The organism is Flavihumibacter sp. UBA7668 (genome assembly GCF_002483205.1).
Lineage (GTDB): Bacteria > Bacteroidota > Bacteroidia > Chitinophagales > Chitinophagaceae > Flavihumibacter.
The window spans coordinates 115,343-230,685 of record NZ_DLHM01000003.1 but is presented as its reverse complement, the minus strand read 5'-3'; the positions used below and the strand labels follow the sequence as shown (position 1 = coordinate 230,685).

111 protein-coding genes and 1 other RNA gene (1 of these 112 cut by a window edge) are annotated in these 115,343 nt (G+C 42.0%); 69 read left to right on the top strand and 43 right to left on the bottom strand.

Annotated elements, in window-relative coordinates:
• A protein-coding gene (locus tag B2746_RS06795; protein WP_290792104.1) for an alpha-L-rhamnosidase crosses the window boundary here: on the top strand, positions 1-133 show its final stretch. It extends 2,555 nt beyond the left edge of the window; 133 of the gene's 2,688 nt are visible here — the last part of the coding sequence; the start codon falls outside the window, past its left edge; its stop codon occupies positions 131-133.
• On the opposite strand, the gene B2746_RS06790 is transcribed toward B2746_RS06795, so the two are convergent.
• The 4 genes from B2746_RS06790 to B2746_RS06775 all read right to left on the bottom strand — a co-directional run bounded on the left by B2746_RS06790 (position 128) and on the right by B2746_RS06775 (position 3,316).
• Complete coding sequence (locus B2746_RS06790; RefSeq protein WP_290792103.1) at positions 128-1,117, bottom strand: glycoside hydrolase family 43 protein; 990 nt, start codon at positions 1,115-1,117, stop codon at positions 128-130. The two genes, B2746_RS06795 and B2746_RS06790, sit on opposite strands and share 6 nt — an antisense overlap.
• 22 nt (positions 1,118-1,139) lie before the next feature.
• Positions 1,140-1,433, bottom strand: a complete 294-nt coding sequence (locus B2746_RS06785; protein ID WP_290792102.1) for a Gfo/Idh/MocA family oxidoreductase — start codon at positions 1,431-1,433, stop codon at positions 1,140-1,142.
• A gap of 120 nt (positions 1,434-1,553) precedes the next feature.
• Entirely contained in the window at positions 1,554-3,158 is a 1,605-nt protein-coding gene (locus tag B2746_RS06780) for a hypothetical protein (protein WP_290792101.1), read from the bottom strand.
• A 35-nt stretch (positions 3,159-3,193) separates the two neighbouring features.
• On the bottom strand, positions 3,194-3,316 hold the full coding sequence (locus B2746_RS06775; RefSeq protein ID WP_290792100.1) for a hypothetical protein: 123 nt from the start codon (positions 3,314-3,316) through the stop codon (positions 3,194-3,196).
• 214 nt (positions 3,317-3,530) lie between these two features.
• On the opposite strand from B2746_RS06775, the gene B2746_RS06770 reads away from it, so the two are divergent.
• From B2746_RS06770 to B2746_RS06760, 3 genes are read left to right on the top strand one after another with little or no spacing between them, the layout of a single operon-like run.
• The gene (locus B2746_RS06770; RefSeq protein WP_290792099.1) at positions 3,531-5,846 is read left to right on the top strand and encodes a PSD1 and planctomycete cytochrome C domain-containing protein; all 2,316 of its coding nucleotides are present in this window, start codon (positions 3,531-3,533) and stop codon (positions 5,844-5,846) included.
• Between the two features lie 2 nt (positions 5,847-5,848).
• Positions 5,849-7,297: a DUF1501 domain-containing protein gene (locus B2746_RS06765; RefSeq protein WP_290792098.1), complete on the top strand. Its 1,449-nt coding sequence runs from the start codon at positions 5,849-5,851 to the stop codon at positions 7,295-7,297.
• Positions 7,297-9,423: an FN3 associated domain-containing protein gene (locus B2746_RS06760; protein WP_290792097.1), complete on the top strand. Its 2,127-nt coding sequence runs from the start codon at positions 7,297-7,299 to the stop codon at positions 9,421-9,423. Before B2746_RS06765 ends, B2746_RS06760 begins: the two co-directional genes overlap by 1 nt.
• Before the next feature lie 171 nt (positions 9,424-9,594).
• On the opposite strand, the gene B2746_RS06755 is transcribed toward B2746_RS06760, so the two are convergent.
• A complete protein-coding gene (locus tag B2746_RS06755; protein WP_290792096.1) occupies positions 9,595-10,608 on the bottom strand; it encodes an acyl transferase in 1,014 nt (337 codons plus the stop codon).
• Positions 10,609-10,660: 52 nt separating this feature from the next.
• Between B2746_RS06755 and B2746_RS06750 the strand changes: the two genes are divergently transcribed.
• Genes B2746_RS06750 through B2746_RS06740 form a run of 3 tightly spaced genes read left to right on the top strand, consistent with a single transcriptional unit; the run spans position 10,661 to position 13,123 of the window.
• Positions 10,661-11,131: a hypothetical protein gene (locus B2746_RS06750; RefSeq protein ID WP_290792095.1), complete on the top strand. Its 471-nt coding sequence runs from the start codon at positions 10,661-10,663 to the stop codon at positions 11,129-11,131.
• A gap of 9 nt (positions 11,132-11,140) precedes the next feature.
• Positions 11,141-11,974, top strand: a complete 834-nt coding sequence (locus B2746_RS06745; protein ID WP_290792094.1) for a UbiA family prenyltransferase — start codon at positions 11,141-11,143, stop codon at positions 11,972-11,974.
• A 33-nt stretch (positions 11,975-12,007) separates the two neighbouring features.
• The gene (locus tag B2746_RS06740; protein ID WP_290792093.1) at positions 12,008-13,123 is read left to right on the top strand and encodes a M42 family metallopeptidase; all 1,116 of its coding nucleotides are present in this window, start codon (positions 12,008-12,010) and stop codon (positions 13,121-13,123) included.
• Here B2746_RS06740 and porQ read toward each other — a convergent pair.
• Both porQ and lon read right to left on the bottom strand, forming a co-directional pair.
• Positions 13,118-14,119: a type IX secretion system protein PorQ gene (gene porQ / locus B2746_RS06735; protein ID WP_290792092.1), complete on the bottom strand. Its 1,002-nt coding sequence runs from the start codon at positions 14,117-14,119 to the stop codon at positions 13,118-13,120. The two genes, B2746_RS06740 and porQ, sit on opposite strands and share 6 nt — an antisense overlap.
• Before the next feature lie 133 nt (positions 14,120-14,252).
• The gene (gene lon / locus B2746_RS06730; RefSeq protein WP_290792091.1) at positions 14,253-16,655 is read right to left on the bottom strand and encodes an endopeptidase La; all 2,403 of its coding nucleotides are present in this window, start codon (positions 16,653-16,655) and stop codon (positions 14,253-14,255) included.
• A gap of 228 nt (positions 16,656-16,883) precedes the next feature.
• On the opposite strand from lon, the gene B2746_RS06725 reads away from it, so the two are divergent.
• From B2746_RS06725 to B2746_RS06680, 10 genes are all read left to right on the top strand, one after another.
• Positions 16,884-17,705 (top strand): purine-nucleoside phosphorylase, encoded by an 822-nt coding sequence (locus tag B2746_RS06725; RefSeq protein WP_290792090.1) that lies wholly within the window; start codon positions 16,884-16,886, stop codon positions 17,703-17,705.
• The gene (locus B2746_RS06720; RefSeq protein ID WP_290792089.1) at positions 17,705-19,717 is read left to right on the top strand and encodes a putative porin; all 2,013 of its coding nucleotides are present in this window, start codon (positions 17,705-17,707) and stop codon (positions 19,715-19,717) included. Before B2746_RS06725 ends, B2746_RS06720 begins: the two co-directional genes overlap by 1 nt.
• A 67-nt stretch (positions 19,718-19,784) precedes the next feature.
• Positions 19,785-20,192 carry an HYC_CC_PP family protein gene (locus B2746_RS06715; RefSeq protein ID WP_290792088.1) on the top strand — a complete coding sequence of 136 codons (408 nt, stop codon included), beginning with the start codon at positions 19,785-19,787 and terminating at the stop codon, positions 20,190-20,192.
• A 77-nt stretch (positions 20,193-20,269) separates the two neighbouring features.
• Positions 20,270-20,731 (top strand): cation transporter, encoded by a 462-nt coding sequence (locus B2746_RS06710; RefSeq protein ID WP_290792087.1) that lies wholly within the window; start codon positions 20,270-20,272, stop codon positions 20,729-20,731.
• Between the two features lie 24 nt (positions 20,732-20,755).
• Positions 20,756-21,301 carry a heavy-metal-associated domain-containing protein gene (locus B2746_RS06705; protein ID WP_290792086.1) on the top strand — a complete coding sequence of 182 codons (546 nt, stop codon included), beginning with the start codon at positions 20,756-20,758 and terminating at the stop codon, positions 21,299-21,301.
• Positions 21,302-21,347: 46 nt separating this feature from the next.
• Positions 21,348-21,827, top strand: a complete 480-nt coding sequence (locus B2746_RS06700; RefSeq protein ID WP_290792085.1) for a TlpA family protein disulfide reductase — start codon at positions 21,348-21,350, stop codon at positions 21,825-21,827.
• 5 nt (positions 21,828-21,832) lie between these two features.
• Positions 21,833-22,657, top strand: a complete 825-nt coding sequence (locus B2746_RS06695; RefSeq protein WP_290792084.1) for a hypothetical protein — start codon at positions 21,833-21,835, stop codon at positions 22,655-22,657.
• Between the two features lie 49 nt (positions 22,658-22,706).
• A complete protein-coding gene (locus B2746_RS06690) occupies positions 22,707-23,789 on the top strand; it encodes a hypothetical protein (protein WP_290792083.1) in 1,083 nt (360 codons plus the stop codon).
• 8 nt (positions 23,790-23,797) lie between these two features.
• Complete coding sequence (locus B2746_RS06685; RefSeq protein WP_290792082.1) at positions 23,798-25,246, top strand: gluconokinase; 1,449 nt, start codon at positions 23,798-23,800, stop codon at positions 25,244-25,246.
• Positions 25,231-26,535, top strand: a complete 1,305-nt coding sequence (locus B2746_RS06680) for a GntP family permease (protein WP_290792081.1) — start codon at positions 25,231-25,233, stop codon at positions 26,533-26,535. The genes B2746_RS06685 and B2746_RS06680 overlap by 16 nt, the downstream gene beginning before the upstream one ends.
• A gap of 9 nt (positions 26,536-26,544) precedes the next feature.
• On the opposite strand, the gene B2746_RS06675 is transcribed toward B2746_RS06680, so the two are convergent.
• From B2746_RS06675 to B2746_RS06645, 7 genes are all read right to left on the bottom strand, one after another.
• Positions 26,545-27,534, bottom strand: a complete 990-nt coding sequence (locus tag B2746_RS06675; protein ID WP_290792080.1) for a YpdA family putative bacillithiol disulfide reductase — start codon at positions 27,532-27,534, stop codon at positions 26,545-26,547.
• A gap of 156 nt (positions 27,535-27,690) precedes the next feature.
• The gene (locus tag B2746_RS06670) at positions 27,691-28,410 is read right to left on the bottom strand and encodes a head GIN domain-containing protein (RefSeq protein ID WP_290792079.1); all 720 of its coding nucleotides are present in this window, start codon (positions 28,408-28,410) and stop codon (positions 27,691-27,693) included.
• A gap of 25 nt (positions 28,411-28,435) precedes the next feature.
• On the bottom strand, positions 28,436-30,781 hold the full coding sequence (locus tag B2746_RS06665; RefSeq protein WP_290792078.1) for a TonB-dependent receptor: 2,346 nt from the start codon (positions 30,779-30,781) through the stop codon (positions 28,436-28,438).
• A gap of 60 nt (positions 30,782-30,841) precedes the next feature.
• Positions 30,842-32,608, bottom strand: coding sequence for a carboxypeptidase-like regulatory domain-containing protein (locus B2746_RS06660; RefSeq protein ID WP_290792077.1), 1,767 nt, complete (start codon positions 32,606-32,608; stop codon positions 30,842-30,844).
• A 28-nt stretch (positions 32,609-32,636) separates the two neighbouring features.
• A complete protein-coding gene (locus B2746_RS06655; protein WP_290792076.1) occupies positions 32,637-33,656 on the bottom strand; it encodes a FecR domain-containing protein in 1,020 nt (339 codons plus the stop codon).
• A gap of 1 nt (position 33,657) precedes the next feature.
• Positions 33,658-34,230 (bottom strand): RNA polymerase sigma-70 factor, encoded by a 573-nt coding sequence (locus B2746_RS06650; protein ID WP_290792075.1) that lies wholly within the window; start codon positions 34,228-34,230, stop codon positions 33,658-33,660.
• A 204-nt stretch (positions 34,231-34,434) separates the two neighbouring features.
• Positions 34,435-34,980, bottom strand: a complete 546-nt coding sequence (locus B2746_RS06645) for a DUF1415 domain-containing protein (protein ID WP_290792074.1) — start codon at positions 34,978-34,980, stop codon at positions 34,435-34,437.
• Between the two features lie 44 nt (positions 34,981-35,024).
• Here B2746_RS06645 and B2746_RS06640 point away from each other — a divergent pair, with 44 nt between their 5' ends.
• Positions 35,025-35,252: a CDGSH iron-sulfur domain-containing protein gene (locus tag B2746_RS06640; protein ID WP_290792073.1), complete on the top strand. Its 228-nt coding sequence runs from the start codon at positions 35,025-35,027 to the stop codon at positions 35,250-35,252.
• Here B2746_RS06640 and B2746_RS06635 read toward each other — a convergent pair.
• Together B2746_RS06635 and sucC are read right to left on the bottom strand one after the other, a co-directional pair.
• Entirely contained in the window at positions 35,249-36,031 is a 783-nt protein-coding gene (locus B2746_RS06635; protein ID WP_290792072.1) for a glycoside hydrolase family 16 protein, read from the bottom strand. The genes B2746_RS06640 and B2746_RS06635 overlap by 4 nt on opposite strands.
• 68 nt (positions 36,032-36,099) lie before the next feature.
• Positions 36,100-37,317, bottom strand: coding sequence for an ADP-forming succinate--CoA ligase subunit beta (sucC, locus tag B2746_RS06630; protein WP_290792071.1), 1,218 nt, complete (start codon positions 37,315-37,317; stop codon positions 36,100-36,102).
• A gap of 51 nt (positions 37,318-37,368) precedes the next feature.
• Here sucC and B2746_RS06625 point away from each other — a divergent pair, with 51 nt between their 5' ends.
• From B2746_RS06625 to B2746_RS06590, 8 genes are all read left to right on the top strand, one after another.
• Positions 37,369-37,794 (top strand): hypothetical protein, encoded by a 426-nt coding sequence (locus tag B2746_RS06625; protein WP_290792070.1) that lies wholly within the window; start codon positions 37,369-37,371, stop codon positions 37,792-37,794.
• 83 nt (positions 37,795-37,877) lie between these two features.
• Positions 37,878-38,945: a glycosyltransferase gene (locus B2746_RS06620; RefSeq protein ID WP_290792069.1), complete on the top strand. Its 1,068-nt coding sequence runs from the start codon at positions 37,878-37,880 to the stop codon at positions 38,943-38,945.
• On the top strand, positions 38,945-40,093 hold the full coding sequence (locus B2746_RS06615) for a glycosyltransferase family 4 protein (protein WP_290792068.1): 1,149 nt from the start codon (positions 38,945-38,947) through the stop codon (positions 40,091-40,093). The genes B2746_RS06620 and B2746_RS06615 overlap by 1 nt, the downstream gene beginning before the upstream one ends.
• Positions 40,065-41,117 (top strand): glycosyltransferase, encoded by a 1,053-nt coding sequence (locus tag B2746_RS06610; protein ID WP_290792067.1) that lies wholly within the window; start codon positions 40,065-40,067, stop codon positions 41,115-41,117. Before B2746_RS06615 ends, B2746_RS06610 begins: the two co-directional genes overlap by 29 nt.
• Before the next feature lie 24 nt (positions 41,118-41,141).
• A complete protein-coding gene (locus B2746_RS06605) occupies positions 41,142-42,560 on the top strand; it encodes a CCA tRNA nucleotidyltransferase (RefSeq protein ID WP_290792066.1) in 1,419 nt (472 codons plus the stop codon).
• Positions 42,561-42,622: 62 nt separating this feature from the next.
• Positions 42,623-43,189, top strand: coding sequence for an IS1096 element passenger TnpR family protein (locus tag B2746_RS06600; RefSeq protein WP_290792065.1), 567 nt, complete (start codon positions 42,623-42,625; stop codon positions 43,187-43,189).
• Positions 43,173-44,102 carry a tRNA (adenosine(37)-N6)-dimethylallyltransferase MiaA gene (gene miaA, locus B2746_RS06595; protein WP_290792064.1) on the top strand — a complete coding sequence of 310 codons (930 nt, stop codon included), beginning with the start codon at positions 43,173-43,175 and terminating at the stop codon, positions 44,100-44,102. Before B2746_RS06600 ends, miaA begins: the two co-directional genes overlap by 17 nt.
• Before the next feature lie 43 nt (positions 44,103-44,145).
• Positions 44,146-45,492: a GH1 family beta-glucosidase gene (locus tag B2746_RS06590; RefSeq protein ID WP_290792063.1), complete on the top strand. Its 1,347-nt coding sequence runs from the start codon at positions 44,146-44,148 to the stop codon at positions 45,490-45,492.
• On the opposite strand, the gene B2746_RS06585 is transcribed toward B2746_RS06590, so the two are convergent.
• Positions 45,482-47,041, bottom strand: a complete 1,560-nt coding sequence (locus B2746_RS06585) for an OmpP1/FadL family transporter (protein ID WP_290792062.1) — start codon at positions 47,039-47,041, stop codon at positions 45,482-45,484. The genes B2746_RS06590 and B2746_RS06585 overlap by 11 nt on opposite strands.
• 89 nt (positions 47,042-47,130) lie before the next feature.
• The gene (locus tag B2746_RS06580; RefSeq protein ID WP_290792061.1) at positions 47,131-47,988 is read right to left on the bottom strand and encodes a hypothetical protein; all 858 of its coding nucleotides are present in this window, start codon (positions 47,986-47,988) and stop codon (positions 47,131-47,133) included.
• A 117-nt stretch (positions 47,989-48,105) separates the two neighbouring features.
• Here B2746_RS06580 and proS point away from each other — a divergent pair, with 117 nt between their 5' ends.
• The 3 genes from proS to B2746_RS06565 all read left to right on the top strand — a co-directional run bounded on the left by proS (position 48,106) and on the right by B2746_RS06565 (position 50,599).
• On the top strand, positions 48,106-49,581 hold the full coding sequence (proS, locus tag B2746_RS06575) for a proline--tRNA ligase (RefSeq protein WP_290792060.1): 1,476 nt from the start codon (positions 48,106-48,108) through the stop codon (positions 49,579-49,581).
• Positions 49,582-49,664: 83 nt separating this feature from the next.
• The gene (locus B2746_RS06570) at positions 49,665-50,114 is read left to right on the top strand and encodes a hypothetical protein (protein WP_290792059.1); all 450 of its coding nucleotides are present in this window, start codon (positions 49,665-49,667) and stop codon (positions 50,112-50,114) included.
• A gap of 29 nt (positions 50,115-50,143) precedes the next feature.
• A complete protein-coding gene (locus tag B2746_RS06565) occupies positions 50,144-50,599 on the top strand; it encodes a DUF5362 family protein (RefSeq protein ID WP_290792058.1) in 456 nt (151 codons plus the stop codon).
• 3 nt (positions 50,600-50,602) lie between these two features.
• On the opposite strand, the gene B2746_RS06560 is transcribed toward B2746_RS06565, so the two are convergent.
• Positions 50,603-51,370: an RDD family protein gene (locus B2746_RS06560; protein WP_290792057.1), complete on the bottom strand. Its 768-nt coding sequence runs from the start codon at positions 51,368-51,370 to the stop codon at positions 50,603-50,605.
• 72 nt (positions 51,371-51,442) lie between these two features.
• Here B2746_RS06560 and B2746_RS06555 point away from each other — a divergent pair, with 72 nt between their 5' ends.
• Genes B2746_RS06555 through truB form a run of 7 tightly spaced genes read left to right on the top strand, consistent with a single transcriptional unit; the run spans position 51,443 to position 58,518 of the window.
• Positions 51,443-52,411 (top strand): stage II sporulation protein M, encoded by a 969-nt coding sequence (locus tag B2746_RS06555; RefSeq protein WP_290792056.1) that lies wholly within the window; start codon positions 51,443-51,445, stop codon positions 52,409-52,411.
• A gap of 16 nt (positions 52,412-52,427) precedes the next feature.
• Positions 52,428-53,060 (top strand): DUF4129 domain-containing protein, encoded by a 633-nt coding sequence (locus tag B2746_RS06550; RefSeq protein ID WP_290792055.1) that lies wholly within the window; start codon positions 52,428-52,430, stop codon positions 53,058-53,060.
• Entirely contained in the window at positions 53,057-54,349 is a 1,293-nt protein-coding gene (locus B2746_RS06545; RefSeq protein WP_290792054.1) for a DUF4350 domain-containing protein, read from the top strand. Before B2746_RS06550 ends, B2746_RS06545 begins: the two co-directional genes overlap by 4 nt.
• Complete coding sequence (locus B2746_RS06540; RefSeq protein WP_290792053.1) at positions 54,349-55,326, top strand: AAA family ATPase; 978 nt, start codon at positions 54,349-54,351, stop codon at positions 55,324-55,326. The genes B2746_RS06545 and B2746_RS06540 overlap by 1 nt, the downstream gene beginning before the upstream one ends.
• Entirely contained in the window at positions 55,326-56,672 is a 1,347-nt protein-coding gene (locus B2746_RS06535) for a DUF58 domain-containing protein (protein ID WP_290792052.1), read from the top strand. Before B2746_RS06540 ends, B2746_RS06535 begins: the two co-directional genes overlap by 1 nt.
• A 9-nt stretch (positions 56,673-56,681) precedes the next feature.
• Complete coding sequence (locus B2746_RS06530) at positions 56,682-57,767, top strand: M48 family metallopeptidase (protein WP_290792051.1); 1,086 nt, start codon at positions 56,682-56,684, stop codon at positions 57,765-57,767.
• Positions 57,757-58,518, top strand: a complete 762-nt coding sequence (gene truB / locus B2746_RS06525) for a tRNA pseudouridine(55) synthase TruB (RefSeq protein WP_290792050.1) — start codon at positions 57,757-57,759, stop codon at positions 58,516-58,518. Before B2746_RS06530 ends, truB begins: the two co-directional genes overlap by 11 nt.
• Here truB and B2746_RS06520 read toward each other — a convergent pair.
• Positions 58,495-60,825: a BamA/TamA family outer membrane protein gene (locus B2746_RS06520; RefSeq protein WP_290792049.1), complete on the bottom strand. Its 2,331-nt coding sequence runs from the start codon at positions 60,823-60,825 to the stop codon at positions 58,495-58,497. The genes truB and B2746_RS06520 overlap by 24 nt on opposite strands.
• Before the next feature lie 22 nt (positions 60,826-60,847).
• On the opposite strand from B2746_RS06520, the gene B2746_RS06515 reads away from it, so the two are divergent.
• A complete protein-coding gene (locus tag B2746_RS06515) occupies positions 60,848-61,576 on the top strand; it encodes an RNA methyltransferase (protein ID WP_290792048.1) in 729 nt (242 codons plus the stop codon).
• Positions 61,573-61,737, top strand: coding sequence for a hypothetical protein (locus B2746_RS06510; RefSeq protein WP_290792047.1), 165 nt, complete (start codon positions 61,573-61,575; stop codon positions 61,735-61,737). The genes B2746_RS06515 and B2746_RS06510 overlap by 4 nt, the downstream gene beginning before the upstream one ends.
• Positions 61,738-61,817: 80 nt before the next feature.
• Here the strand turns inward: B2746_RS06510 and B2746_RS06505 are convergent, their stop codons facing one another.
• On the bottom strand, positions 61,818-63,050 hold the full coding sequence (locus B2746_RS06505) for an ABC transporter permease (protein ID WP_290792046.1): 1,233 nt from the start codon (positions 63,048-63,050) through the stop codon (positions 61,818-61,820).
• 104 nt (positions 63,051-63,154) lie between these two features.
• Between B2746_RS06505 and B2746_RS06500 the strand changes: the two genes are divergently transcribed.
• From B2746_RS06500 to fsa, 3 genes are all read left to right on the top strand, one after another.
• Positions 63,155-64,438, top strand: a complete 1,284-nt coding sequence (locus B2746_RS06500; RefSeq protein ID WP_290792045.1) for a DUF5103 domain-containing protein — start codon at positions 63,155-63,157, stop codon at positions 64,436-64,438.
• A 337-nt stretch (positions 64,439-64,775) separates the two neighbouring features.
• Positions 64,776-64,875, top strand: an RNA gene (gene ffs, locus B2746_RS06495) — signal recognition particle sRNA small type.
• 675 nt (positions 64,876-65,550) lie between these two features.
• Positions 65,551-66,201, top strand: coding sequence for a fructose-6-phosphate aldolase (fsa, locus tag B2746_RS06490; RefSeq protein ID WP_290792044.1), 651 nt, complete (start codon positions 65,551-65,553; stop codon positions 66,199-66,201).
• Positions 66,202-66,213: 12 nt separating this feature from the next.
• Here the strand turns inward: fsa and B2746_RS06485 are convergent, their stop codons facing one another.
• The 3 genes from B2746_RS06485 to B2746_RS06475 all read right to left on the bottom strand — a co-directional run bounded on the left by B2746_RS06485 (position 66,214) and on the right by B2746_RS06475 (position 70,197).
• Positions 66,214-66,651, bottom strand: a complete 438-nt coding sequence (locus B2746_RS06485) for a hypothetical protein (RefSeq protein WP_290792043.1) — start codon at positions 66,649-66,651, stop codon at positions 66,214-66,216.
• 30 nt (positions 66,652-66,681) lie between these two features.
• The gene (locus B2746_RS06480; protein WP_290792042.1) at positions 66,682-67,683 is read right to left on the bottom strand and encodes an L-threonylcarbamoyladenylate synthase; all 1,002 of its coding nucleotides are present in this window, start codon (positions 67,681-67,683) and stop codon (positions 66,682-66,684) included.
• Positions 67,684-67,758: 75 nt separating this feature from the next.
• Positions 67,759-70,197 carry an alpha/beta hydrolase family protein gene (locus tag B2746_RS06475; RefSeq protein WP_290792041.1) on the bottom strand — a complete coding sequence of 813 codons (2,439 nt, stop codon included), beginning with the start codon at positions 70,195-70,197 and terminating at the stop codon, positions 67,759-67,761.
• A gap of 216 nt (positions 70,198-70,413) precedes the next feature.
• On the opposite strand from B2746_RS06475, the gene hisG reads away from it, so the two are divergent.
• From hisG to hisB, 4 genes are read left to right on the top strand one after another with little or no spacing between them, the layout of a single operon-like run.
• Positions 70,414-71,274: an ATP phosphoribosyltransferase gene (hisG, locus tag B2746_RS06470; protein WP_290792040.1), complete on the top strand. Its 861-nt coding sequence runs from the start codon at positions 70,414-70,416 to the stop codon at positions 71,272-71,274.
• A 4-nt stretch (positions 71,275-71,278) separates the two neighbouring features.
• On the top strand, positions 71,279-72,562 hold the full coding sequence (gene hisD / locus B2746_RS06465; RefSeq protein WP_290792039.1) for a histidinol dehydrogenase: 1,284 nt from the start codon (positions 71,279-71,281) through the stop codon (positions 72,560-72,562).
• Positions 72,555-73,601 (top strand): histidinol-phosphate transaminase, encoded by a 1,047-nt coding sequence (gene hisC, locus B2746_RS06460; RefSeq protein ID WP_290792038.1) that lies wholly within the window; start codon positions 72,555-72,557, stop codon positions 73,599-73,601. The genes hisD and hisC overlap by 8 nt, the downstream gene beginning before the upstream one ends.
• A 22-nt stretch (positions 73,602-73,623) precedes the next feature.
• On the top strand, positions 73,624-74,769 hold the full coding sequence (gene hisB, locus B2746_RS06455) for a bifunctional histidinol-phosphatase/imidazoleglycerol-phosphate dehydratase HisB (RefSeq protein ID WP_290792037.1): 1,146 nt from the start codon (positions 73,624-73,626) through the stop codon (positions 74,767-74,769).
• Positions 74,770-74,873: 104 nt separating this feature from the next.
• On the opposite strand, the gene B2746_RS06450 is transcribed toward hisB, so the two are convergent.
• Together B2746_RS06450 and B2746_RS06445 are read right to left on the bottom strand one after the other, a co-directional pair.
• Positions 74,874-75,503 carry an NAD(P)-dependent oxidoreductase gene (locus B2746_RS06450; protein ID WP_290792036.1) on the bottom strand — a complete coding sequence of 210 codons (630 nt, stop codon included), beginning with the start codon at positions 75,501-75,503 and terminating at the stop codon, positions 74,874-74,876.
• 16 nt (positions 75,504-75,519) lie between these two features.
• Positions 75,520-75,804, bottom strand: coding sequence for a GNAT family N-acetyltransferase (locus B2746_RS06445; RefSeq protein WP_290792035.1), 285 nt, complete (start codon positions 75,802-75,804; stop codon positions 75,520-75,522).
• A gap of 222 nt (positions 75,805-76,026) precedes the next feature.
• Here B2746_RS06445 and B2746_RS06440 point away from each other — a divergent pair, with 222 nt between their 5' ends.
• The 16 genes from B2746_RS06440 (at position 76,027) to B2746_RS06365 (ending at position 89,445) form a co-directional block, all read left to right on the top strand.
• A complete protein-coding gene (locus B2746_RS06440; protein WP_290792034.1) occupies positions 76,027-77,457 on the top strand; it encodes an anthranilate synthase component I family protein in 1,431 nt (476 codons plus the stop codon).
• 31 nt (positions 77,458-77,488) lie between these two features.
• On the top strand, positions 77,489-78,067 hold the full coding sequence (locus B2746_RS06435) for an anthranilate synthase component II (protein WP_290792033.1): 579 nt from the start codon (positions 77,489-77,491) through the stop codon (positions 78,065-78,067).
• A gap of 75 nt (positions 78,068-78,142) precedes the next feature.
• Positions 78,143-79,135 carry an anthranilate phosphoribosyltransferase gene (trpD, locus tag B2746_RS06430; RefSeq protein WP_290792032.1) on the top strand — a complete coding sequence of 331 codons (993 nt, stop codon included), beginning with the start codon at positions 78,143-78,145 and terminating at the stop codon, positions 79,133-79,135.
• The gene (gene trpC, locus B2746_RS06425; protein WP_290792031.1) at positions 79,136-79,924 is read left to right on the top strand and encodes an indole-3-glycerol phosphate synthase TrpC; all 789 of its coding nucleotides are present in this window, start codon (positions 79,136-79,138) and stop codon (positions 79,922-79,924) included.
• A 61-nt stretch (positions 79,925-79,985) separates the two neighbouring features.
• Positions 79,986-80,618, top strand: coding sequence for a phosphoribosylanthranilate isomerase (locus tag B2746_RS06420; protein WP_290792030.1), 633 nt, complete (start codon positions 79,986-79,988; stop codon positions 80,616-80,618).
• Between the two features lie 13 nt (positions 80,619-80,631).
• Positions 80,632-81,828 carry a tryptophan synthase subunit beta gene (gene trpB, locus B2746_RS06415; protein WP_290792029.1) on the top strand — a complete coding sequence of 399 codons (1,197 nt, stop codon included), beginning with the start codon at positions 80,632-80,634 and terminating at the stop codon, positions 81,826-81,828.
• A complete protein-coding gene (locus B2746_RS06410; protein ID WP_290792028.1) occupies positions 81,828-82,298 on the top strand; it encodes a GNAT family N-acetyltransferase in 471 nt (156 codons plus the stop codon). Before trpB ends, B2746_RS06410 begins: the two co-directional genes overlap by 1 nt.
• An 11-nt stretch (positions 82,299-82,309) precedes the next feature.
• On the top strand, positions 82,310-83,077 hold the full coding sequence (gene trpA, locus B2746_RS06405) for a tryptophan synthase subunit alpha (protein ID WP_290792027.1): 768 nt from the start codon (positions 82,310-82,312) through the stop codon (positions 83,075-83,077).
• 10 nt (positions 83,078-83,087) lie between these two features.
• Positions 83,088-83,711, top strand: coding sequence for an imidazole glycerol phosphate synthase subunit HisH (gene hisH, locus B2746_RS06400; RefSeq protein ID WP_290792026.1), 624 nt, complete (start codon positions 83,088-83,090; stop codon positions 83,709-83,711).
• Positions 83,708-85,117 carry a pyridoxal phosphate-dependent decarboxylase family protein gene (locus B2746_RS06395; protein ID WP_290792025.1) on the top strand — a complete coding sequence of 470 codons (1,410 nt, stop codon included), beginning with the start codon at positions 83,708-83,710 and terminating at the stop codon, positions 85,115-85,117. The genes hisH and B2746_RS06395 overlap by 4 nt, the downstream gene beginning before the upstream one ends.
• Positions 85,114-85,542: a GNAT family N-acetyltransferase gene (locus tag B2746_RS06390; protein WP_290792024.1), complete on the top strand. Its 429-nt coding sequence runs from the start codon at positions 85,114-85,116 to the stop codon at positions 85,540-85,542. Before B2746_RS06395 ends, B2746_RS06390 begins: the two co-directional genes overlap by 4 nt.
• A complete protein-coding gene (gene hisA, locus B2746_RS06385) occupies positions 85,542-86,273 on the top strand; it encodes a 1-(5-phosphoribosyl)-5-[(5-phosphoribosylamino)methylideneamino]imidazole-4-carboxamide isomerase (protein ID WP_290792023.1) in 732 nt (243 codons plus the stop codon). The genes B2746_RS06390 and hisA overlap by 1 nt, the downstream gene beginning before the upstream one ends.
• A 5-nt stretch (positions 86,274-86,278) precedes the next feature.
• On the top strand, positions 86,279-87,040 hold the full coding sequence (gene hisF, locus B2746_RS06380; protein ID WP_290792022.1) for an imidazole glycerol phosphate synthase subunit HisF: 762 nt from the start codon (positions 86,279-86,281) through the stop codon (positions 87,038-87,040).
• A gap of 25 nt (positions 87,041-87,065) precedes the next feature.
• Complete coding sequence (hisIE, locus tag B2746_RS06375) at positions 87,066-87,662, top strand: bifunctional phosphoribosyl-AMP cyclohydrolase/phosphoribosyl-ATP diphosphatase HisIE (RefSeq protein ID WP_290792021.1); 597 nt, start codon at positions 87,066-87,068, stop codon at positions 87,660-87,662.
• Between the two features lie 9 nt (positions 87,663-87,671).
• Positions 87,672-88,766, top strand: a complete 1,095-nt coding sequence (locus tag B2746_RS06370; protein ID WP_290792020.1) for a TlpA disulfide reductase family protein — start codon at positions 87,672-87,674, stop codon at positions 88,764-88,766.
• 55 nt (positions 88,767-88,821) lie between these two features.
• Complete coding sequence (locus tag B2746_RS06365; RefSeq protein WP_290792019.1) at positions 88,822-89,445, top strand: hypothetical protein; 624 nt, start codon at positions 88,822-88,824, stop codon at positions 89,443-89,445.
• A gap of 11 nt (positions 89,446-89,456) precedes the next feature.
• Here the strand turns inward: B2746_RS06365 and B2746_RS06360 are convergent, their stop codons facing one another.
• Complete coding sequence (locus B2746_RS06360) at positions 89,457-91,910, bottom strand: TonB-dependent receptor (protein ID WP_290792018.1); 2,454 nt, start codon at positions 91,908-91,910, stop codon at positions 89,457-89,459.
• 96 nt (positions 91,911-92,006) lie between these two features.
• On the opposite strand from B2746_RS06360, the gene B2746_RS06355 reads away from it, so the two are divergent.
• A complete protein-coding gene (locus tag B2746_RS06355) occupies positions 92,007-92,609 on the top strand; it encodes a MarR family winged helix-turn-helix transcriptional regulator (protein WP_290792017.1) in 603 nt (200 codons plus the stop codon).
• Between the two features lie 73 nt (positions 92,610-92,682).
• Entirely contained in the window at positions 92,683-94,866 is a 2,184-nt protein-coding gene (locus B2746_RS06350; RefSeq protein ID WP_290792016.1) for a carbohydrate binding family 9 domain-containing protein, read from the top strand.
• Here the strand turns inward: B2746_RS06350 and moaCB are convergent, their stop codons facing one another.
• From moaCB to B2746_RS06295, 11 genes are all read right to left on the bottom strand, one after another.
• Positions 94,867-95,781, bottom strand: coding sequence for a bifunctional molybdenum cofactor biosynthesis protein MoaC/MoaB (moaCB, locus tag B2746_RS06345; RefSeq protein ID WP_290792015.1), 915 nt, complete (start codon positions 95,779-95,781; stop codon positions 94,867-94,869).
• A gap of 2 nt (positions 95,782-95,783) precedes the next feature.
• A complete protein-coding gene (locus B2746_RS06340) occupies positions 95,784-96,227 on the bottom strand; it encodes a molybdenum cofactor biosynthesis protein MoaE (RefSeq protein ID WP_290792014.1) in 444 nt (147 codons plus the stop codon).
• Positions 96,217-97,347, bottom strand: a complete 1,131-nt coding sequence (locus B2746_RS06335) for a HesA/MoeB/ThiF family protein (protein ID WP_290792013.1) — start codon at positions 97,345-97,347, stop codon at positions 96,217-96,219. The genes B2746_RS06340 and B2746_RS06335 overlap by 11 nt, the downstream gene beginning before the upstream one ends.
• Positions 97,344-97,586 carry a MoaD/ThiS family protein gene (locus tag B2746_RS06330; RefSeq protein ID WP_290792012.1) on the bottom strand — a complete coding sequence of 81 codons (243 nt, stop codon included), beginning with the start codon at positions 97,584-97,586 and terminating at the stop codon, positions 97,344-97,346. Before B2746_RS06330 ends, B2746_RS06335 begins: the two co-directional genes overlap by 4 nt.
• Positions 97,583-98,320, bottom strand: a complete 738-nt coding sequence (locus B2746_RS06325) for a sulfite exporter TauE/SafE family protein (protein ID WP_290792011.1) — start codon at positions 98,318-98,320, stop codon at positions 97,583-97,585. Before B2746_RS06325 ends, B2746_RS06330 begins: the two co-directional genes overlap by 4 nt.
• Before the next feature lie 9 nt (positions 98,321-98,329).
• Entirely contained in the window at positions 98,330-99,511 is a 1,182-nt protein-coding gene (locus B2746_RS06320) for a molybdopterin molybdotransferase MoeA (RefSeq protein WP_290792010.1), read from the bottom strand.
• A gap of 1 nt (position 99,512) precedes the next feature.
• Complete coding sequence (gene moaA / locus B2746_RS06315; protein ID WP_290792009.1) at positions 99,513-100,502, bottom strand: GTP 3',8-cyclase MoaA; 990 nt, start codon at positions 100,500-100,502, stop codon at positions 99,513-99,515.
• Positions 100,499-101,092 carry a nucleotidyltransferase family protein gene (locus B2746_RS06310; protein WP_290792008.1) on the bottom strand — a complete coding sequence of 198 codons (594 nt, stop codon included), beginning with the start codon at positions 101,090-101,092 and terminating at the stop codon, positions 100,499-100,501. The genes moaA and B2746_RS06310 overlap by 4 nt, the downstream gene beginning before the upstream one ends.
• Positions 101,093-101,100: 8 nt before the next feature.
• Entirely contained in the window at positions 101,101-102,225 is a 1,125-nt protein-coding gene (locus B2746_RS06305; protein WP_290792007.1) for an XdhC family protein, read from the bottom strand.
• Between the two features lie 94 nt (positions 102,226-102,319).
• Positions 102,320-103,843, bottom strand: a complete 1,524-nt coding sequence (locus tag B2746_RS06300; RefSeq protein ID WP_290792006.1) for a DUF4394 domain-containing protein — start codon at positions 103,841-103,843, stop codon at positions 102,320-102,322.
• Positions 103,844-103,916: 73 nt separating this feature from the next.
• Positions 103,917-104,639, bottom strand: coding sequence for a pyridoxine 5'-phosphate synthase (locus tag B2746_RS06295; protein ID WP_290792005.1), 723 nt, complete (start codon positions 104,637-104,639; stop codon positions 103,917-103,919).
• Here B2746_RS06295 and B2746_RS06290 point away from each other — a divergent pair.
• Positions 104,638-104,763 carry a hypothetical protein gene (locus tag B2746_RS06290; RefSeq protein WP_290792004.1) on the top strand — a complete coding sequence of 42 codons (126 nt, stop codon included), beginning with the start codon at positions 104,638-104,640 and terminating at the stop codon, positions 104,761-104,763. The two genes, B2746_RS06295 and B2746_RS06290, sit on opposite strands and share 2 nt — an antisense overlap.
• A gap of 181 nt (positions 104,764-104,944) precedes the next feature.
• Complete coding sequence (locus B2746_RS06285) at positions 104,945-105,319, top strand: four helix bundle protein (RefSeq protein WP_290792003.1); 375 nt, start codon at positions 104,945-104,947, stop codon at positions 105,317-105,319.
• Positions 105,320-105,518: 199 nt separating this feature from the next.
• Here the strand turns inward: B2746_RS06285 and B2746_RS06280 are convergent, their stop codons facing one another.
• Genes B2746_RS06280 through B2746_RS06270 form a run of 3 tightly spaced genes read right to left on the bottom strand, consistent with a single transcriptional unit; the run spans position 105,519 to position 109,689 of the window.
• Positions 105,519-108,005 (bottom strand): TonB-dependent receptor, encoded by a 2,487-nt coding sequence (locus B2746_RS06280; protein ID WP_290792002.1) that lies wholly within the window; start codon positions 108,003-108,005, stop codon positions 105,519-105,521.
• Positions 108,005-108,655, bottom strand: coding sequence for a ribulose-phosphate 3-epimerase (gene rpe, locus B2746_RS06275; RefSeq protein ID WP_290792001.1), 651 nt, complete (start codon positions 108,653-108,655; stop codon positions 108,005-108,007). Before rpe ends, B2746_RS06280 begins: the two co-directional genes overlap by 1 nt.
• Before the next feature lie 20 nt (positions 108,656-108,675).
• Positions 108,676-109,689 (bottom strand): tetratricopeptide repeat protein, encoded by a 1,014-nt coding sequence (locus B2746_RS06270; protein ID WP_290792000.1) that lies wholly within the window; start codon positions 109,687-109,689, stop codon positions 108,676-108,678.
• Positions 109,690-109,759: 70 nt separating this feature from the next.
• On the opposite strand from B2746_RS06270, the gene B2746_RS06265 reads away from it, so the two are divergent.
• A complete protein-coding gene (locus B2746_RS06265) occupies positions 109,760-110,866 on the top strand; it encodes a TolB family protein (protein WP_290791999.1) in 1,107 nt (368 codons plus the stop codon).
• Between the two features lie 22 nt (positions 110,867-110,888).
• Positions 110,889-111,356, top strand: coding sequence for a hypothetical protein (locus B2746_RS06260; RefSeq protein WP_290791998.1), 468 nt, complete (start codon positions 110,889-110,891; stop codon positions 111,354-111,356).
• Positions 111,357-111,462: 106 nt separating this feature from the next.
• Here B2746_RS06260 and B2746_RS06255 read toward each other — a convergent pair whose 3' ends face one another.
• Together B2746_RS06255 and B2746_RS06250 are read right to left on the bottom strand one after the other, a co-directional pair.
• Complete coding sequence (locus B2746_RS06255; protein WP_290791997.1) at positions 111,463-112,614, bottom strand: pyridoxal phosphate-dependent aminotransferase; 1,152 nt, start codon at positions 112,612-112,614, stop codon at positions 111,463-111,465.
• 59 nt (positions 112,615-112,673) lie between these two features.
• On the bottom strand, positions 112,674-113,177 hold the full coding sequence (locus B2746_RS06250; RefSeq protein WP_290791996.1) for a metallophosphoesterase family protein: 504 nt from the start codon (positions 113,175-113,177) through the stop codon (positions 112,674-112,676).
• A 176-nt stretch (positions 113,178-113,353) separates the two neighbouring features.
• Between B2746_RS06250 and B2746_RS06245 the strand changes: the two genes are divergently transcribed.
• Together B2746_RS06245 and B2746_RS06240 are read left to right on the top strand one after the other, a co-directional pair.
• Complete coding sequence (locus B2746_RS06245) at positions 113,354-114,511, top strand: homogentisate 1,2-dioxygenase (protein ID WP_290791995.1); 1,158 nt, start codon at positions 113,354-113,356, stop codon at positions 114,509-114,511.
• 232 nt (positions 114,512-114,743) lie between these two features.
• A complete protein-coding gene (locus B2746_RS06240) occupies positions 114,744-115,139 on the top strand; it encodes a hypothetical protein (RefSeq protein WP_290791994.1) in 396 nt (131 codons plus the stop codon).
• The last annotated feature ends 204 nt before the right edge of the window (positions 115,140-115,343 follow it).

Sequence of the window (115,343 nt, the reverse complement as noted above, 5' to 3'; positions counted from 1 at the left end):
CAATATTCAATATGTTGTTACCATTCCACCCGGCTCCATCGCCCGATTGCGGGTTCCGGCAATGGGAAATACGGCCATCCGGTATATTGAACTGGGATCCGGTACCCATCGCTTTAACTGGAAAAATTTATAAACGTGATTTTTTTACGCCTTCCACTGTTATTTTAACCGGCAAAATCAAACCCTGGGAATCAAATTTCATTTCATCGATACAGGTTTCTCTTGAATTACCGTCGGTTTCGGTTAAGGGCCGGCGGTGATAAACTATATAATACTTATCTGTTCCCGGATGGTGAATGACGGAATGATGACCGGCACCGGTGGCGATAGCCGGATCCTGCTGAAGAATTTTACCGATTCGTTTAAAAGGCCCGAGCGGTGAATCTGCAATGGCATAGGCGACACTATAATTCGGACCTGTCCAGCCGCCTTCGGACCACATAAAATAATATTTCCCGTTGCGCTTGAATACAAAGGGACCTTCAACATAATTTTCCGGGGTAATTTCTTTAAAAGTACTGCCATCTTCAAAGGGAAGAAAGCCGCTGAAATCATTGTTTAACCTGGTGATATTACAATGGCGCCAGCCACCATAATACATATAATGCTGTCCATCCTCATCGCGAAAAACAAATTGATCAATGGGCTGGGCTCCATTATGAAAACGGTCTACCAGGGGTTTGCCCAAATGATCGTTAAAAGGCCCGGCAGGATGATCTGCTACAGCTACACCAATTCCGCCCAGCTCTTTATCAGACTGTATATCATTGGCTGCAAAGAATAAATAATACTTCTTGTCTTTTTCAATAATGGATGGAGCCCAAACGGCGCGTTTGGCCCATTTTATCCGGCTTGTATCGATAATTCGAGGATGCTTAACCCATGTGCGAAGGTCTTTGGATGAGAAGGCATCCATAAAAACCTGCTTATTATACGGAGCTGAATAGGTTGGGTATATCCAGTATTCTTTACCAAAAATGATGGCTTCAGGATCAGCATACCAACCTGGAAAAACAGGATTTCCACTGAAATTTGCTGGCTTTTTTACCTTCTGGGCGATTGCTGTTTGCCCACTTAAAACGGTCAGAACGAATGCGATACGTACAATAGTTTGCATATGGCAAACTACAAAATGCAGATCAAATTACCCGTACAAATTTGCCCGCTTCAGTAGCCTGGCGAATAATATCCAAATGGTTATCAGATTTTCCAGCTACCACCACCAGTTCAATATTTTCATCTTCCAGAATTTCTGACAGATTGCCTACTACCTCAACTCCAGGATACCAGGATTCTGCCAATCCTGTAGTAAGGTCCTGCTGGGCCAACACTTTTTTTAGTTTGTAGCCATGGTCAATGCTACCGGTGCTTAATAATATGGGCATTTCCAGTTGCTGGGTGGCGATCAGTCCGATGTATTTAAATGTTGACATAATTCGTATTAAACGTGTAAAATTTACACTTGCAAAGATAGCTATTCTCAAAAGAATGGCTAAACATTGAGGTTGATTTTATCCTGTTAAATAGCTTTATGCTCCATGTCTGTAGCCAATTCAGGCAGGTTTTTTGTCTTTATCACCCAATCCGGCACTCATTTTCAACCCCTCAAACAGGGTTTTCCATACTAAATTGAAGAAGGATTTGGTAGGAACCCGCTCATTTATTACCTCAAATTCGTGTGGATGCCGGTCATCAAACCGGTTATGGTTCCTCACAAGAAGTTGGTTCGCAAGCAGGGTAAGCAGGGGGCGTTTGGCTGTTTCGCCGGAATTTTTCTCTTTTAGCAAATCAATTTTTAAGTCCTCATAAATAAATAATACCCGCCCAGTTGCCTTCAGATCGGTTCCCTTCAGGTTAAATTCAAGTTTTTTAGCCTTTCCTGTGCGTATTTCCACATTTGTAAGAGGCTGTATGATTGGGTTTATAGCGGTAAGGTCAAATGGCTGTAGGTTACCATTGACAGAAAATTGACCATTTTTACCGGGAGGAAAATAAAATCGGGCATGCAACGGAATTTTATCCATCAGTCGTGCTGTTAAATCAAGCCGTAGGCTACCTATAGTTTCAACACCTTTCTGAATAGGACCGGCGTTTCCGTTAATGTAACCAAAAACCAGCTTTCCCACATCTGTACCGTCCTTGTTTTTCTCCCTATATTCTATTCTCCCGTTTTCAATCTGCATAAGGGGAATATCCAGTCCGGGTGGTAACTGTTGTATCAACTGGTGTGGATTTTTTCCAATTTTTGATTGGGTTGCAGGAGGCCGGCTCCGGTCATTGAATATTTTGAGAGTGGGTTCCTTAAGTACGATCAAAGGAGTCCTGATTATACTGTCTTCAAGAAAAGAACGTACATCGACCGAGTCAATAACTATTTCGGGTATACTACAATGATAGATATCCTGTTGTACAGGCGTTTTTCCTGCCAAAGCTTCCAGATTGTTGCCTGCGCTGGGACTAACCCTGATTTTACTGATAATGGCCTGAATATGGTCAGCACCTTTCAAAATCAACTGATCTGCGTTTAATTTATATTGTTTATTTGCCAGGTCGAGTTCAATATTTTCAATGGAGAGCCGGAATCCTCCAGCTGGAAGCGGATTTCTGGCATTGGTTTGCAAACTGTCTGTATGAAAATCATAAAGATCCAGGTGAACAGATTGGACTTTTGTTTGTCCTTTTTTTCGATTGGTATAGATGATGTCAAGTTGTGAAAGCTGTATAGAATCCACTTTTAGTCCGCTGAGTGCCCGTTTTTTCCGGTTTGATTTTTTAACCGGAACAACCGTATTCAGGTTTTTTCTGGTATCAGTACCTTGTTGAATTTCCAATTTTCCTCCTGATATGGCGATGGTGGAAAGTTCGAGCAAGCTGGATTCCAATAAGGAACTGACTGAAACATTTTTTATGATCAGATTTTCAAAATGAAAACGATAATGGGTTGCATTATTGGTGTCTGCACGGATTGGATCAAAAACAAGCTCACTGATCGTCAGGGTTTCTTTATCGGGATCAATTTTCAGGGTTTCCATCGACAAGCGATACCTGCCATCCGTTTCCTCGGTAACCCAATTGGTTAATCTGGATTTTAATTCTTCAGAAAGATCAGTTGATTTCAACCAATAACGAAAAAGTCCGACTCCCAGCAGAATCAGCAAAACTGCGATAGAGAGAAAAATTATCGGACGACGTCCTAACATCCTACTACCCCCAGGAGCCAATAAAGAATCACGAAAACGACAATGGTACCAAGGCAACCACCACCCCATTTGTAAGCGCCGTAACCAGCCAACAGTGTTCTAAGCCAATCTTTCATATGCGGTATTTAAAGTTAATGGAAGTTGTTATTAAAAAACAGTGCCAGCACGAAGGAAGGGATTACCCTTTAGACTAAGTTACAGATAATAGAATTTTAACACATGGTAAAATTGTATTCGAGATTGGGAATTTAGCATAGGTATTTACCCAGGTTAAACTAAAATTCCTGCCGGCATTGTAGTAAATTTGATAAACGACCATAAGCCATAGAAATGAGGAGAAATATATTGGTCGCTGTCTGTATTCTGATTGTAGCAGCGATTGCTTTTACTGCCTGCCTGGACAGTGCCGCAGAGGGGGGAATTCCTTCTGGAAAAATTAGCTATAACTATCATGTCCGGCCCATTCTTTCCGATAAATGTTTTAAATGCCATGGACCGGATTTAAATAAAATGGAAGCCGGGCTTCGCCTGGATCTTCCTGAATTTGCATTTGCCCCTTTGAAAGAAACAAAAGGCGCATTTGCACTGGTTCCCGGAAAACCGGAGGAGTCAGAACTCTATAAAAGAGTGATATCTACCGACTCCGCCATTATGATGCCAACTCCTGATTCACATCTTGGATCTTTATCGGAAGTGGAGACCGGGATTATCAAGAAATGGATTGAAGAGGGAGCGGTTTATGAGCCCCACTGGGCATTTGTACCTCCGGTAAAAGAGGAAGTTCCAAAGCCGGATCCTGAAAAGAACACCAATGAAATTGATTATTTTATACAGGCAAAGCTGAAAGAGAAAGGCCTTTCCATGAATGAAGAGGCTGATAAGGAGCGATTGCTGAAAAGAGTATCCCTGGATATTACTGGCTTACCGCCTACAGAAGCATTGATGAAGCAGTTTCAAAATGACGCGTCGGAAAATGCATACGAAAAACTCGTGGAAACCTTGTTGGCATCTCCCCAATATGGGGAAAAAATGGCCGTTCACTGGCTGGATGTTGCCCGATATGCCGATAGCTACGGTTACCAGGACGATAATGTTCGTACACAATGGCCCTGGCGCGATTGGGTGATCAAGGCATTCAATGAAAATATGCCCTATGACCAGTTTGTTACCTGGCAGTTGGCTGGGGATTTATTGCCGAATCCAACCAAAGAACAAATTCTGGCTACAGCTTTTTTCCGCAATCACAAATACACAGAGGAGGGCGGAGTTATTCCGGAAGAATATCGCATTGAATATGTATTGGATAAAACAAAAACCTATACAAAAGGATTATTGGGATTGACTGCTGAATGTGCCCAATGCCATGATCATAAATACGATCCCATTTCGCAAAAGGATTATTTCAGTCTCTTTGCCTTTTTCAACAGCACCTATGAAATAGGTTACGAAGGGGATATTTCTGTTTCGAAACCTGCAAAGAATCCGATTCTCAAACTGACAGAAGAAGAGTTGAAAACAACGCTCTCCTTTATTCATCGTGAAGATACTGGTTCCTTAATGGTCTCTGTTATGGGTGAAATGGATACTATCCGTCCTACCTATGTACTTAACCGTGGGGTATATGATCAGCCAACAGAACGGGTGCAGCCTATGGCCCTTCCTGTAGTAATGAAATATGATACCGCTCAGTTGCCCCGCAACCGATTGGGCCTCGCAAAATGGACTACCGATAAGAAAAACCCACTGACCGCCCGGGTATTTGTGAATCAGGTATGGCAGGAATTCTTCGGAAGAGGATTGGTGAAAACCAGTGGCGATTTTGGTATGCAGGGTGAACTACCATCAAATCCAGCCTTACTGGACTGGCTGGCAGTTGATTTTATGGAACATAACTGGGATATCAAATACCTGGTTAAAAAAATTGTGAGTTCAGCAACCTACCGGCAATCTGCAGAAATCAGCAAAGAAGCATTGCAAAAGGACCCGGAAAATATATATCTGTCACATGCTCCACGTAACAGGCTAAAAGCGGAATATATCAGGGATCTCGTACTCTCTACAAGTGGTTTGCTGGTTCCTACCATTGGCGGACCAAGTGTTAAACCCTATCAACCGCAAGGGCTTTGGGAAAATGCAACATCCGGAAGGGGGGAGTTGGCAACCTATAAACAGGACAAAGGCGAAAAATTGTATAGAAGAGGAATGTATACGTTTATCAAGCTTACCGTGCCGCCACCATCCATGGTGCTCTTTGATGCAAGCAACCGTGATCAATGCGAAGTGACAAGACTGCAAACCAATACCCCGCTGCAGGCATTGGCCATGATGAATGATCCAACTGTACTCGAAGCATCCCGGGTTTTTGCTCAAAAATTAGTGGAAGCTAACATCAATGCAGAACCGAATATTGAAATTGCATTCAGGCGGATTATTTGCAGAACACCGGGTACTGCAGAATTAAAAATTCTTAAACGCTACCATGCAGAACAACTGGAATTATTTCGTACCAAACAATTGGATGCGATCACCACTCTTAAAGTAGGAGAGTATCCGCAAAATCCAAAACTTGATCCGGTGGCTCAGGCAGCACTGATGAAGACCATCAATCTGATTTATAATATGGAAGAGGCAATCGTAAAATCATAAGTATGGAGAAAGAACAATATCAACATCACCTTAATATGAACCGGCGACGTTTTTTGAGTCGCATGAGTCTGGGTATCGGTTCGGTTGCACTCGGCTCTCTGCTGATACCCGATCTTTTCTCAGGAAAAGATACGGAAGAAGCCATTATGCAGCGATTACCTCATTTTGCTCCAAAAGCAAAAAGGGTAATCTATCTCTTTCAGAATGGAGCTCCATCCCAGCTGGATTTATTCGATTATAAGCCTATGCTCAATGAGCGCTTTGGAGAAGATCTGCCTGCATCTATCCGGATGGGACAGCGATTAACCGGAATGACCGCAGAGCAATCCAAATTTCCGTTGGCAGGGTCTACTTTCAAATTTTCTCAATATGGACAGGCAGGTGCCTGGATCAGTGAATTGCTCCCTCATACTGCCAGCGTGGCGGATGATATCTGTTTTGTGAAAAGCATGTTCACCGAAGCTATTAACCATGATCCGGCCTTAACATTCTTTCAAACAGGAGCGCAGGTTGGGAATCGTCCAAGTATGGGGGCCTGGTTAAGTTATGGCCTGGGTAGTGAGAATATGAACCTGCCTGCTTATTGTGTATTACTGTCTAAGGGAAAAGGAAATGGGCAGGGCGTTTATTCGAAACTCTGGACAAACGGATTTCTCGATTCAGTACATCAGGGAGTTCAGTTCAGCAGCGGTGAAAATCCGGTACTTTATCTCAACAACCAGGAGGCTATAACAAAAATGGATCGCCGTAGCATGCTGGATCAGCTGACCGCGCTTAATGAAGAAAATTTCAAAGCCTTTGGAGATCCTGAAATAAATGCGAAAGTGCAACAATATGAAATGGCTTATCGCATGCAAACAGCAGTTCCTGAAGTAACCGATTTATCCAAAGAGCCGGAATCAATTATTAAGTTATATGGACCGGATTGCCTGGTGCCGGGTACCTATGCTGCCAATTGCCTGCTGGCAAGAAAACTTTCGGAGAACGGGGTTCGGTTTGTTCAGTTATACCACCAGGGATGGGATGGACACGGTAACCTGCCGGGTGAAATACGCGGACAGGCATTGGATACTGATCAGGCATCGGCTGCTCTGATTACAGATTTGAAACAACGTGGATTGTTGGATGAAACCCTGGTTATCTGGGGTGGAGAATTTGGCCGAACCAATTATTGCCAGGGACCTTTGCAAAGAGATAATTACGGTCGCGACCATCATCCCCGCTGCTTTACTATCTGGATGGCAGGAGGAGGGATTAAGCCTGGTGTTTATGGTGAAACGGATGAATTTGGTTATAATATTGTACAAAACCCTGTGCATGTAAATGATTTTCACGCTACCGTTATGCATCTGATGGGGCTGGATCACGAACGATTAACATTTAAACACCTTGGTCGCCGGTATCGTCTTACAGATGTTGCCGGTACTATAGTTAAAGATATCATTGCTTAATGCGGACCTGGAAAACTCTCCTTTACAACCTGGCTTTTGCAGCCAATACTTTACTGCTGTTTTTTGTGCTTGCCGAACAATGGGTGGTGGTTCCGGCATGGTTGCAGGTAGCCGGAAGAATGCATCCTTTGCTGTTGCACTTCCCCATCGTATTATTATTACTATGTCTGGTACTGGAATGGCTACCCTCTTTTAAAAACAGTGAATCTCTATTGGACGGACTTTGGTTAATTACCCTGAATCTGACGGTTTTTTCAGCTCTTTTTGGCTGGATTCTGTCTAGGGAAGAAGGGTATACCTCCGAAACAGTCAGCTGGCATAAATGGGGAGGCGTGTTTTTATCAATTTTTGCGTTGGGCTGGTATCATCTTCGACGAATAATTCAAAGTAAAAAAATTGTGCTCTCCCTCTCCAGTTCAACTATGCTTTTGGCGCTTATTATCACTGGTCACCAGGGAGCTGTGCTTACGCATGGAGATGACTTTATTCTTGCACCAATGAAAGATCCGAATTCAGGTCCTCCTGTTGCATTTGAAGATGCCATTGTATTTGACCATGTGGTTATGCCAATTCTGGATGCTAAATGTGTTGGTTGCCATAACAGTGGTAAAGCCAAAGGAGATTTGATAATGGAAACAGCTGCTACGCTTTTACGTGGTGGGAAAAACGGATTATTATGGGATACGACTGCAAAAGAATATGGCCTTTTATTACAGCGGGTTCACCTTCCGATGGATCATAAAGAACATATGCCTCCCAAAGGAAAACCGCAATTGACTGAAGATGAAATTGCCATCCTGTATCACTGGATTAAAGCAGGTGGTGATATGAAGATTAAACTTTCAGCAATTCCTGAAACAGACAGCATTCGTTTACTCACGGCCTCTCTTTTCAAATCGCAGGATGAAAGTTCCTATGCATTTGCGGCAGCTTCGGAGTCAACGATTGAAGAATTGAATTCCCATTACCGCATGGTACAGCCGATTGCTGCCGAATCACCGGCATTGGAAGTGAATTATTTTGGCGCCAGTCAGTTTAAACCGGAACAGTTGAAAGATCTGTTGAAAATCAAAGATCAATTGGTTTCACTTAACCTCAACAGAATGCCGGTTTCTGATGCCGACCTTGAGCTGCTAAAACAGTTTCCTGAACTCCGTAACCTGAACCTTTCTTTTACTTCCATCACTGATAAGTCGTTGCCGATTCTCCAACAGATAAGTTCTTTACAGGAATTGAGTGTTTCAGGTACAGAGGTGACTAAAGCTGGCCTGGCTAAATTTCCCATGCCGTTGAAAAGTTTGTATTGCTGGAATACCGGAGTAAGTGCTGCTGATCTGCCTGCACTTAAAACGATTTGGGGAGAAACCAGGTTGGAGACGGGCTTTACCGGAGATACTATTATGATTCAACTGAATGCGCCTATTGTTCAGAATGAAGAGCAGATTTTCAGTCAGCCTTTTGAGCTAAAGCTGAAACATTTTGTACAGGGGGTCGATCTTCGCTATACGCTCGATGGAACCGAACCGGATAGTCTGACATCGCCAGTATATAAATCGCCGGTTACAATATCCTCAACCACTCAGGTAAAAGCAAGAGCCTTTAAAAAGGGATGGATAAGCAGCACTACAGTAAACAGGCAATTTTTTGGCTCCGGAGGAAAACCTGATTCAATTCGTCTGGCAACGGCTCCGGATCCATCCTATAAGGGAAATGGAGGAGCTACACTGATTGATGAAATAAAGGGAGATGGGAATTTCAGAAGCGGGAAATGGTTGGGTTATATGCACAATAATATGGAAGTATGGGTTGAATTCAATGAACCCAAATCGATCAAAAACCTTTCAGTCAGCACGCTTATAAGTATCGGAAGTTATATCATGCCACCAGCCGAAATCCAGGTGTGGGGAGCAGAAGCAGCAGGGACATTAAGTATGGTGGCGCGTGAACGGCCTGTACAACCTTCCAAAGACACGGCTCAATTTGAAAAAATATATTCCCTTCCTCTTGGAGAAAAAATGTATAAACGATTAAAACTGGTAATCAAACCCGTTGCCTCTTTACCTAAATGGCATCCGGGAAAAGGGGCTCCCGGATGGGTATTCGTGGATGAGTTGTTTTTTGAGTAGTGAATGGTGAATGGTGAATAAAAAAAGAACCGGGAATAAGTGATCCCCGGTTCAGTGGCTGGTAAGCGAATAGCAGTAAGATTTGGTCAATTAGTAGATAACGTTTTAATATCCACCTGTTATATAAGACTGCAAGACATTTTGAAATGCTGCGTGAATTTTCATTTTTTTTTAAATAGTTAACAAACTGCATCCTCGAATATCGCTATTATCAACCCGGCCCAGTACTTCAAACCCACCGTCGCTATATAGCTTACCCATATCGTCGGTTGCTATAAAACAACAGGAATCCAGATTGGCAAGGTCTATTACATTAATTACTCCATTGATAATCAGTTGTTTGGATCTATTTGAGGAATCCGGCGCTGACAGAATTTGAAGCGGATCATCTTCCTCCCGTAATAGAATTTTCATCCAGTCCGGACAATAAAACTTTCCATCATCACCACAATAGGCCTGGGATAATAATTCTGTCATGCCGTATTCAGAATGAATGCTGGCACCCGGAAAATTGGCTGCCAGTTGATCATGCAAAGCTGCGCGGGTAATTTCCTGCCTTCTTCCCTTCATTCCACCAGTTTCCATAATTACAGTGTTATTCAATGGCATTGGATGAGATTCAGCAAAATCAAGCAAGGCGAAAGTGACACCAAAAAGAAGGATTTTCTGTCCTTTTTTTTGCAATCTTTCGAGTGTTTCAGCCAAACGATCGTGGTCGTACAAATAAAATCCGCTATCCGGATGGCCACTCATACGGATCAGTTCATCCACCATTACTACCAGACTGGAATGTTGCCGTTCCAAATAAGAAGGCAGTAGGCCGATTATACACCAGTTTCCAGGCGGACCATAAAACTGCTGGAAGCAACGGGTAAAACTTTCCCGGTAAACAGCCATCTCCCGGACAAAATGTCGACTGTTTATTTGTCCGGTTGTACCACTGCTTTCAAACCATTCTTCCGGTTCATACAGGCCGGTTTTGATTTCCATGGATTTAAAAAAACGAATAGGTAAAAAGGGGATATCTTCAGGGTGCTTTACCCGATCGGGGCTGCGTCCTATACTATCGGAGAACCTTTTGTAAACAGGGTTGTTCTGGTATTGGTAACTATAGATATCCAGAACCAGATTTGTTTGCTGGTTAACTTGATTTGAAAAAATTTTATGAATCAATTCACTGCGCATGTTAGGTAAATCAGCCGGTAGTTGATAAATTCGTTCACAATATAGAAGCTTTATGTTTAGGAAACTGGTACCCCTTATATTGATTATTGTTGTGGTTGCGGCCTGCGGCAAAGATAATTTCAATACCAAACCAAGCCTCAAATTAAAGAATCAGAGTAGGATTGTGCCTGCGGATAATGAAGCTGTTTTCTTCGTAAATGCGGAATATACCGATAAGGAAGGGGATCTTTCCGGTATACGGGATTCCTCCATCTATTTTCAGGCAGTTCTGTTAAATGTACGGTCGGTTATTGGGGGTCCCACTTACCCGGCGGCCTATGCCTCTTTACCTGAATTTCCGGATAAACGCAGCGGAGAAATTGAATTAAGACTTGATCGTTTTGCCTATTATAAACAAATTCAGGCGAATCAGGGGGGTACAGATGCAAATGATACCATTGTAGTTCGCATAGCCATCAAAGACAAGGCTGGAAATATCAGCGATACATTAACTTCTGATCCTATTATTCTGCTGGGACAGTAGATTTGCAGCATGCGGAAGCTCGCAGATTTTTTTTTATTTAGCGCAATTTTTATTGGCCTTTGTGCTGTTGCACTATGTTGGGAAACCAATCTGTTATTGGGCTTGAAATCCAGTCATTGGTCATTGTACTGTTTTGTATTTGGCGCAACCTTGTTGCAGTACAACCTGCATTATTTTTTTAAGAAAGCGCATGCGTTTAAAAGTGAACGGCAGGACTGGTCGATTCAAAACCGGCTAACACAAAAAATATTAATAGCTGCCGGACTTCTTTTGGTAATCCTTAGTTTATTCTGGCTGGAGCCAAGGCATTTTGTGGTGCTTGCTGTATTGGCGATACTTGCCAGTTTATATTCCTTCCCCTTACTGCCATTTGTAAATAAACCGCTCAAGGAATTTGGACTATTAAAAATCGGTCTGCTTTCTCTTGAATGGACCCTGGTTACCGTCTGGTTTCCGGCTGATCAGCAGGGAATTGATATGACCAGTTATTGGCTTGTTTTTTTGCGTCGCTTCCTGTTCATGTTTGTGCTTTGTCTCCTGTTTGATATGCGGGATCGTGAACTGGATGCCACCAATGGTATCAGGACAATTCCGGTGCGCATGGGTGTTAGTAAGAGTTATCGGCTTGCGGATATTATATTGCTGATTTTTGTTTTGATTTCGTTAATTCAGTTGATTCGAACAAGCGATTTTCCGTTTTTCCATGCAATGTTGCTATCCGCTCTGTTAACCCGCTTTGTTATCCAATTGACAAAAAAGTTTGATAACGATTATATTTATCTGGCCGGTATTGATGGTATGATGCTGGTTCAAACCGCATTGGTGGCAATTGGAACGATCTAGGCTTTATCTTTGAAATAATAAATTGTGGCTTCTATGGCAAAAGCAAAAAAAGAAAAGAAGAGCGAGTCAATCCTTACAGAAAAATCGCATGCATTCATGCGCAATTACCTGAATACTCCAAGTCCGGTTGGCTTTGAATCCGGTGGTCAGCGGGTTTGGCTGGATTACCTGAAACCCTATGTAGATACTCATTTTGTAGATCCTTATGGAACAGTAGTTGGTGTAATTAATCCGGATGCTCCGTTTAAAGTTGTTATTGAGGCCCATGCAGATGAAATAAGCTGGTTTGTCAATTATATCAATGCAGAGGGACTAATTTATCTTAAACGGAATGGGGGAGTGGATCATCAGATTGCACCTTCTCAACGGGTATTTATCCATGGTAAAAAAGGCCCGGTAAAAGCAGTTTTTGGCTGGCCGGCAATCCATACCAGATTATCCAATCCTGATCAAAAGGAACCTGCTGCAAAAGTGGATAATCTTTTCCTTGATAGTGGTGCAAGATCCAAAAAAGAAGTGGAAGATTTAGGCATTCATGTAGGCGCGGTTGTTACCTACCAGGATGGATTTGACGAGCTGGCTAATGATTATTATGTGGCTCGTGCATTTGATAACCGGATCGGTGGAGTAATGATTGCTGAAGTAGCCCGATTATTAAAAGAGAATAAGAAAAAGCTCCCCTATGCACTGTATGTGGTGAATGCAGTTCAGGAGGAAATCGGATTACGTGGAGCGGAGATGATCGCCCGCAGAATCAAACCTGATATTGCTATTATAACAGACGTTACCCATGATACTTCTACTCCCATGATCAGCAAAATTATTGAAGGTGATGTGGTTTGCGGTAAAGGACCTTCCCCAACCTATGGTCCGGCGGTTCACAATAAATTACTTGCTATTGTACAGGAAGTGGCAGAAAAATCCGGCATCCCTTTGCAGATGAGAACAGTTAGCAGAAGTACCGGAACAGATACGGATTCCTTTGCATATGCCAATGATGGGTGTCCGTCTGTTCTTATCTCCATTCCCTTGCGCTATATGCATACGACGGTGGAGATGTTGCATAAAAATGATATTGAGCAAACCATCCGTTTGATGTATGAGACCCTGTTGACACTGACGCCAAAAACAAATTTGAAATACCTATAGGAGGTGAAAGGTCATCCCCATTTGATGGTATCCCTTAGCATTCGAATAAAATGATCGTGCATAACGCAATTGGAATCGGTTAAGTAATACGCCGAGTCCCATGGAAAAGCCGGTTAATCCATTGGTAGTATTGGGAATAATCAATTCTCTTCTGCGCAGGTGATTGTATCCAATGCCTAGTTCAATTTTGTCTGCAATGAATGCCTGAGCCCCTAAAACAACATGCTGAAAAATCTGATCAGCGGTGCTGATACTGCTGTCGGGTTTAAATAATACCAGCCTATGTAAATCCCTGAGCGTTACAGAAAATTGCAAGGGTGCGTTATTTAATCGCTTGGTTATTCCAAGCTGCAGGTCAAAAGGTAAATTTTCTATGCCTTCATTGGTAAAGGAGCTGAGCTGTGTGCCCATATTTTTCATAACAAGTCCGGCTTGAAACTGACTTGCACTATCAAAATAGGTTAGGCCAATGTTAATTGCTAAGGCACTTGACCGATAGGCCCCATAATTTGATTGAATAAACTGCAGGGAAGTTCCATACTGCCATTTTTCAAGATATTGCCTGGATGCAGCAACCTGAATCTGGTAATCACGTGGTTGAATAGTGCCAAACTGGTTCCCTGATGGGTCTGTTTGTTGTATGCTTCCATATCCGATATATTGCACATGTGCTGCAAAACTGGTAGTTATTTTTTCTTTGTAAAATGCAGCTCCCAGATAATATTGTTTTACGCCCGCTGGCATGGGAGTGAAACTGAGTGATAGCTGGCTATGATGATAGGGTCTTAGCAAAGCCGGATTTGCATGAGCTAAACTTAAATCCCTGCTTATCAGGCTGACATTTTCACCACCTATTGAGGTTTGTTGTGCTGAAATAGGTAACCTTAGAAATGAATAAATTGCCTGTCCGCCTGCATTCTGTGCAAAAAGAGTAGATCCTGCTCCCAAACAGATCAATAAGAAAACCATAAGAGAGAGGAAATTCTGCAGTTTCATGTACTTGGCTCACTTGAATGGGTAAAATAAAGAAAATCCCCCATTGATATGGGGGATCATTAACCCTAAAACAACCAACATGAAAAATTTCAATCGTATTTATTACAATGAAATAGTTGGATTGTTTAAAAAATTATACTAAAGCGAGGTCGATTACCTGCTGCATCTGTTTAACGTAATGAAAGTTTAAACCTTTGATAAAATTAGGATCGATTTCCTCCACGTCTTTTTCGTTTTGAGAACATAAAATGATCTCTTTAAGTCCGGCTCTTTTCGCAGCCAGTACTTTCTCCTTTATACCTCCTACCGGTAATACCTGCCCGCGAAGTGTTATTTCACCAGTCATAGCCAGATAAGGTTTAACTTTTTTACCGGTAAATGCAGACATGAGTGCTGTCATCATGGTAATGCCGGCGCTTGGTCCATCTTTGGGTACAGCTCCCTCAGGTACATGAATATGAATATTCTTCTTTTGAAAGAGAGTAGGATCAATGCCCAGTTTTTTGGCATTTGCCTGTAAATAGGTGAGGGCTGTGGTTGCACTTTCCTTCATCACATTACCAAGATTACCGGTTAGTTTAAGCTCTCCTTTGCCTTCGCTGAGTGTAGTTTCTATAAAAAGGATATCGCCCCCAACATAAGTCCAGGCTAATCCTACTGCAACACCGGGCATATTGGCAGTTTTATAGATTTCATTGCTGTACCTTGGTTTGCCCAAAATTTCAGTTACATCAGCAATAGTAAGGGGCGATTTTACCTTATTGTTCATCGCCACTTCCTTAGCCATAGAGCGCATTATTGCAGCCAATTGCCTGTCAAGTTCCCGCACGCCGCTTTCGCGGGTATAATCTTCCACCACTTTTTCCAACACTTTATCATTTATACGGATTGATACTTTTCCTAATCCATGTGCTTCCTTTTGTTTTGGAACCAGGTGCCGTTTTGCGATCTCAACTTTTTCTTCCACTGCATAACCACTGAGGTCAATTATCTCGAGACGATCCCGAAGTGCAGGCTGGATATTATTGACATTATTAGCTGTTGCAATAAAAAGCACTTTACTCAGGTCATATTCAAGTTCCAGATAATTATCATAAAAGGTGTTATTCTGCTCGGGATCCAATACCTCCAGCAAGGCCGAGGAGGGGTCTCCGCGATGATCTGCCCCCACTTTATCAATTTCATCCAGAATCATCACCGGGTTGGACGATTTTACTTTCCGGATGGATTGCAGAATTCTGCCTGGCATGGCACCAATATAAGTTTTACGATGACCGCGGATTTCGCTTTCATCGTGTAATCCACCCAATGCCAACCGTACATATTTACGCCCAATGGCACTTGCTATGCTTCTTCCAAGAGAGGTTTTTCCAATACCAGGAGGTCCCACAAAACAGAGAATCGGACTTTTCATATCACCTTTCAGTTTCAATACAGCGATATATTCTATAATCCGTTCCTTGATCTTGTCCATGCCATAATGATCATGGTCGAGAACAACTTTGGCATGTTTCAAATCATAGGAATCTTTGGTATAGTCTTCCCATGGCAGGTCCAGCATCAGATCGAGGTGATTGTAGACAATGCTGTAATCCGGCGTGGAGGGATGCATTCTTTCGAGTTTTTCAATACCTTTCTGGAACATTTCGGCGGCAGTTTTCGGCCATTTTTTTTGTTCCGCCTTTTTCTTCATCTCCTTTATCTCCAACTCATTGCTGTCTCCACCCAATTCTTCTTTGATACTTTTCATCTGCTGTTGCAGAAAGTATTCCCGTTGCTGTTTATCGAGTTCGGTCTTTGTTTTGTTGGTGAGTTTATTTTTTAGTTCGGCAAACTGGAGTTCCCGCTGCAGCAGCTGCATTAATATATCCGCGCGTTCACCAATTTCGTTCGACTGCAGGATTTTCTGCTTTTCATTCAGTTCTGTATTCAGGTTACTTGATACAAAATGGATCAGGAAAGCCGGGTTTTCGATATTCTTGAGAATAATGGCAGCTTCTGAAGGAATATTTGGTGAAAGCTGAATAATCTGAGTTGCCAGATCCTTGATATTAGCAATATAGGCAGCAAACTGGTCATCAACCGGTGCAGCCACTTCTTCCAATAAGCTTACTTTAGCCCTGAAATAGGGATCCTCACTGGTAAAAGATTCCAATTTGAACCGTCGTTTACCCTGAATAATGACGGTAGTGCCGCCATCCGGCATTTTAATCAGTTTCACAATTTTGGCAACTGTTCCTACGGATTCCAGATCAGTTGGGGCCGGATCTTCAACATTGCTGTCTTTCTGCGCAACTACGCCTACCAGTTTTTCATGTTTGTAAGCGTCATTGACTGCTTTGATACTTTTATCGCGTCCAACGGTAATAGGTAAAACCACTCCGGGAAATAATACGGTATTGCGCAGGGGAAGGATCGGTAAGTCTGCGGGGAGCTCCAGATCGGCTCCATCATCGCTTTCATGCTCATTCAGTGGAATTATAGGAATAAAATCCATTTCATCTTCAGGTCTCAAAAAAAAGTTCGTTTGATTCATACTCATCTGTTGATGTGACAAAATAACACATCCTGCCTGTTTTACATAGGGCAGAAGGCAATAGTTTCTAAAGTCAACTATGGTGCCATGCCAGGATTTTGACCAGAATTGGCGGATAGACCTCTTAAAAATGACATATAGTTCGCCGGAGCTATTCAGTCACCAAGAGGCAATCCTTATATTTGCGCCCCGTGGGAGACTGAAGAACCCGCATAAAAAATATTCCATATGTCAGCATTGATGGATCAGTTAGGTGAAACCGTCCGTTATATTCAAAGCCATTGGGCCATAAAACCAGAAGTAGGCATCGTTTTAGGCAGCGGATTGGGTAATCTTGTAGCTGAATTGAAGATTGAAAAGGAAATTCCTTATCAGGATTTACCTCATTTTCCTGTTTCAACAGTAGAAGGGCATAGTGGGAAGCTCATCTTCGGGCAACTGGGTAATAAACAGGTTATTGCCATGTCCGGACGTTTTCATTATTATGAAGGGTATTCTGCAAGTGAAGTTGCTTATCCCATCCGCGTGATGAAGCTCCTGGGTGTTCAGACCCTGTTACTTAGTAATGCGGCCGGAGGAATGAATGCGGCATTTTCAGTTGGAGACCTCATGATTATCCGCGATCAAATCAGCCTTTTTACCGTTAATCCGCTTCTTGGAAGAAACGAAGCAGAATTGGGGCCGCGTTTCCCGGATATGAGTGAACCTTATAATAAAACAGTAATCAAAAAAGCAGTTGATATTGCAGATAAGCTCGGCATTACTGTTCATCAGGGGGTATATGCAGGGGTAACTGGTCCAACCTTTGAAACAAGGGCGGAATACAAATTGCTTCACCTGGCTGGTGCTGATGCGGTTGGTATGAGTACAGTACAGGAAGTGATTGTAGCCCGTCATATGGATATGCAGGTTTTTGCCATCAGCGTTATCACTGATCTCGGGATCCGGGAGGAAGAAAATATAATTACGCACCAGGAGGTTTTGGAAGCAGCAGCTGCTGCTGAACCGAAATTAACCGCCATTTTCAGAGAACTGGTTCAAGCTATCTGATGTATAACAAACTTGTTTATACCGTTGTCCTGATTTGCCTGCTGGGTACCGTTACTGCCTATGCACAAAATCCATTACGCAGATTGCCCGGGATGGGTGGTGGGGGAATGGGAGGTGGTTCAACTCAGGACAGCCTGAAACGTAGGGATAATAATGAGGATTCGATTACTATCTGGTTTCGATACCTGGATACTTCAAGGGCACAACTGCTGGATTCCTCCATCGTTGATTTCTATAAGAGATTTCCAGTACCTGCCAATTATACCTATTTAGGTAACCTCGGACTGGCAGCCCGACCATTGGGATTTAATCCGATTTTGAAAAGTGGATTTGATCCGGGGTTTCATGCCTATGATCCGTATAAATTACGGCTCGATCAGGTTCGCTTTTTTCAAACAACCCGGCCTTATTCTGAATTGAATTATGTATTGGGAAGTTCTGCAGAACAGATCATTAATGTAATGCATACCCAGAATATAAAACCAAATTGGAATTTCGCGATTCAATACAACCTGATCAATAGTTTGGGAGCGTTTAAAAATCAATCGACTAACCATAGCCGCTATTTGTTTAATTCGGATTACACTTCGAAAAACAAACGCTATCATTTGTATTTTGTGGCCCTTTCCAACTCCATGCAGTCCAACGAAAATGGAGGAATTCAGGATGATTATGACTATATGTCTGACCTGGTCAGTTACCAGGAAAGATCCGCCATTCCTGTTCAGTTGGGAGATTATGTGCCGTATCGCCGGAATGTATTAAACAGTGTATTAAATACCGGTAACCGCCAGCGTACCACCACTTATCTGATCCGCCAACAATATGATCTGGGAAGGAAAGACAGCATTGTAACGGATTCTTCTGTAATTCCTCTATTCTACCCAAAATTGAGGATCGAATACAATCTTCAATACAACCGGCATAGATATCGCTATCTGGATCGTCAACCCCAGGATAGCTTTTATATAAAGAACTATGATTTTCTTGTTGACCCTGCAAATGAGTTTACCATCGAAGAATCCTGGAATGATGTGATCAATGATTTTTCTCTGTATAGTTTTCCGGATGAAAAAAACGCCCAACAGTTTCTGAAAGCAGGCGTTTCATTGCAAAATCTTACTGGAATTTTTACAGATGGCAAAAGGACTTTTTATAACCTCTTTATCCACGGCGAATACCGGAATAAAACACGTAATCAAAAGTGGGATTTGGAAGCACAGGGTAAACTTTATCTGGCAGGATACAATAATGCTGATTTTGATGTCAATGCAAGTATCAAACGTTATATCAGCAAGCAGCTTGGCTATATAAAGGCGGGATTTCAGAATGTGAACCGCACCCCTTCTTATATATTTGAACCGGGCAGCAGTTTTAGCCTGGTTGCGCTGCCTTCTTTAAACAAGGAAAATATCACCCGGATTTATGGTTCACTTGATAATCCCTTAAAAAAATGGAATTTGTCGGCCAGTTATTCATTGGTAAGCAACTATACTTATTTTACGGATTACTATAAACCTAATCAGGCTTCTGCTTTATTTAATGTACTTGAAGTCAGCGCTGAAAAGAATTTTCGGATTGGTCGTCGCTGGAACTGGATGGCCAGAGTTCAGTTACAACAGCGGGCAGGGGATGGGCCGGTAAATATGCCGCTGCTGTTTACCCATCATCGCTTTGGATATGAAGGAACACTTGGCTTTAAGAACCTTCGGTTTGCAGCCGGACTGGAGGGACGATATCACACCGCCTATAAAGCAGACTTTTATTCCCCCATGCTTAGTCGCTTTTATTTCCAGGATACAGCTACCTTAAAATTGAATTTTCCTGATATAGCAGCTTATCTGCATTTCCGGATCAGGAGTTTTGCGGCCTACATTCGGGCAGAAAATCTGAATACAGTTACTTCAAAGGATGGAGTGTTCGGATTCTACAATAACAACCTGGCTGCGCCAAATTATCCTCATCAGGGATTAATGATACGGGTTGGGATATTCTGGAGTTTTGTTAACTGACGAAAATCAGGTCTATTTTAACAGTATGAGGTTTTGAATTGTTAAAAAACAGGCTAGCTTTGTGTAGTTGAAAAAAATCTTCACCATATCATTAGCTTTTCTCTATCTGCTGGTTTCCAGCGGTATTCTGATAGAGATTCATCATTGTATGGGGCGTTTTGCAGATGCAAGTCTGCATGTTTTCAGTCATGAACCTGATGCAGGGGAGTGTGGAAAATGCGGAATGCCAAAATCTGAAGAGTACGCCCATTGCTGCAAAGATGAAATCAAGCTGGTAAAAGTGGACGATGACCAGAAAGCCGGTGGCGTTTATTATCAGATTGATGCTCCGGTAGCTGTGGTTCATTCAACACCCTGGACAGAATGGATAAGCCCGGTTCTGCTTCTCGATAAAGAACAGTTTCCGCCTGCTCATGGGCCGCCACAGGCTGTTCTGCCTTCCTTCCAATCTCTTTACTGCATATTCAGGATTTGATAAATTGGATAGCATTCTTACTGGGCATTTTATGTCCAGCCAAAATTACCTATTTATCATTTTTAAGATCTTGAATCATGAAACTTATCACATTAGTATCTATACTGTTTGTAACCACTTTTGCATTTGGTCAGAAAAAAAGCGAATCCATCAAAGTGTGGGGCAATTGCGGCATGTGTAAAAAAACAATTGAAACTGCAGCTAAAACAGCTGGTGCAACCACTGCCGACTGGAATGAAGAAACTAAAGTTCTACTGGTTTCTTATAAAGCAAAGAAAACATCCTCTGATAAAATACAGGAAGCTATAGCTCAATCCGGCTACGATACCGAAAAATTCACTGCCGATGATGCAACCTACGATAAATTGCATGGTTGCTGTAAATACGATCGCAAAACAGCTTCTGTAGATGATGAAAAATCAGCTTGTTGCAAAGATGGAAAATGCACCGGTGAATCCTGTAAAGCCGCCTGTTGTAAGGATGGAGCCTGTGAAAAACAGGGTGATTGTTGCAAAGGGGGGACCTGCTGCAAGAAATAATTTTTCAAACTTTAATTCCTCACGATGAAGCAATTTATAATTGCCTGTTTCCTGGTTGTACTGGGATCAGGTTCCTTTGCACAATTTTCCAAAGCAAGTTTACAGGCGAGTGGACTTACCTGTGCACTTTGCACAAAAGCGATAAATAATTCTCTGGAACAGTTGTCTTTTATTAAATCGGTAAAGCCGGAAATCAAAACTTCCTCTTTTATTATTGAGTTTAAGGAAGGGGTTGCCATTGATATTGATGCACTTCGCAAAGGTGTGGAAGATGCAGGATTTTCTGTAGCAAAATTGCAGCTTACCGGGAATTTTGATCAGTTGGCTGTTCAGTCTGATGAGCATGCTAGTTTAAATGGCAAAACCTTTCATTTTCTGTCTGTAAAAAAGCAGACCCTTTCAGGAGAGCAGGTGCTAACAGTAGTAGACAAGGATTTCCTTCCGGCAAAGGAGTTTAAGAAATACAGCAAATCCAGTTCTATGTCCTGTGTTCAAACAGGGAAAGCAGGAGATTGCTGTAAAAAAGAAGGGTTGACAGCTGACACCCGAATTTATCACGTAACGATATAATTTTACAACAGGTCCGGGATTTAAACCCGGACTATTTTATAAACATATGAAAAAGAGTATCCTTTCTGTTTTTCTTGCAATGATGGTGGCAATTGGAGTTGCACAGCCCAAAATAGGCGATATGGCACCCGAAATAGTGTTGAAAACGATAACAGATAAAGAGGTCCGCTTATCTGGTCTGAAAGGTAAATATGTGCTGGTGGATTTTTGGGCCAGTTGGTGTGCACCCTGCCGGAAATCTAATAAACAATTAGGTCCTGTATATGATCGGTATAAGAAAAAAGGCTTTGAAATAGTGGGCATAAGTCTGGATGAAGAAATAGCTTCCTGGAAGAAAGCAGTAGCTGCCGATAAGATTAACTGGATTCAGGCCCGGGAAGAAGGTGGATGGAATGCTCCTGTTGCATTGGCATGGGGGATTGAGCAATTGCCAACTTCTTATTTGCTGGATAAAACCGGAAGGATTATTTCTATTGATCCAAGTGCTGGCGAAATTGAATTGGTAGTACGCCAGGGTTTAAAATAATAAACATGAAATATATAGGGGGGCTGCTCGGATGCCTGATGGTTTCATTCAGCATTCAGGCCCAGGAATTGTATGTCTTTTCAGATCCGGCTTCGAATTTGCCCGCCAGATCAGTTAGTGCTAAACTTACAGCCAGATTCGCGGATCTGCCGAATTCCGGACAGATTCGCCAGCGCTATATGCCTGAATTGATGGTCGGACTACATAAAAACTGGATGGCCCGGTTGAGTACCAGTTTTTCGAATTTTTATCAATCCGGACAGAAATGGGAGTCGGCAAAACTGTATGCAAAATGGAGATTTTTTTCAGAGGATGGTATTCATCGCCACTTCCGGTTGGCTGCATTTGCTGATGGGGCATTCAGCAGAAATGAATTGGTTTATGATGAAATGAACCTGGATGGTGATAACAGTGGTTTCCAACTCGGATTGATAGGAACACAATTAATGCATAAACTGGCTATTTCCGGCACAGCGAGTTATATGCGGGTGTATGATGAAAAGCTTAAAACCATGCCGGATATGCATGATAAGGATGCCATTGCGTATAGTTTGTCAGCAGGATACCTGTTGTTTCCGAAATCCTATGCCGACTATGAGCAGGTTAATTTGAACCTGTATGTTGAGTTATTGGGAATGAAAGGTTTTGGGCCAGGTATGTATTATATGGATATAGCCCCTGCTATTCAGTTGATTTTCAATAGTTCCACTAAATTTAATCTGGGGGCCAGATGGGAAACAACAGGAAATATGAGCCGGGTTGCCAGGAATAACTATTTTTTGAGTATGGAGTCTACTTTCCTGAATGTACTGAAAAAGCGGAAAAAATAGACTAAAACAGCGGTCGGGGTCGTTATGAAGCATATCCAATTCTTCCTTTATGAAAAAGATCTGTTTTGTAATTGTATGCTTCCTGCCTTTGCTACAGGCTATTGGTCAGCGGGTTGATCTCGATCGCTTTTCTTTTTCAGTGAATTACAGAGAGTTGCCTCAATTTCCATTGGATAGCAGTTTTCGAACCTATGATTTTAACTGCCAGCTTGGTCCATTGATGAAAATGGCAATCGGGAATGAATCTCCGGCTGAGCGGCTTGAAATCCAGGGCTGGAAATGGCTGGCCGCAAATGGACATATTACCGTGCAATTGAAGATGGAAGATCTGATTATAACAAAATCGGATATCAGTCAGCGGGAAGAAATCAAAAAAGACAAAAACGGGAATATAGTCAGTAAAAAAATGTTTTATTCCCCTTTGCTGACTTATACTTATGCAGCCCGGGTAATTATAAAAGACTATACCGGTCGGCAGATTGATGAATACCAGATGGTGAACCGGTCGCAGAATTTTACCTATAAAGGAACAGAATCGGGCTCAAAAATCGGAGCTGCCAATATATTGCTGAATATGGTATTCCTGACCACTCAGGTAAGCCGGGATGTTTTATACAGAACAATTTATCAATTATCGACTAACCTTACCCGTCAGTATGGCTACCTTGAGAAACGAGTTTCCGATATAGTTTGGATTGTTGCTAATAAAAAGCACCCGGAATACAGTCGATTCAGGTCAAACTGGGGTATTATAAAAAATGCACTATTTAAAATAAATACCAACGAGCCGATTGGTTCCATTTGGGAAGAAGTGCAACCTGCAATCGTTTATTTTGAAAAAATTCGCAAACAATATGCAGACACGGATAAGCATGATCGTAAGTTGCGATACGCCTCCCATTTTATATTAAGCAAACTTTATTTTTACCTCGATAAGCCGGAACTTGCTCAGAGAGAGGCTTCTGACCTGATTTTGAATGATTATGACAGTAGGGATGGGCATCATCTGGAGTCGATGGCAAATTATCTTAAAAATGAACTGGCGATAAATAACCGCAATACCCGTTATTTTCCACTTTACACACAAAGCTTTGAAGGACCTCGGAATGTATCCTTATATTCGGGACAGTAAAACCGAATATGCCATTGTTTGCCGGCCTGGACCTGGGTACTACACATACTAAACTCCTGGTGCTGGATGAAAAAGGAAATCTGCTTCATCAGGCAAAAGCTGCTTACACCAAAGGTTTTGGTGCACATTTGGATCCGCAGGAGATTCTGACATTGTCACTTCAACTGTTATTTGAAACATTTTCGAATAAGGATGGTATTGAGGAACTTGTTTATCTTTCGTTGAGTGCAGCTATGCACAGCCTGGTGCTGGTTGATGAAAACTGTTATCCTCTTAATTCAATGACTACCTGGGCTGATACAAGCAGCCAGGATATTGTTGCAAAAAATCGGAAAGAGCCTGTGATTCGAACACTTGTTGCGGAAACAGGAACACCCTTTCATCCGATGACACCGTTTGCTAAATTATGGCAAATTAAGGAAGAACAGCCTGATTTGCTTGCCCGGGTATTTAAATGCATTGGAATAAAAGAATTTATCTGGTACCATCTAACAGGTTATTGGGAAATTGATCATAGTATGGCGGCGGCAACGGGAATGTATGCTCCCTTGCTCCAGGATTGGCATCCTCTTGCATTGGAACTTGCCGGCATTCGAAATGACCAGCTGCCGGAAATTCATCCGGTTGAAAGGCGTGTGGATCGGGGGATATTAAATAAGCCCGGATATCGGTTTGTATATATATTAGGTGGTTCTGATGGATGTCTGGCGCAAATTGGCAGCAGGGCTATGCAGCCAGGTGTTGCAAGTCTGACTATTGGAACCAGTGGTGCTATACGGGTGGTTCTACCTCAGTTTAAATCAGATCCGGATAGTGGCTTGTTTTCTTATCAGCTGGATTCCGATAATTATGTATGTGGAGGCCCCACAAATAATGGAGGAATTGTTCTCCAATGGTGGGAGGAGAAAGTGATGGGAAAAACTGCTCCATTAGGAATTCTGTTGGATCAGTTTGAGAAAGAAGCTGCTTCGGTTCTGCCAGGCTGTGAAGGATTAGTTTGTCTGCCTTATTTTGGCGGAGAGCGTGCTCCTGTCTGGGATGCTTCTTCCAGTGGTATGTTTGCCGGAATCCGGATGAATCATCACCAGGGGCACTTTAAAAGGGCAATGGTGGAAGGTGTCTGTTTTATTTTCAAACAAATATTGGAAAGAATTGAAGAAGTGAATGGTTCGGTTCTGAGAATAATTGCAAGTGGTGGATTTACACAAAGTGAATGGTGGTTGCAGGTAATGAGTGATGTACTTGAACGAAGAATTGAGGTTGGAAAAGAAGATGCCGATGCTTCTGCCCTGGGTGCTATTGGGGTTGGCATGAAATCCGCAGGGGTTATAAGAAATTGGACGGATTTAGAAAAATTACTCCCTTTCAGCTATAAAATGGTGGAACCGGATTCCTCAACTAATACCATTTACCGCAATCAATACCAACAATTTCTACGCTTATGTCACTACTCATAATTTTGCTGGCGCTTGGTTTGCTATTTTGGATGACGCTGAATAAATGGAGTCCCTTTGTTGCTTTGCTTGCAGCCTGCCTGCTTATTGGTTTATTGAATGGAATACCAGTTCCTGATTTGATGCGGGCAATGGAAAAAGGAGTTGGTTCAATTTTGGGAAGCATGGCACTGATTCTTTGCCTGGGTGCCATGCAGGGAAAAGTATTGGAAAAAACTGGGGCCGCAAAAGTTATCAGTTTTTATCTGATGGAAAAATTTGGTAAATCAGGCATTCAATGGGCCGTATTACTGATGGGTTTATTAGTTGGTATCCCCTTGTTTTACAATGCCGGTTTTGTGATACTTGTTCCCTTTGTGTTTACGATTGCCGCCAGTGCAAAAGTACCATTAATGTTTGTTGCTATTCCCCTTTCCGCAGCATTGTCTGTTACCCACGGTTTTTTGCCACCGCACCCCGGACCAGTAAGCCTTGCTTCCATATTCAATGCTTCGATTGGTAAGACCATGTTGTATGGTTTGATTGTAACTGCTCCATTGGTTTGGCTGGCTGGCATACAATTTGGAAAACGATTTCGGAATTTTGGAACTATACCTGTAATGGAGGAAAAAGAAGAGGAGAAAAATGCACTTCCTTCCGTAGGGATAAGTATTGGAATAGCCATTTTGCCGGTTGTTTTGATTGCATTGCCTGCTGTGATTATTCCCTTATTAGGAACTGATTCTGGAATTATCCATTTTGCAAAGGCAATTGGTGATCCAGTTTTGGCAATGCTTGTTTCGGCGATGGCAGCCGGTTATTTTTTATGTATTCGCAGAGGGATAACGATTTCAGTACTCACCCAATATTATGGATCAGCTATTGAAGGAATTGCGGTTATCATGATGGTAATTGCAGGTGGCGGTGCGTTGAAGGAGGTGTTGATGCAAACCGGGGCTGCTACACAGGCGGCTGATTTCTTTACGCGATATTCATTTCCACCCTTGCTGGCTGGTTGGCTGGTAGCTGCTACTATCCGTGTAATAATTGGTTCTGCTACCGTTGCCGGAATTACAGCAGCAGGGATATTGGCGCCGCTGGTATTGGCATCTGGCGTTTCACCGGAATGGATGGTTTTATCGGTGGGTGCCGGAAGTATTTTTTGTTCACATGTAAATGATACCGGCTTTTGGATGTTCAAGGAATATTATGGCCTGACGGTAAAAGAGACATTGCTATCATGGACGATAATGGAAACCATAATTTCAGTTGCAGGGTTGTTATTGATCATGTTATTCTCCTTATTTTTTTAGCTCGGCCACCTATTTCCGGCTGCCTTTTGCCCGTTGTTTTTTTCGGATATCTTTCAGGATATGAGTTGCATGGATTCGGGAGTTTTCAATAAATAGTTTATGGGTATTCATCCCGCCACATATTACCCCGGCGAGATACAGGCCACTTATATTGGTTTCCTGCGTAATGGGATCGTATTCCGGCTGATGCACTTCATCTTTGCTGAGTTTGATTCCGCATTGCTTCAGAAAATTCAGGTTGGGTTCATAACCGGTTAGTGCAATTACCCAGTCGTTGGGTATGGTAATAAGTCCGTTTGGTGTTTGAATATCTATCTCACGCTCACGAATAGCTGAAACCTCTGTTTGGAAATAGGCTTTGATGGAGCCTTCTTCAATGCGGTTGATAATATCTGGCCGAACCCAGTATTTTACCCGTTGACCAATTTCTTTCTGACGGATAATCATAGTTACTTTGGCGCCTTTCCGCCAGGTTTCCAATGCGGCATCAACAGCAGAGTTTTGCGCACCTATAACGGCAACCTGTTGGAATGCGTAGAAGTGTGGATCTTTGTAATAATGGGTTACTTTAGATAGTTCTTCCCCGGGCACATGGAGCCTGAAAGGAATATCGTAAAATCCGGTGGCGATGATAACATAGCTTGCGTGGTATTTGTTTTTCGAACTCAGTATGGAAAATCCGGTTTTTCCTTTTTTAACAGACAGTACTTCTTCAAAAAGTTGCAGGTGGAGGTCGTGACTTACTGCCACTCTCCTGTAATATTCCAGTGATTCTGCCCGGGTTGGTTTTGGGTTATTCGAAACGAATGGGAGTCCCCCGATTTCCAGCCGCTCGGAAGTGGAGAAGAATGTCATATTAGTAGGGTAGTGGTAAAGTGAATTAACGAGGCATCCTTTTTCGAGAACCACGTAATTCAGCTTAGCTTTTTTAGCTTCGAGCGCACAAGCCAGTCCGATTGGCCCTCCTCCGATAATTACAACATCATACTTTATAGGCATAGGTGTCAGATATATGTTAGGACGCTGTTAGAACGAACGTCAAATGTAACTAATTAGACGTCAGATACCAGTTAGACAGGTGTCTGATACGTTTCTTAGAACGTTCTAACACCTGTCTGACACTTCTCTAACAGCGTTCTAACACCTGTCTGACTCCTAATACGGTGAAACAGTACCGGAACCGGAGACTTTTACGGTTACCTGAGGACTGCCCTTATAACGTACGGAACCACTTCCACTGATTTTGGAATTCAGCTTTTCTGTTACCCAAACCCGCATATCACCGGAACCACTGGTTTCCGTAGTCATTTCTTCCACCTGGCATTCCAGCAGGTTCATGTCTCCACTTCCACTGATCTCCAGCCGCGCCACTCCAACTGATCCGCCCCGTATCAGTACATCCCCACTTCCATTAATATCCCCTTCTAATTCATCGGAACTAAGGCGATAGATGTCAATTTTGCCAGATCCCTTAATATCCGTATATAAGCGATCGGTTTCGATTGGATCATTGGCATAAATATCTCCCGAACCATTTACCTTAAACCCATTAATTTCCGGTGATTCAATAAATACTTCTATGGTCTCATAAGAATGTATTATCGTATTATTTTTAATCTTCAAATTCAATTCCCCATTGCTGACATAGGCTTCAATAACATCCTGAATATTTCGCTGTGCCCTGATTTCAACACGGTACTCTGGTCCCGGTTTATAATACAATCGCCCACTCGTGGCAAAGTCAATCTTGCTGAAATTCTCCACCGACCGGGTTTCGGAAACCACCGGTCCCTTACCATTAACCTTTGTACAGGAAGGAAGGGCCGCGCTGATTAAAAAGCATAAAAACGCTACTAATAAATTGTTTTTTTTCATGGTATAATTGCTAAATGGTTATTATTTAAAATTCAATTCTATAAGCTAAAACCGGAATCAAGCCGGCCTGGTAGGCAGTAGTGATTTCACCCTTTACACTGTCGTAATATTTGCTGTATACATTTTTTCGGTTCGTCAGATTTTGAAAATCAAGCGATAAAACACTGGTCATCTTTCTTGCGTTCCATTTCATGCTTAAACGCAGATCAGTACGGAAATAAGAGGGATTCTGAATTGTAAATGCATCTGCTTCCCTATATTTTGCATAACCCAATTCAAGGGTCGCTTCTTCATCCAATGGCGTATCGCGAAACCCGCCAGCATAAATAATTTTGATATTTGCTGCAAAACTTCTTCTGTTTCCCGGGTGCACAAATTCTTTGCCCATTGTAAGGGTACTTGCAATGCCACCATTGTACCTCGTACTTCTTTCAATTCCATCCGCAGCCGTATATTTTGACTGATAAAATGAATTCGAAAAGAGCAAATAGAAATAATTACGCAATTGTTTTTCAAGCGAAATTTCCAATCCGTAGTTTCTTCCCTTTCCTTTGTTGGTTAATGGATCCAGTACGAAATTCTCCGCAATATTTACAGTAGATACAGTGGCTGTGTCATAAATGCTAACCGGTAAGTTATAAAGATGCTGATAATATATTTCTGCACGTAATTTCAATCCTTTCAATAGTTGCCTGTTATATGAACCTACAAAATGATGCGATTTTGTGAATCCCAGCTCCTTATTCGGTTGCACCCACTGATCATTTATAATAGATTGTGCAAAATACACACCCATAATCTGTGCCTGACTATGCAGGCCATAACCAAATCCAAAACTGTTTTTGTTGTCCGGATTCCACTGTAAAGCAACCCTTGGTTCAACAGCAGTTGCTTTGTTCAGATTTAAATAAAGGAAATGGAATCCGCCAGTCAGTACAAATTGATTGGTTGGTTTGTATTGCCATTGCGCAAAAGCCTGAACCAGTTGTGTCTCATCGTTAACATTAATTCTTTCTTCAACAGGCGCCGCATTATTTTCTCTTGAACGCTGCAGATAATTGAAATCAATTTGCTGTGCAATAATACCGGTTCTCAGTGCCTGCTTTCTGTTTAGTTGAGTATTTAGTGTGGAGCTCAGTGTCCACTTTCTGGTTATGAATTTCTCCCGAAATGCATCCACTATACTATCCGGACGCGCAATGTATTGCTGATCATTGGTAGTATTCTGTGTGCTGTTTAATAAAACCGTTTTTAATCTTGATTTTTTTGACAATGAAATCGTGTGTGTGATTCCATTTCCACTCGTAAATCCTTTAAATGATCCTCCATACCGATTCCATTCTTCTTCCCATTTTGACGGATCTTTTTCCAATGGAAATTCCTGATCATTCCATCCGTTCATGCCAAATATGGTGAAGTCTCCTGCTTTACCGGCGGGTAATGAAATATTATAAGATAAATCACTGAAATTAGTGCTGCCTTCGCCTACTGTCTTTAATCCCATTTTACTAAGCAATCCCAATGTTGAATACCGATAATTTACTAAATACGAACCTTTGTAATTTTTACTGAACGGCCCTTCACTGGCAAGATTTATACCCAATACACCGGCTTCTATTGTGTGTTCCCGTTTCTCATTATTTCCTTTTCTTAATCGTAAATCAAACACACCACCAACTGCATTTCCATATTCTGCAGCAAATGCTCCCGTAACAAAATCTGAATTTGCCAGAACCTGGGCGCTAAGAATTGAAATTCCTCCACCACTGCTTCCCTGTAACGCAAAGTGATTGGGATTTGGAATCTCAATTCCTTCCATCCGCCACAACAAGGCATTCGGCGCATTACCCCGTACCACAATATGATTACCTCCATCATTTGGGCTGATTACGCCCGCAAAACTTGTGGACATCCGTAGGGGATCATTTACCGCTGCAGCATAACGCTGTGTTTCTTCAACGGAGAATGCGCGGGCACTTACCAAACTGAGTTCATTTAATGGTTTTGAACGAACTGATCGCGCCTTTACTACCACTTCCTGCTGACTCTGAACATCCAACTCCATACCAAGATTCAATACCAATTCCTTTCCGGCATTGAGTATTATACTTTCCAGAAGAATTGGTTTGTAGCCGGTATGTGTAATTCGTATCTGATGCATTCCTATTGGTATCTGTGTGAATTTAAAATTCCCGTCAGCAGTAGTAGTGGTGGATCGTTGTTGTCCGATTATTTCAACTGTTGCACCAGCAATTGGCTGTTGCAATAATTGATCTGTTAACTGACCTTTAATGGTTTGTTTTACCTGTGCCTGAGCTAATCCGGAACAGGTTGATAATAGAAGGATAAGGTTAATGATTTTGCGAAACATAAGATCTTTTCTTATCCGACAATCAATTATACATTTACCCCTATGTAGCCATAAAAAAAATCAAAATAAATGAATTCCTGCATTCCACCCAAACCAACCGGTACGATTGCCACCCAATGAAAAGCTTTTGTATGATTCGCCAGGTATCGGATGTGCATAACCGTGAAATTTTGTGTCCTGGTCCGATTGATAGACATTGAATGCAGGTCCGGCAAACAGAGAAAAATATCGTCCGATTTTCCAATGCAGATTCACCGTTCCTCTTGTAAGCAGATTGGTATATTCCCAACTACCAAGGAATAAATATTGAGTACTGGCTTCAATATTAAGTGAAAACGATTTGCTTATTTTTCTCTCTGTTCCAATACCATAGCCAAAACTGATTACCCTTCGCCCGGTATCCGGATGAACGCCTCCCAGCAATATGCTGTACAACTTATGGTTGCCTGTTTTGAAGGCTGCATTAAAAGGAGTAATATCAGTGGAATACAATGCCAGCTTGTGGTATCCTTTTAGAACTACATTGATTAATCCGATACTATATCCGTCTGAGCTGTCTGCAATATTGATTAAACCGATCTGAACACCATTCAATCGCTTTGCGTAATTAAATACACCACTTATCTGAATACCATTCATTTCACGCCCGCTTATATTTCCGACACCGGCGACTTGTACCCCAGTAACTGAATGATTAGTATAATTTATAACACCTCCAATTTGACCTCCAGTGAATGATCCCCTTACAAAATTGACAACGCCACCAACCTGCACACCCTTCACCGAATCCAACACCATATTGTGCACACCACCAACCTGCAAACCACTCATATTACCTCCAACAAGGTTTAAAACACCAGCCACCTGTACATATTTCACATCTTTTTTATTAAGATTGAAAATGCCTCCGATTTCTGCTCCATTTACTCCCCTTGAATAACCGCCCAATACGTTAAAGGAAAAATTATTCACAACCTGTGCGTTCATTCTGCCATTACTGGATAGACCAGGCGTAAACGAAACCTGTACCGGTCTTACCGTAAAAAAACGTCCGAGGTTGATACTTTGCATTTTGAGCCGGGATGATAAAAAGAATTTTCCCAATGCCGTTTTTTGAACTCGCAGCGAGTCCATTCGTTTATAGAGGTAGAGTAGAGTGGAACTGTCCGGTTGTGGAATCGCCATATAAAGTGAGTCGGGAGCGGGAAGGTTAGATGGCCCTACAACTACAGTGGCGCCCTGTAGTTCTACCGGCGCCAGCGTGATACGTATTTCCTGATTGTATCCCGATCGTATGTTTACAGTGGTGTCCTGGTAAAATTCTTTACTGATTGTGAGTGCCGCCTTGCTATACCGGGATTTTAATCGAATCCGAAAATATCCCTTTCGATTTGTCAGGGTAGCTACCAACCGCTCTTTCTCATAAACGCTGGCATCCGGAACAACTTCCCCTGTTTGATTATCCCGAACATATCCACTTACATAATAATTGTTTTCGTTGGTGGCTGATTCTTTCAAAACAAGACTAAGTTGCAAGGGTAATCTTCGTATAATAATATATTGCCCGCTTTCCCTGAATTCAAATCCTTGTGGGAAAAGCTGCTCCAGTAAACTTCGAACGGTTCTTAATCCAGGTGTTATTGTTACCAGACTGTCTTTTCGAATGATGCTGGAATTGTAGCTGAAATAAAAATTTCCTTTATTGCTGATTATCTCCAGCACATCTGGTATGGGTTGGTTGCTGACTGAAATCTGGATTACTTTATTCAACAACTGCTGCGCTTGCAGCTTTCCTGAATTGCCCAGAAAAAACAGTATCCAACACATTGACTTTATGATCGTCCCTGCCACAAGTTTACTGTACATATATTATATCGTCTTTCCGGGTGATGGTAATGTCAAGTGTCTGCCCGATGATGGATAGGATTTCTTCCAGTGGCTGATCTTCAAAAACGGTTGTGATTGGTGTGTTTTTAATCGCGGGATTACTGATCACAATATTGGTATCATAGGCTTCATTCAATACTTCCACTAGTTTCCAAAGCGGAGTATTGTCGCAGTTGAATGACCTGGTTCTATAATATTGATACAATTTATCCGACTGGTTATCTTTCAGCCAGGTTCTGTTGTTTTTCCGGATGGTAGTTTTTTCACCCTTTGCGAGTTCGATTACCTGCTCCCCATCACTTACCCGAACCAAACCAGTTTCAACAATTATAACTGTTGCAGTATCCGATTCCCGAATATTAAAGGAAGTTCCCAAAACTGTAATTTTTAATTCATTTACGGTTACTTCAAATGGCTTCCTGGAGTCTGGTTTTACATCAAAGAAGGCTTCCCCTTTCAATTCAACAGTTCTTTTATTTCCTGAGAACCTGGCAGGGTAGCGGACAGATGTTCCTTTGTTCATTGTAATCACTGAACCATCCGGCAATGCTTCCTTTCTGGAATCGTTTGTACTTGCTATCTCAATTTGGTCTGCATAAATCCATTGCCGATAAATCAACCAGGAAATCATGCCTGCCAGTACCACCACCAAAATCGCTGCAGCACGTCTCCATTGTATCCCCATCCTCCTTAACAAACTTTTCCCCTCTTTCTCTATTTCTCCCGTTTTCTCCTCTGTCCCCCTTTTCTCCCTTTCCTCTATTTTTCCCTTCATTCTTTCCCATGCTGCTTCCACATTCACGGTGGATCTTTCAGCCAGTTCCCGGCTTGATTCCCATATCACCTTGAATTCGGCAAAATACCGTTGATTCTCAGGACTGGCAGCAATCCAGTTGCCAGCTTCACTGGCTTCTTCCTTGCTTGCCTCTCCCAGTAGGAATTTGACCAGCAGCTCATCAATGGCAGGTTGGGGGGAATCTGGCAGCATATCAGAGATTAAGGAGGATTAACAATAAAAGCGGAAGGAAATCCTTCAGTTTTTCTCGGAGGAGCCGAAGTGCTTTCCCCATTTGGTTCTCAATTGTTTTAACTGAAAGTCCGAGCCTGTCTGCAATTTCCTGGTACTTCAATTCTTCATAACGGCTCATTTGAAAAATTGTCCTGCATTGTTCCGGTAGTTCACTCAATGCTTTATTCAGGTGTTTTTGCAGCTCACTAAGTTGAATTTTCTGTGAAGCGGAACCTGTGCTGGATTCAGTAGCTGTCTTTGCATAGCTGAGATAGGCTGATTTTACTTTTTGGTGTTTCAGGTAATTCAGGCATTCATGGTATACGGATCTATATAAGTAGGCAGTTGCTGACGATTCAATTTTCAGGCTGTCTTTTTTCTCCCAGAGTTTGAAAAATACCTGTTGCACCATTTCTTCGGCCAGCAGATCTTCTTTTACCAGGGTATAGGCATAGGCATGTAATTCCTTAAAATGAGTTTTAAAGACCTCTTCAAATCGCAATAATCCGTAATCGGTGCGAACTACAGGCTGGCTGGCTTCTATAACTGCCATTTTAGTTGGTTCATGCTGGTATCGTAAGGAATAACTCAACAACACGGGGTCTTTTATCTTCCGACAACTGAAGAATGATCTACCCCTATTTCGGTAAAATATTTTTTACCGAAATGTTTCTAAGGGGGAACCGGATTGGATAGCAAAACTAAGCAGGATTTATCCGGTAGAAGGTTAATAGCCGGTAAATTAGGATAAACGGCACTATGCTCCTTTCGTATAGAGGGATTTCATATATGCAAGGCCTTTCTCCCGTGCAAAACGAACATTCCGCTCGGGAATCTCTTCCGGATCTCCCGGATACAACTCAAGGGCTTTCTCCACGCTTTCCTCCCGTAAAAGGTGTAACATAGGGTAGGGGGATCGGTTGGTAAAATTGGCAGGGTCATTAAGTGGAGAACCTGCAAACTGATAAGCGGGGTGAAAACTCGCCACCTGGTAAATTCCTTCAAAATCCTGTTCTTCAATTAATCCCTCAGCCTGATCAATCAGGTCGAGGTAGAGCATAAAATCGGACCAGTCCACCGGTAAAATAAGGAAGGCCGTTTCAACCGAACGGTCTTCTTCCATTTTTTCCATCAGATTATACAATTGAAGAAGTATGGTAGCGGCTGCAGGCGATTCTGCCAACTCGAAATGTACCGAGTTGCGCTCCATTTCCCTTGCAGCAAAGGGGCAAAAATTACAACCAATCACAACAGAAATAATCCATTGTCTTGTTTCCTGAATGATTTGTTGAGCTTCCTGCATGCTGCAAATTAAACCCTTATTTTCGCAGCATAAAATTTGAACGAATGGCTACTACCACAATTACTGTAAATAATAATGGTTCTTTGCGAATTGAAGGCGATTTTGAAATCCGTGATAAAGAAGGTAATCTCTATGATCTGGGGGGTAGAACGCTGGTGAGCATCTGTCGCTGTGGGCTGTCCCAGAATAAACCTTTTTGCGATGGTTCACACAAGGGGCATTTTGAACACGAAGCCATTGCATTTGCCCTACCTCCTAAAAAAACACCTTAATGGGCCGCGGGTTGGGAAATCCGCACATAATCAACTTCCAGGGATTGAGGCAATAGATTGTCATCAATCCCTTTTTCTCCTGCTGATCTTCCTCCAATGGCGAGGTTCATGATGAGGTAAAAAGGCTGATCGAACGGCCATACTTCCATCTCATCCTTTTGCTTTTTGAAGGAGTAGACGGTATTGCCATCAATTTTGAAATGGATGTGGTTTTCCAGCCATTCAATGGCATAAATGTGAAAATCCTGCGAGTTCATGGGTAGGTAATGCCCCTTTCTTTTCTGGTTGCCGAGCTCCTGGTTGTAAGCATCCAGGTGAAGGCCGGTGAAAATGGAATCGGGTTGGTATCCGGCAAACTCCAGAATGTCTATTTCTCCACTCGTTGGCCAATCACCGTATGCATCATCTGTGGGTAACATCCAGATACCGGCCCAGGTACCGTTTCCTTTTGGCAGGCGTGCCCTGATTTCTATCCTTCCATACCGCCAGTCGGCCAAACCCCTGGTTACCAGCCTTGCTGAATGATATTTTCCTTCCGGAGTTTTATTCGCTGTAATAAAAAGTGATCCATTCCGTACACTGGCTGTTTTGCTGTCTGCCCTTGTATACACCTGCTTTTCCTGATTGCCCCAGCCATTGCCGCCAATATCATAACTCCATTTTTTGGGGTCCGGTAAACCGGGAATTGTGAATTCATCTGACCATACCAGTTTCCATTGTTGAGCATCTGCATTTAGCGTACATGTTGCGCCAATCAACAGGTATAAAAAGTATTTCATCCAACTAAGATAAATAAAAAAATCCCGCTTCCGGGGAAGCGGGATTTGTATTCGGTTATGCCTGATGGTTACGCCGCAGTTACTGCTTTATTTACGAGATCAGCAGCTTCACTCAGCAGGATTGCACTTTGAACTTTAAGCCCACTTTCGTCAATCAGCTTTTTGGCTTCTTCTGCATTGGTTCCCTGCAGCCGTACGATGATCGGAACTTCAATATTGCCCATGGTCTGATAGGCATCAATAACACCCTGTGCAACACGATCGCAACGTACAATTCCGCCAAAAATATTGATGAGGATCGCTTTTACCTTGGGATCTTTCAGAATGATCCGGAATCCGGCTTCAACGGTTTGCGCATTTGCCGTACCACCTACATCCAGAAAGTTGGCAGGTTCTCCACCACTTAATTTGATCATATCCATGGTTGCCATCGCCAGTCCCGCACCATTCACCATACAACCCACATTTCCATCCAGCTTAACAAAGTTAAGATTGAATTTGCCGGCTTCCACTTCGGTTGGATCTTCTTCAGAAATATCACGCAGGTTTGCCAGCTCAGCATGACGGGTCAGTGCATTGTCATCAATATTCATTTTACAATCGACTGCAATGATTTTTTCATCGGATGTTTTGAAAAGTGGATTGATTTCCAGCATGGCACAATCCAATCCAACATAGGCGTTGTATAAATTGGTAACAAACTTTACGCAATTTTTGAAAGCTTCGCCACTCAGTCCGAGGTTGAACGCAATTTTTCTTGCCTGAAAGCCTTGTAATTGTCCGCCGGGATGTACCCACTCTTTAAATATTTTGTCTGGTGTATTATGGGCTACTTCTTCAATATCCATTCCACCTTCCGTGCTATACATGATTACATTCTGGCCCTTTGCGCGATCCAGCAGAATAGACAGGTAAAATTCTTTTACCGGATTGGCTCCTTCATAATACACATCCTGGGCAACCAGCACTTTATTAACAACCTTTCCGGCTTCGCCGGTTTGAATGGTAACCAGGGTACCACCCAGGATATTCTGTGCAATTTCTTTGACAGCTTCTGCATTCTTGCCAACTGCCACACCACGTTGTTCGGTTCCTTGAATCTTTCCCTTACCACGACCGCCCGCATGAATCTGGGCTTTTACAACAGCAAATTTGCTGCCGTACTGGGTATGAATGGTACGATAGGCTTCTTCAGCTTCAGTTGGCGTACTGCAGGCAATGCCTTCCTGCACCGGCACCTGGTACTTTTTCAATAATTCCTTTGCTTGATATTCGTGCAAGTTCATAGTGCGAAATTTGGGGCGAAGATAATAGAAACTGTTCTATAATTTTGACGGATGATTGAATTTGATCAGCTGATTGAGGAGAATCTTGTCGCATTACGAGCAGGGAAAGCCATTCCGGTACAGCTGGGCAACTGGTATGGATTAATTGCAAACGCAGCCTGGGATGCTGTTTTGGAGCCATCCTCAAAACTGGCGTTGGAAAATCTGCATATAGCTACAAAACCGGTGCTGTTTTTTGGAGATGAACGTCAGTTATTACAATGTGTCAGTGCGTATGATCTGGATGATACCGAAAAACTGGAAGCTGGAAAATGGCTTGAACTGGACGGATTGTTGGGTATTGCGGAGGAGTGGCTTGGAGCGAGGCAATCTGCGCAGGTAGCCATGGTTCAGGATCAGTTACTTTTTACGCTGATACGACGTCTTCGTACTCCATTGGTTGGATTCAGTCTCGTTCACTCAATTCCTTCCAATTAGTTGATTTATTGTAGTAGAATCCTCTTCATTTTGCACGATATTTGTTTTGGTATTAAATTTTTTTGCCGGACAAGTAGTAAAGTATGGTAATTCTTGAGTTGAATTTTGAAAAAGGCTGGCGGGGAGGAGAGAGACAAACATTATATAATATGATAGGGTTGCGGGAGGCCGGCTATGAAGTACATCTATTGTGCCGGGAAGGTAATCCCTTATATAAAAAATCGGTTGAAGCTGGCTTTATTACCTATGGATTTAATTCAGTATGGAAAATAATTTGGTTTCTGATTGGGAAAGGGAACAGTTTCTCTCTATTACATGCACAAACTTCCCAAATCCTTACTTACGCGGTTTTTACCAAATTATTTCATCAGCGTCCGGTTGTTTATTCTCGCCGGGTTGATTTTGTTCCTAAAGGATTTTTTACCAGGCTGAAATACCGGGCAACCGATAAAATCCTTGCGATAAGTAAGGCAATTCAAAGAATCGTAACTGATTTCTCAGGCCGGAATGATATTGAAGTGGTTTCTTCTATAGTTGTGCCACAACCCTTGAATAGGGAACGAGCTATTCAGGTTCTGAGTGAAAAGAAAATACTACCCGGCACTTTTATAATTGGTACAATGGCAGCATTTGTACAACATAAAGATCCCATTACGATGGTTAATGCCATTGCTGCATTAAAACAAATCAGGGCTGATTTTGTCTTCCTTCATTTTGGTAAAGGTGAATTGCAGCCAGCTGTACAGCAACGGATTGAAGAACTTGGCCTGCAGGAAAATTATTTGCTCATGGGTTTTTACGAGAAAGTGGAAGATTTCTTTTCGATTATTGATGTTTTTGTTATGAGCTCTGAACAGGAAGGATTAGGAAGTAGTGTGTTGGATGCATTTTTGAACCAGGTGCCAGTTGTGACAACAAATGCAGGCGGTTTGGCTGAATTGGGTGCGGATGGAAGGGCCATAGTATGCGAAATACAAAATGCATCTGCTATAGCTGCCGGAATTCATGAAATCCTGGAGAATAATCAGTTGAAAGAAAAAATGACTACCCTTGCAGCAGCCTATGTGAAGCAGTTTCATAGTATGGAGTATATAATAAATCGGTATAGGACAATAATGACTACTATTACAAAACACTTAAAAAGCAGGTAGTGCGAGTTGGTTTTGACGCAAAACGGGCATTTCATAACAGATCAGGGTTAGGTAATTATAGTCGTGATCTGGTAAGAATACTGGCTACCCATTACCCGCAGCATGAACTCTTTTTATACAATCCCAGGCCAGGGAGCATTGCGTTTAAAGTTGAGAATACCCGTGAAATATTTCCCCAAAACTGGATATTTAGAAAAATGTCCTCCATCTGGAGAAGAAAATGGATAATCAGGCAATTGCAAACAGATCAGTTGGATATTTTTCACGGACTCAGTAATGAGTTGCCTGCAGGCATTCAAAATTCAGGTATTCCATCCGTTGTTACACTGCATGATCTTATTTTTTATAAATACCCGGAATGGTATAAAAAAGCGGATAGAATTATTCAAAGTCAAAAATCAATACAAGCCGCTGAAGATGCTACCCGTATTATTGCCATCAGCCAGCAAACCAAAAATGATATCATAAAATACCTGGGTACTGAAAAAGAAAAAATTACAGTTATATATCAGGGTTGTCATCCGGCATTTAAAGAAATTTATAATTCAGCTGTTGTTCAGGCTGTTCGGCAAAAATTCAAATTGCCTGGGGAATTCATATTAAATGTCGGAACTATTGAACCCAGAAAAAACCTCCTTACAACAGTTAAAAGCCTGTTGCATCATAATTTTCCATTGGTTGTTGTAGGTAAAGCTACCGGGTATAAAAAAACAGTGGAAGAATTTATCGATAAAAATCAATTGAAATCCCGTGTTCAATTTCTGGAAGGTGTTTCTATGGCTGAATTGGCTATAATTTACCAGCAGGCTTTTACGTTGTGTTATCCCTCCATTTATGAAGGATTCGGGATTCCAATTATTGAAGCGCTCTTCAGTAAAACGCCTGTAATCACAAATGAAGAGGGCTGTTTCAAAGAAGCTGGAGGTCCGGATAGCTTTTATATTCCTGCGATGGATTATATAGCTATGGGTAAAATTATTCAGCAACTTCAGGATGATACAGAATGTTATCAAAACTGTGTGGATAAAGGATATCAATTTGCTGAACAATTTCGTGATGAAAGAATTGCTGCTGATCTGATAAGCTTATATAATGCTGTTCTGGAAAAAAACACACCTTATGAAAATACTGGTAGCCGGGCAGTTTGACCCCCATTACAATCGATCCCGTGTCATTTTTGATGGATTGGAACTAATTCCGGAAATAGAAGTTTCTTATTACAGATACACCGGATCTAAGGATTTTGATAAAAAAAAGTTTAAGCAGCTGGCTGAAACAGCAGATGTTGTTTTTATTCCTTCCTTTTGTCACAGGGATGTATCCCGACTTCGGTACCTTACAAAAAAACCGATTGTTTTTGATCCGCTTATTTCCAGGTATCTCACCAAGGTCTTTGATTACAAAACTATCAGTCCTTATTCAATCAGAGCACTCAAGAACTATTTGAAGGACAAGATAGCAATGTCTTTGGCTGATATGGTTGTATGTGATACAAAAGCGCATCTAAATTATTTTAAAACGGTCATCGGAATAAATGAAAACAAATTAAGAGTTTTACCTGTGGGGGTAAATACAGCGGACTATTTTCCAATGCTGATGCAAAAGGAAACATCTTTTTTTGACGTGGGATTTTATGGTTCCTTTATACCTCTGCAGGGATGTTTTACTATTATTGAAGCAGCGAGATTACTGGAGAAAGAGCCGGCTATCCGGTTCCACCTAATAGGGGATGGGTTTGATTTTGAGAAGGTGAAATTTACAGCCCTTGAAAAATACAAATTGACCAATATCAGTTTCCCAGGTTGGCTGAACGGAACTGAATTAAATCTGGCAATGAACCAGTTTGACTGTTGCCTGGGGATTTTTGGAGAAACAAAAAAAGCTGACCTTGTTATCCCAAATAAAGTTTATCACTATGCCGCATTAAAGAAGCCAATCATCACCAAAAGAACTACCGGCATACTTGAGGTTTTTACTGATAAGAAAGACGCTTTGCTGGTTGAAGGAAGTCCTGAATCAATTGCAGCTGCTATTTTGCAATTAAAAAATGATGAAGCTGAAAGAAAAAAATTAGGGGAAAATACCTTTAATCTTATTACCGGTCAATACAATCATATTGAAATTGCCCGCAAACTTGTAGCAATTTGCAGGGAGGTCATGAATGGAATATGAACAATTAAGCTAATTTGCAGACCGATGGATATTAATTGTACTGCGAAGGAATTGTTTGTGTTTAAGAAAATTGCGCATGCTGCAGCATCACTTGGGTTGGAAACCTATGTAATTGGGGGATTTGTGCGAGATAAATTACTGAATCGTTCCACAAAAGATGCTGATATCGTATGTGTTGGGGATGGTATTGAACTGGCAAGGGCTGTTGCAGAGCAGTTTAACCCCTCTCCAAATATTGCCTTTTATAAGAATTTTGGTACCGCTGCCCTAAAAATTGATGAGTTTGATATAGAATTTGTTGGAGCCAGAAAAGAGAGTTATCGGTACCATAGCCGAAATCCGGAAGTTGAACCGGGTACTTTGAAGGAGGACCAGCATCGGCGTGATTTTACCATCAATGCCATGGCAATAAGCCTGAATGAAACGGATTATGGAAAACTGGCAGATCCATTTAATGGATTGGAAGATCTGGCCAATAGAATTATCCGAACGCCCCTGGAACCCGGACAAACTTTCAGTGATGATCCATTGAGAATGTTACGAGCTATCCGCTTTGCCTCACAATTGGGATTCACAATTGAAGAAACCACCTGGCGCGGAATCTGTTTGCACGTAGACAGAATAAAAATTATATCGCAGGAACGCATAACGGAAGAATTTAATAAGATTTTGCTGAGCAATAAACCCTCAGTAGGCCTGGATTTGCTTTACCAATCTGGATTGATGCATATAATTTTCCCACAGATGGTGGATCTGGCGGGTGCTGAATACATTGATGGCAAGGGACACAAGGATAATTTTTATCATACACTGCAGGTCGTGGATAATATTGCTCCTCATACCAATGATCTTTGGTTGCGCTGGGCTGCACTTCTGCATGATATTGGAAAACCGGCAACAAAAAAGTTTGAAGTTGGTCATGGATGGACTTTTCACGGCCATGAAGTGGTAGGCGGCAGAATGGTGCCCCGATTATTTACCAAACTCAAACTTCCTCAAAATGAAAAAATGCGCTATGTGCGTAAACTGGTGGAATTGCACCTGCGTCCAATCAGCCTGACAAAAGAAAATATTACAGACAGTGCTATTCGCCGGCTTCTGTTTGATGCTGGAGAAGAGATTGATGACCTGATGCTGCTTTGCTCCGCTGATATTACATCCAAAAACAAGTTCAAGGTAAAGCGCTACCTCAGTAATTTTAATCTGGTTCGCGAACGTCTCCAGGAAGTGGAAGAAAAAGACCGGATCCGGAACTGGCAGCCACCTATTACCGGGGAGCAGATTATGGAGACTTTTCAACTTCCACCGGGCAGAATTGTGGGAGAAATAAAAAATAAGATACGGGAAGCGATTCTGGATGGTGAAATTCCCAATAGTTATGAAGCTGCCTTTAACCTGATGGTTGAGAAAGCCAGGGAATATAACCTGCACCCAAAGCAGTAATCACTCCTGCATTTTCAAGAAAAGGTGCTATTTTACGCCCGAAATCAACAGCAGATACCGTTATGGCAATATTGAAGTTCAGGGTCTATTTTGAAGAAGACGATAGTGTTTACCGGGATATCGCAATCCGTCACAAACAGCATTTTGCTGACCTGCAGCAGGCAATTCTTAAAGCATATGAATTTGACTCCAAGCATGCTGCTACTTTTTTCAGAAGTAATGACAGTTGGCAGCGTGGTCGGGAAATAAGCCTGGAGAAATATGACAAAACCTATGTGGTGGAACCTTTATTGATGGCGGATACTCCCATAGGAACGGAAATATTTGATCCCAACCAGAAGTTTATATTTCTCTATGATTTTGTTCGCAACTGGACTTTTTTAGTTGAACTGATCAACGTGTCAAAAGAAGAAAATCCCAAAATCAGCTATCCTGCTACTGTTCGGGTGGAAGGTATTGCCCCATCTCAGTATGGTACCAAAGGACTGGTAGGGGATAAGCTGGCAGAAATGGAGGAGAAATACGACCTGCAAACCGGTGCTGAGGGATTTGGTACCGAAGGTGGTGATGATGACAGCCCGGAGGATGAGTTTGGTGCTGAAGAGGAAAGCAGTGAAGAAGAAATTTAGTATAATTATAGCCGGACCAACTGCAGTTGGAAAAACAGCCGCAGCCATTAGTCTGGCTCAATGGCTGAAAACAGAAATTATTTCAGCAGATTCCCGTCAATGTTTTAAAGAACTTACCATTGGTGTGGCCAGGCCTTCGGCGGATGAATTGCAGGCTGTGCCTCACCATTTTATTGCCTCCCATTCCATATTGCAGGACCTGAGCGCTGCCAGCTTTGCGACATTTGCACTGGGATGCCTTAACCGTCTTTTTATTGACCATACTACTGCAGTTATTGTTGGTGGAACCGGGTTGTACATTAAAGCGCTCACAGAAGGATTAGATGAAGTGCCTGCAATTAATCCAGCTATTCGAACGGCAATCATTCATCAATTTGAAGCAAATGGGTTGGAATGGTTACAATCGGCTGTTAAAGAACAGGATCCTTTATACTATGCTACCGGTGAAATATTGAATCCCCAGCGATTGATGAGAGCCCTGGAAGTAGTACAATCTACAGGCAGAAGTATTCGCAGTTTTCAAACGGGAAAAACCGCTGAACGGCCATTTGAATCTATTAAAATTGGCCTTGAATTACCCAGGGAAGAATTGGTTGTAAGAATAAACAACAGGGTTGATCTCATGATACAGGACGGACTTTTGGAGGAAGTGAAAGAAGTCGCAGATTTAGTTAGATCCGTTGGAAAATCGGAAAATTCAATCCCGGCCTTACAAACAGTAGGTTATAGCGAACTCTTTGCCTTTCTCAATGGCCAAATAAGTTTTCAAACAGCCATTGAACAAATAAAAACGCATACCCGTCAATATGCCAAACGTCAAATGACCTGGTTTAAAAAAGATCCTGATTTCAAGTGGTTTCATCCTCAGGATCAGCAGGGGATCCGGTCATTCATACAACAACAGATTTCATAATTTAATAATTTTCGGATAGAGGGCACTTGGCTAATTTTCGCCCATGGTTAAATCTGCCTTGCAGGCTTCGGCCTTTGGTAAAGAGTTTCATTGGGGTGTTGCCATTTCTGCTGCTCAAAATGAGGGTGCCGTATTGGAAGGAGGGAGATCCAATTCTATCTGGGATGTGTTCGCAAGGCGAAAAGGGGTGATTAAAAAAGCTGCCAAACCAAGCACCGCCTGTGATTTTTTTCATCGTTACAGAGATGATTTATTACTTGTGAAAGCACTTGGTTTCAACTCTTTTCGCTTCAGTATTTCCTGGTCGCGGGTGCTTCCCGATGGTTCCGGAAAAGCAAATCCGGCCGGAATTGCTTTTTATCAGGAATTAATTGATGAATGTTATGCATTGGGACTTACCCCTTTTGTTACCTTATACCATTGGGATTTGCCGCAGGTATTACAGGCGGAAGGTGGATGGGAGAGCCCGTTGATCAATCGTTGGTTCAGGCATTTCGCAAAAGTTTGTGCAAAAAATTTTCCTGCCGTAAAACACTGGATTGTATTAAATGAACCATCCGGTTTTACCACACTTGGACATTTATTGGGAATTCATGCGCCAGGTCGGCGTACGATGGATGGATTTTTAAAGGCAGTTCATCATGCTGCCATTGCCCAGGCAGATGGGGGTCGGGTATTGCGGCAGTATATTCCGGATACCAAAATTGGAACCAGTTTTTCCTGTTCAGAAGTAATTCCGTTTACAGATTCCCCATCCGATATCGCAGCAGCAAAAAGAATTGATTTGTTTATAAACCGACTCTTTATTGAACCTCTTTTAGGAAAGGGGTTTCCGGAAGATGACAGAGGTATTGTTCAAAAAATGAATCGGTTGAATAAGAGCTGGAAATATGCAAGCCAGATGCAATTCGACATGGATTTTATTGGAATTCAGAATTATTTCCCAATCGTTGTAAAACAAAACCCTTTTATTCCTTTGATACAGGCTTCAGAAGTCAAACCAAAGGATAGAAAAGTGCCGGTAACTGCAATGGGATGGGAAATCAATGCAGATAGTTTCCAGCATATCATCCGAAGGTTCTGGAAATACGGAGCTATAAAAGAAATTATGGTTACCGAAAATGGTGCAGCGTTTAAAGACACATTGCAACAGGGCAGGGTTAATGACCAGCCGCGCATTGATTATTACCGACAATACCTGGAAGCATTGATGCGATGTAAACGGGAGGGAGTAAAACTTGGCGGCTATTTTGCCTGGACACTGATGGATAATTTCGAATGGGCGGAGGGATATGAAGCACGGTTCGGACTAGTGCATGTAGATCTTAAAACACAACTCCGAACCGTAAAAGATTCTGGATTCTGGTGGCGTGATTTCCTTAAAATTTAAAACCAACAGTAGCCACCACATTTCCACCACCGCCACTTATGTCAGCAAAGGTATTGGCCTTATCTGATAATCGATAGGGGAAATTAGTATCGGTTGTGATTCTGTGCACATAAGCCAGATCGATAAAATATCCTTTGTTTCTGTACCCTAAACCACCACTGATATACATCCGTTTTCCGTCCAGTTCTTCATCCCTGTAGGGATTGCCATAATAAGAAAAGCCAGCTCTTGCCATCAGGGTATTGAATTTTAATTCACCGCCAACTTTCAGGTTGATAGTGCCTTTATATATATCCCGGATAACATTGTTTACTGAATTAAAATAGGTGTTATTACTGGGCGCATCCAGTTCGGCGTCACGGAAACGACTGGAACTATGCGTAACATATTCAAGATCGGCAGAAATAAAACCACGTTGTTTTTTCGTATCGGCAACTTCTCCAAAAATATAGGAACCACTCACCATAAATTTCCAGGGTGAGGTTAAGTCATACCTGTACTCAGGTGTAAATCCTTCATTGAGATCCCTGATATTTACCGTAGTTGGTGCGTTATAATTTTCAAGATCTGCAAATAATTCTGCATCGTAGGTTTCTCTTAATCCATAAATAGTTGGTGTGTGGATAGCTGCACCAAGGCGGATGGATTCTATTGGTCGTACAATAAGTCCCATTTTAAGATTAAGCCCAACTCCTCTGCTGGAGAAACGTTCCCTCAAACTGGTTTCATTAAAATAATTATTGGTATTATCCGTTGCATCAGACTCTGTCAGCGTGCTTTGCTTTTCAAAATTCACAATAGGTACACCAAGGCTTACGCCCCAGAAAAGTTTATCCTTGCTGGATCCGGCAAAACTGATGGCAACTTCGGTAATACCACCCGTAGTTTCAATGTAATTTTCCTGATTAAGTAAAAATGCCGTATCGCGTTCAAAGGCATACCTGAGGGGAGAAGCTACTACTTCTGTACCAAATCCCGGTGTGGTCAGCGTATCAACCAGATAGGTATACAATCCCATCCGTGCCGGAAAAGAAATCTCGTTTGAATTTAATGCATCGTCCAATGATAAGCCGGAGTTTGCAATTTCAGATGCATAAGCTTCGGAAAAAGAACTGAAATCATTCTGTCCGCGATACCTGATTTTTTGATTAAAGTCAGCTGAACGATTCACAGCAATACTAAATGCTGAACTGTTATTATTCCGGCTTCTTGGATTGGAAGGAATGCCCAGAACAAAACCACTGGTACCAAAAAAAACATTGGAACTATTCTGGCCTGATTTGGTACCTCTGAATGTACCATTATTATTGATGAAGTTAAAGCCCGGTGTAAGAACAAGTTCGCTTGTTTTGTACATTCCAATTCCGGCCGGGTTGATAAAGTTCGATGTGATATCGCCCCCAAGTGAGCCCATTACTCCGCCAATTGCCTGATTGCGTGCTGTTCCGCTTGGAGTGGTCCATGACATCCGGATGGCATCTTCCGGAATTTGAGCAAAACCTACAAGTGAGGATAAACTGAATGTAATTAACAGGACTTTTTTTCGCATGTGCCTCTTCTTTAGATACAGGATGGGTATAAAAAAGGAGGAAACCCGCCTTGTTTTGGTTGTTTCCTCCGCTAAAAAGTTTGTTTAAATTAATTTCCGGTTCTGGTCGGACGGCTTACACCGCCACCTCCGCCTGAACTGCCTCTGCTGCTTCCGCCGGAATTGGAGGAAGGAGTATAAGAGCGGGTTGGAGTTGGCCGATCCACGGAAGAATTCGAGGAACGGTTATTATTGTACATACTCCGTTGGTTATTGTTATTATAACTACGGTTATTGTTGTAATTGTTCCGGTTATTGTAATTACCGTTGTAGGCGTTGTTTACGCGGTAATTGTTTCGGTTGTTATTGGTGTTCAGGTAACTTCCCATGGTAAAACCGGATCTTGGGCGGCTTGGACGCGGACTTGTAAAATACCCCGGTTTTGGAATATAACCACCACCGGCCCAATGACCACCTCCCCATCCGCCGGAGCCCCAGCCACTTCCCCATCCTGGGGACCATCCAAAGCCGAAGCCACCACCATAGAATCCGTTTCCAACACCCCAATAGGGATTGTAAAAGCTATTCCACATATACATGGAGTTCCATGGACTATTAAAAGGACTGTTCCAAACCATCATGCTATTGAATGCCCAGTTATTCCGATAATAAGGATTCATCATGGCGAAATCGTCAAAAAACATGGGGCGGCGGCCGGTTGCAATCGCCATCCGCATATACTGATCGTCCGCATAGCCGGGCTCCGTATAACGTTCATTATAGCGCCTGCGACTATTGGTCTCCAGATAGTCGGAACCATTATCATCATTACCGGATGCATAGGCAGCTCCTGTTCTTCCCGGAGAGAAATATACATCATCCGGCGTCTGACCGGATTTATATACGGAGCAACTGCTTAGGGTAACTACAGCAGCACCAACCAGGAGTAAGGAAAAATTGAGGTTCATGGCTCAGCGATTAATGAGTTAAAAAATTACTTTTGCGTTCGCTCTACTAAAATACGAATAAGACAGTCAATTTTGACCATTCGTTGCAAGTTAAATGTTAAAACCCAATCACTTAGAATGAGTAAAGAAATTACAAGCAGGGAAGCGGATTATAGCCAGTGGTACAATGATCTCGTTTTGAAAGGCGGTTTGGCTGACTATTCAGCAGTCAGGGGATGCATGGTAATAAAACCTTATGGGTTTGGCCTTTGGGAGAATATGCGCGATCAGCTCGATCGAATGTTCAAGGAAACCGGCCATGTAAACGCGTATTTCCCACTTTTTATACCCAAGAGTTTTCTTTCCAAAGAAGCTGCTCATGTGGAGGGGTTTGCCAAGGAATGTGCGGTGGTTACCCATTACCGGCTCAAGAATGACCCAAATGGTGGAGGTGTGGTGGTGGATCCGGAGGCAAAGCTGGAGGAAGAACTTATTGTTCGTCCAACATCTGAAACCATTATCTGGAATACCTACAAAGACTGGATTCAAAGTTATCGCGACCTGCCATTGCTGATAAATCAGTGGGCCAATGTGGTTCGTTGGGAAATGCGTACCCGCTTATTCCTTCGAACGGCTGAATTTTTATGGCAGGAAGGCCATACCGCTCACGCAACCCGGGAAGAAGCAATCGAAGAAACGGAAAAAATGCTGGATGTGTATGCCAGTTTTGTGGAAGAATTTATGGCTGTTCCAGTTATTAAAGGTGTGAAATCACCTTCTGAGCGTTTTGCCGGAGCGGAAGATACCTATTGTATTGAAGCCCTTATGCAGGATGGAAAAGCCCTGCAGGCAGGCACTTCCCATTTTTTGGGACAGAATTTCGCCAAAGCATTTGATGTGAAGTTTCTAACCAAAGAAAATAAGCTCGAATTTGTATGGGCTACCAGCTGGGGAGTTAGTACCCGTCTGATTGGAGCACTTGTAATGGCGCATAGTGATGATCAGGGACTGATTCTGCCGCCCAAAATCGCCCCCCTTCAGGTAGTGATTGTTCCAATTTATAAGGGAGATGAACAAAAGGCACTTCTTGGCGAAAAAGTAGCGGAAATAATGAAAGATCTGAAAGCCCTGGGCATTTCAGTTAAATACGATGACAGTGATAATACCAGGCCAGGTTGGAAATTTGCTGAATATGAATTGAAAGGAGTTCCGGTAAGAATTGCTCTGGGTGCCCGTGACCTTGAAAATAAAGTAGCTGAAGTTGCCAGAAGAGATACCAAAGAAAAACAAAGTATGCCGTTGGAAAATCTGGCACTGCAGGTGAAAACTCTGCTGGAAGATATTCAACTGAATATGTTCAATAAAGCAAAGGCTTATCGTGATTCCCATATTACAGAAGTTAACGATTGGGCAAGCTTTGAACGTCTGCTGGATGAAAAAGGAGGATTCCTGTCTGCCCATTGGGACGGCTCAGCCGAAACTGAGGAGGCCATCAAGGATAAAACAAAAGCGACTATCCGATGCATCCCACTGAACAATAAATTAGAAGCCGGAACCTGTATATTGACAGGTAAACCAAGTACTCAAAGAGTCTTGTTTGCCCGGGCGTATTAAAATATTTTCCTTGCACAATAAAATTTAAACATGCAGGAGCTGCCAGCTTCTGCATGTTTTTTTTATATTTCTATTTTATTTATATGGAATCTGCTAATTCAAAGGATTCAATTCAGGTGGAAGCCGGAAACTGGCTCCTTCTTCAGGATGCTGCCAAATGGGCAAGATGGCTTGCCATTGCAGGGTATCTTTTTTTAGTGGGGTTGGTATATCTTGGAATTCGATCAGCCAATACTTTATTGTTTTTGCCAATAAAAGATCCGGCCATACGTGAATTGGCAGCTGCTACCTGTGTAGGCGCGATTTTGTCCTGCCTGTTTCTTTATTTTCCTTTCCGCTGGTTATATCGATTTGGTTCGCACATGAAAAAAGCAGGACAGGAAGCGAATCTGAGCAGTTTGACTATTTCACTGATTTGCTTGCGGGCGTTTTTTCGTTATCTCGCTATCTGGCTTTTTCTGCTTATTGGACTCTATGTCGTTTTTGTAAGCATCACAGGTGTGGCATCCATGTTGAAATGGGGCGCACAATAAATTCATCTATTAACTCAAAACAATAAAAAATGGAAACTCCCCAAACCAATCTTTTCGAATTACAAATTGATGGGTTATCAACCGGCTTTCTGGCTGAAACAGCTAAGTGGGCTAAATTTTTGTCAATTGTTGGATTTGTTGTTTGTGCCATAATGTTACTGGCTGGTATTTTCATGGGTACCGTAATGGGCAGTTTAAGCAGTATGGGTGGTGCTGCAGGAACATTCGCCGGTGCTGGTTCCGTATTTATATCAATATTTTATGTAGCCATTGCAGCGTTGTATTTTTTCCCCTGTCTGTATTTGTACCGGTTTTCCGTTGCAATGAAAACGGCAATTCAAACGAATGAACCTATTCAGTTGCAGGCATCCTTCCGTAACCTGAAATCCTGCTTTCGTTTTATGGGTATTCTTACCATAATTATACTTTCTTTCTATGCTTTAGCTATAGTGGGAGGCGGACTATTTGCAGCATTTTCCTTTTAACTATTAACGCCTGGAAAGAAAATTATAATCCTTTAATAAAACTTCAAGAAATTCAACGGCATCCAGATCGGTTTCGATTCTGAGTGCCGTTTGAATTTTTAAGGCTACCTGATGCAATACAGGATCGTTGGGCTTTTTGCGGGCATATATCAATACCTGTTTGATGGTATTCATATCGCGGTCACTTAATCCCATTACTCCCGGATAAACAGGTTGGTAGGCATCTTCCACTTCCATAAATACCGTTTGTTGCCAGTTCGATTCAGTATTGGTATCAATTACGATGGTGCCCGCCAGCAAATCACCTACCCGTTGGGAATTCGGGGTTAATATAAAACAGACCAATCCTGTAAATAAGAGAGGAAAAAGATACCAGGGCCAATAGGTATACATCAGCGCAAAAAACAACCAGGTTGGAAAATCGATGGAACGAAACATCCACCGGATCAGGTATTGACTTATTGTTGGTTGTCCGCCAGTAGCAGTAATTACTCTGATTCGCATTACTCTTTTTCCGGGTGATTGTCCGTTTGTAAATAGTTCAAATAGGAGGTAATACAGTAAAACCGGAATCCATAAAAGAAAATCCAAAAATCCATATTGCCGGCTTTGGGTGACGCCGGATAGTGCTGTTACTAATTTATTACATAACCAGAGATAAATGAAAAGAACCAATAAGTCGATTATCCAGGCTAGCAATCGCTTGTGGAAAGCACTGACGGTAAATTCTACTTCTATATTGAAGCCGGTATGAAGTCGGGTAACAGGCATGATAACAGGCTGAAAAGATAATACCCCTTTCTAATTTCCGGAAATAAAATTTTGACCTTATATTGTTGCTCTATGCGGGAAGGGAAATTTCTACAAAATAATATAAAAAAATGGAAAGCTATCCAGGAGGAGCATGCTGCCAGCCCGGATGAACTGGCCAATCAGTTTGCCGAACTGGTAAATGATCTTGGGTATGCCAAAACTTTTTATCCGCAAAGCCAGGTCACCACTTACCTGAATGGATTGGCAAGCTCAAGATACCTGGCCATTTATCAGAATAAAAAAGAAGAACGATCCAGAATCCGGCAATTCTGGGTATTGGAGTTACCGCTTGTAATTCGAAAACATCATCGCTCACTGGCCTATTCTTTTATCGTATTTTTTCTTTTTGCACTGATTGCCGCTTTCTCCACTGCCCGGGATCAGGAATTTGTTCGGGGTGTTTTAGGTAGTGGATACGTTGAGATGACAGAGGATAATATAGCCAAAGGAGATCCTTTCGGAGTTTATAAACAGGAGGATCAGCTGATGATGTTTTTGACCATCGCATTGAATAATATCCAGGTTGCTTTTAATATGTTTGTTTCCGGATTTTTTGCCGGCATTGGAACCATTTATATGCTGTTTAAAAATGGGGTAATGCTGGGGTCCTTTCAATACTTCTTCTTTAGTAAAGGATTGGGATGGGAATCTGTGCTGGTGATCTGGATTCATGGGGCACTGGAGATATCTGCAATTGTTATTGCCGGTGCGGCAGGATTGGCAATTGGCAGAAGTATGCTCTTTCCAGGTACCTATACAAGACTTCAATCCTTAAAAACAGGTGCAAAAGATGGCATGAAAATCATGATTGGATTAGTGCCTGTTTTTCTGACAGCAGCGTTTTTTGAAGGTTTTATAACCCGATATACAAATATGCCTGTTTTTTTGAGCAGCGCTATATTGCTTTTATCCTTTGCTTTTATCGGATGGTATTTTATCTATTATCCAATTAAATTGACGAATAAAATCCTCAACGCTGAAAATATTCAAGTTATATAGTATTCTGTTATTCAGTTTGCTGTTTTGCGTTCCCATAAAAAATACCAATGCGCAGGATGCACCGGTTATAAAAGCGGCAGAACTTGATTCGATAAAGAATCTGAAAGAATTCGCCTATGCCAATGATCCCGCATATTGGAGTAGTCCCGAAAAGGAAGCTGATGATGTGAAAGAAGAGGGATGGTTGGAGCAATTCATGGGAAGTTCCTTTTTCAGATTCCTCTTATATGCAATTGTCGCAATATTGCTGATTTATGCATTGTACCGCTTGTTAAGTGAGCAGAATATGCTGCTGTTTTCAAAAAAATCGATTCGTAAGAAAAGACAGGGAATTCAGGAAGAGGATAAACATGAGCCAGGATTGGAAGAGTTGTTGAAAAAAGCAGAAAAGGAACATGATTTTCGCGAAGCAGTAAGACTTCAATATCTTTCTCTGTTGTTTCTTTTAAGAGATAAATCATTGGTAGAATATCATCCTGAATGGACCAATTCCGCCTATTTGAGAATGCTACGAAAGCATCCATCATTTGCTGCGTTCCGCAACCTGACCCGAATTTATGACTTTGTTTATTATGGCGGTTTTGAAACCGATGCCGCTAAATACCAACAGATTCAACAGGAATTTTCAATCTTCAGAAAGAGTGTATGAGGAAGAAAAAGATTGAAATAGTGGTTTTTATTTTATTAATCAGCCTGATTACGGGTTGTTTTTCTTCAAATGAAAAATATATTAATCCGCGTATCAGTCTCTGGCACAAAGATAAAATTCCCTATGGAACCTGGTTTGCATATAATAGTCTGGAACATTATTATCCATTACCAGGTATGGTTAGTGCGCAAAAAATGTCTCCCGAAAATGCAGCTAATTTTCAATCATATTACTGGATTAAATCGGATTATGTGGAGCCGGTTCAAGAAGATTCACTACTTGATGATGTTGTTGAAACAGATGAACAGCAGGTCGAAGAAAGTTTTGAACAGGAATTATATTTGATTGTCTCTCCACAGTTTTATCCCACTGAAAAGGAGATAGAGAAGCTGTTGGGATATGTTGGCTATGGAAATCATTTGGTAATTGCAGCATTTGATTTTAGCAATGATTTTCTGGATACGCTAAAAGTAAAGCTGGAAGTAGAAGAAGTAAACTTTAAGAAAAAAGATTCGGTCGTTTTTTTGGGTCGGCCTTCGAATGATAAACCATTTAGTACATATGGTTATCCAGGTTTTGGATTAGGGCAATATTTTGTTTCCGATGAAGCATTTGGGTGGGAAATTTTAGGAAAAACTCAAAAAGGGAGTCCGAATATCATCCGAATTCGGAAAGATTCCGGAACAATTACCTTGTTGGCAAACCCGTTTCAACTTACTAATTTCTTTCTCCTTCATAAGAATAATCAGCAATTCTGGAGCAATCTTTTGGCAGGATTGCCAGATTCCTATTCTACCATTTGGTGGGATGAATATTATCGGCATGCTGATCCGAATCAAAGTAATTTTTCGAGTTTGGGTGTTTTAATGAAATACCCTTCTCTGCGATGGGCATTATATACTATATTAATAATGCTCGGTCTTCTTCTTATCAGTGAATTGAAACGGAGACGTAAAGTGATACCCGTTTTGCCGGCTTTGGAAAATAGTTCACTTGATTTTGTAAAAACAATTGGACGGCTTTATTATCAGCATAAGGACAATGAAGACCTGGCCAGAAAAATTGAGTCGCATTTCCGGGAGTTTATCCGTAATCAGTATAATATTACCAGTAATCAACCTGATTCAGTATTAGCTGCTCAGCTATCACTTAAGTCTGGTGTAGAAGAGGGACTTATTAAAAGTTTGTTGAACGAATTTAAAATGATTGATGAGCATGGTGCCGTGTCAGATGAGGAACTGTTACATATAAATGATTTAATAGAAAATTTTCATATAAAACGATCCTGATGGAAGAACAAATTTTTGATGAAAGAACAAATTTGGCTAACCTGAATCTCGCTGTGGATTCCCTTAAGGAGGAAGTAGCTAAAGTGATTATTGGCCAGGAAAATATGATTGAACTTTTGCTGGTTGCAATTCTGGCAGATGGTCACGTGCTGATTGAAGGGGTACCTGGTGTGGCGAAAACACTCACCGCCAGGCTGCTAAGCAAAGCTGTGGATGTAGGCTTTTCAAGAATTCAGTTTACACCGGATCTTATGCCCAGCGATGTCTTAGGTACCAGTATATTTCATCCGCAACAGGCCAGTTTTCAATTCAGGAGAGGTCCCGTTTTCAGCAACCTTATCCTGATAGATGAAATTAACAGGGCGCCTGCAAAAACTCAGGCAGCACTTTTTGAGGTTATGGAGGAAAAGCAGGTGACCATAGATGGACAAACCTATCAAATGGGAGCTCCCTTTATGGTGGTTGCAACGCAGAACCCCGTAGAACAGGAAGGAACCTACCATTTACCGGAAGCCCAACTGGATCGATTTCTTTTCAAAATTAATGTTGGTTATCCAAGTCCCGATCAGGAAGTTTCCATCCTTAAACTTCATCATGAACAGGGGAATGAGAACTTGTTGAATACGATTCAACCGGTTATGGGCAGAGAGCTCCTCCTTAACCTCAGAAAACAGGTAAAACAAATTCATATAGAAGAGAAATTATTAGGTTTCATTGCTTCTCTGGTAGCACAAACAAGAAATCATAAACATATTTACCTTGGCGCTTCACCCAGGGCCTCCATTGGTATAATGAATGCATCAAAATCCTACGCTGCAATTAATGGCCGTGATTTTGTAACTCCGGAAGACATCGTTTTTGTTACAGCTCCAGTATTAAGACATAGAATTATCATAACACCGGAAAAAGAGATGGAAGGGGGAACGCCCGATGAGGTTATTCAGGAAATTATTCAATCAATTGAAGTGCCTCGCTGATGAAAGTCATCCTGCAATTTATTAAACAGCTTTTTATAACCAACCGCCTTGTCTGGGTGATGATTGGAATCACCTGTTTTTTTATACTCACCTATTTTTTTACGATTCTGTTTGAGCTTGGATTGATTCTGCTTGGCCTAGTTCTGTTGGTTTTATTGATTGATGTGTTGCTTTTATTTCGGCAACCGGATGCATTGCAGGCTAAAAGAAAAATGGCGGATATTTTTAGCAATGGAGATGAAAATAAAATAAGTCTGGAATTGAAATCATTCTATCCATTTAAGATTAATGTAGAAGTACTCGATGATATTCCAGCGCAGTTTCAGGAAAGAACTTTACAGTTATTTATCCAATTAAAACAAGGTGAAACACAATTTCTGGGATATACTTTAAAGCCGTTAACCAGAGGTGAATACTGGTTCGGTTCAATCAATTGCATGGTAAGCAGCCCACTGGGTTTGGCAGAAAGAAAATTTGTACTTCCTGCAGAGAAAATGGTAATGGTTTGGCCCTCTTTTCATTCACTTCGCAGTTATGAATTATTGGCACATAATGCAACTACAGGAGAAGTTGGCAGCAGAAAAATTAGAAAATTGGGCCATAGCCTTGAGTTTGAAGAAATTAAGGAATACGTTTCAGGTGATGATCTCAGAAATGTAAACTGGAAAGCAACTGCCAGAAAAGGGGGGTCACTCATGGTAAATAATTTCATGGATGAAAGAAGCCAGCAGGTTTATTGTTTGATTGATAAAAGCCGGGTGATGAAGATGCCTTTCGAAGGAATGAGTTTACTCGATTATGCCATCAATGCCAGCCTGGTATTATCACGAGTGGCATTGGTGAAATATGACAAAGCAGGATTAATCTGTTTTGATGAAAACCGCGGTAAAATGGTGCCGGCTGATCGGAAAGGAATACAAATGAGTCTGCTTGCAGAAACATTATACAGGCAACAAACTAATTTTCTTGAAGCGGATTATGAAAAACTGGTTACTCTTGTAAAAGGCAGGATTACCCATCGGAGCCTGTTGATCCTATTTACAAATTTTGAATCAATGAGCAGTTTGCAACGTCAACTACCTTATATTAGGTCAATTGCTAAACAGCATTTATTATTAGTGGTATTCTTTGAAAATACCGAATTGCAGAAAATTGTGCAGACACCTGTAGATGATCTTGAACAATTATATATAAAAACAATCACTGAAAAATTTATTACCGAAAAGCGACGAATGGTTAAAGAATTGCAGAAATATGGAATTCAATCGATCCTGACCCCTCCGCATTTACTTACAACCCAAACCATTAACAAATACCTTGAATTAAAGGCCAGACAGATTATTTAATTTTGCTGTATGTTAGATAAGCAACACGAAGTATGGTTTCAATCCAGTTTGGTGAACCCGGCAAAACTGGTACGGGTTTTATTGTTTGATCAAGCCATTCAGTTATATGATGCCAATGATGAAAGCTTCCTGGGCGCTTATGAATTAGAGGCCATTCGCCTTCAGGAAAAGAACGATCAATACGCAAAACTATCCTTACTGCCGGGTAATACTGATATATTAACAATTTCCGATGCTCATCTGCTTTTGCCAGAAATTCTGGAAAGAATAAATGGCAGTCGGAATGTTGGCAAAAAAATCCGGCGAAACTGGAAATGGCCGGTAGTATTCATTGGGATTGCAGCATTTTTAGTTGCTGCATATTTTGGTCTTATATCGTTGCTAACCAGTGTAGGGTTGCACCTGGTTTCCATAGAAAAGGAAAAAGAATTGGGGGATATGATTTTTCATTCAATGGCTGATGGATTAAAGATTGATACTATTTCGAGCAGATCGCTCAAACGTTTTGCAGGGCATCTTCAATTGAGTACTGATTATCCACTTGAATTTACAGTGGTTGATGATACAACCATCAATGCATTTGCCATACCGGGTGGGCATATCGTAGTCTACAAGGGCATCCTGAATGAAATGAAGGATCCGGAAGAATTAGTGGCTCTATTAGGGCATGAAGCCAGTCATATTAATGAGCGCCATAGTCTGCGTTCGATCCTTCGTCAATTATCCGGTTCGGTTTTGTTGACTATGGTTTTTGGTGATCTTGGTTCGATCGGGGCATCTATAGCCGGACAAGCAGATCATCTTCGAACACTGTCTTATTCAAGGTCGCTGGAAGAAGAGGCGGATCAAAAAGGAATGGAAATAATGATGTCCAACAAAATTAATCCACAGGGTATGGTTGGACTTATGGATCGGTTACAGAAAGCGGATTCCGGCACTGCCTTGCCTGGATTTTTGAGTACCCATCCATTAACGAGTGAACGTAAAAAAACAGCTATACAGTTCATAAAAGAACATCCGGTTGATTTTGAAACTCCCACAGCACTTCTTACTGAATGGAAACAGGTACAACAACCCTCACCAAATGAATGGTAATCAAATGACAAATAATTCAATTGCGGAGAACCCATTTGCAGCCGGTCAGGTATTGCTCATTGATAAGCCAATTGATTGGACTTCTTTTGATGTGGTTCGCAAACTTAGAAATCAGGTTAAAACAAAAAAAGTGGGACATGCCGGTACGCTTGATCCGCTTGCAACCGGACTCTTGATTGTTTGTACTGGTAAGTTCACCAAAAAAATAAATGAATATATGTCGCAGGAAAAGGAATATACCGGCACTATTCAATTGGGTGCCTCCACTCCAACCTACGACCTGGAATCAGCGCCGGTTCCAACTCCGGGCTATTCGGTTAGTGCAGAAGGGGTTCGTTCACAATCCGGACAACTAATAAGTGAAACGGAGATTGAAACTGGATTGGCAGCCTTCAGGGGTCCGATAATGCAGGTACCCCCCATTCATTCTGCCATTAAAATCAATGGTAAGCGGGTTTATGAGATGGCAAGAAAAGGAATGGAGGTTCAATTGGAACCCAGACCGGTAACCATTCATGAATTTAGTATACAAAAGCAGGAAGCAGGTTTATTGCATTTTAAAGTAATTTGTACTACTGGTACCTATATACGAAGTCTGGCTAATGATCTGGGGGTAGCCCTTGGTTGTGGTGGGTATCTCACCAGTTTAAGACGCACCAGAATTGGTTCCTTCCTGGTAGAAAATGCATTTTCAATGGATGCTGCTTCCATCTATATCAGCAAGGAATTAGAAGGGGGCATTGATTCCTAATTGAAACTGTCCTTTAAGAATATTCACATTCTGGAACCAGCCATTTTTCTGGTCTGCAAAAAGAGGATCTTTTAATTTATAGGCCCAGTCGAATCGAATCATAAAATAATTGAAATCAAGACGCAGACTGGTTCCCCCGGCTACTGCAATATCACGATATAGATGTTTTAATCTAAATACACCGGCATCAAGTGCCGGGTTTCCCTGATTGTTCCGGTACCATATATTTCCGATATCTGCAAAAAAGGCACTTTTGAGATTAATGCCAAACAATGTACCAAGTGGAAAGCGGTATTCTACATTGGATTCTAACTGAAAATCGGCAAATCGGAACGTATTGGCCCCCTGAAAATAGTTAGATGAACCCGGTCCCAATTGACGAACCTGCCAGGCACGCATACTGCTTGGTCCGCCTGCAAAATAGGATTTAAAAAATGGCAAACTTGGTTCCCTTACGATGTTTCCGCTTGTATCATTCTGTTTGCCATAGGGAATACCTAAACCAACAAAGAACCGGAATGCCCAGGATTTGCTTCCCATATTTATATAATGTCTGAAATCAATGTCGGCTTTTGCAAAACGGAACAACCTTGAGTTCAGGTCAAATTGTTTGATATTTCCAAAAATACCACCGCTTTCTTCGAGCTGTATCTTGAGATTGTAAACCTTATTGTTTCTTGCCCAGGCATTTCTCAGGATAAGATATTGTGAAATGATCAGTCCGTCATTATAGAAGTTTTCCAGATTTGGAATGATGGCAGCCTGTTTATAAAAGCTATCGGTCTTAAATAAACGCACATATTCAACATTAAGCGGACTATAATACCAGTTCCGGTTTTTTTGGTTCATCCATTCATAACCTATGGAGGTATTTATGGACTGTACGCGCAAAAAATCTCGTAAGTTGGTAATGGATCCGCTGGCAGTTAATAATGTCCGGGAACTTTGAAATTTTCGTTCCTGCCTGATTTTGAATGGTGCAACGAATTTAGGGATGGTAAAACTTTGGGTAATACTGGTTTGAAAAGTCTGGATAATTCGACCCTGATTGCCTAGTTCAATTCCAAACCGGAAATTTGTACTCGCCAACACCGATTGTTTGCTGAGGTTCCGATCCTGGAGTCCAAAGTTCAAAGCAATACCAAATAGATTTGTTGTGGTAATCAGATCTGTGGCATTCCGACTGGCTTCCAGATCAACGGAAATATTTTGCTTTTTCGCCAGGTACATATTTACTTCGGCATCCACTACACCCAAACTGTCTATTGGAAATAGATCAATGCCCACCTGTTGCCAGGCACTCATTTGCTGAAAAACATTATTGGTGCGATAAACATCTTTCTGGCGATACAGACTGCCCGGCATCATCTGATTATTTCTTGCTAAAAACCCGGGCTTGGTCATGTTTTTTGAACGGATTACACTAATGTTATTACGTGTAATGGTATCCTTTTTAGCAAGAATGGTACTATCCTGAACGAGGGAGAGGTCGGGATAAAACCGAATGAAACGAAACCGGTATTGTTGCAGATGTTCAGGGTTTTCAGTGCCCCGCTGTTTGAATATTACGTCAATTTGCGGATTTTCCCGTCTTTTTTGGACTTCTTCCAATAAGCGGATTTGTTCAAAAGGGTCAAGACCGGGGTCTATCAGTGCAGCTACAATCGTATCTACCTGAGCGTAAACATCTTCTCTGGTGATTTTCAGGTAGCCATTGTCGCGGAATATATTGAGTAACCGGTCAATTTCCGAAGAAACCTTTTCATTGCTATAAGGCTCTCCTTTTTTGAGTTTGCTTTCTTTTCGATTGCTTGTAACCAATGCCTGCAGGGTACTGTCACGGAAATCAAAGCCAATAGAGTCTATCCGCAAAACCTTCCCTGGTATAACCCGAAAATTGGTTGTTACTCTTTTCTGGTCCTCCACCTGGGTTAGGGAACTGTCCCAGCTTATTTGTCCGTACATATAACCGTAAGCTCTCAAAAGATCATCGATATAGCCAATGGATTCTGCTGCATAATTGGTGTCGTATACAGCAGGCCTTTCCATTTGCTTTTTAAGAAATCCTTTTTTGCGATAACGCACCTGTAAGCTGTCTGCTAATTGGTTTTCTATTTTACTGATCAGATCTGCCTTTTCAGCTGAAGGAAGTTTTGCTTCGAGTTTGATCGTAGTTTTATAAACAAATGGTTGGGGACTTGGATAGTTTTTAATAACCTTACAACCGGTTAGTACAAACAGCAACAGGCACCCGTACACCCGCAAATATGAAATTCGGGTGTAATACTTGTTGTTGCTTAATAACATAGGCTGATGAAAAATATATCAAATGATGACGAAAAATCAGGCCAAATATATCCAAAGTTTGAGCCATAAAAAATTCAGAGATGAGGAAGGCTTGTTTATTGCCGAGGGGCCCAAAACAGTAGAGGAATTAATTGCCTTGCCTCATATGAAGCCAAGGCTTGTATATGGTCTGGAAGGATGGTGGTTATTACACACTGAATGGCAGGGCAAACCATGGGCCCAAACTTGTGATAGTGCCGAACTTGAGCGTATTTCCTTTTTGAAAACACCCAATCAGGTGCTGGGCGTTTTTGAAAAGCCCGATTTGGAGATCGTTCCTGGCGGTTGGCAAATTTTGCTTGATGGAATACAGGATCCGGGCAATCTGGGAACTATAATCCGGATTGCAGACTGGTTCGGAATTCAACAAATCATCTGTAGTGAAGATTGTGCAGATGCGTTTAATCCCAAAGTTGTGCAAAGTACCATGGCCAGTATTGGGCGGGTAGAAATCGTTTATACGGATCTGATAGCTTATGTGAAATCACACCCTCACCGTGATTTTATCGCAGCAACATTGGAAGGGACCCCCATCAGGGAAGCAAAAGTACATCCGCCAGCTGCACTTGTAATTGGAAATGAATCACGTGGTATCCGTCCTGATTTACGAGTACTTCTCCATCATTTTGTGACTATTCCGCGGATCGGCTCTGCCGAATCTCTTAACGCAGCTGTAGCCACCGGAATAATATTGTCGGAACTGGTGGGGTGAGGGGAGGAAGGAGGGAGGAGAAAAGGGAGGAGGAGGAGAAAAGGGAGGAGGAGGAAAAAAGGGGGAGGAGGAAAAAGGGAGGAGGAGGAAAAAAGGGGGAGGAGGAAAAAGGGGGGAGGAGGAAAAAGGGAAAAAGAGAGTCCCGCAAAAATTACGGGTGAATAGTGAAGTGAAAGTGTCAATTCACCCTCTTCACCATTCACCATTCACCTCTCTCCTTTCACTTTTCACCTTTCACCTTTCACTTAAACTGTATCGCCTTTACTGGTTGAATATTGCGTACAATCAAGCTGGGGATGGTTAACACAGCCAGGCAAATTAAAAATGTACCAAAATTGACAGCTAAAATCTGCCAGGGAATGACCAGTATCTCAGCTTTATCGATATAATACATATCCTCCGGCAAACGGATAAATTTGAACTTGTTTTGTAACCATAAAAGGGTGAATCCAAGTATATTTCCCAAAACAATTCCCAATAATGTAATTAGTGCACCATGATATAGAAATATTTGCTGTATGGTTTTATCATTCGCACCCAAAGCCTTTAATATGCCTACCATACGGGTTCGTTCTAAAACCAGAATAATCAAACAGGTGATTAAATTCAATACAGCAACAATGATCATTATAATTAATGTGATGCCAATCGTTTGATCCTGAAGGGCCAGCCAGTCAAAAATATTCGGATAGATCTCAAAAATTGTTTTGCTGTTCCATAACATGGGCAAGCGGCTGAAAATTGCTTCATTGATCTGGTCCATGTCCTCCTGATTTTCCAGAAAAACTTCGTAGCCACCTACCTGATCTGCTGTCCAGTTATTTAACCGTTGAATTAACCGGATGTCTCCTATAGCAATTAGTTTATCATATTCTTCAATCCCCGTTTTGTAAATGCCTGAAACAGTAAGTTTTCTTGCTCTGGGCGGGCTGCCATCGTTTTGAATAAAATAGATTAAAATTGGGTCATTCAATTTTAATTTTAACTGCCCGGCTGTATAAGCACTTAAAACAATTTCGTTACTATATCCGGAATCGGGATAGTTCATCCATCTTCCTTCTTTTAGAAAACTCTTCAGTCGCACCGAATCATAAAACCGGTCAATGCCTTTAAATAATACACCTTCCAGACTTTCTTCCGTTTTTAAGATAGAATTTTTAGTTGCGTAGGCCTGGATTCCCCTGATTCCTGGAATCGTTTGCTTTAATTGTTCTACTGTATCATTGCGATCAATCGGGTACTCTTCTGAAATCACCGATTTGCTGGGTTCATAATGCTGTACCCGGATATGCCCCCAGAAATTGAAGATTTTCTGACTGATGGCAGACTGAAATCCATTCGTAAATGCCAGTGCCAATATCATTGCAGCCACACTAATAGTGGTGGCAGCAATCGCCAGCCGGATGATAAATCTGGAAAAAGATTGCTGATTATTAAACGCTACTTTACGTGCAATGAATCCGGCGATATTCAATCGGCATGGTTTTAGTCGCCAAATATAGGGGAGAAAACTATTTTTAACCGGATGCGTTTTGTAGATTGGTACCGGGATTAACCAGACAAATTAGTAGTTTTTACATGTATAGATCCATTTTAATAGCCGGAATTTTACTTGTTAGCTCAATTTTCAGCCAGGCACAAACCATAGAACCTGACCAGATTTATCAGCTTTCCATCCAACAGGTGAAGTTGTTTCCGGTTGGAAATCCACTCGGTTATCCTATCATAAGACTTGGTTCAGCAGATCAACTGGAGCTTCATTTTGATGACCGGGAGGGTGGAACCAAAGCATATTCCTACAGTTGGCAATTATGTAATGCCGATTGGTCGCCGGTGAATCTTAACAGCATGGATTTTGTGAAAGGTTTTTCGCAACAGCGGATTACAACTTATCGAAGTTCATCGGTTGCACTTACACGTTATACCCATTATCAGGCGCAGCTTCCTGACAGAAGTTCGGTTCCGTCCCGCTCGGGTAACTATCTGTTAAAAGTTTTCCTAAACGGCGATCCAAATCAACTGGCATTTAGTCGAAGGGTATTGGTTGTTGATGAAAAGGCTGCAGTTGGAATCCAGGTGCAACAACCGTTCAATAACCAGGTGTTTACAACTCACCAAAAGCTGGCATTCACGGTAAATATGCGGCAATTAAGCCTGGTAAATCCAATGCAACAGATTCAGGTGGTCTTATTGCAGAACAATCGTTGGGATAATGCGAAAGCCGGAATGAAACCTACCTTCATCCGCCAAAATCAATTGGAATACAATACTGAACAGGATGCTGTTTTTCCAGCCGGGAAAGAATGGCGTTGGTTGGATCTTCGAAGTTTTCGCCTGCAATCGGAACGGGTAGATAGTGCGGTTTATGCTAAAACCAGCACAGATGTTTATGTAAAACCGGATGTTGACCGTTCCGCATTACGAGTTGTATATTATAGAGATGGAAACGGTATGTATTTTAATGAAACCCTGGATGGTTTAAACCCTTATTGGCAGGGTGATTATGCCACTGTTCATTTTAGTTTTCGTCCACCTGCCGGACTGCCTTTTCGCCAGGATCTGTACCTGTTTGGTGAATTAACGAATTACGGAAAAGACCCTCAGGCTAAAATGATATTTAATAAAACGAAAGGCTGGTATGAAACATCCATCTGGCTTAAACAGGGGTATTATGATTATGGATATGCAATAAAAGAAGAGTCTGCCGGAAAATCAGTATATGTAACTGAAAAGACAGAAGGTAATTTTTGGGAAACGGAAAATAGTTATCTGGTGCTTGTATATTATCGCTCCCTTGGTGGCCGGGCAGATGAATTGGTGGCCGTAGGCCGGATAAATTCCCTGGGTGGAAGAAATCAATAATTGAAATTTGAAAAAAAAGGGGCCACCCGTGCTTAGGCATTGCCATTAGGTTCAAAATAATATTTCAAGGGACAAGTTCCATTTTGAAAGATGATTAAACCTTTTCCATTATATACTAAAGCAACTGATAAATGCAGTAGTAGCGAGTTCCGGATAGTTGAGCTTCCAGCTGATTAGTTCCGAGTATTTTATGATTGGATCCGGTGAACAAAGTGGATTGATCAGTTCTGTTCTGTCTTATGGCAAAAACTAGTTTCGAATTAATCAAATGTCAGATTCTCCGAATAGTCGGGTCTTTTATTTTTTACTTTTTACTTTTTATTTTTTACTTTTGCATCGGCAGGTCTCATACGGCCAGCTCCTACTGAACTCCCCCAGGGTCGGAAGACAGCAAGGGTAGGTGGTTGTAGCGGCGCGATATGATAAGCCTGCCATTTTTTATTTCCCCAATTTCTCCTTTTTCCCCCTTGTCTCCCTTTTCTCGGATCATGCTAAATCCTTGTGGGATGTATCTAAAAGGTTGAATTATTTTAATCAACTAACCGGAGATATCATCAGCAGAGACCGAAAGCTGGTACAATCAGGAACCAGGATGACCGCGGAGTTCGCGGCTTTTTTGAATAAATTGGAAACCGCCGATTTTTCCTGAAAGGTCGAAAATTCCGGTTTGTTGAACCATGATTGCTGGGTCCGGTGCAGGTCCGGCACAGGTGCGGTATAAGTCCGGGATAAGTCCGGGATTGCTGGGGAAATCACGGCTTGTTCTCCTTATGTTCCCGGTTAGAAACTAGTAATAGACAGCTAATCTCCTCAAGACGGCCTGAGAAGGCAATTAAAACAGAAAGAGAGGGCAACTAACCACATGGTACGGTCTGCCACCCGCTGCGCCTGTTGCATATTGTGGGTTAGAAGTTACAACTTTTATTGCTAAAGACATAAGGGACAGTAACGGAGAATATACGGCACCTTACCAGGAATTTCTGAGGGAAGGTTGGGACATGGAATGTATTTCCTGGAAAACAACGGTATGATCCCTTTTCTCCCCTTTTCTCCGTTGTCTCCCTTTTCCACCCTTTCCTTATCTTCGTTCCCGTAAAATCAAATACAACTACATGAAATTTTTTATTGATACGGCAAATCTGGCCCAAATCAAAGAAGCCAATGAATTAGGGATCCTGGATGGAGTTACCACCAACCCCTCGCTGATGGCGAAGGAAGGTATTAAAGGAGAAGATAATATAGTCCAGCATTATAAGGATATCTGTGAGCTCGTTGACGGCGATATCAGTGCCGAAGTTCTCTCCACTGATTTTGCATCAATGGTGGAAGAAGGAAAGAAACTGGCAGCTATTCATCCCAATATTGTGGTGAAGGTTCCGATGATCAAAGACGGTATCAAAGCAATCAAATGGTTTACAGATAACGGTATCAGAACCAATTGTACACTTATTTTTTCTGCCGGACAGGCGATACTTGCAGCAAAAGCAGGTGCATCCTATGTTTCGCCATTTATAGGCCGAATAGATGACAGTGGTTGGGAAGGAACGGAATTAATCGGGCAAATCTCTAATATATTCAGTATTCAGGGCTTTAAAACAGAAATTCTGGCTGCATCTATTCGCAATGCAAATCATATTATTAAATGCGCAGAATTAGGTGCCGATGTTTGTACCTGTCCGCTTGATTCAATTCTCGGGCTGTTGAAGCATCCGCTTACAGATATTGGATTGGCAAAATTTCTGGAAGACGCAAAGAAAATGTAATCTAAAAGAGGCCTACCAGCCTCTTTTCTTTTTTGGCCGACCGCGAAGTTCATCCATGATTTCCTCCTTGGTTTTCAAAGGGCCGTCTTCTAAAGTTTTAATATAGATGGTAATCTTTCGGCTGATTTGCTGATTGCGTTTATAGGTAGCTGTTATAGTTACTTTTTCTTTTTTGAAATCTGCCGGCAATACCAGATTATTTCCTTCAAAGCGGCCTTCCTCACAATCAAAAAGAATATCTTCTGCAGTTAAAGGATACCACCCACCCTTAGGCAATCTGCCATCCACATTAATATAATTATGTACTCCTTTTTTTAGACTATCCGTATATAGATGAAAGGCAATACTATCAACCAGTGGAGTACCTGAGGGCCTGTCTGCCTTTTTTCTTTGGGCAAAGCCCTGATTAAGAAGCAGCAATAAGGCGAAAAAAATAAAAAAATACTTCATACCAATTAGACTTTCTTTTTGCACCAGAGTTTAATCTGTTGCATTTACTGAAGTGGAAGCAGAACTGGAAGCCCTTCGCAGCCGGTCATTGATTGCTCTGCCCAATCCTTCTTCAGGAAATTCTGCAGCGAGAATAAGCGAGATATTCATTTCATCAGCCAATCGCAAAGCGGCAAATAATCGCCTCGCTGCCTCCGGCAGATGACCGGTTGGTGATAAGATGAACTGGTTGGTAGCAGGGATATCGTTCAGTAATTCTGTGAAACTGATGCTGACAATCTCACTGGGAGCGTATTGTTCCAATGCAGCAGGTAAAAGCTCCTGAAGTCTTCCTGTTTGAAGTGGGTGACGGGTTGCATAATGCCTGGCCAGCATGCCGGGAGCTACTGGATTGTCCACATAACCAGTTTCCGGTAATGAAACCGGTCCAATAACAGCCTCAATCGCCTCCAGCGTTATACCGCCATATCGTAAGAGTCTTGGTTGTTCTTCGAGGAAGGAAATAATGGTTGATTCAACACCAACCGAACATTCACCGCCATCCAGAATATAAGGGATCGATTCGCCCAGCTGAGCAGCGACATGACTTGCACTGGTTGGACTCACAAATCCGGATGGATTGGCACTGGGGGCAGCCAGAGGAAATTCCAGCTTTTGAAGTAATTCTAAAGTTATTGGATGATTCGGAAATCGAACCGCCACAGCCGGCGTTCCCGCCGTAACAATTCCGGGTATGGAATATGAGGCAGGAATAACATAAGTTAGTGGTCCCGGACTGAAACGGGCTGCCAGCTTCTGTGCAGACGGAGGTAAGTCCAACCCGCAGGCCTGTAATTGCTGATAATTGGCAAAATGTAGGATCAACGGATTAAACTGCGGCCGGTTTTTGACCTGGTAAATTTTTATTACTGCTTCATCCTGTAAAGCATTCGCCGCCAAACCATACACGGTTTCTGTTGGAATAGCCACCAACTCACCCGCTCTTAACAGGTTAGCTGCTTTTTCCAGATCCACTCCAATTGAACTGTTCATTGGGCAAAAATAACACTTTCGGCCGGAGCTGGCCGGCCGAAAGCGTTAAGAGTTAGCAATGGTCTGAAAGGCCTGTTAAAATGCTTTCTTTTCTGCAGGAGTTGGTTGTTCTGCTTTTTTTACATATTTCTCCAGCCATTGATGTTGTTCCCATAACATATGAAGGATGTTTTCTTTACTCGCATATCCATGACTTTCATAAGGGAGAGAAACAAAACGGGTGGTTCCACCATGACCTTTGATTGCATTATACATCCGCTCACTTTGAATAGGAAAGGTGCCCGAATTATTGTCCATTTCACCATGGATTAATAAAAGCGGTGTTTTTATTTTATTGGCGAAACTAAATGGACTCATATTGTAATATACATCAGGTGCCTGCCAGTAGGTGCGTTCTTCTGCCTGGAAGCCAAAGGGAGTGAGGGTTCTGTTATATGCTCCACTACGCGCAATTCCAGCCTTAAACAGACCTGTATGTGCCAACAAATTAGCGGTCATAAAAGCTCCATAACTATGGCCGCCTACCCCGACCCTGGTACTATCACCCACACCCTTCTGGGCTGCAGCCTGGATGGCCGCATGCGCATTTAGATAAAGTTGTGGAATAAATGCATCATTGGGTTCTTTTTTGCCTTCACCAACAATTGGCATTTCTGCATTGTCCATTACCGCATAGCCCTGGGTTGCCCAAAAAACCGGACTGCCATAGGACAGGGTTGTGAATGTGTATTTGGAGCCGCGAACCTGTGCAGCATCTGCAGCTGATTTATATTCTCTTGGATATGCCCAGATTAAGAGCGGTAATGGGCCATCTTTTGCTTTATCATATCCTTTAGGCAGATATAGGGTTGCAGTAAGATCAATCCCATCTGCTCTTTTGTAACTGATTTTTTCTTTGGTGATTCCTTCAAGTTGTGGATAAGGGTTGGTAAAATCGGTTATTGCTACCGGCGCAATTCGTTTGATATACTGACGTATATAATAATTGGGTGTTTCAGTCGGACTTTCCTTACGGGTAATAAAAACGCCTTTTTCTGCATCCAGCACACGAACCACATATTCATAGGAACCTTCCTGGCAGCGCCATAGCTCTTTTATTGAACGGGTTTTAAGATTCATGGAACGTAGTAAAGGAAGATCACCCTTGTCTGAAGCACCATTTGAAGTAAGTAATATGTTGCCATTTTTCAGTACCTGTAATACCGCTCTTCCATATTGATTACGGGTGGTTATTGGCTGACCCAGATCACTATACTGATCGTTGCTGCTTCTTTCATGAAGACTGTCTAACTGACCGGTTGAAGGGTTCAATAAATTGATGCGAAAGGTTCTGGTTGAATTCATGCCCTCAAATAATAAAGCAACCTGATCATTGCCCCATTCAATTCCCCGGTACCTGCGGGTGGTTTTGGTCAATAGGCTGGCTTCACCTGATTTTCTTAAATCGATGGTGTAAACGCCATCCCGGTAGGTTGTTTTAAATTTCCCTAACCCCTTGTCGAGTGCCTGAACATACATTATTGTAGCTGGTTGATCATCTCTCCAACTGATGTAGCGGGGATGAGTTGGTACATCATCAAAGCCAATTGGAGCCCCCTCAGAGGAAGGATTTTTTGCGATAACCCTGACCAGCTTTCCTTTGGTGTCTGTTACGGAATAGTTGGTTGGGAAACCACTCCAGGGAACCAGATAGGAAAATGGAACTTCAAGGGTTGAAAGCAACAGGAATTGTTGATCAGGTGATATAGAGAATCCGCGGTAAATAGCTTCTCCGCCAATTTTTTCCGTATTGCCCGTATTCACGTTAACCCTAATTAGTTGTCCGGTTGCATAATAGGAAAACAGTGTTTCATCATAAGGCGATTTGATGAGGTCCTGATAAGTGCGGGAAGCCGCCGCTTTACCCAACGATTCCTGAACTACAGGCCCTTTGGGAGCGGCTGGTTTTATTGGCTGCTTCTTACCAGAATTGGCAGCTGCTTTATAAATAAGGGTGCTATCATTTTGCCAGATAAAAGCGGTTCCGATTACATCATTAATCGGGTGTGCATTTATTTTCCGAGCCCGGGCTTCTTTCAGGTCAATTGAGTAAAGATCAATACCCGAATTGCCATAGTTCAATATTGCAAATGTCTGTTGTGAGGGACTCCATTGCAGTGTGCTGCCCCGAAGCTCAGCGGGTAACCCGAATACATCTTGTGTCTGTCCTGTTTTAATCTGTTTGATTTTTAGCGCATTAAAATAAGTTTGGCGACTCCCTCCAAAATTTGCCGGATTTAGTCGAACACCGGCAATACGATACTCTGGTTGGGCAAGCTCCTCAATGGAAGGCATACTGGCTCTGTGTAACAGGACCATATAATCTCCTGTTCCGCTAAAACTTACAGAAGGCGTTGGAGCTGCTGTAACCAGATCCAGAATGTCTTTAGGAGGAATTTGATATCCGGCATCGTCCTGACAATAGGAGACTAAATGCCAGCTGACTGTGCAAACTAATAAGAGCAATTTTTTCATATGTGTGAAACTTAGGTGTCCGAATATACAGATTCTTAAAAAATTTGGATTATATGAGCCGATCACCCTATTTTTGCAACCGAAATGAAAAGAATTAGCTACATCCACCATCATCATGCTATACTGCCAACGCGGTAAGCGAAGATGTTTGATGTCTATAGATAAACATTTGAGGGCTTACCGAACAGGTAGGCCCTTTTTATTTTATTCAATTGTATGCAACAAAAACTGAAAATTGCCATCCAGAAAAGTGGACGACTCTATGAGGACTCTGTTAAACTGTTGAAGGATTGTGGCATTGATGTCAAAAATGGCATTAACAAGCTTAAAACAGAAGCAGAAAATTTTCCTTTGGAAATTTATTTTTTACGCGACGATGATATTCCCCAGTATGTGGAAGACGCCGTGGCTGATATTGGAATCGTAGGGGAAAATGTAGTGTACGAGAAAAATAAGAAGGTTCAATTGGTTGAGGGACTCGGATTTGGAAAATGTAGGTTAAGCATTGCGGTTACCAGAAAAGAGGAATACACGGGTGTTGCATCGTTGCAGGGAAAACGGATAGCCACCAGTTATCCGGTATTGGTGGAAAATTTCCTTCAGTCCAAAGGTGTGCAGGCGGAAATCCATGAAATCAGCGGATCTGTTGAAATTGCTCCTGGTATTGGTCTGGCTGATGCCATTGTTGATCTGGTAAGTTCAGGTTCTACTTTATTCATGAATGGACTGAAAGAAGTGGAAGTGGTATTGAAAAGCGAAGCCGTACTGATCCGGAATGAACAGTTATCCGCTGAACAGATGCAGATTCTGGAGCGACTACTGTTTAGAATCCGGGCTGTAAAAAAAGCAAAAAACACCAAATACGTGTTGCTGAATGCACCCAATGATAAACTGGATGAAATCATCGCTTTATTGCCTGGGATGAAAAGTCCTACCGTTCTGCCCCTGGCTGAAGCCGGTTGGAGTAGTGTGCACAGTGTTTTAAGTGAAAATCAGTTCTGGGATATTATTGAACAACTGAAAGCAGCAGGTGCTCAGGGAATCCTGGTTATACCAATTGAGAAAATGATAATCTGATCGTATGAATATTGTGCGATTTCCATCTAAAAGGGACTATGCTACCCTGTTAGCAAGGCCGGCAATGGATAGTTCTGTTCTTGAGTCTAAGGTGCAGGAAGTACTGGATACGGTAAAAGCGCAGGGAGACGAAGCCTTGTTAGAATACACGAAAAAGTTTGATGGAGTTGATCTTCGCGGGTTGGAAGTTTCCGGTGCCGAAATAGCGGCTGCAAAAGCACTTGTTTCTGATGAATTGCTTGCAGCTATGCAACAGGCAGCGGCTAATATCCGACGTTTTCATGAAGTACAATTGCAGGAGCCGCAAATAATTGAAACTATGCCAGGGGTTCGTTGTTGGAGAAAATCAGTCGGTATTGAAAAAGTGGGATTGTATATTCCAGGTGGCTCAGCACCGCTTTTTTCAACGATATTGATGTTGGGAATCCCCGCTTCTATTGCTGGTTGTAAAGAAATAATTCTTTGTTCTCCGCCAGATAAAGAGGGACGATTGCATCCTGCCATGCTGGTTGCTGCATCCCTTGTTGGTATCACCCGGATATTTAAAATTGGTGGTGCACAAGCCATTGCAGCTATGGCCTATGGCACTCAAACAGTGCCAAAGGTGTTTAAGATTTTTGGTCCGGGTAACCAGTATGTTACCTGTGCGAAACAATTAATTCAAAGGGATGGAATCGCCATAGATATGCCAGCAGGTCCATCAGAAGTTGCTGTCTTTGCAGATGAGTCAGCGGATCCTGCATTTATTGCAGCAGATCTCTTAAGCCAGGCAGAACATGGCATTGATAGTCAGGTGGTATTGGTTACTACAGATAGCTCGATGCCTGAAAAGGTGCAGGAATCGCTTGCTATACAAATGCAAAAATTGCCGAGAGCTGGTATGGCAGAAAAAGCCCTGGCTAATAGTTATGCCATCGTTGTAAAAGATATTGATGATGCAATGGAATTATTAAATAAGTATGCTGCAGAACACCTCATAATTGCTTCAGATAGAGCAGGTGAAATTGCAGCACTGGTTGTAAATGCAGGATCGGTTTTTCTGGGGCATTATTCTCCGGAAAGTGTGGGCGATTATGCCAGTGGCACCAATCATACATTGCCCACCAACGGCTTTGCAACTGCCTACAGTGGGGTAAGTGTGGATTCCTTTGTGAAAAAAATAACCTTCCAGGAACTTACTGTTACCGGACTGGAATCAATTGCAGAAACAGTTATTCGGATGGCAAGAGCGGAAGGTCTGGATGCACATGCAAATGCAGTAACTATTAGAACCAAGAATAATGTTTAATCTAAACGAATTAGTACGACCAAATATTCGCGATCTCGTACCATATTCATCAGCCAGGGATGAATTTAAAGGAAACGCACGCGTATATCTTGATGCCAATGAAAATTCATTGGGTTCCCCCTTACTGAAATGGTACAATCGGTATCCAGATCCGTTGCAATGGGCGGTAAAAGAAAAAATATCAGCTATTAAAGGGGTGGATCCCGGTCATATTTTTCTGGGTAATGGAAGTGATGAATGCATAGATGTATTGATACGTACATTTTGTGAACCGGGTATGGATAATATCGTGATTGTACCACCTACCTACGGCATGTATGAAGTGAGTGCGAACATCAATAATGTAAAAGTGAAGAAAGTGCCGCTGACACCGGATTTCCAACTTGATTTGCCAGCTTTGGAGGAAGCAGTGGATGATTTCACCAAGATTATCTTTTTATGTTCGCCCAATAATCCAACAGGCAATTCGCTTGAACGTGGTGCTGTTGAAGCTTTGCTGAATAATTATTTTGGTTTGGTGGTGATGGATGAAGCCTATATTAATTTTTCGCGTCAGCGCTCTTATGTACCGGATCTTGCAGAATTTCCAAATCTGGTTGTCTTGCAAACCTTATCCAAAGCCTGGGGATTAGCTGCATTAAGGGTTGGAATGGCATTTGCTTCCAGAGAAATTATTGAAATAATGAATAAAGTGAAGCCGCCCTATAATATCAATCAGGCTTCGCAGGAACTTGCATTGAAAGCACTGGAAGAAGTTGAGCAGGTAAATGAAATGATTCGGGTGCTGGTACAGGAGCGGGGGCGGCTGGAAAAGGAACTTCCTTCCCTGAGTCTGGTAAAAAAAGTGTATCCTTCTGATGCCAATTTTCTGCTTGTGCAGGTAAGCGATGCACGTAAAATTTATCAGTATTTATTAGATAATGGAATTGTGGTACGGGATCGTTCTTCGGTTGTTTTGTGTAACGATTGTTTGCGGATAACTGTTGGCACAGAGAGAGAAAATACCGAATTGCTGGAGGCGTTAAAACAGTTTAATTAATTTCAATTCATAACTAACCGGTATGGCTAAACGCGTTTTGTTTATTGATCGCGATGGCACTCTGATTAATGAGGCGCCTCCAACTTATCAACTGGATTCTTTCGACAAACTGACATTTTATCCTAAAATGTTTGAATTCATGGGGCGCATTGCCCGTGAGCTGGATTATGAACTGGTCATGATTACGAATCAGGATGGGTTGGGTACTGCAACTTTTCCCGAAGATACTTTCTGGCCATTGCATAACCTGGTAATGAAAAGTCTGGAAGGGGAAGGGATCTGTTTTAAGGAGGTTTTGATTGACCGGAGTTACCCCCATGAAAACCTGCCGACAAGGAAACCGGGTATTGGAATGGTGACGCATTATATGAATAATCCGGACTATGATCTGGCTAATTCCTTTGTGATCGGCGATCGGATAACGGATGTTCAGCTCGCGAAAAATATGGGTTGTAAGGCGATCTGGTTGAACATGGATCCAGAATTGGGTGGAGCGGAGATTAAAGACAAAGCTGCAGAGTTGAGGGGAACAACGGTAGCGCTGGAATCCTGTGATTGGGGAGAAATTTATGCGTTCCTTAAACTGGGCCTGCGCCAGGTGGAGCAGGTACGGAATACGAATGAAACAAAAATCAGGGTGGTATTGAATCTGGATGGTTCCGGCAAAGCGGAGATTTCAACGGGACTCGGATTTTTCGATCATATGCTGGATCAGATCGCCCGGCATGGGAAATTAGACCTGGTGGTTGAAACCAGGGGAGATTTACATATTGATGAACACCATACAATTGAAGATACAGGTATAGCTTTGGGCGAAGCTTTTTCCCGGGTGCTGGCTGATAAACGCGGACTCGAACGGTATGGATTTGCCTTGCCGATGGATGAGGCGGAAGCCAAGGTGCTGATCGATTTTGGTGGGCGAAACTGGCTGGTTTGGGATGCCGAATTCAAGCGGGAAAAAATAGGGGAGATGCCAACCGAAATGTTCTTTCATTTCTTTAAATCCTTCAGCGATGCCGCGAAGTGCAACCTAAACATTTATTGCCGGGGTGAAAATGAACACCATAAAATTGAAGCTATTTTCAAGGCATTTGCCAAAGCTATCCGCATGGCGGTAAAACGTGATCCCTTCTCGAACTACCTGCCTTCCACCAAAGGTGTTCTCTAATAGACGTCAGACAGGTGTTGGAATAGGTGTCAGATACGAGTTAGAATAGTGTTCTAACACCTGTCTGACACCTCTCTAACAACGTTCTAACACCTGTCTGACACCTAAACGTTGGAAATTCCAATGCGTTCCCTGAGATGGGAGTTTTTGTCCAGTTCCTGCAGCATACAGAGTGCCAGGTCGCCGGCATTGATAGTGCCTTTTCCTCCCTCCGGCAGTTGATTCACAGCGGTTAAAAACTTCCCGCTCACCTCCGCATTGATAATGTCCGGTGAACATACAAAGGTCCAGTCCAGCCCGGAATCACGCAACGCCTCCCAGGCTTTCTGATGCTCCCTTCCAACCGGCACATATTCAGGGGGATAGGATTCATGGTCGATCGCCAATCCGCCTTCCGGATGATCCAATATCCCAGCTCCACCCAATGCAACAATCCGTTTTACTCCGGCGGCTTTCATTTGTGTAATTATGTTCTTTATCCCCAAAGACCGGGTCTTGTCTGTTCCATCAAAACTGCCTCCCAATGCACTCAGGACCGCATCGGTTCCCTGAAGTGCAGAAAATACTTCCCCCGGATCAAATACCGCTCCCTTAATTTTTTCCAATAAATGATTTTCATCGGGTAATTCATGCACATTCCTTCCGAATGCGCGTACCTGATGACCCATTAATAACCCTTGTTGAACAAGGTATTTACCTACCTGTCCGGTTGCTCCAAAAATGACCAGTTTCATAAAATTGCTGATTTAGTTAATCCATTAAAACATCCTGATATTCTGGTTTTTTCTTAAAAACTGCATTGGCGAAGGGGCAAAGTGGCAGAATTTTCATATTATGATGACGCGCGTAATCAACCGCTGTTTCTACTAATTGGTAGCCAATATTCTGCCCTTTCAACTCTTCCGAAACTTCCGTATGCTCAAGAATCATCTTGTCGAATGCAGGTTTTGTATATACCAACTCCGCCAGTGGTACATCATCTTCCCCTACAAAAAAAACACCCTTACCTTCTTTTTGTGTATGATGTATTAGCATAACAGGATATTTTCAGAAAGCTACACAAAAAACTTTTGTTCATTCCAATTTGCTGTTGCATATTTGTAGTCTCATGAACAAAAACATTCAATCTATTCAGTGGTGGTGGCATACAAACTCTTACGGGGTATTGTAATGCTGTATCTATAGAATAGTAGAACATAATCAAAGCCCCGATGTACACCATCGGGGTTTTTTAATTTTTGTTGGAAACCAATCATTATGGCGAACGAAAAAAAGAAGATTCAACTTGAAACAACGGTGAAAACCATGCTGGCAGATGTGTATACTCCTGTTGGAATTTACCTGCGTCTCCGGGATCGGTTCAGGGATACCATCCTGCTGGAAAGCACCGATCACCACGCTGCTGATAACAGCTATTCCTTCATCTGCATCAATGCCATTGGCGGAATGGAAATCAGCTCACTGAAAAGTATAGAATATAAGTATCCCGGACAAACACCGGAACGCGTTACAATCAATCAACCGGAAGAAGTGCCTGCACAACTCTGGAATTTCATGCAGCGGTTTGAAGTTGCTCATAAACCGGATAAAATTCAGGCTTTCGCCCAGGGCCTCTACGGATATACTACCTATGATGCCGTTCAGTTTTTCGATACCATCGGGTTTCAGGATCGCAAAACAAATGAAACATCCATTCCGCTCATGCGATACCGGTTATATCAATACGTTATAGCCATCAATCATTTCAAAGACGAATTATACCTCTGCGAAAATAAAATGGAGGGAATTGAATCGGATCTGGCCATGGTTGAATCACTCATCCGGAGTAAGGATGTGCCGGTTTATCCCTTTCAGACGGACGGCGATGAATCATCCAATATGCAGGATGCTGCTTATCTGGATATGGTCCAAAAAGGAATCGCTTCCTGTTATCGTGGTGATGTATTTCAGATCGTTCTGAGCCGCAGGTTCCGTCAGGGATTCAGAGGGGATGAATTTAATGTGTATCGTGCCCTGAGAAGCATCAATCCCTCACCTTATCTTTTCTTTTTTGATTATGGGGATTATAAACTGATGGGCTCCTCACCTGAATCACAACTTATTATCAACAACGGCAAAGCAGTAGTACATCCGATTGCCGGAACTTACAAACGAAGCGGAGATGATGAGCTGGATCAACAGGAAACAGAACGCCTGCTTTCTGATGAAAAAGAAAATGCCGAACATGTTATGCTGGTTGATCTGGCAAGGAATGATCTCAGCCGAATCTGTGATCAGGTTGAAGTAGCCCATTATAAACAGGTTCAATATTTTTCTCACGTAATTCACCTCGTTAGTGAAGTGGTGGGAAGGGTTCCAAAAGATACCAATCCTTTTACGCTTTTGGCAAAATCATTCCCTGCAGGGACACTTAGTGGCGCTCCAAAAATCAGGGCTATGCAATTAATAGATGAATTCGAACCAACCGCAAGATCCTATTATGGTGGCGCACTGGGATTCATGGGTTTTAATGGAAGCTGCAATCATGCCATTATGATCCGTACATTCCTTAGTCGCAATAATACACTAACCTATCAGGCCGGAGCCGGTGTGGTAGCCGCCAGTCAGCCTGCCAGTGAATTGCAGGAAGTAAATAATAAACTAGGCGCCTTGAAAAAAGCGATCCTCCTTGCACAATCCATCAGCTAAACGATCACCTACCGCCCAATACTATTCAATTATGAAAATATTAGTGTTCGATAATTACGATTCCTTTACCTATAATCTGGTTCATCTTGTTGAAAAAATTACCGGCGAAAAAGTGGATGTGGTACGAAATGATCAGCTGCCATTGGAAAAAGCGCAGGACTATGATAAAATAATATTATCTCCTGGTCCGGGTATTCCGGAAGAAGCCGGACTTTTATTGCCCTTAATTAAGCAGTATGCTTCCACCAAATCAATTCTGGGTGTTTGTCTCGGTCATCAGGCTATCGGTCAGGCATTCGGAGGCAAACTGATCAATCTTTCCACTGTTTATCATGGAGTAGCTACTCCCATTTTTCAGACACCAGACCGTGTACTGGCTAAACAGGATGTTTTCACCGATTTGCCAGCAATGATAGAAGTTGGACGATACCATTCCTGGGTGGTAAGTGAAAAAGAATTGCCCGACTGTTTTGAAATTACTGCACTCGATAACAATGGCCAGATAATGGGACTGCGACATAAAGAATTTGATGTACAGGGCGTACAGTTTCATCCGGAAAGTGTACTGACTCCGGAAGGAGAGAAAATGCTTCGCAACTGGCTGGGATAGAAGGTGAAACGTGAAAGGTGAAAGGTGAAAGGTGAAACGTGAAAGGTGAAAGGTGAAAGGTGAAAAAACAAATCAATGAAAAAAATATTACAATTTTTATTCGAGCACAAAGCCCTGACAAGGGAGATGGCGAAGGAAGTATTGCTGAATATTGGCAAAGGTCTTTATAATGAACATGAAATCACTTCGTTTATGACGGTTTATCTGATGCGAAGTGTGACCATAGAAGAATTGCAGGGCTTTCGGGATGCCTTATTGGAACTCTGTGTGAGGGTCCATCTCAATGGCGAAAAAGTAGTGGATATAGTTGGCACCGGAGGTGATGGAAAAAATACCTTTAATATTTCCACCCTTGCCTGTTTTGTGGTTGCCGGAGCGGGACAAAAAGTAGCCAAACATGGAAACTATGGAGCTTCCTCCATTAGTGGTGCTTCCAATGTAATGGAACAATTGGGGTATCGTTTTAAAAGTGGGAACGACGCGCTGCAAAAAGAAATCGATGTGGCAAATATCTGTTTCCTACATGCCCCCTTATTTCATCCAGCCCTAAAAGTCGTGGGGCCAATCCGGAAAAACCTGGGTATGCGTACTTTTTTTAATATGCTTGGACCAATGGTTAATCCGGCTGATCCCGCTTATCAGGTGGTAGGCGTATATAATCTTGAAATGGCAAGGGTTTATAATTATCTGCTGCAACAAACTGGCGGACAATTTACCATTATCCACAGTCTGGATGGATACGACGAAATTTCCCTTACTGCCGACACCAAAATAATCACCAACGCAGGGGAAGAATTACTGACTCCCGAGCAGGTGGGCAAAAGAACGGTTCAGCCTTCCGATATTTATGGTGGAAATTCGGTGGAAGAAGCTGCTAAAATTTTCCTGAAAATCCTGGATGGTAAGGGTAGTTGGGCTCAAAATGCTGTGGTTTTGGCAAATGCCGCCATGGCACTTAAAAGTACCGGACAGTATAACAGTTTTGAAGCAGCCTATAGCGCCGCAGTTGATAGCCTCGAAAGTGGAAAAGCAAGAAATGCACTTAAAAAACTAGTTGAATTGCAATAAATGAATATTCTGAATACCATAATTGCTGCCAAGCGAATTGAAGTTGAAGAGCGAAAAAAAACTACGCCATTGAATGCACTCGAAAAGAAAGCATTTTTTCAACGTACGCCTTTATCACTAGCCAGCTTTCTGAAGAACCCGGATAAAACCGGAATTATTGCTGAGTTTAAGAGAAAATCACCTTCTAAAGGGAACATTAATAGTAATGCAGATGTTACGCAGGTTACCGGTGCCTATGCCAGATTCGGGGCTTCTGCCATTTCCGTATTAACAGATGAACAATTTTTTGGAGGATCGGCTCAGGACCTGGAAGCTGCTCGCCAACTGGATATTCCATTGCTTCGAAAAGATTTTATGATTGATTCATATCAGGTTTATGAAGCCAAAGCGATGGGAGCCGATATTATCTTATTGATTGCCGCATGTCTGAAGCCAACCGAAGTGTATGAATTATCAAAACTGGCAAAAGAATTAGGCTTAAGCGTATTGCTTGAACTGCACGATGAAGAAGAATTAAAACATGTTGGAGAATTCACGCCAATTGTTGGAATCAATAATCGCAACCTGAAAACATTTGAGGTAAACATAGAAAAGAGCCTGGAAATGGCATCCAAACTACCTCCAAATTGTTTGAAGGTTGCAGAAAGCGGAATTGATAAAGTTGAAATGATCCAATTGTTCAAGAAAAATGGCTTTGATGGATTTTTAATTGGTGAGCAATTTATGAAAGCATCAAATCCTGCAAAATCATTTGAACAGTTTATAAATGAACTAAATAATAACGCATAAAACTGAATCAACCAGTCTGATACACTGGCAGAATCTTAACACTTAAAATGCAGAGCAACCCATGAGAGTAAAAGTATGCGGCATGACCCAGCTACAGCAGGTAGACCAGTTGGAAGACCTGGGTGCAACCTTTGCCGGCTTTATATTTTATCCAAAGAGTCCGAGGTATGTATTAAGACATCTTACTACTACCGATTTGAAAAAAGAAAAGAAGATCAACAAAGTAGGTGTGTTTGTAAACTCCGGAGTAGAAGAAGTGATTCAGATGGTGGATGAATGCCGGCTGCATATGGTTCAGTTACATGGAGATGAAACACCAAAATATTGTGAACGCATTGCTGATTATGTTTCTGTAGTGAAAGCGTTTCGGTTAAGCGAAAACGACAGCATTGAATGGATGGTACGACCTTATCTTGATGTATGTGATATGTTTCTGTTTGATACCATGGGCGTTGGTTATGGTGGAACAGGTAAAAAATTTGATTGGACCATGCTAAAATCCCAACATATTGGAAAACCCTATTTTCTAAGTGGAGGCATAGAGCCGGGAGACGAACAGGCGCTTAAAGAATTTGCAACCCAACCGGAAGCAAAAGGGCTTTTCGCTATTGATATTAACAGCAGGTTTGAATCGAGTCCGGGAGTCAAAGATTTAAATCTGATCGAAAACTTTATTAAAAACCTGAATGATTAATAAAAGAACAATCATGCAAACTTATCAACAACCTACCACACAGGGTTATTATGGCCGGTTTGGAGGTGCCTATATTCCGGAAATGCTGCATCCCAATGTGGAAGAACTGCAGCAACGTTACCGCGAAATAATGGAGGAGCCTGCTTTTCAACAGGAGTTTCAGCAACTGCTGCGCGATTATGTTGGACGACCAACCCCGCTTTATTTTGCAAAGCGATTAAGTCAGGCATTTGCTACCAATATCTATTTGAAAAGAGAGGATCTCTGTCATACAGGAGCGCATAAAATCAACAATACCATTGGACAAATATTATTGGCGGAGCGTTTGGGGAAAACCAGGATTATTGCCGAAACCGGAGCAGGCCAGCATGGTGTGGCAACAGCAACTGTTTGTGCATTGAAAGGTATTGAGTGTATCGTTTATATGGGTGAAAAAGATATTGAACGGCAGGCCCCCAATGTAGCCCGTATGCGTATGCTTGGTGCGAAAGTTATACCAGCTGTCAGTGGGAGTAAAACTCTGAAAGACGCCACCAATGAAGCAATCCGGGATTGGATTAATAATCCGGTTGATACGCATTATATAATCGGCAGTGTGGTAGGTCCACATCCTTATCCGGATATGGTTGCACGTTTTCAAAGTGTTATCAGTAAAGAAACAAGATGGCAGCTAAAGGAAAAAACCGGATCAGAACTTCCTACTCATGTAATTGCCTGTGTAGGCGGAGGCAGTAATGCGGCCGGAGCATTTTTTCATTATCTGGATGAACTTTCGGTGCAACTGGTAGCTGTTGAAGCAGCCGGACATGGTGTCAACAGCGGATTAAGTGCAGCAACCACTGTTTTAGGTAAACCTGGCGTTTTACATGGCAGTAAAAGTCTGGTTATGCAAACGGAAGATGGACAGGTGGTGGAACCGCATAGTATTTCAGCCGGATTGGATTATCCCGGAATTGGACCCTTGCACGCCAATCTGTTTGACAGTGGCCGGGGGCAGTTTCTTGCAGTTACGGATGAAGATGCATTACGTGCAGCTTTTGATGTAGCAAGGCTGGAAGGAATAATTCCTGCTTTGGAAACAGCCCATGCTTTTTCCGCTTTGCATCAATTGCAACTGACGGATAAAGATCAGGTAGTGATCTGTTTAAGCGGAAGGGGTGATAAAGACCTGGCAACCTACATGAAACAAATGGAAATGATGGGAATGTAATGAATACAGGAATAACAATAGAACCCTATCAGGAAAAATGGGCCGCTGATTTCAAGCGCCTGAACACTGCCTGGCTGGAAGCGTTTTTTGAAGTGGAACCGATTGATGAACAAATGCTGAGCAACCCACAGGCTTATTATCTGGATAAAGGAGGCTTCATTTATTTCGCTGTGAAAAATATGGAGCAGGTGCTCGGCTGTTATGCATTGATTAAAGGCGCACCTGGTTGTTTTGAATTGTCCAAGATGGCGGTGGATTCATCCTTTCAGGGTAACCAATTGGGGCACCTGTTGGTTCAACATGCCATAGATACGGCAAAAGGAAAAGGTGCTGGTACGCTTCAGTTATACTCACATAGCAAACTCGGCGCAGCCCTTCATCTATATAAAAAATTCGGATTTGTTCAGATTCCCGTTGGTGATTCTGTTTACAAACGAAGTGATATCAAAATGGAAAAAATATTGACATAAGAATTGCGATTATGAGCAGAATTCAAACGTTGTTTCAACAGAAGTCAGCCCGTGTGTTGAATGTTTATTGTACGGCAGGTTATCCTGAATTGAATAGTACGTTGCCGGTAATGGAAGCCCTTCAGGCAAATGGAGCGGATCTGATAGAATTGGGAATGCCTTACAGTGATCCGTTGGCGGATGGTCCTGTTATTCAGCACAGTAGCAGTATTGCGCTGGAAAACGGGATGACTATTGCCACACTTTTTAATCAACTGGAAAATTTCAGAGAACGTATATCGGTTCCTGTATTGCTAATGGGATATATGAATCCGGTTTTGCAATATGGCTTTGAGCGATTTTGTTCGGAGGCCGCAAGAATTGGAATAGATGGCCTCATCCTGCCTGATTTGCCGGAATATGAATTTGAGACTGAATATGGACCAATTATTAAGCAATGCGGTCTCGATTTTATTTTCCTGGTGACACCCGAAACATCTGAAAAAAGGGTTCGGAAACTGGATTCCTTAAGCAAGGGCTTTTTATATGCAGTTTCATCTTCCTCCACTACAGGTTCCAATAAACAATTGCCGGCGGTTCAGACCTATCTGGAGCGATTACAATCCTATAAATTGACTAACCCGGTTTTGGTAGGATTTGGAATCAAAGACAGGGAAAGTTTTGAAACTGCCGCTGCCAATGCCAATGGAGCAATTATTGGAACTGCCTATATTAAAGCGCTGGAAGGATCAACAGATATTTCAGCTACCACCCGTGATTTTTTAAATGGTGTACTTTAGAAAAAATGTTATGGAAATCGCGATCGTAAAATACAATGCCGGCAATATTCAAAGTGTTCTGTATGCATTGGAAAGAATTGGTGCAGCGGCAATAGTGACTGACGATTTTGAATTACTCCGAAGAGCCGACAAAGTTATTTTTCCGGGTGTGGGTGAAGCCAGCAGTGCCATGCGATACCTGCGTGAACGGAAACTGGATCAGGTTTTAAAGGAATTGCAGCAGCCGGTTCTGGGAATCTGCCTGGGTATGCAATTAATGTGTGCCTATTCCGAAGAAAATTCAACCGAATGCCTGGGAATCTTTGATGAAAAGGTGAAATCTTTTAATCAATTGAAGTTGCAAGAAGCGGTTACAGATACGGAAATAAATCGGTTTAAAATACCTCAGATAGGCTGGAATACCATTTCGTCTTTAAAAACAGACTTGTTTGATAGCATTGCTGAAAACAGCTATTGCTATTTTGTGCATGGTTATTATGCTGCACTTGGTGAAGATACGATAGCAACAACTGATTATCTGGCACCCTACAGTTCCGGGCTGCATAAAAAAAATTATTATGGAGTACAATTTCATCCGGAAAAATCAGCAACAGTAGGAGAAAAAATTCTTCGCAATTTTATCGAGAAGATATGAATCCAATTATTAAAGAGGATCTGGATCAGTTGGCCCAATTGCTAGATGCTGCAAGAAAAATGGGTGAAGCACATCTCCAGCAGCTGACTGATCATCCGACGAGCACAAATCCGGAAAACATCAACTGGCCAGATTTGCCTGAAACCGGATTAGGAGCTCTGGGTACGCTGGAAATGTTTCGTACTTTATTTTATCCTCATATTGTAGCAAGTTCAGGGCCCAGATACTGGGGATTCGTAACAGGAGGAACTACTCCTGCGGCCATAATGGGAGATTGGCTTAGTTCTGTATATGATCAGAATACTCAACTTACTTCCGGTAGGGGAGATGCATCTGCTTTATTGGAAATTCAAACTGTACAATTACTGCTTGATTTGTTTGATTTGCCAGATACTTTTATGGGAGCATTTGTAACCGGAGCTACGATGGCAAATTTTTCCGGACTGGCGGTGGCCAGGCAGTGGGCCGGACAACAGTTGGATTTAGATATTGCCAGAGATGGTTTGCGCATGCATATACCCGTATATTCTGCACAACCTCATTCCAGTAGTCTGAAAGCACTTTCCATGTTGGGAATGGGCAGCTCAACTATTCAGCAGGTGCCAACATTACCTGACCGGGAAGCGATTGATATTAGTGCTTTGCGAAATCTGTTGCCATCAGATAAAATGCAACCCGTAATTCTTGTAGCAAGCGCAGGTACCGTTAACAGTGTAGATTTTGATGATCTTCAGACACTCGCTGAACTGAAAAAGGAGCATAATTGCTGGATTCATGTGGATGCCGCCTTTGGTGGCTTTGCAGCTCTTTCAAAAGAACATAAACATTTACTGATAGGTTGGGAACTTGCAGATAGTATTACGGTTGATTTTCATAAATGGTTGAATGTGCCATACGATAGCGCCATGATTTTTACCCGAAAAGAACATGCAGTTCTGCAAATTCAAACTTTTCAGAATTCATCCGCTCCTTATCTTGGTAATCCCTGGGAACAATTTTCGTATTTGAATTATGTGCCGGAGAATAGTCGACGTTTCCGAGCATTATCTGTATGGTTCAGCTTAATGGCATATGGGAAATCAGGGTATCAAAGCATTGTGGAAGAATCTATAGAAATGGCTAATTATCTGGCAGATCAATTACTCCAGACCGGTTGCTTTCGTTTGCTTGCGCCGGTACGTCTTAACACGGTATGCTTTCAGCCAATAGCAGAAATGAAAGGTTCCTTTTCAGTAGCAGAATTTTTAGATGAACTTAATAGGGAAGGAATTGTTTTTATGACTCCTTCCCAGTATAAAGGCGAAACCTGTATCCGCGCTGCGCTGGTTAATTTTCGTACGAATCGTGCAGAAGTGGATAAGGCTATGGATTCAGTAAATCGGGTAATTAAGAAACTCGCCTTATGAAATTGAATTCCGAAATAATTGAATTGCCATTGAAGGAGGTTTTGGCAATCCGTCAGGAAGTAATGTATCCGGGAAAATCCATCGAATTAGCGAACGTGCAGGGAGACGAAACCGCTATTCATTGGGGGCTGCAAATAAATAATAAAACGGTTTCTGTTATATCCTTATTTGATTCTGAAAAATATGGAAAATCTCTACAGTTCAGAAAATTTGCCACGCTTACCATTGAACAGGGTAAGGGATATGGCACAATGCTCTTGAATGCAGTGGTTGATTATGCTGTTGAGAAAAGATACCAGGCCGTTTGGTGTAATGCCAGGCTTACAGCTTTGTCCTGGTACCAGAAATTCGGCTTTCAGCAGGAAGGACATGTATGGAATAAAAACGGAATTGATTATATCATACTATATAAACATATTCACTAATGGAAATTATACCAGCAATTGATTTGATAGAGGGAAAATGTGTTCGCCTAACCCAGGGTGATTATGCGCAAAAAACAATTTATAATGAGCAGCCTTTGGAAGTAGCCCGGATGTTTGAAGATGCAGGATTAAAAAGATTGCATCTGGTTGATTTGGATGGAGCTAAAGCTGGAAAAGTGACCAATTGGAAAGTGCTGGAACAGATCGCGGGCAAAACCTCTCTGGTCATAGATTTTGGAGGAGGAATTAAAAAAGAAGAGGATCTCGGAGTTGTCTTTAATTCAGGTGCTGCTATGGCTACCATTGGAAGTCTTGCGGTAAAACAGGAAGCAGTATTTGTTCAATGGATTCAGACTTATGGAGCAGATAGATTTTTATTAGGAGCGGATGTAAAAGAAGAAAAAATTGCTGTTGCCGGATGGCTGGAAACAACCGGGATCAATATAATCGACTTTATCCGGAATTACCAGGGGAAGGGAATTTATCAGCTTTTTTGTACCGATGTAAGCAAGGATGGAAAATTGGAAGGACCTTCTGTGGAGCTATATCAGAAAATCATAGAATCCTTTCCTGCTATTCATTTTATTGCAAGTGGGGGAGTGAGCCAACTGGCCGATTTGCATGAATTGGCTGAAATTGGCTGTAGTGGCGCAATCATAGGGAAAGCTATTTATGAACAGCGTATTACACTGACAGAACTTTCCCGATTTAATGAAATGAATGCTAAATAACAGCTATGTTAACTAAACGAATAATACCCTGTCTGGATATCAAAGACGGGCGGACTGTGAAGGGAACCAATTTTGTTGATTTGCGTGATGCCGGAGATCCGGTTGAATTGGGTCGCCTGTATGCAAGTCAGGGCGCAGATGAATTGGTATTTCTGGATATCACGGCAACAGTTGAAAAGAGAAAAACCCTGAGTGAACTTGTTAACCGGATCAGCCATCAGATTAACATTCCGTTTACAGTAGGCGGTGGAATCAGCAGTGTGGAAGATGTTAAAATCCTATTACAGAATGGAGCAGATAAAATTTCTATAAATACAGCAGCTTTCAAACGTCCGGCACTGCTTTCAGAACTGGAGAAAGAGTTTGGAAGCCAATGTGTTGTTTTAGCTATTGATGCCAGGATGGAGGAAGATGGTGAATGGTATGTTTATCTGAACGGTGGGCGTACCAAAACTGACAGAACCTGTACTGACTGGGCAGAAGAAGCGGTTTCACTTGGAGCAGGTGAAATCCTGTTGACCTCCATGAATCATGATGGTACCAAACAGGGATTTGCGCTCGATATCACACGTGCTCTGTCCACCCGGTTGCCTGTTCCGGTTATTGCCAGTGGGGGTGGGGGAAGGATGGAACATTTTTTGGATGTATTTCAACAGGCAAATGCCGATGCTGCGCTGGCCGCCAGTATTTTTCATTTTAAAGAAGTTGCTATTCCGGATCTAAAAAATTACCTCTTTCAGGAAGGTATTCCGGTAAGAATCGGATAGCTATAAAAATAAGTACATTTGCGGTATGAAAGTTGATTTTCAGAAGTATCCGGATGGACTGGTTCCGGCGATTATTCAGGATCATACAACCCAAAAAGTATTGATGATGGGTTTTATGAATGAAGCTGCCCTTCAACAAACTGAAACCTCCGGAAAGGTTACTTTTTACAGCCGTTCCAAACAGCGCCTCTGGACAAAAGGGGAAGAAAGCGGAAATTTTCTGGAATTGAAATCTATGGCAGTTGATTGTGATCAGGATACCTTACTGATTAAAGTCCATCCAATCGGACCTACCTGTCATACCGGTGCAGATACCTGTTGGAGTGAACGGAATCACCACGAAGATTTTTTATTTTATCTGGAAGATATCATTGATTTACGAAAACAGGCTTCACCTGATGCATCCTATGTAGCCAAGCTGTTTTCAAAAGGCTTAAATAAAATTGCACAGAAAGTAGGGGAGGAAGCCGTGGAAACAGTAATTGAAGCAAAGGATAATAACGATGCGCTTTTTCTGAATGAATCGGCTGACCTGCTTTTTCATTACCTGATTCTGCTGAACGCGAAAGGCTTCCGGCTACAGGATGTCCTTGATATTCTGAAGGATCGTCACGCAAAATAAATGTCCCCTATGAAATTAGTTTCCTCTGCCCTCGGTTTGATATTGCTGGTTTGCAGTTCTGTAAATGTATTTTCTCAGGATGCTGGATTTTACATTTCAGGATCAATTCAGGGCTTGCCAGATAAATCTCTGGTAGCAATTACGGATCCCGATAAACCCACCGATACGCTCGCAAAAGCAATTTCAAAACAGCAGCAATTTGAATTGAAAGGAAAGCTTGCGGATATTAAATTGTATCATATTTCTTTTATACCATCCGACAAAAAAGGACTGCTTTTTCTAGAAAATAAAAAAATGCAACTGGCAGGGGATATCAATGCCATCCAGCAATTGAGTCTGAATGGTTCCAGTGCACATGACGGCTTTATTGCATTTCAAAAACAATTTGAACCTTACTTCCGAACGTATTCTCAGCTTTCTGAAATAGCCAATCGTTCAGGCGTTACGGATAGTCTGATGACACAATATAAACAACTGATTGCGGATCTTGGATCATCTGCTGTTAGCTTCGCAGATCAGCGGAAGGACCAGGTAGTGGCTCCTTTTATGTGGGCTACCATTCTTCAGGTTGTTGAAAATCCGACAATGGTTGAGAAGAGTTTTAATACATTTACTCCAGCTGTTAAATCAAGTTTTTATGGACGGTTTTTAGAATCCCGAATTGCAGATAGCAAAATTGGACAGATTGGTTCTCCGGCTCTTGATTTTACCCAGGCTGATCCGGCAGGCAAACCTGTTGATCTTTCCTCCTTTCGTGGTAAATATGTTTTAATTGATTTCTGGGCAAGCTGGTGTGGCCCTTGCAGGCAGGAAAATCCGAATGTTGTTCTTGCTCATGAACGCTTTAAAAATAAAAACTTTACAGTTTTGGGGGTTTCTCTAGATAACAATAAAGACAAATGGCTGAAAGCTATTGAAGACGATAAACTGGACTGGACCCAGGTCAGCGATTTAAAACACTGGCAGAATGAAGTTGCCATCAAATACAAAGTTCAATCCATTCCGCAGAATTTGCTAATTGATCCACAGGGCATAATTGTTGCCAAAAATCTTCGCGGAGAAGATTTACAGCAGAAATTATGTGAGTTGTTGGGATGTGAGTAAGAAGGTGAAAGGTGAAAGGTGAAAGGTGAAAGGTGCAAGGCGAAAAGGAGGAACAATGGAAGTTGGAATTAAAAGGGAGTTTTTTCAGCAGTTACAAGGAGTTGCAGATGAAATACAAAAGATGCAACTTTGGACAGAAATAGAAAAGGCCTATTCCTCTAAAGCGCGTTTTTATCATAACCTTGATCACCTTGATCAGTTGCTGATTGAATTAAAAGCCTGCCATGAACTTCATTCTTATTGGCCGGAAGTTGTACTGGCAATCGTCTACCATGATGTAATTTATTCCATACGCCGGCAGGACAATGAAGATAGAAGCGCAGATTTGGCTGTTTCCAGACTACTTGAATTAGGATGGCTGCCGGATAAAATTGAATTGGTTCGCCAACTTATTCTGGCAACTAAAGGTCATATCGTTTCTTCCCTGGATGCGATTAATTATTTTACAGATGCAGACCTGGCCATTCTGGGCAAAACTCCTGAAATGTATCAGCTTTATTCAGCTGCCATACGGAAAGAATATAAAATATTTCCTGATTTCTTATATCGGAAAGGAAGAAAGAAAGTGCTGCTTCATTTTCTGGAATTGCCGGAAATTTATAAAACAGCCTATTTTAATGCACGCTATGAATCACAGGCCCGCCTTAACATTGAATGGGAGATCAATCATCTTAGCTAGAAATCAACTTATTAAAATTCTACAATAAATCCTATCGTTGGTAATAAGCTTCCGTCATTATTCGCCAGGATAAATGGAATGGCATTGGAACCATTCTGCTGAATCGGTTGTCCGTCTGTTGTCTGAAATGCAGTATTGTCTGCTGTACGGCGAAAGGTATATTGTGGTACTCCTGGATTTTTAGAATTGTACCAATTTTGGATATCGAGGTATAAATCCAATGTAAATCTTCGATAATTCCACTTTTTATCAACCCGTAGATCACTGGCATGAAATGCAGGCAATTCAAGGGTGTTGGTGCGGCTGAAATCAAATACACCATTTCCCAGAGTAAGATAATTTAGCTGACTCGCATTTAAATCAAATGGAGTATAGGGTGCGGCTCCCTGATAACGGAATTTTAGTCCGATTTCCCAGTTTCTTTTCAATTTATAGCCTGCTGTTAAACTGAAAAGATGACGATTGTCCCAGCTGGCCCGAATCCATTCCTGATTCAGACCGGTGAATTCCGTTTTGAAAAACGTATAACTTAAAACTCCAAAGAAACGTTTGCTTAATTTTTGTTGCGCAAAGAATTCCACTCCGAATACCCGACCTTTTCCATCCTGCCGAATGGGTTCATTTCCAATGGCACCGAATTCGGTTCCTTTATTAGCCAGACTGATTCCGTCAAGAATGCTAACCGGATAATTGCCGTATCTCTTATAAAACCCTTCCAGTGTAAACCTTGTATTAGATGAAGGAAGCCATTCAAATCCAGCTACCATATGACTACTTCTAATATATTCACCCGGATTTGATTGTCCGGTATTAAGTTGCTCAAAAGCCATTTGGGTATAACTGGGTAGTCGGTAATAAATGCCATAGCTGGTGCTGAAATTCCATTGATCAGAAATGGCATAACTGGCACTTATCCGTGGACTGAACTGTTTAAACGGATTAGCTACGCCGTTTTTTGCAGAATTTCCATCTAAACGGATGCCTGCACTAATTGCAAGGCGATCATTCAGGATTTTTCGTCCGCTTTGAATAAAGGCACCATAACGCAGGAAATTCAGCGCATTATCAGAGCGCAACTCAACTGCCGGTTGAATCAGAGTTCCCTGCTCATCCCGTAATTCAGGTCGAAATTGCTGGAAAAAATCATTCGAGAACTGCGCATACTGGGCAGATGCACCATAGGTGAATTTCCATTTGTCCACATTAACTGTCTGGTCGAAACGCAGCTTGTTCTCTGTTTCCCTACTATTTATGAGAAAGGTTCTGGTAGTTTCTGAAGGCTCCTCATTATCAAGGTATTTATCAGCTTTGTTATTCAGGGTATTTCGGCTGATAGCCAGGTTCCAGAATCCGCGATTCGTCAATCGCTTGATACTTGCTCCCACTGTATAATTCCATTGGTTAATCAAAGGACTACTATTGACTGCATATAATTTTTCAGGGGTAGCTTCTTTGGGTGCAGCAAAACGAAATTCATCGATGGCGCCAATCCCCAATACCTGCAGGGTAGTTTTATTATTGATCCGGGTTGTAGTCTTAAATTGAAAATCCCAATAATTCGGCCGGATGGGTAAATCAATTAGCTGAAACAATAATTGCAGATAACTTCGGCGGGCACTCACTAAAAAACTGGTTTTGGGACTAAGAGGACCATCAAGTGTAGCAGCCAGTTCGGTAGCACTCAATCGAACATTGCCTTGCAACCGATTTGGATTTCCATTTTTTTGTTTAAACTGGAAAACACTGCTTAGTGCATTATCATAACGGGCATCAAAAGCGGAACTGCTCAATTTCACCTCCTCAATAAAACTCACATTTAATATACCCTGAGGCCCGCCACCACTGCCCTGTGTGCCAAAATGATTGATTAAAGGAACTTCAATTCCATCAAGATAGAACACATTTTCACTGGGTGCTCCTCCACGAATAATGATATCGTTCCTAAAACCACCACCTCCGGCACCACCGCCTACTCCCGGAAGCGATTGAATAACCCTGCTTATATCAAAATTTCCTCCCGGATTGGCTTTTATTTCTTCCGTTGTGAGTCGTTGGATGCTAAGCGGACTTTCCAGGCTTGTAGCTCTTGCACTTGCTTTTTTTCCGGTAACAAGCACTTCGCTTAATTCTTTACCGGAGGGTTCTAATTCGATGGTCAGGTTGTTTTCATTCCCAGATGTTATTACCACATTGTTGATGTTTTTACCCGCATACCCCAAAAAAGATAGCTGCAGCGTATAGGAACCTGCAGGTATGCCTGTTATTCTGAATCTGCCGATGGAATCGGAACTTGTGCCTATCGTAGTAGAGATTACCAGCACAGATGCTCCGGCAATTGGTTTCTGCGTATTTCTGTCCAAAATTGTACCACTAATGCTCCCGGTGTTCTGGGCTATTATTGCCTGAGTGTAAAATACAGCCAGTAATACCAAAATTCTAGTAATATAACCGCTTGATTTATTCATATTGGATGGAGGTTAAAATTTAACAACAACCAAAAAGGTTTAAAGTTCAATATTGAAATAAAATAATTCAATGCAAAAATAATAGTAAATTTAGGAATGGCTAGCATCAGTAATTTATGGACTGAATACCTACAGGGGCAAAATAATCCGACAGCGCAGGATTTTGGTATCTGGCTGATAAGAAAAGGTGAGGGCGTGCAACTGGATACAGTTCCTTTTCAAGCTGATCTGGAACCTGGTGAATTAACTATTCAGTCTGCAATACTGGTAGGCCGGCTGCAGCGTTTCCTGCATTTTTTGACCAAACCATTTTTAAAAAACGCGGGCATCAGTGAAGATGAATTAGTAGTGCTGGCAAGTTTGTTATTTATTCAGGATGTTCCCAAAACTGTGCTGCTTAAACAATGTCTGATAGAAATCCCTACCGGAAGTGAATTATTGAAACGGATGAAAAAGTCTGGTTTGATATTGGAAAAAAAACACCCGGGAGATGCCAGAAGCAGTATCATCTCAATCAGTGCAAAAGGGAAGAAATTGATTTTACATACGTTTTATTCCATGAACAGTATGGAAGATGCCCTGCAGGTGCTATCGTTGGAGGAGCGAACTATACTGGTAGAACTGCTGAATAAGCTGGATAATTATCATAGCCATCGGCATGAAATTCTTCAAATGACTGAATTGATGAAGCTGAATTAGCCATTTTGTGTTAATTTAGACAAACGCTGCAACACATACAGAAACCCTGTTCATTGATTAATAGCATTCGGGCATGAAATTTTTAAGGAGGCTCCTGGTTCTTTGCAGCATACTATTTCTTACCAGTTCAGTAGCAGCACAGAAAGTCAACAATCAGTATAATTTAGCTATTCAGAAAACCAATTCAGCCGTTAAGGTTGATGGCCTTTTGAATGATCCAGCATGGGAAATGGCGGATGTGGCAAGAGATTTTTTCATGGTACTGCCCATGGATACCAGCATCGCCAATGTGAAAACAGAAGTTCGTATGGCGTACGATGATCAGTTTCTATACCTGATAGCAACCTGTTATCATGGGGCTGCCGGTGACTATGTGGTGGAATCATTGCGTAGGGATTTTGCTTTCCAGAAAAATGATAATTTTCTTTTTTTCTTCGACCCCTTTGAAGATAAAACCAGTGGCTTTTCCTTTGGTGCCAATGCGGCCGGAGCACAATGGGACGGGTTTATTTATGAAGGCGGAAAGATGGACTTGAGCTGGGACCATAAATGGATTTCCAAAGTAGTGAACTATGAAGATCGTTGGGTATTTGAAGCAGCTGTTCCTTTTAAATCGATCCGGTATAAAGAAGGTATGACCAGCTGGGGAATAAATTTTAGCAGGAATGATTTGAAAACCTTTGAAAAATCTTCCTGGGCTCCAGTGCCACGCCAGTTTCCTACCGTTTCTCTGGCCTATACGGGAAACCTTAATTGGGATGCGCCTCCCCCTTCAACCGGATCCAATATTTCACTTATTCCATACATGCTCGGTGGTATTTCCAAAGATTACGACAAAGGAAGTCCAACGGAATTCAGAAAAGAAATTGGTGCGGATGCCAAAATCAGCATTACTTCTTCATTAAATCTTGACCTCACTGTAAACCCCGATTTTTCCCAGGTTGAAGTGGATCGTCAGGTCACTAACCTGGATCGCTTTGAATTGTTTTTTCCGGAGCGAAGACAGTTTTTTCTGGAGAATGCGGATATATTCGGGAACTTCGGTTATGCCAATATCCGGCCCTTCTTCTCTCGCAGAATTGGCCTTAACGTGCCCATTCAGTTTGGTGCCAGACTAAGTGGAAAATTGAACAAGGACTGGCGGATAGGAGTGATGGATATGCAAACCAAATCCGTTGGAGATCGTGATCTGCCAACCCAGAATTTTGCCGTTGTTTCCCTGCAGCGAAAGGTGTTTTCAAGATCGAATATTGGGTTTCTTTTTGTTAATAAACAATCCCTCAGGTATGTGCCGGATAAAGATCCGGTTACACCAGAACACAAACAATACAACCGTACAGTCGGCTTCGAATATAACCTGGCATCTCCGGGAAATTACTGGACAGGTAAAGCAATGGTATTGAAATCCTTTAGTCCGGGTAGTGGTCCGCGTTCCATAACCCAGGCAGCAAACCTGAATTATACCAGTCGTAAATTATTGCTGTCCTGGCAGCATGAATATGTGGGGAAAGATTTCCTGGCAGAAGTTGGTTATGTGCCTCGAACGGGTTATGTGAAAATAAATCCGCAGGCGGGTTTTCTTTTCTTTCCGAAAAAATCAGTGGTGCTAAGCCATGGGCCGTTATTGCAGACTGTTTTTTATGCCAATGAGCAATTTCGAAAAACTGACTATGAGCACAGTCTGACCTATCGAACAACCTTCCGAAACCAGTCCGTCTTAAATGCCTTTTTATCCAACGCCTATATTGAATTGCTGATGCCTTTTGATCCAACCAATACAGGATCTGATTCATTGGCTACAGGCACAAAGCATCGTTTCTCTACTGCCTATATTGAATATATATCCAAACCCAAAAGCCTTTTTACCTATGCAGCCAATATCCGGTATGGAGGTTATTATAATGAGGGAACCAGATTGCAGCTTACCAGCGAATTCGGTTATCGTTTCCAGCCGCATGTTGGTATTACCATGAGCAGCACCTACAATGATATACGGATTCCCGGAACCTGGGGCAGGCGAAGTTTTTGGCTGGTTGGACCGCGGGTTGATATTACGCTGACCAATACCTTTTATTTTACAGCATTTGGTCAATATAATGAACAGACTAAAAATGTAAACCTGAATACCCGGCTGCAATGGAGATACAAACCTGCCTCTGATTTTTTTATTGTTTATACAGACAATTACCTGCCTGAATACATGTCTGTCAAAAATCGGGCACTAGTTGCAAAATTTACCTACTGGTTTAGTTTGTAACTATTGGTCATGCCGCTTTCCTTCCTTCACTTTAAATACGTGAAGCACAGACGGAAATAAGGCATCCATGGATTCCGTAGCGCCAGATGGTGAACCAGGTAAGGTCAGTACCAACATATCTCCTATAAATCCTGCAATTCCTCTGGATAACATGGCATAGGGCATGCGTTGTTGTCCATAGCTACGGGCGGTTTCCATAATGCCCGGAATTTCTTTGTCAAGGAGGGGTGCTATAGCATCCGGTGTGATATCTCTGGGAGATAATCCTGTGCCTCCGGAAAATAAGACAAGCTGAAAACCAGCATTCGACAGTTCCTTTGCCATAGCCTGAATGCTTTCAAAATCATCGGCGATGGTAGATATTTTTTGTGGCTGAATGCCAAAACCTGCCAATTTATCAATTATCAATTCTCCGGTAAAATCCTTGTTTATTCCTGCTGAAATACTATCTGAACAAATTATTACTGCAGTTTTTAATTCGCTTGCCAATTCGTAACGAAGATCAGTTTTCCCACCTTTCTTTTCCTCCAGTCGAATGTGACTGATCTCAACCCCTTTGTCAATAGGTTTCAACATATCATAAATAGTCAATGCTACCAGGGAAGCGCCGTGCATGGCTTCCACTTCCACACCTGTTTTATATATTGTGTGAACTTCCACACGAATTAAAATGGAAAGTCCGTCTATTTCATAATTGATTCCAGCATACTCAATTGGTAATGGATGACAATCCGGAATCAAATCGCTTGTTTTTTTGATGGCCAATAATCCTGCTGCCCGCGAGAATTCAAAAATATCCCCCTTTGGAACTGTTCGGTTGCGGATAGCTACAATGGTTGTTTCTTTTGAAACAGTTACCAATGCAGTTGCTATTGCTTTTCTAAGAGTCGTTGATTTATGTGTTATCGAAACCATGCTTATTTATTTACTTTCCATTGATGACCTTCTTCTCCCAATAATTCTTTTCCCCATACCGGAAGCTCGGCTTTTATCTTTTCTACCAATTCAGCACAGGCTTCGATGGCTGATTTACGATGTGGTGCAGAAATAAATACAAACAAGCAGATTTCACCTGTTGGAACAATACCCAGACTATGATATATATGGGCACAGGTCAATTTATATTTTGAAAAAATTGATTCTCGGATTTCCATCATTTTTTCAAGGGCCATAGGTTCATAACTGCTGTATTCGATGCCTGTAACCAATTTTCCGTCAATGGTATCTGCTCTAACCTGGCCAAGAAAAATACTATGTCCGCCAATGGAAGTTTTAGTCTGGTGTTTTTGGATTTGTTCAGCAATAAATCCGGGCTGGATTGCTCCCTGAATAAAGATGTTTTTAGGTTCTTTAGCTTGCATTTTTCTCTTGTTTAAAAGAAGTCCATTTGTTCATCCCGCCTGATAAATTGTATATTTTCACCAAATCTGAATGTTTATTCTTTATTAATTCTCCTGCTTTTTTACTTCGTATTCCGGATTGGCAAAAAACTATTACGGTTGGTGAATCTATTTCGGACAGTCTGTTTTTCAATTCACTCAACGGAATCTGGATATATTCAAAGTCGGTGGGGATGGGCGTTTCGCCATATTCCCGAACATCAATTATCTGAAGTTTGGCTAGCTGAAGGAGGGTATAAAACTGATTTATATCCAGTTCTTCAATACCTTTTTTTTCACCACATAACCACTCGTAATCTGTCTGTTCAAATGCCTCTCTTGTTGCAGGTAGAAGTTCTGCTGCGGCTGGTTGTTTTGTTAATTCGAATACCTGTGAGTTATTGGTCAGTGCATCATAGGTATATAACTGATTCACCAGGGGGGATCCGATTCCGGTAATTAATTTGATGACTTCATTCGCCATTTGAACACCTATTATGCCTGGTAAAACCCCCAATACTCCAGCTTCCGCACAGTTCAATACCTCTCCGCTTTGGGGTGGTTCCGGAAAAATATCCCGATAGTTAACGGATTTTTCATCAACTGCATTCAAAACCGCAACCTGCCCTTCAAATTGTGATATCGCTCCCATAATCAGTGGTTTTTTCAACAGCACACAGGCATCATTAATCATGTAGCGGGTAGAAAAATTATCGGTTCCATCAAGTATGAAATCATATTTTTCCAATATGGATAAACAGTTCCCCGGCTCCAACCGAATGGGATATTCATGTATATTGATTTCCGAATTTCTTTTCCTCAATTCCTGCGCTGCTATAGAAACTTTCAAATGGCCTAAATCCGCTTCATTAAATAATACCTGTCTGTGTAAATTGCTTTCCTGAATTAGGTCAAAATCCACAATACCAATTGTTCCAATTCCGGCAGCTGCCAGATAAAGCAAAGCAGGACATCCCAAACCACCCGCACCAATTACCAATATACGGGCTCCGGCTAATTTTTCCTGCCCTTCCTGACCAAAGCCTTTTAGAATTATCTGCCGTTGGTAGCGGTTATTGATATGTTGATTATTCGTTTTCATCCTCCGGAAAAAGGTGGTAATAAAGCCAAACTTGCTCCTGGAGCAATAGTCGCATTATTGGACTGAATTTTTTTATCTACAGCGATTACAAACCTGTTGTTTTGTAACGCCGGATAGGTTTGCAGGAGGCGGTTCTTTAACTCACCTGTAGTTTCAATGAAGGGAATTATAATACTTGAGCCTCCAATGATTTCAGCAAGTTGGCCAAATACCTGTATGTTTAATTCCTGTTGACTCATGCGTTGGTAAATAATAATTTAAAGGAAGCCAGACTTAAAACGGCAGCCAGAATATTTTTCAATACAGCCTGCCGAAATTTCAAGGAACCCAGCCAGGCACCAATACAGCCACCGGCAAATGCAATCAATACCATACCCACCATTTCGGGACTAAATTGAATTCCTTTTGATAGCTGACCGGTTAAACCCGACAACGAATTTACAAAAATGAAGAGCGCACTGATGGCTGCTGTCTGTTTTTGATCTGCCCATTTTAACAAAAGAAGGATTGGAGATAGAATAATTCCCCCACCAATGCCGATTAAACCGGAAAGAAATCCGATTCCGGCACCAATTGCAACAGATCCGGCGACATTGGATGGCTTAATGTCTGGATCCTCTTCCTGCCTCACAAAGAAAAACCTGGCCACTGGAAACAATAAGAGGAACCCCAGTATTTTTTTATATAAACTGCTTTCCAATCCCATCGTACCTCCTATATATGCCAGCGGAATAGAGGCAAGGGCAAGTGGAAGAAAGATTTTCCAGTTGAAATGGCGGCCCCTGTAGAACTGCAGAAATGCCATCAGGGAAACAAAAAGATTCAAAAGAAGTGCAGTTGGTTTCATTACTTCCGGAGCAAATCCATAAATAGCCATCAGAGCAAGATACCCGCTTGCTCCACCATGGCCTACCGATGCATATAAGAAGGCAACAACAAATAACAATCCATAAAAAAGTATCAGTCCATCCATATTATTTCATTACTGTATTAAATGAATTTCAACCTGATCTCCCTTTTCTACACCAATGCTTTCGGCAGGTAGAAATACCAGACAATTAGCCTGCGCAAATGAATTCAGTTTATATGATTCCTGTGCAGGTAAAAAATGCAGGAGCTCACCATCATAATATCCTTTGAGAAAAAATGCAAGTGCGGCTTTTTTAGTAAATGGCCCAGCAGCAGGAACTATTTTTATTTCAGGTCGAATATTTTTTTGCATTAAAACCGATACTGCTTCCGTTACATATTCATAAAAACAGGTCAATACCGATGCCGGATTTCCAGGTAATGCAAGCACTATTTTTCTTCCTTTTTTTCCAGCATAGATTGGCTTTCCCGGTTTCTGACTGATTTTATGAAATAATTGCTCCACTTTGCAGGACTCCGTTGCTGGCAACGTGAAATCATAATCGCCCACACTAATACCTCCGGTCAGGAGAATAAGGTCATGCTGATCGATTGCTTCATTTAGTACATTTGTTAATTGCTCCAGACTGTCATGAACAGTATATATTTTTTGAAGTGAAAGCCCTATTTTTTGCAAGGCTGCCTGAATTGCAATAGAATTGGATTCGTATACCTGACCATAAGCCAATGGTTTACCTGGTTGCTGCAATTCATTTCCGGTTACCAATAATGCAATGGAAGGAGCCGGATAAACCCATACATTTGTTGCTCCCATCCCTGCAAGAAATCCAAGCGCTGCAGGACTAAGCAGGCTACCTTTAGGTAATGCGAGTGCATTTTTCCCGATTTCTGAACCTTTGGGCCTAACATTGTCGCCTTTTTTCATTTCTGGAAAATTAATAGACAGGAATTGATCCTTTCTGCTGGTTTTTTCCTGCATAACAACTGTGTCGGTTCCATTTGGTACAGGTGCTCCGGTGAAAATTCGAACTGCTTTTCCAGCCGGAATTTCTAGCATTTCATGCACACCGGCCGCCATTTCACCAATTATTTCCAAATGGGATCCTGGTTTATACGAATCAAAAGCAAAAGCATAACCATCCATTCCGGATTGCGGAAAAGATGGAATATCAATGGGTGCTATAAAATCCTGCGCAAGTATAAGTCCTGCTGCCTGTATAAGTGGTATTTCAACAGGGTCCAGCTTCTGACTGTTTTCCCGAATAAGTTGTTTTGCCTCCTGTACTGTTACCATTTTACCCTCCGATTGTTATCATACTTCTATTGGTTAATTCGGTAGCTTCTATTTTTTCAAAATCCTGGGTAAACTGCCCTCCGAGTTCTTTTTTCTTGGAACGGATGTTCTTCTCAATCAGCGGCTTAATGTCCATGCCCTTACGGAATGGTGTTAATAAATCTGTTTCCGAACTGGAGAAAAGACAATTTTTTAGTTTTCCATCAGCTGTCAGTCGAATTCTGTTACAGGTGGAACAAAAATTATTGCTCATGGTGCTTATAATTGCAAAGCTGCCCGCATGGCCGGGGATATGGTATTTCTTTGCAGTATCATGGGCCGCTCCGGCAATGGGTACTATGGGATATTCATTTCCAACAATTTCCAATATTTCCTGCCAGGTCAGTACTTTGTTGCTGGTCCAGCGATTACCACTGAAAGGCATAAACTCAATAAACCGAACATGAACAGGAGAGGATTTTGTCCAGACAACGAAATCCAACAGTTCATCTTCATTCATGCCCTTCATAACAACCACATTCACTTTTACATGAAAATTCTGTTCCATTAATTGGTGAATAGAGTCGTATACTACTTGAAACTGGTCGCGTCTTGTAATTACAGAAAATCGTTCGGGTTTGAGTGTGTCCAAACTTATATTGAGCGATTTAACTCCTGATTCTTTTAACAGTGGAAGAAATTGGGCTATCCTGGTTCCATTGGTGGTAAGGGTCAGTTCAACCGGCAGTGTAGCTAATTGACGTATTATAGCACCTGCATCTTTTCGAACCAGTGGTTCTCCTCCGGTTAACCTGATTTTTTTTACACCGAGGTCAACAAAAAGTTTGGCAATAGAAAATAGTTCATCCGCCTGCATCAGGCGGCTTGCGGGAGTAAATTCATAACTTTCCTCGGGCATACAATAAAAGCAGCGAAGATTACAGTTATCTGTCAGCGAAATCCGCAGATAATCATGAAATCGGTTATAGTTGTCTGTTAGTATTGTACTCATTCACTTGATTTCTTTAGTTGTTCATAGTCTTGCGGCGTATCTATATCAAGTAATCCATCTGGAAATGGCACCAGACTAACCTGATCCTGATACTTTTTAATCAGTTTTTTTGCTCCGGTATCACCTTTTAAAAGCAGCAGCTCACTAAAAAGAGATTGAGCAAAAACAGCAGGCGTGCCAACCTGTTGGGCATAGCTGGATGCTGCTATTGCTTTCCCGCTTTCCTGCCAATTTAACCATAATTTTTTCAACAGGCCTTCATTTACTGCGGGCTGATCGCCCACCATGATTAGTACAGCATCCGGAACTGGTTGCAAATTTGTTAAATAATTCATCCCGGTTACAATACTGGATGCCATACCTTCTGCCCAATTGGGGTTTAGAACAAAGGAAATATTCAAATCCGCCAAATTCATTCTAATATGAACGTCCAATTCACCCGTAACTATTAATACCTCTCCCAATTCCGCCATTTTTGCAGCATTTGCAGCATGCCAAAGCAGGGTTCTACCCTTATGGGGCAGGAGTTGTTTGGGTTTACCCATCCTGCTTGAACTCCCTGCAGCCAATAACAAAATTGCTCCCTGCATGGTTTTTCTTAATTAGAATGAATGCCTGATGTTTTATTTTTTAGCGATGGGCCTTCTTTTTTTGACATAAATGCCTGAATTTCTGCAATTATCGACAAAGCAATTTCGTCTGCTGTTTCTGCGCCCAGATCAAAACCAACCGGTCCATAAATCCTGTCAAGCTGCTTTTCTGTAACCTTCACCCCCTCGTTTTCGAGGTCCTTTAACATGCGTTCCAGTTTTTTTCGAGGTCCAAGGGTGCCGATATAAGGGATATTGGTCTCCAATAGAATCCTCAGCATAGCTTTGTCATACGAATAATTATGGGTCATCAGGGTGGCTGCCATTCGCTGGTCTGTTTGGATATTTTCCAGCGCCTGTTCAGGTCTGCTGACAATAAGCCGACAACCGGATTGAAAACGATCTCTATTGGCATGTGTTGGCCTGCCATCAAGTATGGTTGTTTCCCAACCCAGAATGATTGCCATATCTAAAAGGGGAAAAATATCGTTTCCTGCCCCCACAACCAGCAATGAAACAGGCGCCGGTATATATTCTATAAAACAGTTCCAGCTTTGATTTCCTGTACTGAATTGCTCAAAACCAGATTTTTTGCTCTCCATTGCTTTTCTGGCAGCAAAACTAACTTTTGGTAGCAACTCCGGATCTGGTAAATTGCCCGAGCTTGCTCCATCCTCTTCAACCATCCAGCAGGTTCCCCATTGGGATGAATCAGTATGTTCCATGGAAAACAGCGTAATCATCACACAGGATTGCCTTTTTGCTGTCAGTTTCCTGAATAAATCAATTGGATTCCCACTTAGGTCAGGGCGGATCGGTTCCATCAGTACTTGTATGATTCCGGCACAGCCAAGTTGAATACCGATGGAGGCGTCTTCCTCGTCACTGGTATCATAGGTAACCAGTTTGGATTTTTGCTGGTGTAAAACAAGCAATGCTTTTCGCAAAGCATCCCCTTCCAGGCAACCACCACTGATAGCACCGGTCATCATTCCATCTTCCGTTACCAGCATTCTGGCGCCGGGTCTGCGATAGGAGGATCCTTCGACTTGTACTACCGTTACAAGTGCGGACTGTTTATTCTCTGATATTGCCATTTCATATGCCTGCAGGATGGCTTTTATTTCTTTCATTGTCTATTCTACTATTCCTGCATAAAGTTACAGAAACGAAAATTGCCGGTTCAGGAATGAACCGGCAATATCTGTGGTATCAGAGATAAGCGCCCTAAAATCCAAGACCTACAGAGAAACCGTCCATCGGTCCGCTGAAAGTGTAATTTCCAACGGCTGTAACCATTCCGTTATTCAAATTGATCTCATAGAGTTTAGTGGTTCCATTTACAGTAAGGATAGCCCAGGCTTTTCCAGACTGACTTCCAATATCAAATCCATTACTGCTTTCGATATTAATTCCTGTTGCTCCAACTTCAACAAGCGTTCCATTATTAGGTGGATCCTGACGATATAATTTATCGGTGCCACAATCAATATCATACAGAATGGTTGTGGTTGCACCAGCAAAATTATTGGTATAGGCTGCTGCACTTACAGAAGGAGTTCCCGGGTTAAGCATCCCGTCCGTAGCAGCCAGTGTACCATCATTTGGATTCAATCGCAGGTTTTGTCCGGTATTACTTACTACACGGATCCTGTCAACCGTAGGATTAAAATCAAATCCAAAATAAGTTCCTGAAAGAAGGGTTGTAAATGGTAATGTACCAATACCCGTAGCAGCTCCATTGGATGTGTTCAGCGTGTATAACCGACTGCTGCTTCCCAATGCATACAGCGCGCCATTTGCCGGACGAAAATCTATTCCCATAATTTTTTCATCAGGCAAAAGACCCGTGATGGCCTTGGTTATGGGCATAGGGGCCATGGGGTTAAAGATGAGCAGATTCTTTCCATTACTGATGGCATAAGCCACCGGTTCGGAAGGAATGGCTAATCCATTTGCATTGGTAACACCCATCAGTTCGCCAATTTTGATTGATTTTCCACTTGCCAGATCAACCTGATATAAGGTTGATTTTCCATTTTTAGTTGCTACGGCTAATGCAGCACTGTTATCCGGACTGATATCAAATCCAATTTCGCCATTGAAATCATTATTAAGTTTGCCAACTGCTACCAGCGTGCCATTGTTGGGCGGATCCTGCTTGTACAGCATATCGGTTTCCGTATCAATATCAAAAAGAGTTGTAGTGGTTGTACCCGCCTTACTGTCGGAATAAGCTACTCCGGTAACCATGGCATTTGTTACCCCATTTATAACTCCGTCTGTTGCAACAATGGCGCCTGTTTCAGGGTGAGCCCGAAGGTTTTGGCCATTACTTGTTACAATGCGGATACGATCAACGGTTGGATTAAAATCAAATCCTGCAATTGAACTGCTCAAAACCGGACTAAATGGCCCGGTTCCAATAGCTCGGGTATTGCCGTTTTTTTCATCAATCACTAATAATCTGCTGGTGCTGCTAAGCGCATAGAGCTGCCCGGTTGCCGGACGGAAATCAATCGCCAAAACCGATTCGCCTTCCTGCAGTCCGGCAATCGGGGTTGTACTGATAGGCATTTTAGGCGATTCCGCATTGAACCGAACCAGTTTGTTGCCATTGTCAAGAACCAGGAATTCAATATCCGGCCCCTTTTGATCCATTTGGGGTGAATCATCTTTTTTACAAGAGGCGAGGCTGATTAATCCGAGGAGTGCTAAACCTCCTAAAAAATGTTGTGTTGTCCTTTTCATGGTTTCCAGTTTTATTGGTAGACTGGTACCTACGAAAAAGGAAAAGAATCAGATTGGGTGGTTGAGTTTTTTTTTAAAACTGTTGCAACTGCCGTTTATATAATTGGATGGTGTTTTCCAGCCCGAGGTAAATTGCATCGCAAATCAGGGCATGTCCAATGGACACTTCATCTGCATAAGGGATATTTTTTGAAAAAAATCCAAGGTTGTGCAGATCCAGGTCATGGCCGGCATTAATGCCCAATCCTAGTTCTTTCGCTTTTAAGGCTGCCTGAACATAGGGGGCAATGGCTTTTTCCTTATCCTCTAAAAATAGACGGGCATAACCTTCGGTATACAATTCTATCCGATCGGTTCCCGTTGCGGCAGCAGCTTCCACCATTTCAACAACCGGATCCACAAAAATAGACGTGCGAATCCCGGCTTGTTTGAATATCCGGATCATTTCGATCAGATAGTCTTTATGCTGAATAGTATTCCAGCCATGATCCGAGGTAAGTTGTCCGTCTGTATCCGGAACAAGGGTCACCTGATCTGGTTTTGTTTCCAAAACCAGATCAATGAATTTTTCTTCCCTGCAATTTCCTTCAATATTGAATTCTGTTGTAATAATGGGTTTAATCGCCCGTACATCTGCATACCTTATATGTCGTTCATCCGGCCTGGGATGTACCGTTACTCCATCCGCTCCAAAAAGCTGCACATCTTTCGCCGCCTTCACTACATCCGGATTATTGCCCCCGCGGCTATTTCTAATGGTGGCAATTTTGTTGATGTTTACAGAGAGTTTAGTCATGTGGCAAAGATATGGTAGAAGGGAGAAAAAGGAGAAAGAGGAGGAAAAGGAGACAAGGGAGGAAGAGGAGACAAAGGAGGAAAAGGAGACAAAGGAGGAAAAGGAGACAAGGGTGGAAAGGTAAAAAGTAGGGGAGAGAAAATTGACGTTAAAAGATGAGCTTTCAATAGTGTTTTATGCCAAGGTTTCTATCGTATTGCAACCAACTTCCAACTTCCAATTTCGAAATTCTAACTTCCATGTCTCATTTCAAAATGGGTTATTTAACGGTAAAATAGTCTCAAACAAATTATTAAGTTTAAAAAATGATTACGAAACTGGAGGACCTACATGTTTATAATTTGTCATTGGATTTGGCAATGCAAGTATTTGATTTATCGAAAAATTTTCCTATTGCTGAAAAATACTCATTGACATCTCAATTGACCCGTGCTGCAAGGTCTGTACCTTTGAATATTGCAGAGGGCTGGGGGAGAAGAATTTATTCGAATGAAATAAAAAAATCACTGGTTTATTCTCAGGGATCTGTCGAAGAAACAAAAACCGCTCTTGAGCTGGCTTACAAATGCAATTTTATAACAGAAGAAAGGTTTAATGAATTATATAACGAATACAAAAAAGTAGCTGCACAACTTTATAACCTTTATTGGAATTGGGGATTGAAAAAGGAGGAATCATAAATTCCTCGGTGAAATTTTGTAAATAACACACTTAATATCTGTTTTTATGATTGAATTTTGAGAATTAAGGTACAGGTAAGCTCATACTAAATCCCATTTAATAAATTACCTGGAAATAAGCAAGATTCACCTTTCTCCTTTTCTTCCTTTGTCCCCTTTTCCTACTTTGTTTCCTTTTCCTCCTTTGTCTCCTCTTTTCCTACCACCTCCCAACCAATTTCACATTCAGCAACCTGGGTGTAAGGCGGTTTGGAATGGCATAAGTAGTGTTGGAAAAATCTTTGATGAGCAGGTAGGAAATAGTGTTGGCGCGATCGATGATATTGAATATTTCGAGTGAGGCCCAGATGTTTTCGAAACTGCGGAAAGGGGCATGACGACGACGGCGGGTGCGATCACTGTTTAATAAAAGCGCACTGAATCCAAGATCGATCCGGATATAGGGATCAATAAACAAGGCATTTCTGTAGCGGATTGAATTGGGAATATTATAAGGTAGATTGGATCCGTAGATGCCATTGATATAAACCTTGATATTTTTATTGGTAGATAGATAATCCTGAAAAAACATGCCTATTGTTAAGAAGCGATCAGTTGGTCTCCGCAGGTATCCATTCTGCGTCAGGGTGCTGTCTACCGGTTGATTTTGTTCATCAACGGTGTAGTTGTAATAAAAATCGTTTTTGATGTCTTCACGGGTACGCATAAAACCAATACTGAGATAACTCTCGGCATCTTTTACCAACTCACCATATAATCTGGCTTCCAGTCCGGTTGCATAGGCTTTGGCATTATTTTCTCCAAAATAGCGCATTCGTACATTGTCTATATCGTAAGGGACAACATCCCATAGCTGTTTGAAATAAGCTTCGGTACTTAAGCGCAGGGTTTGGTTGAAAGCGGGGAAATTATAATCGAATCCGGCGCTTACCTGCCAGCTTTTTTGAGCTTTAAGATCCGTATTCAGGGTTCCATTATATCGTCTAAGTTCCCGATAAAAGGGCGGCTGCATATAAAGGCCGGCACTTCCCTTAAAAATGATATCTTTTTTCCATCGGTTGGGTTTCCAACTTATTCCAGCCCTCGGTGAGACGAGGATTTCTTTATTGAGGTCATTATAATTCAAACGTACGCCCAATTGTAAAACCGTTCCGGATGAATCGCCCAAAGAGATATTGTCCTGCCAGTAGGCTGACAACCGGTGAATCGTAAGCGCAGCATTGGAGCGAAGTGATTTGAATAAATGTAATGAACCCGGATTATTAGGTAAACTATAACCTGCAGAATCCTGGTATTCAAATTCCCTCAACTGATCTTTTATTTCCTGCCTGTCGATTGAAAGTCCCCATTGATGGTAATGCCTACCCCGATCATAATATCCTTTGTGGCTAAGGTTTAATAAGTCTATCCTTAAATCATTTCGTGCATATTGTTGAAATACGCCGGCGCCCAATGGATTTACAATAAGCCCGAACTCAGGTTTGCTTCGATCGAACGAACGTTCACCAAATAAATAGGCGCCTGAAATATCAATTGCTTCCTCCTCCTTATTCTGGAAATAAGAGGCAAGCCATTTGATCCGCAGGTTTTTACGTACCTGCCGCGTAACGGATAAGCCGGCCATACTGGTGCCATACCGATCTTTTTCGGATCCTTCAAAATAAATATCCAGACCAATATTGCTGGTAAAAAAAGGAGAAAATACAGAGCTGCTTGGCTGGCTGAATTCCGGTTTCAGACTGAATTTGGTGCGGGATATATTCCCAAAAAACTCAGCTGACCATTTTTCTGAAAACTGCCAGGTAAATAAGCCCTGTATATCTGCAGATGAAGGCACATAATTTCCCTTGGTTTCCTGACTGCTCAACAGATTCCTGTTAGATCTGTTTCTCGCTCCAATCAGATAGGTAAATCGTTGATTTTTGGTGGCGCCTTCAAAATGGATGCCCTGTTCCAATAACCCAATATAAGCAGACCCTCCCTGCTTTTTGGGTTTTTTATATTGTATGTCCAGAACGGAAGAAAGTTTGTCTCCATACCTGGACTGAAATCCGCCATTAAAAAATTGCACAGTTCTGGTTAGTTCCGGATTGATGAAACTCAACCCTTCCTGCTGTCCGCTCCGTACCAGATAAGGGCGAAAAATTTCAAAATCATTTACATAAATCAGGTTTTCATCATAACTGCCACCCCGAACAGTATAATTGGAGGTTAGTTCGTTATTGGAACCTACGAATACTTTAATCAAACTTTCGATTCCGCCACCAGGTGAGGGGATATTGATTGCCTGTTTGGGATTTATTGTTATTAAACCCGATTCCCTTCTGTTTCGGTTGTCGGTTACAGTTACTTCAGCCAATTCTCCTGTTCCAGGCTGCATCCTAACCAATACAAATTCTTTTTCTTTATTATTCAGAATGAAATTTCGCTGAAGGGTTTTAAATCCGGTGTGGGTAAAAAGAATGGCGATAGCACGATTAGCCGGAACCGATAGTTCAAAATATCCACTGTCATCAGAGCGGTAAACCTGTTGTTTGCCAAGTACCGAAATAGTAACTGCCACAAGCGGCAAGTCATCCTGATCAATGATTTTTCCAGTGAGAACAGCAGTTTTACCTTGTGCAATACCCGGACTGTTCTGAATCAGAAACAATAAAATGAGCAGGAGACGGCAGTTTATTTTCATCAATCGGTGCAATGCTTGAGAGAAGAAATCACCTGTTTGGGATCCGGGGCATGAAATACGGCACTTCCGGCTACCAATACATTGGCGCCTGCGTCCTGTAATGTTTTTGCATTGGAAAGGTCCACCCCCCCGTCAATTTCGATTTTTACCTGTAAACCAAGCTGGTCTATCCGGTGACGGAGTGTTTTGATTTTTTGATAGGTATGAGGTATGAATTGTTGTCCGCCAAAACCCGGATTTACACTCATAATCAGCACCAGGTCAACCTCGTGTAAAATATCCTGAAGGAACTGAACCGGCGTATGGGGGTTAATTGCCACACCCGGAACCATTCCCAATTCGCGAATTTGCTGAATATTCCGGTGCAGATGCCGGCAGGCTTCAAAATGAACAGTTAGGATATCCGCCCCTGCTTTAGCAAATGCTTCAGTATACTTTTCCGGTTCTTCTATCATTAAGTGAACATCCAATAACTTATTAGTGGCTTTCCGGATCTGTTGTATTACAGGCAGGCCAAAACTGATATTATTTACAAAGCGACCATCCATTACATCTAAATGAAACCAGTCGGCTTCGCTTTCATTCAACATGCGTGCTTCCGCTTCAAGATGTAGAAAATTGGAGGCAAGTAAGGAGGGGGCTACAATCATAGTGTAAGTATTCCTTGAAATTATTGTTTATTTTTTTCAACCCGCTTGGCCGCTTCAACTGCTTCCTGAAAAGTTCGATCGAGCGAGTAAGCCCGACCATAATTGGCAAGGGCTTCGTCTTTCATACCCAGTTCCTCATAACATCGTCCCTGCCAATAATAGGCTTCCGGATAAGTATTGGTAACGGTGGCTGCCAACTTAAATTGCTGAAGTGCTTCATCCAGATTCTTACTTTCAAAATAGATAATACCTTTTTCAATATAGGCTTCCTGGAATTTCCAGTTCATCCGGATACAGGTATTGAAGAGGTCCAATGCTTTGGCAGAATTGCCCGTATTTACAAAATAAATCCCCTTAATAAAAAAGGGGTCAGCCATTTCTCCGGTACTGTCACGGGCTATTATCCGGTCTGCCAAAACCAGTGCTCGATCGTTTTTCGTTTCTGCATAAATATTAGCAAGTGTTAATGCTGTTAACTGCAATGGTTGTAATCGATAGGAATTTTCCAGATCACGCAGGGCAGAAGCGGTGTCTTTTTCTTCCAGGTAAAGCAATCCCTTTTCAAACCAGGCTTCAAAATTGGCTGAATCTTCTTCAATCATCCGGTCGAATGATTGTATAGCCTGATTAATTTCCCCACTGTTCACCAGAGCTTCACTCATCCGTCGCTGAAATTGTTCATTTTCCGGATATTCTTTAATCAGCACCTTTAACAGGTCCACAGCTGCCTTGTTTTTCCCTGTCATGAAGAGGATATTTACCAATTGTTCGGCATGCGATTCTGTTGGATCCAGTTCCCATACTTTTAAAACATCTTTATGTGCCAGCTCCAATTCTCCATTTTGAAACAGGAGTTCTGCTCTGCGTTGGTATAATGCAGGATTTTTTGAATCGTTTTTAATGCTGTCGGTTATGCCTGAGTAGGGTTCTGCTGACAATATAGCCCCTGGTTCCTGCTTTTCAGCCGACTCATTATTGCAGGCAGAAAGATGGAATAATAGACCCAGAAGAAGACCGGTTAACCATGATTTCATTTGTCAAATCTATGGTTTTCAATAAAACTGCGTTTATACCAATACATTTGCCGGGTAAATTAATGTTGATATGATTTCAATTTCCTGGATTTTTGCAGGTGCAATGGCGCTTTTTTCAGGCTCAGATGTAGCTTATAAGCCATCTAAGTCCGTTTTGGCTGGCCTCCCGGGTGATACGCTTCACTACCCCGAGGAAACGCATTTTAAAAATCTTCGACAGCTTACTTTCGGTGGAGATAATGCCGAAGCCTATTTCAGTTATGATGGTAAATACCTGATTTTTCAGAAAACCAGTAAGAAGGAAGGGATTCCCTGTGATCAGATTTTTATCGGTAAAATTCCGGTTCATCCGGATGAACCTTTTGTGCCCAAACTGGTGAGTAAGGGTACCGGAAGAACCACCTGCGCCTATTGGTTACCTGATGGAAAACATTTTGTATATGCCTCAACTCATTTAGAATCAAAAGATTGTCCGACAGTTCCGGATCGATCCAAATATGGCAACCGCTATATTTGGCCGCTTTATGAATCCTATGATATTTTTATGGCTGATACCAATGGTGTCATTGTGAAACAACTGACCAATGCCAAAGGCTACGATGCCGAGGCCACCATTTCACCTGACGGTAAAAAAATGATTTATACCAGTGATAAAGACGGTGACCTGGAACTTTATATTATGGATTTAAAGTCTGGTAAAGAAAAGCGCATTACCCACACAATCGGTTATGATGGCGGTGCCTGGTTCAGTCCGGATGGCAAAAAAATAATCTGGAGAGCAAGCCGTCCTAAAACGCCGGAAGAAATTTCTTCCTACAACGAGTTATTGGCAGAGCACCTGGTAGCCCCAACCAATATGGAGGTTTTTACCGCCAATGCAGATGGATCAAATCAACAGCAAATTACCACACTGGGACAAGCCAATTGGGCTCCGGTATTTATGCCGGATAGTAAAAATATTCTCTTTGCATCCAATCATGAATACAAAAGGGGATTCCCTTTCAACTTGTATAAAATGGACGGAAATGGAAACAATCGGATAAAAATAAGTCGCGATAGAGGCTTTGATGCCTTCGCCATGTTTAGTTATGATGGCAAAAAATTAGTTTTTTGCAGTAATCGGAATAATGGTGGTACGCGCGATACGAATATATTTGTAGCTGACTGGGTCGATTAAACAAACATCAAAACCAATTAATATGTACACTGGACTATTGCATTTGCACAGCTTTTTACGATGGATTATTCTTATTCTTTTGCTGGTTGCCATTTATCGGCATTATACCGGTATGTCAAAAAAACTAGCTTATTCCACAACAGACCGGAAGGTGGATCTTTTTCTGATGATTTCCGCCCACGTAACACTATTAGTTGGATTGTATCAATGGTTTGTTGGTCCATGGGGATTAAAACTCATCCAGGCAAAAGGGTTTGGCGAAGTAATGAAATCATCTGCAGAGCGTTTCTTTGCTGTTGAACATATGGTGGGCATGCTGGTTGTTATTGCACTGATAACTGTTGGCAGAGGGAAGGGGAAGCCTGCTTCAGCCGGAGCAGTTGAACATAAAAAAGCATTTGGGTTATTTGTTGCTGCATTATTGCTGATTCTCCTCTTGGTTCCCTGGCCTTTCCGTGAAGAACTGGGAAGAGGATGGTTAGTAAGGTGAAAGGTGAGAGGTGAAAGGTGAAAGGGGAGAGGATAGAAGGAAGAGGTGAGAAGCCCCCGATTGCTAAGCGATCGGGGGCTTTTTTAATCTGCAGTTAAAGCAGGGATTAGGTGAATTTCATGGACCCCATTGTTTTGAGGAAACTTTTCATTTCTTCCAGGGTACCGATACTTACCCGTCCCCATTTCCCATCCGGCTGATCGCTGGACCGGAGTACAATGTTTTTAGCTAACATATCGGCTGCAAAATCACCTTTGTAATTCTTCAGGTTGAAATAAATAAAATTGGTGTAGGAAGGGATAAAATCAAATCCCGCTTTTTTTAATCCATCCTGGGTAAATTGACGGGCAGCTGCATTAAGTTTTTTAGATTTTTGCTGGTGATCTGTGTCCTTCAGACTGGCCATGGCAGCAGTGAGCGATAAAGCACTCATACAGAAATTACTATTGCCAAAATAATTTTCCTTCAATTCATTTATGGTAGCTGGATCTGCCAGAATATATCCAACCCGTAAACCCGCCATCGCATGAATCTTTGAGAAAGTGCGAAGTAATACTATGTTTTTATTTCCATTTTTTATCAGCGGAAGCATGGATTCATTATAAGGCGCATCGAGGAATTCCAAATAAGCTTCATCCAGTGTAACAACTGTTTTTTTACTGGCTTCTTCACAGAACGATCTCAATTCAGTCGGATGCAATACCGTTCCCGTTGGATTGGCCGGATTGCAGAGGTAAACCTGTGCTGTATTGCTGTCTATTGCCTGCAGCATAGCCGGCAGATCATGCACTTTTTGTTTATCCAGTGGAATTTCTCTTACCTGTACTCCTATTTTTTTTGCGGTATTTGGCAGAATTCCAAACGTTGGAGTAGCCGTTACCAGATTTCCCTTTGAATAATGTCTTGCCAGGAGATTCAATCCTTCGCCTGATCCTGGTGTCAGGAGCAGGTGATCTGTAGTTACTCCCAAATAATCTGCCAGTTGTTTCCTGAATTCCTGTACGTGGGGAATGTTATACTGATAACGGTGCGAATTATTAATCAGGTCACTGATCGCTTTTTTTGCTTGGGGAGATAATCCATAGGGGTTTTCATTGGATCCCAGATTAATTAAAGAGGGATTGGCATTGGGCAATAGCTGACTTAGATCTTTAGGCAGATAATCTTCGCCTGCCAGACTATTCAGAGAAACAGAGAGTCCGAGTGCTGCCAGAGCGGACTGCTTTAGCCAATTGCGGCGGTGAATGGAGTTGGACATGAGGTGTAGGTGAATGGTGAATACGTGAATGGTGAATAAGTTACGGAGATTTTAGGATTTTAACCTCTTTTGCCCAGTTCAATTACTTCACAATCACGAATATCTTCTTTGTCGATGACAAAGCGGATAAGGGTTCGCATTTTGTGCCAGCCCTGTTTTCCTGCAGCACCCGGGTTCATATGTAAACATTGCAATGCCGGATCAAATTGAACTTTCAGAATATGGGAATGTCCGGATATAAACATACGTGCACCGGCTTTCTGAATACTCGCTTTTACCCCTGGTGCATACCTGCCCGGGTACCCCCCGATATGTTTCATAAAAACAACCACCTCTTCACAGGTAAAACAAGTTTCTTCCGGATATACAGCGCGGATATCAGTTCCATCAATATTGCCAAATACACCACGCAATGGCAGACCGGATTGCTGTTTCAGTTCATCTGCCAATGCGAGATTGCCAAAGTCGCCGGCATGCCAGATTTCCTGACATTGTTTGAGATGCTGAAATACCTGCGGGTCCAGATAACCATGGGTGTCAGATAAAAGACCGATTCGAGTCATGTTTAAAAGTAGGATTTTGTACTTTAGTTGTCAGATTGTTATGCTGTTTTTTAGAAATTTTACCTGGTGGATCGATAAACGTCGGTGGAAATATGTGTTTCTATTGGCGAGTCTGGCTATGAATAGATACTGATGGAGACTTAGAGTAGCCAACTAAATAATAAAAAAATCCACAAATGCCACATTATCATAAGCTGGGAACTATCCCGCACAAACGTCATACACAATTCCGTAATCAGGATGGAACCCTTTATTCAGAACAACTATTCTCAACAGAGGGTTTTTCAAATGATTATTCAATTTTATACCATTGCCATTCGCCCACTCAGATTATTCGAACTGATCCGCCCATTTCCGTACAGCCCGAAATAGCCGAAGAAAAAATGTTACAGCACAGAAGTTTCGAGGGATTTCGGGTGAAACCTGAAGATGATTACCTCTTAAGCCGAAAACCTATTCTGGTAAATCAGGATTGCCATATTGTGTTGGCTGCTCCCAGAGTTGGTACGGCCGATTATTTTTTTAAGAATGCAGATGCCGATGAGTTGATCTTTGTGCATGAAGGCAAGGGAGAACTTTTGACACAATATGGGAAACTGCCATTTGGCTATGGCGATTACATTGTGATTCCAAGAGGAACAATTTATCAGATTCGATTTGAAACTAGTGAGAACCGGCTTCTGATTGTAGAATCGTTTAGTCCTATCCGTTACCCCAAACGATATCTTTCCAAATTCGGACAGTTATTGGAACATTCGCCCTATTGCGAGCGTGATATTCGTCCACCTCAGGATCTTCAAACCATTGATCAGGCGGGTGATTTTGTTATAAAAGCCAAGAAAAAGGGAATTCTATACGGACTGCATTATAGGCATCATCCATTTGATGTGGTGGGGTGGGATGGTTGTTGTTATCCCTTTATTTTCAGTATTCATGATTTTGAACCGATTACCGGCCGTATTCACCAGCCACCTCCGGTTCATCAGACTTTTGAAGCCAATAATTTTGTGGTTTGTTCTTTTGTTCCACGTCTTTATGATTACCATCCTGCTGCTATTCCGGCACCCTATAATCATAGCAATATCGACAGTGATGAATTATTGTATTATGTAGACGGAGATTTCATGAGCCGGAAAAACGTAACGAGAGGAATGCTGACCTTACATCCTGCCGGTATTCCACATGGCCCTCACCCGGGTGCAGTAGAAAAAAGCATTGGTAAAAAAGATACCGGTGAACTGGCCGTTATGGTAGACACATTTCATCCCCTTCAACTAACAACCACCGCTTTGGAAATAGAAAATGAAGGCTATACGATGAGTTGGGCGGAATAAGGTGAAAGGTGAAAGGTGAGAGGTGAAAGGTGAAAAAAGGAGAGGTGAGAAGTGAAAGATGAGGCAAAGTACAAAACGGGGAAAGGAGACAAAGGGTAAAAGTAAGTCCCGCTTTCTCCCTCTTCACCATATTCACTCCATTCACCATTCACCATTCACCTTTCATATCTTTTCACCATTCACTTCTCACCTTTCACCTTTTTTCTTAAATTACCAGGAAATTATCTGCCATATGATCAAATTCAATCAAATCAAACCAGGAGATTATGTTTTAGCTGAGTATGAAGGGGAACTGTGGGAAGGAATTGTAAATGAAGTGAATCGGGAGGATAAGGAAGTTTGTGTACAAACTGAGGTACAGGAATTTTGGTTTAAACCGGAAGATTTAAAACCAATTCCGCTGGATGAAACACAATTATTGAAATTTGGATTTGAAAAGGAAATTCCGGGTGATGGATGGATAAAATACAAAAAAGGTCCCTTTCGCATTCTCCAAAACGAAAAAGGGGGCTTCCAGGATTTCGAAATCTGGTACCGGGAAGATCGCCGGCATATCAAACAACCCATCCATGTGCATGAATTGCAGAATCATTATTACGATATGACAAAAGTGGAATTGGGCAGGTAGGAGGGAAAGGAGATCGGAGAGAGGGGTAGGGGATCGAGGCAACCACCACGGTTTAAGTAGCCATTCATGGGGCAACTATATACCATTCTTCACGCATCCATCACTGGTTCCTCAGCCCGGACGATGGTTCAGGAGGGTATTGTCAGAAATTTACGGACTCATCGGCATAATATAATTACCTCTCTCTTGGTGAAATTTCAACCT

Bases quoted from the DNA above. Each gene is read 5' to 3' on its own strand.
- B2746_RS06790 (WP_290792103.1), bottom strand. From the start codon at position 1,117: ATGCAAACTATTGTACGTATCGCATTCGTTCTGACCGTTTTAAGTGGG.
- B2746_RS06785 (WP_290792102.1), bottom strand. From the start codon at position 1,433: ATGTCAACATTTAAATACATCGGACTGATCGCCACCCAGCAACTGGAA.
- B2746_RS06775 (WP_290792100.1), bottom strand. From the start codon at position 3,316: ATGAAAGATTGGCTTAGAACACTGTTGGCTGGTTACGGCGCTTACAAA.
- B2746_RS06770 (WP_290792099.1), top strand. From the start codon at position 3,531: ATGAGGAGAAATATATTGGTCGCTGTCTGTATTCTGATTGTAGCAGCG.
- B2746_RS06765 (WP_290792098.1), top strand. From the start codon at position 5,849: ATGGAGAAAGAACAATATCAACATCACCTTAATATGAACCGGCGACGT.
- B2746_RS06760 (WP_290792097.1), top strand. From the start codon at position 7,297: ATGCGGACCTGGAAAACTCTCCTTTACAACCTGGCTTTTGCAGCCAAT.
- B2746_RS06755 (WP_290792096.1), bottom strand. From the start codon at position 10,608: ATGCGCAGTGAATTGATTCATAAAATTTTTTCAAATCAAGTTAACCAG.
- B2746_RS06750 (WP_290792095.1), top strand. From the start codon at position 10,661: ATGTTTAGGAAACTGGTACCCCTTATATTGATTATTGTTGTGGTTGCG.
- B2746_RS06745 (WP_290792094.1), top strand. From the start codon at position 11,141: ATGCGGAAGCTCGCAGATTTTTTTTTATTTAGCGCAATTTTTATTGGC.
- B2746_RS06740 (WP_290792093.1), top strand. From the start codon at position 12,008: ATGGCAAAAGCAAAAAAAGAAAAGAAGAGCGAGTCAATCCTTACAGAA.
- porQ (WP_290792092.1), bottom strand. From the start codon at position 14,119: ATGAAACTGCAGAATTTCCTCTCTCTTATGGTTTTCTTATTGATCTGT.
- lon (WP_290792091.1), bottom strand. From the start codon at position 16,655: ATGAATCAAACGAACTTTTTTTTGAGACCTGAAGATGAAATGGATTTT.
- B2746_RS06725 (WP_290792090.1), top strand. From the start codon at position 16,884: ATGTCAGCATTGATGGATCAGTTAGGTGAAACCGTCCGTTATATTCAA.
- B2746_RS06720 (WP_290792089.1), top strand. From the start codon at position 17,705: ATGTATAACAAACTTGTTTATACCGTTGTCCTGATTTGCCTGCTGGGT.
- B2746_RS06710 (WP_290792087.1), top strand. From the start codon at position 20,270: ATGAAACTTATCACATTAGTATCTATACTGTTTGTAACCACTTTTGCA.
- B2746_RS06705 (WP_290792086.1), top strand. From the start codon at position 20,756: ATGAAGCAATTTATAATTGCCTGTTTCCTGGTTGTACTGGGATCAGGT.
- B2746_RS06700 (WP_290792085.1), top strand. From the start codon at position 21,348: ATGAAAAAGAGTATCCTTTCTGTTTTTCTTGCAATGATGGTGGCAATT.
- B2746_RS06695 (WP_290792084.1), top strand. From the start codon at position 21,833: ATGAAATATATAGGGGGGCTGCTCGGATGCCTGATGGTTTCATTCAGC.
- B2746_RS06690 (WP_290792083.1), top strand. From the start codon at position 22,707: ATGAAAAAGATCTGTTTTGTAATTGTATGCTTCCTGCCTTTGCTACAG.
- B2746_RS06685 (WP_290792082.1), top strand. From the start codon at position 23,798: ATGCCATTGTTTGCCGGCCTGGACCTGGGTACTACACATACTAAACTC.
- B2746_RS06680 (WP_290792081.1), top strand. From the start codon at position 25,231: ATGTCACTACTCATAATTTTGCTGGCGCTTGGTTTGCTATTTTGGATG.
- B2746_RS06675 (WP_290792080.1), bottom strand. From the start codon at position 27,534: ATGCCTATAAAGTATGATGTTGTAATTATCGGAGGAGGGCCAATCGGA.
- B2746_RS06670 (WP_290792079.1), bottom strand. From the start codon at position 28,410: ATGAAAAAAAACAATTTATTAGTAGCGTTTTTATGCTTTTTAATCAGC.
- B2746_RS06665 (WP_290792078.1), bottom strand. From the start codon at position 30,781: ATGTTTCGCAAAATCATTAACCTTATCCTTCTATTATCAACCTGTTCC.
- B2746_RS06660 (WP_290792077.1), bottom strand. From the start codon at position 32,608: ATGTGTTGGATACTGTTTTTTCTGGGCAATTCAGGAAAGCTGCAAGCG.
- B2746_RS06655 (WP_290792076.1), bottom strand. From the start codon at position 33,656: ATGCTGCCAGATTCCCCCCAACCTGCCATTGATGAGCTGCTGGTCAAA.
- B2746_RS06650 (WP_290792075.1), bottom strand. From the start codon at position 34,230: ATGGCAGTTATAGAAGCCAGCCAGCCTGTAGTTCGCACCGATTACGGA.
- B2746_RS06645 (WP_290792074.1), bottom strand. From the start codon at position 34,980: ATGCAGGAAGCTCAACAAATCATTCAGGAAACAAGACAATGGATTATT.
- B2746_RS06640 (WP_290792073.1), top strand. From the start codon at position 35,025: ATGGCTACTACCACAATTACTGTAAATAATAATGGTTCTTTGCGAATT.
- B2746_RS06635 (WP_290792072.1), bottom strand. From the start codon at position 36,031: ATGAAATACTTTTTATACCTGTTGATTGGCGCAACATGTACGCTAAAT.
- sucC (WP_290792071.1), bottom strand. From the start codon at position 37,317: ATGAACTTGCACGAATATCAAGCAAAGGAATTATTGAAAAAGTACCAG.
- B2746_RS06625 (WP_290792070.1), top strand. From the start codon at position 37,369: ATGATTGAATTTGATCAGCTGATTGAGGAGAATCTTGTCGCATTACGA.
- B2746_RS06620 (WP_290792069.1), top strand. From the start codon at position 37,878: ATGGTAATTCTTGAGTTGAATTTTGAAAAAGGCTGGCGGGGAGGAGAG.
- B2746_RS06610 (WP_290792067.1), top strand. From the start codon at position 40,065: ATGAAAATACTGGTAGCCGGGCAGTTTGACCCCCATTACAATCGATCC.
- B2746_RS06605 (WP_290792066.1), top strand. From the start codon at position 41,142: ATGGATATTAATTGTACTGCGAAGGAATTGTTTGTGTTTAAGAAAATT.
- B2746_RS06600 (WP_290792065.1), top strand. From the start codon at position 42,623: ATGGCAATATTGAAGTTCAGGGTCTATTTTGAAGAAGACGATAGTGTT.
- B2746_RS06590 (WP_290792063.1), top strand. From the start codon at position 44,146: ATGGTTAAATCTGCCTTGCAGGCTTCGGCCTTTGGTAAAGAGTTTCAT.
- B2746_RS06585 (WP_290792062.1), bottom strand. From the start codon at position 47,041: ATGCGAAAAAAAGTCCTGTTAATTACATTCAGTTTATCCTCACTTGTA.
- B2746_RS06580 (WP_290792061.1), bottom strand. From the start codon at position 47,988: ATGAACCTCAATTTTTCCTTACTCCTGGTTGGTGCTGCTGTAGTTACC.
- proS (WP_290792060.1), top strand. From the start codon at position 48,106: ATGAGTAAAGAAATTACAAGCAGGGAAGCGGATTATAGCCAGTGGTAC.
- B2746_RS06570 (WP_290792059.1), top strand. From the start codon at position 49,665: ATGGAATCTGCTAATTCAAAGGATTCAATTCAGGTGGAAGCCGGAAAC.
- B2746_RS06565 (WP_290792058.1), top strand. From the start codon at position 50,144: ATGGAAACTCCCCAAACCAATCTTTTCGAATTACAAATTGATGGGTTA.
- B2746_RS06560 (WP_290792057.1), bottom strand. From the start codon at position 51,370: ATGCCTGTTACCCGACTTCATACCGGCTTCAATATAGAAGTAGAATTT.
- B2746_RS06555 (WP_290792056.1), top strand. From the start codon at position 51,443: ATGCGGGAAGGGAAATTTCTACAAAATAATATAAAAAAATGGAAAGCT.
- B2746_RS06545 (WP_290792054.1), top strand. From the start codon at position 53,057: ATGAGGAAGAAAAAGATTGAAATAGTGGTTTTTATTTTATTAATCAGC.
- B2746_RS06540 (WP_290792053.1), top strand. From the start codon at position 54,349: ATGGAAGAACAAATTTTTGATGAAAGAACAAATTTGGCTAACCTGAAT.
- B2746_RS06535 (WP_290792052.1), top strand. From the start codon at position 55,326: ATGAAAGTCATCCTGCAATTTATTAAACAGCTTTTTATAACCAACCGC.
- B2746_RS06530 (WP_290792051.1), top strand. From the start codon at position 56,682: ATGTTAGATAAGCAACACGAAGTATGGTTTCAATCCAGTTTGGTGAAC.
- truB (WP_290792050.1), top strand. From the start codon at position 57,757: ATGAATGGTAATCAAATGACAAATAATTCAATTGCGGAGAACCCATTT.
- B2746_RS06520 (WP_290792049.1), bottom strand. From the start codon at position 60,825: ATGTTATTAAGCAACAACAAGTATTACACCCGAATTTCATATTTGCGG.
- B2746_RS06515 (WP_290792048.1), top strand. From the start codon at position 60,848: ATGATGACGAAAAATCAGGCCAAATATATCCAAAGTTTGAGCCATAAA.
- B2746_RS06500 (WP_290792045.1), top strand. From the start codon at position 63,155: ATGTATAGATCCATTTTAATAGCCGGAATTTTACTTGTTAGCTCAATT.
- fsa (WP_290792044.1), top strand. From the start codon at position 65,551: ATGAAATTTTTTATTGATACGGCAAATCTGGCCCAAATCAAAGAAGCC.
- B2746_RS06485 (WP_290792043.1), bottom strand. From the start codon at position 66,651: ATGAAGTATTTTTTTATTTTTTTCGCCTTATTGCTGCTTCTTAATCAG.
- B2746_RS06480 (WP_290792042.1), bottom strand. From the start codon at position 67,683: ATGAACAGTTCAATTGGAGTGGATCTGGAAAAAGCAGCTAACCTGTTA.
- B2746_RS06475 (WP_290792041.1), bottom strand. From the start codon at position 70,197: ATGAAAAAATTGCTCTTATTAGTTTGCACAGTCAGCTGGCATTTAGTC.
- hisG (WP_290792040.1), top strand. From the start codon at position 70,414: ATGCAACAAAAACTGAAAATTGCCATCCAGAAAAGTGGACGACTCTAT.
- hisD (WP_290792039.1), top strand. From the start codon at position 71,279: ATGAATATTGTGCGATTTCCATCTAAAAGGGACTATGCTACCCTGTTA.
- hisC (WP_290792038.1), top strand. From the start codon at position 72,555: ATGTTTAATCTAAACGAATTAGTACGACCAAATATTCGCGATCTCGTA.
- hisB (WP_290792037.1), top strand. From the start codon at position 73,624: ATGGCTAAACGCGTTTTGTTTATTGATCGCGATGGCACTCTGATTAAT.
- B2746_RS06450 (WP_290792036.1), bottom strand. From the start codon at position 75,503: ATGAAACTGGTCATTTTTGGAGCAACCGGACAGGTAGGTAAATACCTT.
- B2746_RS06445 (WP_290792035.1), bottom strand. From the start codon at position 75,804: ATGCTAATACATCATACACAAAAAGAAGGTAAGGGTGTTTTTTTTGTA.
- B2746_RS06440 (WP_290792034.1), top strand. From the start codon at position 76,027: ATGGCGAACGAAAAAAAGAAGATTCAACTTGAAACAACGGTGAAAACC.
- B2746_RS06435 (WP_290792033.1), top strand. From the start codon at position 77,489: ATGAAAATATTAGTGTTCGATAATTACGATTCCTTTACCTATAATCTG.
- trpD (WP_290792032.1), top strand. From the start codon at position 78,143: ATGAAAAAAATATTACAATTTTTATTCGAGCACAAAGCCCTGACAAGG.
- trpC (WP_290792031.1), top strand. From the start codon at position 79,136: ATGAATATTCTGAATACCATAATTGCTGCCAAGCGAATTGAAGTTGAA.
- B2746_RS06420 (WP_290792030.1), top strand. From the start codon at position 79,986: ATGAGAGTAAAAGTATGCGGCATGACCCAGCTACAGCAGGTAGACCAG.
- trpB (WP_290792029.1), top strand. From the start codon at position 80,632: ATGCAAACTTATCAACAACCTACCACACAGGGTTATTATGGCCGGTTT.
- B2746_RS06410 (WP_290792028.1), top strand. From the start codon at position 81,828: ATGAATACAGGAATAACAATAGAACCCTATCAGGAAAAATGGGCCGCT.
- trpA (WP_290792027.1), top strand. From the start codon at position 82,310: ATGAGCAGAATTCAAACGTTGTTTCAACAGAAGTCAGCCCGTGTGTTG.
- hisH (WP_290792026.1), top strand. From the start codon at position 83,088: ATGGAAATCGCGATCGTAAAATACAATGCCGGCAATATTCAAAGTGTT.
- B2746_RS06395 (WP_290792025.1), top strand. From the start codon at position 83,708: ATGAATCCAATTATTAAAGAGGATCTGGATCAGTTGGCCCAATTGCTA.
- B2746_RS06390 (WP_290792024.1), top strand. From the start codon at position 85,114: ATGAAATTGAATTCCGAAATAATTGAATTGCCATTGAAGGAGGTTTTG.
- hisA (WP_290792023.1), top strand. From the start codon at position 85,542: ATGGAAATTATACCAGCAATTGATTTGATAGAGGGAAAATGTGTTCGC.
- hisF (WP_290792022.1), top strand. From the start codon at position 86,279: ATGTTAACTAAACGAATAATACCCTGTCTGGATATCAAAGACGGGCGG.
- hisIE (WP_290792021.1), top strand. From the start codon at position 87,066: ATGAAAGTTGATTTTCAGAAGTATCCGGATGGACTGGTTCCGGCGATT.
- B2746_RS06370 (WP_290792020.1), top strand. From the start codon at position 87,672: ATGAAATTAGTTTCCTCTGCCCTCGGTTTGATATTGCTGGTTTGCAGT.
- B2746_RS06365 (WP_290792019.1), top strand. From the start codon at position 88,822: ATGGAAGTTGGAATTAAAAGGGAGTTTTTTCAGCAGTTACAAGGAGTT.
- B2746_RS06360 (WP_290792018.1), bottom strand. From the start codon at position 91,910: ATGAATAAATCAAGCGGTTATATTACTAGAATTTTGGTATTACTGGCT.
- B2746_RS06355 (WP_290792017.1), top strand. From the start codon at position 92,007: ATGGCTAGCATCAGTAATTTATGGACTGAATACCTACAGGGGCAAAAT.
- B2746_RS06350 (WP_290792016.1), top strand. From the start codon at position 92,683: ATGAAATTTTTAAGGAGGCTCCTGGTTCTTTGCAGCATACTATTTCTT.
- moaCB (WP_290792015.1), bottom strand. From the start codon at position 95,781: ATGGTTTCGATAACACATAAATCAACGACTCTTAGAAAAGCAATAGCA.
- B2746_RS06340 (WP_290792014.1), bottom strand. From the start codon at position 96,227: ATGCAAGCTAAAGAACCTAAAAACATCTTTATTCAGGGAGCAATCCAG.
- B2746_RS06335 (WP_290792013.1), bottom strand. From the start codon at position 97,347: ATGAAAACGAATAATCAACATATCAATAACCGCTACCAACGGCAGATA.
- B2746_RS06330 (WP_290792012.1), bottom strand. From the start codon at position 97,586: ATGAGTCAACAGGAATTAAACATACAGGTATTTGGCCAACTTGCTGAA.
- B2746_RS06325 (WP_290792011.1), bottom strand. From the start codon at position 98,320: ATGGATGGACTGATACTTTTTTATGGATTGTTATTTGTTGTTGCCTTC.
- B2746_RS06320 (WP_290792010.1), bottom strand. From the start codon at position 99,511: ATGGTAACAGTACAGGAGGCAAAACAACTTATTCGGGAAAACAGTCAG.
- moaA (WP_290792009.1), bottom strand. From the start codon at position 100,502: ATGAGTACAATACTAACAGACAACTATAACCGATTTCATGATTATCTG.
- B2746_RS06310 (WP_290792008.1), bottom strand. From the start codon at position 101,092: ATGCAGGGAGCAATTTTGTTATTGGCTGCAGGGAGTTCAAGCAGGATG.
- B2746_RS06305 (WP_290792007.1), bottom strand. From the start codon at position 102,225: ATGAAAGAAATAAAAGCCATCCTGCAGGCATATGAAATGGCAATATCA.
- B2746_RS06300 (WP_290792006.1), bottom strand. From the start codon at position 103,843: ATGAAAAGGACAACACAACATTTTTTAGGAGGTTTAGCACTCCTCGGA.
- B2746_RS06290 (WP_290792004.1), top strand. From the start codon at position 104,638: ATGTGGCAAAGATATGGTAGAAGGGAGAAAAAGGAGAAAGAGGAGGAA.
- B2746_RS06295 (WP_290792005.1), bottom strand. From the start codon at position 104,639: ATGACTAAACTCTCTGTAAACATCAACAAAATTGCCACCATTAGAAAT.
- B2746_RS06285 (WP_290792003.1), top strand. From the start codon at position 104,945: ATGATTACGAAACTGGAGGACCTACATGTTTATAATTTGTCATTGGAT.
- B2746_RS06280 (WP_290792002.1), bottom strand. From the start codon at position 108,005: ATGAAAATAAACTGCCGTCTCCTGCTCATTTTATTGTTTCTGATTCAG.
- rpe (WP_290792001.1), bottom strand. From the start codon at position 108,655: ATGATTGTAGCCCCCTCCTTACTTGCCTCCAATTTTCTACATCTTGAA.
- B2746_RS06270 (WP_290792000.1), bottom strand. From the start codon at position 109,689: ATGAAATCATGGTTAACCGGTCTTCTTCTGGGTCTATTATTCCATCTT.
- B2746_RS06265 (WP_290791999.1), top strand. From the start codon at position 109,760: ATGATTTCAATTTCCTGGATTTTTGCAGGTGCAATGGCGCTTTTTTCA.
- B2746_RS06260 (WP_290791998.1), top strand. From the start codon at position 110,889: ATGTACACTGGACTATTGCATTTGCACAGCTTTTTACGATGGATTATT.
- B2746_RS06255 (WP_290791997.1), bottom strand. From the start codon at position 112,614: ATGTCCAACTCCATTCACCGCCGCAATTGGCTAAAGCAGTCCGCTCTG.
- B2746_RS06250 (WP_290791996.1), bottom strand. From the start codon at position 113,177: ATGACTCGAATCGGTCTTTTATCTGACACCCATGGTTATCTGGACCCG.
- B2746_RS06245 (WP_290791995.1), top strand. From the start codon at position 113,354: ATGCCACATTATCATAAGCTGGGAACTATCCCGCACAAACGTCATACA.
- B2746_RS06240 (WP_290791994.1), top strand. From the start codon at position 114,744: ATGATCAAATTCAATCAAATCAAACCAGGAGATTATGTTTTAGCTGAG.